The organism is Sporosarcina sp. ZBG7A (assembly GCF_000813425.1).
Classification (GTDB): Bacteria; Bacillota; Bacilli; order Bacillales_A; family Planococcaceae; genus Sporosarcina.
Genome location: NZ_JWIB01000027.1, coordinates 1 through 102,965 on the forward strand (window position 1 = coordinate 1; position 102,965 = coordinate 102,965).

Here is a 102,965-nt window from a genome sequence, read left to right on the forward strand (position 1 = left end):
AGAACTTGTCGCGCTGGCCCGTTTGCGGCATAGTGACTAATTAAAGTTTTACACCGCAACAACCATTTTCACTATTTATTCAATTTCATTAAACTCACCAATAATCGAAGAACTTTTCATGTAAAAAATACCTTTTAAAAGTATTTGGTGTAGAGATCGTATCTCATTTTCCAACTAGATTGAGCCTAAATTCTCGTTTTTTCACTTTTCCATGGACAATGACTGAGTTCCCTCTGAAGTCAATATCTTCCCGGTTCGATTTTGCCATTTCACCGATTCGGCAGCCCGCCAAATAGAAAAACTCAAACCGCGCACTCTCTTTGGATGTTTAGGCATTCATGATTGTTTCTCACACAGATACGCTATTATTTACTTCATTACAATCAGGTCTCTTATCACAAAACACTTTTACTTTTATAAATAGATATCCGAAAACTCATATTTTATTAACTCATCTCTATCCATGCTACTTTTATGGGCCTGATTACTATTTGTAGTATCTATTCTTTTAATAGGAAGTTCTATAGTAAATGTACTCCCTTCATCTACAATGCTCTCTACACGAATACTACCTCCATGTAGCTCAGTCAAAGATTTGGCTATGGGTAAACCTAGTCCAGTACCTTCAGCTATGCGATTTAAATTCCTGTTCAACTGTGTGAATTTCTCAAAAATCGCATCTATATTCTGTTGGTCTATTCCTATGCCTTCATCTGTTACAGAGATGCTCACAGTATGCTTGTCTTTTTTCACTAGCCTTATTAATATGACTTCACCTGGAATAGAGAATTTAATAGCATTCGAAATTAGGTTAAGTAATATCCTATCAAATTTATAGACATCCACCGCCATATTCAGTTCTTCAAGTTCCGGATCAAATATTATCTTGATGCCTTGGGACTTTGTATAGTCTGATACCGAATCTACAATATCATCTATTATCGCTACAATATTGTAAGTAGATAAGTTCAGTTCATGTAGTCCGGATTCTATTTTGGAAATATCCAATATATTATTTACGAGTCTGGTCAGCCTATAACAATTCCCTATTGTCATTTTACTTACACTTTTTATATCTTCTCTATGGTCTTCTAAAGAATCATGTTCCAAATATAAATTCAATAATTGAGCGCCACTGAATATTACCGTTAATGGAGTCTTAAGTTCATGAGAGGTGTTGATGAATAGTTCTTCTTGAGCTTTAAGAAGCTTAGCCATGGTTTTGTTAGCTAGTTCTTCATCCGATATATCTATTCCTAAAGCAATTATCTTTTCTACCTCATTATTTTGGTTGATAATAGGCTGAAAAATTGTTTTCGTATGATATGTTTTTCCATCTTTAGTAAACTCGAGTTTATGCAAATATGAGGATTGAGTTTCAATCGATTTATTAATATCTTGAGTCAATTCTTCTAAATCTTCGGTTCTATAGTAATTAAAAAAGTTTTTCCCAATTATATCCGACTCCGTTTTTATCTCTGGCCATTCTTCTTTAAAGGCTTTCAATGAAAACTGATTGAGATAATTAATTTTATAGTCTTTGTGAGAAAATGATGCATAGTACATAGAAATCTCTTCTACACTTTCTTGCAACGCTCTATATTCTTCGATTTTATAACCTGGTTCTATATTTTTATAGATCAGAATCCCACCATCTATATTCCCTTGCTCATCATAGATAGGTGTACCGTCACATTCATAGTAAGTAGTCGGCAGTTCACTTGTTCCAATAACTATATGTTTAGTAAGTTTTTCTCCTCTTAACACCCTTTGTTCAGGAGTATCTTCAAATGATGATTTCTCTTTACTTGTATCATTCATTTCAAAAGCATGATCTGATTCTATATCTGGGTTACCTGGAGCTAGAACTTGCTTGCCCACTTTATTTACATACGTATACTTTCCGTCCTTATCTAGAATCATTATGGCATCTGACATATTGTCTACAATGAATTCCATTTCGCTTCTTTGCTTTCTGAGAAGTTTTCTTTCTCGAGTTTTCTCCGTAACGTCATAAAAAGAAGTTACAGCATACTGCTTTGTACCATCTCCTGCTATCATTTTCACATCAATGTCCCAATAAGTGGCTGATCCGTTAGAGCCGCGTGATTCCACTTCAAATTCATGAAAAGAAGTCCCTCGTTTAAGTAAATCTAAAATACTAGTCGAGAATGATGGACATTTGCCTATCGGATTGTCAGAAGCAATACCCATCAAGTGCAATGTTGGGATGTAGTTTTCATCATGGCTAAGCAGAATACAATCCGGATAGCTAAATATTGCTGTAGATCCATTTTTATTCGTTTCGCTACCGCCAAAATTAGTTAACAAGAATTCTAGCGCTAGATTGTTCTGTTCTTCAAAGTGATAAACTTTATGGTCTTCATTATCTAAGATATCAGAGCTAACTTTAACTTCTAATGGAACGTTATTGCTATTAAAAATATGGAGATAATAGCTATCTTTAATATCCTGGAACGCTATTTGATGTTCAGATTTTAATAATTTGTCTACTTCTATAAGAGATTTCCCCATCAACTCACACTCTTCATAGCCAGTTAAGTGTAAGAATCTTTCGCTAACCCTATAAATCATATTATCTCTAGTATAAAGAAGTGGAGTTTTCGTTAAACTCTCTAAGTCGTTTGCCATAATGGATCACCTGCATGTTTTATTTTTATTTTCGGGGACACGTATTAGTAGAACCTATTTATATTCATCTATCAGATAGAAGGCGAATCAAAACCAAGGTGGAGTTAGGTCAAAATGATGGTGCAACTGGTTTTCCTACATTATCAATAGCTATATTTTCGTTAAATATCAATTGCGTTCGTTTGCTGAATAAAATAATCTATCCTCACAATCATAACATTTATATGAGAATTATCGAACTACTTCCCAAAAACTTAATAGTAAAGGAAAACTTCTAATCCCATTTTTTAAATGTAGGATTAGAAGTTCAGGTTCAACTATAAAGTATACGTTTTACTAACCTTTATACATAATCTCTCCTGCCACAACGGTCATGACGGTTTTCGCTTTCAGCATGTTCTCACTTTCTACTGTCATCAAGTCCCGATCCAGAATGGTGAAGTCGGCGTCATAACCTTTTGCGATTTTACCGCGACTGTCCGCTTTGTCCATGGTTGCCGCACTACCTGAAGTAAATAGAGCAACAGATTCGTAGCGACTCAGCCTCTCATCAGGAAGATAGCCTTCGTGCGTTTCTCCTGGCTTCCGACGGGTTGCAGCTGCATAGATTCCGAGCAATGGATCCACTTCTTCGACAGGGGCATCCGAACCCCCACCGCATATGAAGCCACGGTCAATCAGTTTTTTCCATGCGTACGCCCAATCCATCCGATCCTCACCGAGGCGGTCTTTGGCCCAAGGGAAGTCAGATGGTACAAACACTGGCTGAATGTCTAGAATGACCGGAAGTTTCTCAAGACGATCTACCAGTTCATCACTCAAAACATTGACGTGGATGATGCGATCACTTTTTCCTGCTGCAGGTGGGTTTACTTCTATCACATCAAGCAATTTTTCCAACGCTTTGTCACCAATTGTATGAACTGCGACCGCTTCACAATACTTCCTTGCAACCGCGACGTTTTCTCGGATTTCTTCATCTGTCAGCACTGCCATCCCTGAATTTCCTGGATCATCGGAATAGGGTTTGCTAAGAAGCGCGGTTCTACCGCCAAGCGCCCCATCGATGAAGAATTTCATCTCTCCGCCGTGGATCCAAGGTTCATCATAAGTCGCCTCATCTTCCATCAGTAATTGAAAGACCGTCGAACGGCGCAGCAAATGCGCACGGAATTTCAACTTGTCCTCACCAATCACATTCCGAAACGCCTGAAGCGGGTTGCGGTAGTCTTCATAATAACCAAGGTCATCCGTCACAGCACCTGTAATCCCACGAGCCAACAAGTCTTCAACGGATGCTTGTAACGCCCGCGTGAGTGCCGCTTCGTCTGGCACCGGTATGACTGCTTCTATCAGATCAGCGGCACCTTCAAGTAGTAGTCCCGTCGCTTCTCCTGAGTCATCCCTCACAATCGTACCGTTGCCCGGATCAGGCGTATCTTTCGTGATACCCGCCAGTTCCAAAGCTTTCGAATTGGCAAGCGCAGCATGACGACATGTGCGTTTCAAAAACATAGGCGACGTGCTAATTGCGTCCAGCTCAGAACGAGTTACAATTCGACGGTCTAAGAAGTTATTTTCGTTCCATCCGTCCGCTGTAAACCACTCACCTGCCGGATGATTCTCATTGGCTTCTTTCAGTCTCTTAAGCATATCTTCTGCAGAATTGACGTATGACAGATCCAATTGTAACAATCGGCTACCGTGCCCAATCATATGCATATGACTATCGATGAACCCTGGATACATGACAGCACCTTGCAAATCCACTTCATTATCTGCTTGCGCGCGTAAAGTATCGAAGGTCCCTACTTCAAGAACCGTCCCATTTTCCGTCAATACAGCTTCTACTGTCTCGCCTTCTTTTTGCATCGTGTAAATCTTGCCATTATGCCAGATCGTCTTCATATCCCCATCGCACTCCTTTTTCCTTAGTGTACTCGCCCCGACAATTTGAGGCAATATTCTGCTACAATGAAATCACTAGAATCGAGGAGGAGATCCAAATGGAATTATCGGTATATTTAGCAGGTGAAATCCACAGTTCATGGCGTGAGGAAATTAAAGAAAAAGCAGCGGCCCTTCGTTTACCCGTCACGTTTTATGGCCCAATGGAAGACCACGACCGTTCGGACAATATCGGAGAGGAAATTCTCGGGAAGCAACACGATGCCGTGGCAAAAGATGCTGCTGCGTCGAGCTTTAATAACTTGCGTACGGAATTGCTCCTTAAGAAATGCGACCTTGTCATCGCGTTATTCGGAGAAAAGTATAAGCAATGGAATACGGCAATGGATGCAAGCACTGCGGTTGCACTCAACAAGCCGTTGATTTTAATCCGTCCTTATGAGCATCACCACGCGCTCAAAGAACTATCTAGAAAAGCCCATGCGACGGTAGAAACACCTGATCAGGCACTGAAAGCACTTAAATACATTTTCGAGTGAACAATATTTACACAATCTTTACACTGCCTTCATACCAACTCAACACTTCTTCTCTATACTGATGAAGAAGTTACGAGAAAGGGGCAGCGAACATGACTACATTGACAAATTACCGACCTGCCACACGGTTACGGGTCGTTGCACGAACTGAAGCGCCCGCTCCGATTTTTACAACGGAAGGTTTGAACGTTTGGTATGGAACCACTCATGCACTAAAAAATATCGATCTAACGATTTATGAAAACGAAGTGACTGCAATCATCGGCCCCTCTGGATGTGGCAAGTCCACCTATTTAAAAACGTTGAACAGAATGGTCGAGACCGATCCTGCCGTAAGGATTGCTGGTACCGCCAAATTTAAAGAAACAGATCTTTTACATGCAACCGTGGAACGTCTTCGATCCGAAGTGGGTATGGTGTTCCAAAAGCCAAATCCATTTCCGAAATCGATTTATGACAATGTCGCCTATGGACCAAAGCTTCATGGCATCCGTAAAAAGGCCATGTTGGACGAAATCGTAGAGAACAGTCTGAAGAAAGCCGCTCTATGGGATGAAGTGAAAGACCGCCTGTCCTCCAGTGCATTCGGACTCTCTGGTGGACAACAGCAACGACTCTGTATCGCACGTTCACTCGCAATCGAACCTTCTGTCTTACTCATGGACGAACCCACATCCGCTCTAGATCCTGTGTCCACAAACAAAGTGGAAGAATTGATCGGCGAGTTGAAGAAAGACGTCTCTATTGTCATTGTGACGCACAATATGCAGCAAGCTGCACGAATTTCCGATCGTACTGCCTTCTTCTTGCATGGGGAAGTAGTTGAATTCGATCGAACTGAAGCGATTTTCGAGCGACCATCCAGTCATTTGACCGATGATTATGTAAACGGACGTTTTGGATGAACTATAAACGGGCTATTCCCTTCTTAATGTAGGGGAATAGCCCGTTTTTTTATTTTTCTATTACAATAGAAAAAACTACTACGCACATTTTACTAGCGTGATAGAATAGGAGTATCAAATTAAAAGATAATGAGGTGTACCGTGCCTAGAAAGAGCATTCGTACCTATTATATGAGAATTATTGCAGCGCTCTCGATCGGATTACTTCTATTACTTGGAGCCGCTTATTTCTATAGCACCTCCACGTTTGAACAACGGAGTGAAAAGCTAGTTGCACAAACTGAGAAAGCAAAAGTAATTAGTGAACTCTCCGACAGCATCACTAATCTCTTCTTTCGAACCCGTGGATTCTACGCGTTCAAACTCGAACACGAACTGAAATCAGCTCATAAAGAACTTCGTAAAATTGATGAGTTAAACAACAGATTGAACGCGATTGAGTTAACAGAGAAAGAACAACAATTCACCAATGAAATCAAAGGATTCGTTTCTAATTTCGAAAAGGTTATTCTTCCTAAAGCCGTACAATTAGTAGACAACGATGACTACGAAGGCTTGCGTGAATTGTCTGGTGCCGGGACAAATCTTTCAGTCAATCAGTTCATCAAGTATGCAGACCAATACGAACAGCAGGCAAAAGATGATCGAGATGAATTTTATCAAAAATCCGAACAGCAGTTGAATCAGCTCTATCTAGCTATTCTGCTTGTAGGAATTGTTGTGCTCCTATTCCTCGTTTTCTTCAGTTGGCGAGTCGTCAGTAAACTCATATCACCGATTGAATCCATGACATCCGCGACTGAACGCTATATGTCCGATCAGGACGTGAATTATGAACCCGAAATCCGGGAAGATGAGCTGGGATCACTTTCCCGTTCATTTGCAGGAATGATGGAAACGATACAAGTGAAAGAACAAGAATTACTGGCTCAAAACGAAGAACTTTTGTCCCAACAAGAAGAGTTACTCTCTCAGCAGGATGAATTATTCAACCAGAAGAAACAACTCGAAAGTGCTCTCACAGAAGCGCACAATTCAAAAACACGTTTAGAACGCTATAACGGACTGAGTCATCAGCTCTCTTTTTCAGATGATGCAAAAGGGATTGCAACCTCAACCCTTAACTACTTGGATACACTGTTTTTCATTGACCAAGGAATGATCTATCTGCCTTCGACTAATCAGCATGTGTTACAAGGATTTTCAGAAGAGGCATTTGCAAACTATCCTGATGAGCTCGCGCAAGCTGCTCTTGAACGTTTAAAGAAAGAGCCCTACTTCCAAGTTGAGCGTGTATTGAAAGACAGCTCAATCTCTTATGATTTTTACGCTGCACCACACGTTACCGGTCAAACTTTTAAAGCACTGTTCGTACTTAGTAGTTCATCACGGGAATTTTCAGCAGAGGATCAGGCAGACTTATTCGCGCTTGCGAGCCGTGTTTCGTTTGCAATTGACCGAATCGATCAACATGAACTCATTAGTAAGGAGCGTCAATTGAACCGGACGATACTCGATAATCTAGAAGAAGGGATTCAGTTCATCTCTATGGAAGGCTCCCCTGTTCAAGTGAACCAAGCGTTATCGATTTTAATTGATCAGCCTTCTGAAACGCTTTCTCAGCAGGACTGGAAAGAACGAATGGCTGAACTATCCACTAACCCGGAGGCGCTCACAAACTTTATAAATGCTTCTCTAGAAGACGAAACTTCTGGACTTGCAGAGACGGTCTATACAGTCAAAGGCTCAGAAGCGAAAGTGATTTCGCTATATGGATCTCCTGTACACTATGAAGGACAGCGGATTGGCACGCTGTTTGTCCACAGGGATATTACACAAGCATTCGAAGTAGATAAAATGAAGACAGAGCTCGTCTCAACGGTTAGTCATGAACTACGTACCCCTCTATCAAGTATTCTTGGATTTACCGAATTACTCATTGGTAAAGAGATGGATAGTACAAGGCGCTCCCGTTATCTTGATGCAATTTATAAAGAAGCAAAGCGTCTGACCTCTCTTATCAACGACTTTTTGGACGTGCAGCGCATGGAATCAGGGAACCAGGAATACACGATGCAAGAAGTGGACATTGTGGACATCGCACAGCAGACCATTCAGAACTTCCCAGCACAGGATCATCATTCGATTGCATTACAGGTGAATGATGAACAAACTATATGCATGGGTGATTCGGATCGTCTTGTTCAGGTTTTCACGAATTTGCTCAGCAATGCCATTAAGTTCTCTCCAGATGGTGGAGATGTACGTGTGACACTTGCTCAACAAGGTAATCATTTAAAAGTCACCGTCCAGGACCAAGGACTTGGCATTCCGGCGGATGAATTGAAGCATATGTTTGAAAAATTCTATCGATTTGATAATACGTATAGAAGAAAAATCGGTGGCACCGGACTGGGTCTTGCGATATGCCGAAAGATCATCGAAAAACATGGTGGTGAAATAACAGTGGAGTCTGAGGAAAACGTGGGCACTGCAGTCAGCTTTACACTTCCATTAAAACCATCCCCGGCGCGCTTGCCCGAACGCTCTGACTTGCCCGCCATCGTAGTAGTCGAAGATGATCCAAGCATCGCTCTTTTGCTAGAAGAAGAATTGAAAGCGCATGAATATGAGGTATTCCATTTTCACGACGTCGTGAGTTCGTTCGCTTATGCGAAGAAACATCAGCCAGACTGCATGGTCATCGACTTAATGCTTCAAGAGGAGCTAACCGGTTGGGATTTAATCGGCATGTTGAAGGGTGACGTCGAGACACGTCAAATCCCAATCATTATTTCTTCAGCGCTGGAACGTGAAGAAGAGTTGACCCGCAAGTTTGGAATCAGTCATTATATGACGAAGCCTTATCCGCTTCGTACACTTTCTGAAACCGTTGCGGAAACGCTGAAAGTGGATGACGGGCGAATTTTATATCCTACGAATGATGAGTAACACGAGCCACTGGGTGAGCAGGAAGTTTCCTGCATCGCCCGGTGGCTTTTTTGATTGGGGTTGGTTGTGGGAACGGGCGGGTTGATGGCCGATACGGGCGGGTTCTCCTCCGGAACGAGCGGGCTGGCCGCCGGAACGGGCGGGTTCTCCGCGAATACGGGCGGGTTGACCGTCGAAACGAGCGGGTTGACCAACGGAACGGGCGGGTTCTCCACGGAAACGGGCGGGTTGACCGCCGGAACGAGCGGGTTCTCCTCCGGAACGGGCAGGTTGACCGCTGAAACGAGCGCGTTGACCGCCGATACGAACGGGTTCTCCGCCAGAACGAGCGCGTTGACCGCCAATACGAGCGGGTTTCACCATGGCAACAGGCGGGTTCTCCCCCCTCCCCCCATCTTTACACAGTCTTTACACTTCTCCCATACTGCCTTTACACTCCATCCCTATACTAAAAGTTGAAAGGCACACAAAACATAAACAAAGGGGAGAACATTCATTGATCAAATCCATTAAAAAAACCATTCTAATCGGAGTGGCGGCTCTCGCACTTACTGCTTGTAGCGCAAAGGACGAAGAAAGTGGCACTGCTTCCGCAACTGCATCTTCGGAACTTGAAGGAAGTGTTCTCATCGATGGATCTGGAACGGTTTACCCGCTCATGGCAAAACTCGCTGAAAACTACATGCTCGATGAGCAAGAAGGCGTCTCTGTAGAAGTAAGTCGCGCCGGCACGAGTGCTGGTTTCAAGAAATTCCTTGTAAAAGATGGAACAGATTTCAACGATGCTTCTCGTACTATAAAAGATGAAGAAACTCAAGCTGCAGAGGATGCGGGGATTGACGTGAAAGAACTCAAGCTCGCACTCGACGGTCTTACGTTCGTCGTCAACAAAGAGAACGATTGGGTCGATCAACTGACACCTGAACAACTTATAAGTATTTTTACAGCAGACGGTGAGGTAACAAAATGGTCGGATCTGGATCCTTCTTGGCCTGACGAAGAAATCAAGGCAATGGGACCGAACGAAAACCATGGAACTTACGAATTCTTCTATGAAAAAGTGTTGGAAGAACAAGATTTAAAGTCCTCTGTTAACTTGCAACAAGATTACTCAACACTCGTTTCACTCGTATCAGACGATAAGAACGGTATTGCATTTTTCGGATTTGGCTATTACGCAGGTAACCAAGAGAAACTAAAAGCAGTCCCTGTAGACTTCGGGAACGGACCGGTTGAACCTTCACTTGAAACAATCGCAGAAGATGGAGACTATGCAGCATTCACACGTCCTGTGTTTACGTATTTGAATGTCGGACACGCAAAAGAGAAACCACAAGTGCTCGACTACGCAAAATACGTCCTGGAAAATGCAAATAAGATGGCAGGCGAAACTGGATTTGCACCGATTCCGGAAGCTGAGAGTAAAGAGAACTTGGACTTCCTGAATTCACTAGGTGATAAGTAAAACATCGCCACTCATCGTAGAAAAGGAGGATGAGAGGTTATGACATCTCCATTCCAAGCAAGCTCAAGTAGCAGTAGCGGCATTCGTGACCTTATCCGTCACAATCAGGATAAGAAGTCGTTCAGAAAAACAATTGAAGTCTGGATTCCAAGATTTCTGTTCCTGCTCGCTTCCTTATCCGTACTAACGACGGTAGGCATTCTCATTATTTTATTGACAGAGGCTATTGAGTTTTTTAAAACAGTGCCAATACTCGACTTCTTCACTGGAACTGTGCTGAAACCACTTAGTCAAACACCCGCCTTTGGTATACTTCCCCTTGTCATGGGGACACTTGTGTCCTCTGGGATTGCGATCTTGGTGGCGGGTCCAATCGGTCTCATGGCAGCAATCTATTTGAGTGAATATGCTTCACGTCGGGTACGGAGCGTCCTGAAGCCTGCACTGGAATTGCTTGCAGGTGTGCCGACCATCGTCTATGGGTTCTTTGCATTCACATTTGTTACTCCATTGCTTCGACAATGGATACCTAGCTTAGAAGCTACGAATATTTTGAGTCCTGGTTTGGTAATGGGTGTCATGATCATTCCGATGATTGCTTCACTTTCAGAGGACGCGATGCGCTCAGTCCCTCAAGCAATGCGTGAAGGCTCGGCAGCACTCGGTTCCACCAAACTGGAAACAGCCCTGAAAGTGGTTGTACCGGCTGCATTATCCGGCATCATCGCTTCCTTTGTACTGGGGATTTCACGTGCACTCGGAGAGACGATGATCGTCGCAATTGCAAGTGGCAGTTCTAAAAACTTCACGTTCGACATCACAGAGTCTATGCAAACAATGACAGCTTATATCGTAGAAGTTACAAGTGGTGATGCGGCAGCAGGATCTACAGTTTACTATAGCTTGTACGCTGTCGCGATGACGTTATTTGCAACGACGTTACTGATGAACTTACTGGCAGGGAAAATCGCGCGTAAGTTCAGGGAGGTGTACTAATATGCTTCATACACGACAATCGCCAAATTCATCTAGAATTCGTTTCCGTCTTCTCGCAGACCGCTCAGCTAAAATAGTGTTTGGAGCTGCTGCTCTGTTTGGAATTGTCATCATGGGCATCTTGTTAGTTCGAATTACTTCCGAAGGCTTGAGTTGGCTTTCACTCGATTTCCTAACAGGACGTTTTTCCACTACACCTGAACGAGCTGGGATTATGGGAGCCGTACTCGGTACTTTCTGGTTGCTAGCTGTTGTTGTTCCTGTAACAATGCTGATTGGAATTGGTTCAGCCGTATACTTAGAACTCTATTCAAAGAATGGTAAAATCCGAACGTTCATACAAACCAATATTGGGAATCTTGCAGGTGTCCCATCGATTGTCTTCGGAATTCTTGGATTGACGGTATTTGTGAGAGCACTCGGATTTGGAAGTGTCGTACTCGCTGGGGGCCTGACCTTATCGTTGCTCATTCTCCCTATCGTCATTGTTTCAGCTCAAGAAGCACTTCGATCTGTTCCGCATCAGCTCGGAGATGCTTCCTACGCACTAGGCGCTTCCAAGTGGCAAACCATTCAATCTGTTATTTTGCCAGTCGCTTTACCAACAATTTTGACAGGTGCAATCTTAGCTCTTTCAAGAGCAATTGGAGAGACAGCACCGCTTGTTGTCCTAGGAATACCCGCGTTACTTATCCCGTTCCCAGGTGGAATCTTAGATCGTTTCACGGTCTTACCGATGCAAATCTACTACTGGACATTGGACGCAGCACTGGTTGCAGACTATGCTCACTTAGCTGCAGCCGCTAGCATTGTGTTGCTCATCAGTCTATTTCTTTTGAATGGCTCTGCTATCTACTTACGGAACAAATACACGATTAAAGCGTGAAGACGCAAAAACGCTAGCTCCCAATTAAGGAGCTAGCGTTTTTGTTTGTCTTACATAGCCTCTTCCAAGACTTGTGTTACCAGTGCAACAAGTTCAGAAGGGCTGAATGGTTTAGGCATGAAATAATCTGCTCCAAAATGAGCAGCTAAGTCACGATCTGATTGCTGAGCTTTTGCAGTCAGCATAATTATCGGGATTCCAAGTTGGAGCGGTTGTAAGCGTTCTAAGACCTCTGGCCCTGTTAATTTTGGCATCATGTAATCAAGGAGGATGACATCGTATTGACCAGTTGCCGCTTTGTCGAATCCTTCTTGTCCATCCTGCGCTTCTTCCACCGCATACCCTTCAAAAGAAAGCGTATCAGCGATCAGCATTCGTAAAATCTCTTCATCGTCGACCACCAATATCTTCTTGCCTTCTTCCATGAGCGATCCTCCTGGTCTAGTCAAATTTGTATTAAAACATTCTAGATGATAAATTCTGGATTCGAGATAGAATTTCATTCTTTTGGAAAGGTTTCATCAGATAATCGTCGGCGCCTAGCCAAAGTGCAGACTTAATATCCTCTTCACTCGTGCGGGCCGTCATCATTGAAACTAAGACATTGTTTGTATCGGGTCTTCTCTTTAGTCGTTCCAATACTTCAAGTCCATCCATTCCAGGCATGATGCCGTCCAGAAGGATAATGAAGTTGGTATCCGGTTCATACCAATCTGCTGCTAGAAATGATACTCCATCTTCAAACAACTTCACAGACAACTCAATATCAGGTAAACTCCATCCACTCAGTTCTTCCTCCAGCATCGTCCGGATCAGAAGGTCATCATCGACAATAATGACTTGAAGTTTACGCTTTACTTGGACTATACTCTTATCAAAAATCACACTTCGATTCCGCCCAGTGCGTTTTGCTTGATAGAGCGCTTGGTCTGCTTCAATAAGAAGCATTTCCAATCTACCTTCATATTCCGCGATTCCTGCTGAAAACTTGACAGAAAATGAGCGATCGCCATCTTCGAACACAAGCTTGTTGAAGGACTCACGCAAACGTTCTACGAATGTATTTGCTTCCTCTTTGTCACCTGTAATGAGCATGACAAATTCTTCTCCTCCATAACGGAAGATATAGTCGGTTTCCCGTTTTTCGTCGAGGGCGATCCTGCTAAAAGCCCTGAGAACTTCATCTCCTGTGTGATGTCCATATGTATCATTTACACTTTTAAAATGATCTAAGTCCATCATTACAACAGAGAATGGCACGCCAGAGCGTTGCGAGAGTCTTTCACAGTATTTTAGCATCTCATCTAACCGTTTTCGATTACCTACACCAGTCAATCCGTCTGTCGTAATGGATTGACTAATTGCTTTCCGTAATTTATCTCGATTAAATACAAAAGGTACAAATACATCCAGTTCAAATGGCTTTCTTATAAAATCCATCACCCCTGCATCATACGCTTGGCTAATCACTTCATTGGAATGGTTACTGCTCATTAAGATGGAGATTACATGCCGATCACTTGCAGTATCACAAATCCTCTTATAGACTTCCAGCCCCGTCATATCCGGTAGTTGTAAGTCAATCATCACCATATTCGGTTGCATATCGTAAAATTGCTGTATACCGCGCTTGCCATTCATGGCGACAAGAACTTGCGCGCCTAGCTGTTCCAACAATTCCTTTACGAATGACACGAACTCCAAATCGTCATCTATGAGTAAAATGAAGGTCTCTTGGTCAAAATGATTCACATATAAGTCCGGCAATACGATATCCCGTCTTTTCTTCTTGTCACCATTAACCAGTAGACGAATGTTCTTTTTAAAGTTCTTTAAAGAAGAGACTGGAATACCTGTTTCATCATCTGGAGACAAGATTTCTAAATGTGCACTGCAAAATTCTGCTAGATCATGAAGTCCGATTGTTCCAGCAGTTCCTTTCAATGTATGAAGAAACGCATAGAGCTCGGACTCATTCACCATCTTTTGAGTGTCCCACTTTGTGAAAGATTCCTCTGTCTTTCCAGCTAACAGTTTACGATACTTTTCGTAGTCCACACCTACACCCCCGTTCCCTACTACAATCGTCCTTATCCCCTGGACACATTTCATGTGATAATTTTGAAAAGAACTGAAGCCCTTTTAATCCAGGAACTTCAGTTCTTCATCCATTTACGTTAGTCTAATCCCATCTCTTGAGTGACCACATTTACTATTCGGGTGCTATAACTTTCACACGCTTCTGTTGTCGGTGCTTCCACCATCACACGAACTAATGGTTCTGTTCCAGAAGGTCGTACGAGAACCCGTCCTTCTCCAGCCATTTCAACTTCCACTTCGTTGATAATCGCAGCGACTTTTGCATTATCCGTTACTGCATGCTTATCCGTCACTCGGATATTCACAAGCTTTTGAGGATAAATTGTCATACCACTCGTCAATTCAGACAACTTCTTACCTGTTCGCTTCATAATATTCACAAGTTGCAGTCCAGTGATAAGACCGTCTCCCGTTGTATTATAGTCCAGCAAAACAATATGCCCTGACTGTTCGCCGCCAAGATTATAATTGCCTTTACGCATTTCTTCTACAACATAGCGGTCACCTACCGCTGTTTGGGCACTTTGGATTCCTTGGTCTTCTAACGCTTTGTAGAATCCAAGATTACTCATCACCGTTGAAACAATCGTATCTGAATTCAATGCGCCTTTTGAGTGAAGATAACTACCGATGACATACATGATCTGGTCTCCATCTACTATCGTTCCCGTTTCATCGACTGCAATTAAACGGTCTCCGTCACCATCAAACGCAAGTCCAATTTGTGCATTCTTCTCAAGTACAAGCTTCGCGAGTTCTTCAGGATGAGTCGAACCCACACCATCATTAATGTTTAAACCATTTGGGGATGCCCCCATAGTAGTTAGGTCTGCTTCTAAATCTGCAAACACGTGTGTCGCAATCGTAGAAGTTGCACCGTGTGCGCAATCGAGGACAACGTGCATGCCTTCAAAATCACCGTCTATTGTTTGTTTCAAATACTGATTGTATTTTTGACAGCCTTCGAAGTATTCTGTAATGGTTCCTACATCGCCACCTGTTGGGCGTGGTAACGTATCTGTCTCCGCATTTAACAGCTGCTCAATTTCAGATTCAAGATCGTCCGACAGTTTAAAGCCATCTGCTCCAAAGAATTTAATGCCATTATCTTCGACTGGATTATGTGAAGCTGAAATCATAACACCCGCTTGAGCATTCATGGCTCTCGTTAAATAAGCGACTCCTGGTGTACTAATTACGCCTAGTGTCATGACTTCGACTCCTGTTGACAGAAGCCCAGCGATTAACGCACTCTCTAACATTTGACCAGAAATACGAGTATCTTTTCCAACAAGAACACGTGCTACCTCTGTTGAATGTTGCGTGAGGACGTGACCACCGAAACGACCTAACTTAAATGCCAATTCCGGAGTCAATTCTGCATTTGCAACGCCTCTTACACCATCCGTACCGAAATACTTAGTCATTTTCATTCTCCCTTTCGATCCTATCCATTCTGCGTATTTTACGCTTGTTCAACCATTACTGTAATATCTTTAAAACTAACTTCATATTGAACATCCGATGGTACCTGCACAAAAATCGGCAGAACGTGGTCACCTACATGGTTCACACTTTTAGCTTCTGCAAACACCATAACATCCGATTCAGTTAGCGCATCGATCACTTTTTCTTCGCCCGTTAACGTAACTGCTGCTACCCCATCCGAAGGCTTTACAATTCTTCCTTTAAAACTCTTGTCTAAACCATTTATTCCAATTTGTATCCCAGTGAATTTACGAGTCTTCTTAGTGACGGTGGTAGGTTCCTGTCCATCTGTAGAAGGTTCTTCTGTTGCAACATCTGAGTTGGTAGAGTCTCCAGAAGACGGTACTTTTGCTTCGTCATCGGACTTGTCTCCATCAGCATTTTCCTTTTCTGCCTCTGGAGATACTTTGACGTCAATATTGACGTTTACTTTGTCAACAGACATTTTGAGGACACCCTTTGGTTTTGGCAATTCAATCGATTGCTTCCCGCTTCCGGTAAGCTCACTCACATCTACATCCACGTTCAGCTGATCGATAGCATCTAACGTTTTACGAGGGCCATATAAGGTAACCATTTTTTCATCAGAAGTTAAGGAGTTAACTGTAACTCCATCTTTCGTTTTTCCTTTTTGCTTAACGGAAATCGGCACCTCTTTATGATACGCTTCTACATCCACTTTTACAGTGACTTCTTCAGGTTCAATAGTAACATTCAATTTATTCAAATCCCGATCGAGTACTCGAACTCTTCCTTTTTGCTCAAACGATTCATTGATTTCATTGTCACCAGTTACAGAAACCTTTACAAAGCTGATGGAATCCACAACACTTTTAGCACCTGTTACTTCAATCGTCGATGGGTCCACTTCCATTTTCACCAGTTCGAAATCATCTGCCAGTAACTTATCGTTCATTTCTGGATCCACTCTAAACGATTGTGTGATTTTCTCTTCAATGTCCACTTCAATCGTTGCTGGATCCAATTCGACTTTGATTTTATCTGAAATATTTTCTGTTTGAATTTGAACCGTATGGCTTCCCATCGGCATACTTCGCAAGTCGACTTTTAAAGTAAAGTCTTTAAGCAACTTTGTAGTCTGCACTAAATTTGTAGGTCCTGAAATTGTCATATTGACTGTTTCAGGAACTCCCGTAACTACGAGGTTCTCGTTGTCGTAATATACTTCAACAGGAACATCACGAATGATCCCCATTGAGTCTCCTACATTTGCAAGAGATTTTTTTTCCTCGTCTGCACGTACGGAAAAGAAGAGAGATAGCGCAAGTGCGAGTGCCGTTAATCGCAAAAACCAAGGACTATCCATAAATTTATCCATTTTTTCTCTTCCCCCATTTCCAAATGGAGTTTACAGCACTAACAGCTGTAGAGTCTCCGAACCAAGCGAGACGTACAATCCGTTCAAATTCTTCCATCGAGACATTACGATTAATATCGCCGTCACTTGTCACACTAACTGCACCGGTTTCTTCGGAAACAATAATGGTGAACGCATCGGTCACTTCACTAATCCCTAGAGCTGCTCGGTGGCGTGTTCCCAACTCTTTTGAGATGAACGGGCTTTCCGAAAGTGGTAAATAACAAGCTGCTGCTGCAATTTTGTTTTTTTGAACAATAACTGCACCATCATGCAGTGGTGTATTCGGAATGAAGATATTAATGAGCAATTCTGATGAAATATCAGAATTCATGGTGATACCGGTCTCAATGTATTCACTTAAGCCCGTTTCTTTTTCCACTGTAATGAGCGCTCCGATTCGTCGTTTCGCCATATAGCTCACCGATTTAGTAAATGCACTAATCAAACGGTCTCTCTCTTCTTCCTCCTGCATTTGTGTCCGAGCGAACAGTCTACCTCGGCCAAGCTGTTCCAGCGCTCGACGCAACTCAGGTTGGAAAATGATAATCACAGCTAAGAAACCAAATGTCAGGACTTGCTCTACCATCCATTTCAAGGTATCTAGACCGAGCAATTCAGTCAAAATACGGACGATTAAAATAACAAAAATCCCTTTTAATAGCTGTACAGCTTTTGTTCCTTTGATAATTGTGATGAGTTTATACACAACAAACCAAACGAGAAGCACATCCAAAATGGCTTTCAAGACTTCAACAGCATTCATATTTGTAATTATTCCCCAATCAGGCATGCGCTTCCCCTACCTTTGCATACAATTTTTCACTTACTTAAGTATACCATAGAGCATTCTTTACATGCTGTACTTAGACGGGAAAACCGTTCTCCAAGTTCCCGCCCCTACTGAAAAAGCGACCGGCATAATTGCTCGTCGCTTACTCAGTATCTTGATTTTCAGTTTTGTCCGGGGTTAGACCTTTAAATGCAGTTTTCATCTTATACCATAGCCAGTCGAATAGTTCATCGATTTCTTCAATATTACCCGTCACTACGGCGGTGGAAGCCATATACTTCTCTCCCCTGATGACAGTTACATTTCCATCAACCTGTCCCTCAATACGTAAGTCCCCGTTCTTTACTACGAGATCTCCCTTGATCACTTCGCCTGCAGGGACGACAACTGTATCTCCTTCAATTACGAGGTTCGGTTGCATCGTAACTGAAAATTGTTCGTTAGTATTGTAACTTGAAAAGAGTGCCGCACTCATTAGAATGAGAAATAATGCTGCCGCAGACAACATCGGATGTTTGCGTAACCAGCGATTTACTCCTGTCTTCTTTTTTTGTTGTGTACTTTGCGGTAATCGCGTCATGACTCCCTCAGCAAATCCAACAGGTGCTTGCATCGGATCTGCGAGTTCAAGGAGCGCAACCGCTTCACTTAATTCATCGAATAGCATTTGGCACTCTTCGCACGTAGCGAGATGTTCGTTTAATACCTGTTCTTGTTCAGGAGCAATTTCTCCATCCAGGTATTCGTGCATATATTGGACAACCTCATTTGGACAGTTAGTCATCCTTACCCCTCCTACATTGTACCTATCTGTTTTCGTAATGCTTCCCGCCCTCGATGCACACGTGTTTTTACGGTGCCCAGCGGAAGATCTAATATGTCGGCGATCTCTTGGAGTGGCAGTTCTTCCATATACCTAAGCGTTATAACAGAACGATACTTTTCTGGCAAACGTCCAATTTCGTATTGAACACGTTCTTGTGTCTCCATACGTTCGACTTCCTCTTCAGGCAGATCCTCAGCGGCTGCAATTTGTGAGTACATATCGAGCCCTTCCGTACCAGGAACTTGCGCATCCAGAGAATAATCTGGCTTCTTTTTCCGGATTCTATCAATGCAAAGGTTCGTCGCAATTCGAAAAATCCACGTTGAAAATTTACGCTTTTGGTCAAACGTATGCAAATTTGAATACGCCCTAACGAAAGCCTCCTGCGCAATATCCTGTGCCTCCTCCCGACTTCCGAGCATCCGATAACAGACATGATATAAGCGGTTCTGGAAAAGCAGTACAATCTCTTCAAAAGAATCTTGATTCCCTTTCAGCACTTCATTTATTCGTTTATTGATCAACTCATCCAAAGACTCTCATCCTCCGCTTCTGCTGCGGCTGTCCCTTCTATACGGACGAAGGGGTCTACAGGTTTCATTTAAATATAAATTCATTTTACCAAATTGCAGAAAATATTTCCTTACTTTCTACAATACTCCCAAAAAATAAGAGACACACATGTATTGTATGCCTCTCTTACACTTAACTATTAGTTTCACAACGTGCAATTATTTCATCTTAAAGAAGTTTTTCACCGAATAGTGAACCGATTAATCCAACTGCTACGTCGGCAGTTGCATTTTTATCATCCAATATCGGATTGACTTCTACGAACTCCGCAGAAGTGACTAATCCTGAATCTTGAAGCATCTCCATTGCTAAATGACTCTCACGATAGCTGATGCCACCTGGAACAGGCGTGCCAACACCTGGCGTATATAGTGGATCCAATCCATCCAAATCCAGTGACAAATGGAGTCCATCAATATTTTTAGATTTTAAGTAGTCGATTGCTTGATTCATGACAGACGTCATGCCATCACGATCGATTTCGTGCATTGTGAACACTTTAATCCCCAATTCCTTAATCACTTCGCGTTCACCAGGATCGACAGAACGTGCTCCTATGATAACGACGTTTTCAGGTTTAATTTTCCGACCCTCTTTATAGATGTTTACAAGTCGATCATGCCCCATTCCAAGGCTAACCGCAAGAGGCATCCCATGGATATTACCTGAAGGCGATGTTTTTTCTGTATTGATATCAGCGTGCGCATCATACCAGATGACACCCAAATTATTGTATTTCTCCGATAGTCCTGCAAGTGTACCAATCGCCATGCTATGATCGCCGCCGAAAACAAGCGGGAATTGTCCATTCTTCGTCAACTCAGCCACACGTCCAGCAAGCTCCGTGCATGCATTTGTAACTTCATCAAGGTTTTTCAACCCATCTATATCCTGTCCAACTCGCTCGCCCGTTGGAACAGCAATATCTCCCGTATCTGTCACGAGATGGCCTATTGCTTCAAGACGAGACACTGCACCTGCGTAACGAATTGCACTTGGCCCCATATCTACGCCTCTTCGGCTCTGTCCATAGTCAAGCGGAACGCCTACCATTGAAATGTTCAAGTTCTTCTCCATGTCTATTTCCCCCTGAAGTTTTCTTTATCTGACATTTCTATTGTATCCGCTTCTTTCTAATGGCTCAACCAAGCAATATACTGAATATTTATTCAGTGTCATTACCGTTTTTCGAAAATTTTTCAAGTAATTCACGGATTTCTGTAGATGGAATTGGACGGCTATAAAAATAACCTTGTCCCTCTCTGCAACCGAGCTGTCTGACAATACTCGCTTGCTCAGCAGTCTCAATTCCTTCTGCTATGACATTCATGCCGGCAATGTCCGCCATTGTAACGATTGCTTTTATGATCGCACGACTATTTTCACTCGTTTCAACATCCCGAACAAAAGACATGTCAATCTTCAATGTTTCCGCAGGGAATTCCTTTATATAACTGAACGAGCTAAACCCTGTACCAAAATCATCTATGGATACAACAAATCCAAGGTCCCGCAATCGTCTAAGAGACGAACTCATTTCCAAACGGTCTGCAAAAGCACTCTCTGTCACTTCCATTTCTATGTATGCAGGATCAAGATCAGTCTTCTCCAGTAATGAGCGAACATAGGGAATGAGATCTGGACTCTCTAATTGGACCGCCGAGAGATTGACCGCTACTGTTATAGGCAATGAACAGACAGTCTGAAGTTCCTTTGCTTTTTTAAACGCTTCTTCTAAAATCCATTCTCCAAGAGGAATGATAATTTTCGTTTCTTCTGCTATCCCAATAAATTTGTCGGGAGGAATTCGTCCAAGATCAGGGTGTTGCCATCTAACTAGCGCTTCAAATCCAACGATCACTTCTTTATCCAGATCAACTTTCGGCTGATATTCTAATAGAAAGTGTCCCTCTTTGACACTTTTCCTAAGCTCGTTTTCTAAGATAATCCGGTCTAACGATTTTGAATACATATCAGGAACAAAAATTGCGCTTCCCGAGCCTCCTTGTTCTTTTACATACTGCATCGCTTGCTGTGTCGTTGTAATCCAACCAGGTACTTCAGTCGCATGGTTAGGATACACAGACAGACCACAGCTTACGGAAGGATTATATAATTGCCCCGCCACTTCAACAGGTGCTTCTATTATTTTCTGCAAAGCACAAGTCCAGTCAAAAAGTTCTTCCAAGGACTTATCACTTTTCATTACAAAAGCAAACTCATCTCCAGCCGTTCTCCCACACAATGCCCCATCCAGATGCAAAGCAAGGCGCTCTGCAATTTTTCTAAGGATTTCATCACCCCGGTCATGACCAAACGTTTCATTGGCATAACGCAATTTGTCAATGTTCAGGTGGACTAATCCAAGCAATTCGTCCGTATTTTTCGCTCGATCGATTTCAACAAACAACCCTTTCAAAAAGGATCTTCGATTTAATAGGCCTGTTAGCTGATCGATAGATGTTAAGTCTAAAATGAGTTTTTCTTGTTGTTTTACGGCCGTATTATCATGTATGACCAATACGCTGAATCCAACATATTCCCCTTCAGTTGTAATACGTGACAAACTACCACTCATTTGCATAACGCAGTTTTGATTTACTTTCAAACGGAACTCCACTGACACCTCATGCACCTGTGAATGATTTATCCGATGAAGAGCGTCCTTCAGGTTGTCGAGATCCTCACTTACCATTGCCTTCAATACATCAGGATTTGAGCCGCCGATTAGTTTCTCAATCGAAGGAGATTGGTAGTGAATTCTTCCATTTGCATCTACCACAGCAATATAGTCACCTGAGTTTTCAGTAATCAGCCGATACAACTCTGCTTGTTTTCGTAATGTTACTTCTATGCTTTTCTTTTCAGTTATGTCATGTCTAATCGAAATATATTGTTTCGGAATTCCTTTTTCATTTAAGAAAGGAACAATTGTGGTATCGACCCAATAGTGAGAACCATCTTTAGCTCGATTGTAGATTTCTCCTCGCCAAATCCTCCCTTGACCAATTGTCTTCCACATTTCTTTGAAAAATGATTTTGGATGAAATCCTGAATTGACGATGCGCTGATTTGCCCCTATGAGCTCATCTTGAGAGTACTGTGAGAGGTTGGAGAAAAACTCATTTGCATAAATAATTTCACCAGTTCTATCCGTAATCGCTACAATCGCAGAATTATCTATAGCGTATACGATGTCGTTCAATAACTGCGAGACCTCTAATTGTGGTTGACGTTTAACTAAGTTATGAATCATATCCTGATGGTTCTTCATGTGACACCTCTTTCATCCAGGAACTGTCTGGAACCTGTGAGTATTCATGTTGATAAGTATAAGACAAAAAAGCCCTTTCCGTTGAACTAGGAAGGGACGAGGTCGTTCTATTTAAATTATCGGTTCGTTTTAATCACTTGTTAAAAGATCATTTTTTCTAATTATTTCAAGAGTTTTGTCATATAATAATTAGGATTTTCAATTACTTTGTATTGCTCCAAACAAAGTTTGAAAAATTGGCTGGGGTAGCTGGATTCGAACCAACGAGTGACGGAGTCAAAGTCCGTTGCCTTACCGCTTGGCTATACCCCAGTAATTAAAAAAATCGGCTCATCTCTGCGCCGGAGTACTACTAATTAAGATAACCATTATTATAAAAGACTATACATGGAAAATGGTGGTGGGGGACGGATTCGAACCGCCGAACCCGGAGGGAGCGGATTTACAGTCCGCCGCGTTTAGCCACTTCGCTACCCCACCATTGGTTAATTGTTAATAAGCGTGCATGGCGACATCGCTTATCTGCTATGTATTACTGGAACAAACATGGTGACCCCTACGGGATTCGAACCCGTGTTACCGCCGTGAAAGGGCGGTGTCTTAACCGCTTGACCAAGGGGCCATATTTTTCGCAAAACAGTCGCCAGCTGTTCAAAACAGATTACTGGAGCTTCCAACCGGATTCGAACCGGTGACCTCTTCCTTACCATGGAAGCACTCTACCTACTGAGCTATGGAAGCATAGGCATGGAAAATGGCTCCGCAGGTAGGACTCGAACCTACGACCGATCGGTTAACAGCCGATTGCTCTACCACTGAGCTACTGCGGAATAATAGTATTAGCTTTTATCGAACAACGAAAATTATACCACAACTTCAAAAGATAGCAATAGGTTTTTTTTATCGTGTTCTCTTCGTCTATTGACGACTTTTACATAATAGCATGTGGTGCGCATAACGGTCAAGCCTTCATCATAAAGTACAGTAAACATGTTGGAAAGGAGCTTTTTGTGCTAAAAAAGTTAGGTTGGATCATTATCATTTGTACGCTAATTCTCGTATTATGGCCCTCTTCCATCAAAACTCCGCAGATATTAAGTGTGTTCAAACTGACAGAGGAACCCGATGTTGTCGTTAGAGGCACATCCGGCTCAGCACTGACTTTGGATATTTCTTTTGGTGACTCCGCTCTTGAAAACTGGATTGCAGAGCTAGAAGCCCCTTATCCTTTGCTACTTGTAGATACTGCTTGGGCAATGCGCTTCCCGGACTCTGCTGAACTCATTCGCAAAAAGAATATTCCAGTTGCTCTTTTAGGTAAAGAAGGAGCCGCCTATGAAGAAGATTCTGCCCTCTTCACTAAGCAGCTAGAGGAATTCTCGATTCTATTCGAGAAAAAACCTCTTTGGTTCCGTACAAGCGATGAAGTCTTTCCAAAACTACTTCAAGAGTCCTTATGGAAGCATGAAATAAATGCTCTCGGTTCCACTTTGCGTTGGAAAGGTGGAAAACTCCCTCCCCATAAAAAAGGTGAAATATTGACTGCCGCCCTAGAGCGCAAAGGAAAAACAACATTGGATGATATTAATCGATTACTAGCCAGTCGTGAATTTCAATCCGTGGAAGATGTATTATTTGCGACAGATGTCAAAACCAAAAAGATTCCTGAATAACAAAAGACGCACATCTGGCGATTTTCGCTAGTGTGCGTCTTTTGTTATTTTGCATTTGCAGCTTTTTGTTTTCTACGCTCTGCTTTTCTTGCATCTAATTTTTGTTTGTCCTCGTCAGATTTCCGATTGTATTTGGGAAGCGCGAGGAGTTGATAGGAATTCACAGCGACAAGCGGGAATAGCATAATCGTCACCCATGTGTCGACTTCTCCATTGCGGACCATCAAAGCTGGTAACCATTCAAGAGTTGTTATGACAATCATGAAAAACAATGCGGAAATCAGGATATGTTTTTTTGTCCACTGCGCTTTGAACCAAGCCGTTACTGCAGCAGTTCCTACAAGTATCCCTAGCAACACCATATAGAGAACAGTCCGTCCTGCATCATCCGAAGTCAGACGGAATCTGAAAAAGACTAAGTCAAAGAGAACGACGACGATCAACAGTAGTTGTACCCAATTCCAGAGTGTCAACGTTCTAAACAAATTGACTCCGAACTGGTGGATGGTTAAATAAGCGAAGAAGCCCATTTGTGCGATAACACTCATCGTAAATCCTAGAAATACCATCCATAAAAAAGCACCTAAAAACTGGACATATTCTCCGGTTGATAAGTATGAGTAAAAAAAATCCCAACGAACAATCAGTCCGACAAGTCCAGTAATAGCGCCACCTAAAAGTAGAGCCCGTATGAAAAATTTAATCCAATTTCGTATAGTCACAGCAGCGTTCCTCCGTTTTGATTACTGATTCTAGTGTAACAGCGATTTATCGAAAAATCTATTTCATTCAACAGTCTTTGCATAATATGCGCAAAGTTGTGAACAATAATTGAAAAGTCAGTGGAGGGATTTCAAATTCATGAGAAAATTAGCAATGTGTCTGCTCCCTGTCCTATTCGTCTTATCCGCATGTAGCAACGCACAAAACGCAACACCTTCTTACGATGAAACGAAAAAGATGATGACTGATGCGATACAAACCGAGGAAGGGAAAAAAGCGATCAGGCAGTTGCTGACGGAAGAAGAATTCAGAAAACAGCTTGTCCTTGAACAACCCGAAGTAACTACCGCCATCGAATCGACGTTGCTTTCAAAAGAGGGGAAAGATTTTTGGAAAGAAACGTTCGATGATCCGAAGTTTCAAAAAACAATCGCATCCAGTATGAAGGATCAGCAGCAAGAAATTATGAAAGCCTTGATGAACGATGCGTCATTCCAAAAAGAGCTTGAAGAGTTCTTTGGAACCCCCGATATGCAAAAACAGTTAGAAAATATCTTGCACTCCGGCTCTTTGAAAAAGGAATTCGAAAAAGCGATTGAAGAAACGATTAGCAGTCCCTTGCTCCAAGCAAAGTGGCAAGAACTCATTTTGCAGGCAGGAGAAGTAAAGCCAGTTGAAAAAGACGATAAGAAGAAGAAAAAAGAAGATGACAAAGAAGAAAGCGGAGGGGGACAGTAGCCCACTCCGCTTTTACTTATTTCTGGATTTTATCCACAACGTTTTGAGCGATTTCTAAGTAAATCTTTCCAATTGGATGGTCAGCTGCGTAAACAGATGGCGCGAAGTCCTCTTCATCCCAATCCGGCTGCCCTAGTGGAATTTGTCCAAGCAATTCTGTACGAAGTTCCTCAGCAAGCCGCTTTCCGCCACCAGAACCGAAAACAAACTCCTTTTCACCCGTTTGTTTGGACTCGAACCAAGACATGTTTTCAATAACTCCTAGCAACGCGTGATCTGTTTGCAACGCCATTGCACCCGCACGAGCAGCAACGAACGCAGCTGTTGGATGTGGTGTTGTCACAACGATTTCTTTAGAGGCTGGAATCATCTGATGAATATCGAGCGCAACATCACCAGTACCCGGTGGTAAGTCGAGTATCATATAATCCAATTCTCCCCATTCCACGTCTCTGAAAAATTGGTCGAGGACTTTACCAAGCATCGGTCCACGCCAAACGACAGGTGCATTATCTTCAACAAAGAAGCCCATTGAAATGACCTTAACACCTTTACGTTCAACAGGAATAATCCGATCTCCGCGAATTACAGGTGATTCTGTAACCCCCATCATATCCGGAACACTAAAACCGTAAATATCTGAGTCAATCAGCCCTACTTTTTTACCAAGACGAGCAAGACCAACTGCTAAGTTAACTGAAACTGTCGACTTCCCGACTCCACCTTTACCTGACGCAATAGAGATGAACGTCACGTCATTGATAGGAGATAGTAAGTCTTGGGCTTCTGCAGCTGTCGCAGTTCCACGGAATTTCTCTAATGTCTCTTGGGGCAATTCTTCAAATCGAATTCCAACCGAGTCAGCACCCGTAGCCTTCAGAACCTCGACAACTTTCGATTGAAGGGTCATTTGCTCAGCTGTGTTCACTTTAGCAATTGCCAATTTCACACTCACATGCGCTTTTTCAGGCTTGATGGTAATGCCGACGATCCCATCTGTTTCTGCCAAAGTTTTATGTAAAAAAGGATCGCTCATACCACCAAGTAATTCACGTACTGTTTCTTCATTTATCACAACGGAACACTCCTTAGAGTTTAGTACATTCACCCTAAGTATATCATAGTCCGTCTTTCGAGTAAGGCGATGCGCTTATCACTTCTGTTCCATTAGCTGATGTTTGACAACACCCTCGACAATCGCATCCGCAACTTTTTTCCGATAATTAGCATCAGCCAGCAATTTATGCTCTTCAGGATTTGAAATGAACCCTGTTTCAACGATTACAGAAGGAACTTGAATATTCTTCAGTAAGTATATACCTTTAATCTTCATTGCTTCACGATCCGTATTCTTTAATTGGTCTTTAAACGCACTCTGGATCGATTTTGCGAGTGCTTCTCCACCTTCATGTCCTTCAGGGTGGTAAAAAACCTGTGCCCCTCTCCATTGCGTCTGTGGGATCGCATTCACATGGACACTCAGAAACAAATCTGGTTCTTCAGTTTCGGCAATCTTAACGCGCATCTTAAGATCTTCGAATTTGCGTTCTCGCATCGATGAGAATTCTTTATCTGGCGCATGCTCAGCAATGGCATCCCCAGGTTTTGTACGCGTCATTACGACAGTAGCTCCTTTTTGTTTCAACTTCTTCTCTACTTCTTTTGTAATAGCAAGATTGACATCACTTTCAATGAGCTCTTTAGTAGAAGCGCCACCATCTTCTCCTCCATGCCCTGCATCCAGCAGCACTTTGACGCCCGCTAGTTCAGCAGGCATGAAAAATGCACGATCCGAAGCATTTACTCCATACCAGACAACGCTTAAAGAACAAACTAATAGTAAGCCAATAATTATCACACGCTTCATATGACACCGCCTTTTTCATCCACTATACGCGCGAGCGGTTTCTAATATGACCAAGCATAGAAAAGACGCCTTCCTTTGGAAGACGTCTGCATCAGTTACTTATTCGATTGGGCCTTGCCAGCTAAGCATACCGCCCGTCATATTGGTTACATCATATCCTTGTTGTTCTAAAAACTGCGCTGCACGACCGCTTCTTCCGCCCGAGCGACAAATAATTGTATACGGCTTTGTTTTGTCGAGTTCTTCTAATCGAGCTGGAATTTCACCAAGTGGAATGTGGATTGCACCAATAATTTTACCCGTCGCAATTTCATCCACTTCCCGAACGTCAACCATGTTAATGTGCTGACCGTCTTCTAACAACGTTTCCAATTCACTCGCTGTAATTTCTTTCATCATGTACGCCTCCTGTACGCTTGCCTTGCTATGGGTATCATATACGTTCCACTCAATCGCGTCCATTGCTTTCGCCTAGTTGCTCTTGCTGATGAATCACTTGATAGTTCAGTGGAAGTTCGATATTTGCTTCATCGAATGCTACCTTGATGGCCTTCAAAAGGTCTCGCTCACATTCCCATTGCAATCCATTTTCAACTTGACCAATCACACGAAGGACGACGTTTGTACCATCTATACTTTGCACTCCAATCGCATGTGGGCCGTCTTTAAAACGTTCGTCGCGCTGGAAGGTCTCACAAATCCGCTCCAACACACCAATCGCTTGGTCGACATCGTTGTAATAGCTAATCCCAACATCGACTAGTGCTCGCATATTGCCACGTGTATGGTTTGCTACATTTTCAATGATGCGGTTCGGTAAGTAATTGAGAGTCCCGTCAAACGCCCGTACTTTCGTCGTGCGTAAACCGATCTCTTCCACAACCCCGTCAATGCCCGCCACCGTTACATAATCATCCACTTCCATCTGTTGCTCCAGAAGGATGAAGAACCCGGTCACGACGTCACTCACAAGCCCTTGTGCACCGAATCCTATGGCAAGTCCAACAACACCAGCACCTGCAATAAGAGGGCCAATGCTAACACCGAAAAGGGATAGCACGGTGCCAATAAAAATGAAGATCATTACATAAGAAAAAATATTCAAAAGTAATTTATCGAGCGTCTTAATGCGACCTGGTTTTGTCTTTCTAGTCAGGGACATCTTCTGAATGGTCGCACTGATCATTTTTTTACCTAAAGGAACCGCAATAGAAAAAGCCGCAATGATGACGACAAGCTTGATAACAATTTTAATTAGTTTATCAAAATCAATATCTAGAGGAATATGAAAACCGAATATGTCCATTTTAAATAAGAAACCTCACTTTCATGCTGTTGCATTAAAATAGCATAACTCATATGAAAACTCATTTTCAAGCAATCCGGTGCCCAGTTAACAAGTCAGAAAATTACTTTCAACTTCGATCTTTCACACGTATAGGCAAATGTCCGTGACGATTTTGAATTCATCTTCTTACAAGTTAAATCTTTTTATGTAATCACATTTCATAGGTAATTAATAGACTATATTAAACACCGAAAGTAGGAGGAGTTCTATGGGAGCAAAAAACGGGCAGGAATTCATTAGTCGTATCAATCAATTGAAACCGGAAATATGGCTGGATGGCCATCCGTTGAAGGTACCTATTTCCGAGTGTCCAGAGTTTCGAGGACTGTTAAAAACAAAAGCTTCTTTATATGACTATCAAATATTACGTGAAAATAAGTCTGTGATGACATACGATTCTCCTACATCTGGTGAACAAGTAGGGATTTCTTTTTTACAACCAACAACAAAAGAGGACTTAAAAAAGCGCAGGACTATGATCGAGAAATGGGCGCGCCAGACTTGTGGACTGATGGGCAGAAGTCCAGACTACTTAAATACGGTACTTATGAGTTTTGCAAGCTCCTCATACTTTCTAGAAGGAAAAGAAAATTGCTTCCCCCATCACGTTCAATCTGCATATGAACGGGCGCGAGAACAGGATTTGACGTTTACCCATACATTCATTAACCCCCAGGTAAATCGAGCACCTATATACTTCGAGTCTTCCGATGAACCCATCTCCGCAAGAATCGTGGATACTACAAAAGACGGCCTCGTTATTAAGGGTGCGAAATTGCTTGCAACACAAGGCGGACTGACGGATGAAATCCTTGTATTCAGTGCACCAAAATTACTCCCAGACCCAGATGAAGCCTTTGCGTTCACACTTCCTTCAGATGCTGAAGGAGTGCGTTTCATCTGCAGGGAATCTTTCGCAGGCACTGACTCCACATTTAATTATCCACTGAGCTCTCGATTTGAAGAGATGGACTCGATTGTCGTGTTCGATAACGTACTCGTCCCATGGGAGCGTGTTTTCTTCTATCACAATACAGAAGTGGCTTCTCAATTCTTCGCAACCAGTTCCTTTCATCCATACACACTCCATCAAGTCATTACACGTCAAGTTGTCAAAACCGAATTCATGCTAAGTGTTGCAAAACTCCTTGTAGAAACGATAAATGTAGGCGAGTATTCGCACATCCAAGGAAAATTATCAGAAATTATCGTTAGTTTAGAAACGATGAAAGCATTGTTGGATAAATCCGAGCAGGATGCGACACTCGACCAATGGGGGTATATGCGACCTAGTATGGTTCCACTCCAGGTGGCAAGTAACATCTTTCCGATAGTCTATCCCCGCTTCAGTGAAATCATTCAGCTAATAGGAGCTAGTGGGATGGTGACCATTCCTACCGAAAAGGCGTTTCAATCCGAGATACAGCAGGACCTAGTCCAGTATTTGCAAGGAGCTACTAAAAATGCAGAAGACCGAGTGAAAATCTTCAGACTCGCATGGGATTTGACGATGAGTTCTTTCGGTACAAGACAAACCCAATATGAACGCTACTTCTTTGGAGATCCCATTCGTCTGGCTAGTCAATTGTACCGCTCCTACCCATCAACTAGAGGGTTTTCCATGATTGAGTCTTTGCTAGGGCCTTTAGATGGTTGTCAGGGATAATCATGTCACCAATGAACGACTGTCCTGAAGACAAAATCCAATCCGCTTATCTGGGTCTAATTTTCCCCAAACAAAAACAGCCCATCCCGGTAAAGGAATGGACTGTGAATAGTTGATGATTAACGCTTCGAGAACTGTGGTGCACGACGAGCGCCGCGAAGACCTGGCTTCTTACGTTCTTTCATACGTGGGTCACGTGTAAGTAGACCTGCAGCCTTTAGAGCTGGACGGAAATCAGGATCTACTGTTAACAATGCACGAGCTACTCCGTGACGGATTGCTCCTGCTTGTCCTGTGTATCCTCCACCGTTCACGTTTACGTGAATATCGTAGCTTCCAAGTGTACCAGTAGTTACAAGTGGTTGCTTAATGATTTCGCGAAGTGTTTCGAATGGTACGTATTCTTCTGCATCACGTTTGTTGATGATGATTTTACCTTCACCAGGAACTAAACGTACACGAGCTGTTGAACTTTTACGTCGGCCAGTGCCGATATATTGTACTTGTGCCAAAAGTGTTTCCTCCTCTTAATTACCCGCGAAGCTCAAATGCTTCAGGTTTTTGTGCTGCATGAGTGTGCTCTGCTCCAGCGAAAACGTGAAGCTTTTTAGCTGTTTGACGACCAAGTGGACCTTTTGGAAGCATTCCCTTGATAGCTAGTTCAAGCATTTTCGTTGAATAGTTTGTGCGCATTTCAAGCGCTGTACGAGACTTAAGGCTACCAGTGTAACCTGAGTGACGGTAATATTTCTTGTCTTTCAATTTGTTACCTGTAAGTTGAATCTTTTCAGCATTGATGATGATCACGTGGTCACCAGTATCAACGTTTGGTGTGAATGTCGGTTTATGTTTACCGCGAAGCAATGTAGCGACTTCTGAAGCAAGACGTCCAAGCGTTTGGCCTTCAGCGTCTACTAGGAGCCATTTTCGCTCTACTTCGTGGCCTTTAGCCATGAATGTTGTACGCATAGTTTCATATCCTCCTAAATGAATATCAGTCTGTTCCGTTTTCTCTATCCCTAAACACAAATAAACTTTCGGGGCTTTTTGTGGGGTTATTGAAATACCAAATATTATCTTACCGGTTATCGTCTAGAAAGTCAAGCAGTTTTCATAAAAACACCTGGAAAAGTTGCTTTACTCTACATACGTAACACTCATCAAATACAAACCGTGTGCTGGTGCGGTTTTGCCGGCACGTTTGCGGTCACGGGCCTCTAGGATTTCAGCCACTTTGTGTGGCTCGTCCCACCCGATACCAACCGCATAAAGGACACCTGCAATAGTGCGCACCATGTTATATAAAAAGCCGTCTCCTTCGATGGTTAAAATGAGATCATCGCCTTTTTCTTCGATTTCAAGCATACGAATTGTTCGAACCTTGTTTGACGTTGCTGTTTGGGATGAACAAAAGCTCGTGAAGTCATGCTTGCCAAGTAAATGGACCGCACCTTCTTGCATCCGTTTAAGATCCGGGTTCCATTTCCCTAAGTGAACGGAATAATTGCGGTCAAATGGACTTTGGATGGGTTTCCTCGTCCAGCGATATTGATACGTTTTTCCTTTTGCGGAATAACGAGCATGAAAATCCTCACTTACAGGTTGGGCAGAAAGGATACGGATATCTTTAGGCAGCAAAACATTCAATGCCATTAGCCAACTAGCTTCAGTCAGCTTGAGGGGCGTGTCAAAATGAATTACTTGTCCCCATGCATGCACCCCAGCATCCGTTCTCCCACTTGCCACGCTATGAATCGAATCATCCTTATGCATCTTACGAAGAGCTTTGTCAATATCCGACTGCACCGTTCGCATTTTAGGTTGAGATTGGTAGCCAGAAAATTGAGTACCGTCATATGCAACCGTCGCTTTTATACGCATCATGCGTGTCCTCCTTTACCCTCTGAAATACAGCATGATGGCTGAGAGTACACCTAACAAAACAAGAACCATTGTGTCGCTCGTTTGCCACTGCAGCTTCCTAAACCGTGTACGACCTTCTCCTCCACGATAACCACGTACTTCCATTGCAACCGCAAGATCTTCAGCACGCTTGAACGCACTTACAAACAACGGAACGAGTAATGGAATCACTGCTTTTACACGTTGCTGAATACTTCCCGAACTAATATCCGATCCCCGTGCGAGTTGAGCTTTCAAGATCTTATCGGTTTCATCCATTAATGTCGGGATGAATCTCAAAGCGATTGACATCATCATGGCCAGCTCATGCACTGGGAGTTTAAATCGTTTCAACGGATTCAGCAAAGTCTCCACACCATCAGTAATCGAAATTGGCGAAGTCGTCAGTGTGAGTACGGTCGTCATCAATACTAAAATTAAAAATCGTAACGAAATGTAAATACCTTGGCGTAATCCTTCTTCATAAATCGTGATGAACTTCCACTGGAAGAGGATATCCCCTTCACGCGTGAGAAATAAATGCATTAGGAGCGTAAAGACAACGAGAAATAGAATTGGTTTGAGTCCACCTAGCAAAAATGGAATTCGGATTCTTGACAGAAGAATAACGAACACTGTAAACGCAAGTAAAATTGCATAAGTCGCTGTATTATTCGCTAGGAAAACTGCGAAGATGAACAAAAATATGAAAATGAGCTTGGATCTTGGGTCCAGGCGATGCGTAATCGAATCCCCTGGTAAATAACGTCCGAAAATCATCTTCTCCATCATTTCGGCTCACCTGCTTCTTTAGCAAGCGCTGCAATCATTTCAGCAAGCTGCTCTTCCGTAAGGGCAGCTTTCGGGAGCTGTTGATGAACCAATCGCTCGAAGTCTCTCTGAAACCGCACTGAACGAGGCAATTCCAAACGATATGCTGCAAGCTGTGCCGCATCCGTCAAGACCTCTTCAGGCGGCCCTGCAAGCACCGCATGACCTTCATGCATTACGATGACATGCTCTGCATAGCGGGCAGCATCTTCCATGCTGTGGGTAACCAAAATCGTAGTCAGCCCCTCTTCTTTGTGGAACCTTTCAAACATCTCCATAATTTCACGGCGCCCTTGCGGATCAAGACCCGCAGTCGGTTCGTCTAAAATTAATACGGATGGTTTAAACGCTAGCACACCCGCAATCGCAACCCGTCTCATCTGACCACCTGAAAGTTCAAACGGTGACTTATTCGCAACGTCAGCCGGCAAGCCCAGCATCTCGATTAATTCGTGTGCCCGCATTCTAGCTTCCTCTTCAGGGATTCCAAAGTTTAACGGACCGAACATAATATCTTTTTCCACAGTCTCCTCGAACAACTGATGCTCAGGAAACTGGAAGACGATTCCAACATCCCGTCGTACGCTTCGCAGTGCCTTCCCTTTTGTTTCAGATGTAATGAGGGTGTCACCAACTCGTACCGTGCCTTCAGTTGGTTTTAACAAACCATTCAAATGCAACAACAAGGTAGATTTTCCTGAACCGGTATGACCAATCACCGCTGTATAAGACCCCGTTTTAATCGAAGCATTGATATTATGTAGTGCTTTTTTCTCGAAAGGAGTATTCGGTGCATACGCAAAATTTACTTGCTGAAATGTGATGTCCATAACTCGTTCACCAACTCTTTTTCTGACATATGGTCGCCTACTAACGGTAGTCCTGCATTCCGCAATAACTGTGAAAGACGAAGAGCAAATGGCAAATCGAGTCCATGCTCTTGAAGTTTACTTCCTTGTTCAAAGATAGAGGTCGGTGTCCCGGAAGCAGCAAGCTTCCCTTTGTTCATGACGAAAACACGATCTGCTAAAAGGACTTCTTCCAAGTCATGTGTAATTGAAATGACAGTAAGTCCAGTTGTACGCCGTAACGTAGTAATCAGCTCAATAACTTCACTGCGACCTTGAGGGTCTAACATTGATGTCGCTTCATCTAATATTAAAACCGTAGGATTCATCGCAAGTGCTCCTGCAATAGCAACACGCTGTTTTTGCCCTCCTGATAAGTGGTGGGGTTCATGACTGTGATACGATGACATCCCCACGTCAGAGAGCGCTTGTTTTACACGAGTTTGCATTTCATCGTAAGTGACTCCATTGTTCTCTAATGCAAATGCAACATCATCTTGAACTGTTGCACCTACGAACTGATTATCCGGATTTTGAAACACAACGCCGAGCTGTGATCGGACATCCCATAGATTATCTTCCGTCAATGGATCCAAGAAGACATTTACGGTTCCGTTAGCAGGAAAGAGTAGCCCGATCATCAGCTTAGCAAGCGTCGATTTACCTGAACCGTTATGTCCGACAATCGATACCCACTCTCCGTCACGGACCGTGAAGGAGACGTCTTGAACGGCTTGTACGAAAACATCTTCTTCTGTTTCATAAGCAAATGATACACCGTCCAACGACAAAACTTCCTTCATACACGACCGCCTCTTTTCTTGTGAACTTATGTATGTATAACTAGAAATCCTAAAAGATTTCTATAAATAAAAAAAGCGCGCATCTCATCCGAAGAATGCGCAGCAAAATGTTTCGATGCCGGGTGCTCAAGCCGTCATCGCGGATGAGATGCGTAGAGCTAGACCAATCAGAAACGATGTCTGTCGATCATAACACTCAGCTTTTCATATTGTCGTATAAATCATTATGTGGAAAGAGGGTGTGGCTGTCGCCAGTCACACCCCCAAGTTCCTTACACGAGTTCGATGACTACAACAGGTGCTCCGTCTCCACGGCGCGGTCCCATCTTCATGATTCGTGTGTATCCGCCCTGGCGTTCTGCATAGCGCGGTGCAACATCGTCAAACAATTTTTGAATGGCAAATGTCTTAGTTTCTTTACCTTCATCATCAGTACCAAGAATTACTTCACGGCGGATGAATTCAGCTACCTGACGGCGTGCATGCAAGTCCCCACGCTTACCAAGTGTGATCATTTTTTCAACAACTGAACGAAGCTCTTTCGCACGTGCTTCCGTTGTTTGGATGCGTTCGTGGATGATTAGGTCTGTTGCCAGGTCCCGTAGCATCGCTTTACGCTGTGAACTTGTGCGTCCAAGTTTTCTGTAACCCATAGAAGATTCCCTCCTTCAATCTAATTCTGCTTTCAATCTTCAGAGCGTAATCCTAGATTCAACTCTTCCAACTTCAGCTTTACTTCTTCAAGTGATTTTCGGCCAAGATTACGCACTTTCATCATTTCGTCCTCGGACTTGTTAGCAAGTTCCATAACGGTATTGATGCCTGCACGCTTCAGGCAGTTGTAAGAACGAACAGAAAGATCTAATTCTTCGATAGTCATCTCAAGAACTTTTTCTTTTTGGTCTTCTTCTTTTTCTACCATAATCTCTGCAGTTTGTGCTTCGTCTGTCATACCGACAAAAATATTTAAATGTTCCGTAAGGATTTTAGCACCCAGCGAAACAGATTCTTTAGGACCAATACTACCATCTGTCCAAACATCTAGTGTTAACTTATCAAAGTTTGTACTTTGACCAACCCGAGTATTTTCAACTTGGAAGTTTACACGAGATACCGGTGTGTAGATAGAATCGATTGGAATTACACCAATCGCAAGGTCATCACGTTTGTTTTGTACCGAAGGAGCATAGCCTCTTCCTCGTACTGCATACATGCGCATACGGAGGTGACCATTTTTCCCAAGTGTCGCAATTTGAAGATTCGGATTCAATACTTCTACATCACTATCATGAGTAATGTCAGCAGCAGTTACCTTACCTTCGCCTTTAACATCTATTTCAATAACTTTCTCGTCATCAGAATAGATTTTAAGAGCTAATTGTTTCACGTTTAGAATAATAGTCGCTACGTCTTCTACGACACCTTCGACTGTTGAGAACTCATGAAGAACGCCATCGATTTGAATCGATGTTACGGCAGCTCCAGGCAGAGAAGACAACAAGACGCGGCGTAATGAATTCCCTAAAGTATTTCCATACCCTCGTTCCAATGGTTCGATAACAAACTTACCAAACATGGAATCATCAGCAACCATAACGGTTTCAATCTTCGGTTTCTCAATCTCGATCATTCATTTACCCTCCTTCAAAACGTGTGTGTGGGTCGTTCCTTATTGAAATCGATTTTTATAGACAGCAAAATGCAATCGCACAATTCATTCTTACCAAAAATTGTGTTTCTCAATCAATTGGAATAGAAACCATTAAACACGACGACGTTTTGGAGGACGGCATCCGTTGTGCGGAACAGGCGTTACGTCACGGATTGCTGTGACCTCAAGACCAGCAGCTTGTAGTGAACGAATCGCAGCTTCACGACCAGCACCAGGACCTTTAACAGTAACTTCCAAAGTTTTAAGACCGTGTTCCATTGAAGATTTCGCAGCTGTTTCTGCAGCCATTTGAGCCGCAAAAGGAGTCGATTTACGTGATCCGCGGAAACCAAGTGCACCAGCACTAGACCATGAAATTGCGTTTCCGTGAGTGTCAGTAATCGTTACGATTGTATTGTTGAACGTCGAGCGGATATGTGCAATACCGGATTCAATATTCTTTTTTACACGACGTTTACGAGTTTGTTGTTTACGTGCCATGTTCGAAAATACCTCCTTTACCTATTATTTCTTTTTGTTTGCAACAGTCCGCTTAGGACCTTTACGTGTACGTGCATTGTTTTTTGTGTTTTGTCCGCGTACAGGCAATCCACGACGGTGACGGATTCCACGGAAGCTTCCGATTTCCATCAAACGTTTGATGTTAAGAGAAGTTTCACGGCGAAGATCCCCTTCTACTTTCAATGCATCTAATTGTTCACGGATTTTGTCGAGTTCCGCATCAGTTAAATCACGAACGCGTGTCTCTTCTGAAACGTCAGCTGCAGCAAGAACTTTCTGTGCTGTCGTTTTCCCAATTCCGTAGATGTAAGTCAATGAAATTACAACGCGCTTATCGCGCGGTACGTCTACACCAGCAATACGTGCCATATAGGTTGCGCACCTCCTTTATATTATCCTTGACGCTGTTTGTGCTTTGGATTTTCACAGATTACCATTACTCGGCCGCGTCTGCGAATAACTTTGCATTTTTCGCAGATCGGTTTTACAGATGGTCTTACTTTCATCTTACCCAACCTCCTTCATTAGTCCGGAGTTGCAAAATTTTATTTGAAACGGTATGTGATGCGACCACGTGTTAAGTCATAAGGCGACAATTCGATTGTCACTTTATCACCAGGCAAAATGCGGATGAAGTGCATACGGATTTTACCGGATACATGTGCAAGCACAGTATGTCCGTTTTCCAATTCCACTTTGAACATCGCATTCGGCAACGTATCTATTACAGTACCTTCAATTTCGATTACGTCATCTTTCGCCATCAGCTCAGTCTCCCTTCTATATCCTATAAAGGCCCTCACCTTCCGAGCGGCATCAGTCGCTTTACAAGCTTCTTCAACATATGTCCGGTATGCGCGAGTGATGTTCGAAAAGACGCAAATCACAATTCATGCCAGTTTGCCGGTCCCGAAATGTTGTTTGGAACTTCAAATCGGATCAAACATCACCGACAGTGCGCTTCTGATCTGTGTGCCCTAGGACAACAAACCCACTCACAACAACACATTATACTCCGAAGAGCTATAAAATGCATTCATGAAGTACCGAGCGTTTAACTGCCGACTGTTACCAATTTCCACTTAGCATCAACTGCTTTTGCAGCTCAATCTAATCAATTGCTCCTTCCGTACAGCAGAACGCTGCCGGACGTGATGCCCTGACGTCTGCATGCTTCGGAAAGGCTTAGTGAACCTGTGCAGTTAACACAGTATCCACGTCGTGAAATACGTCATTAATGTCTTGCTGACCATCAATGTTTGTCAGCACGCCTTTTCCATCGTAAAACGACAGCAGCGGTGCAGATTGTTTCATATTTACTTCCAGACGGTTTGTGACAGTTTCCGGATTGTCATCAGCTCTTTGATAGAGTTCGCCTCCGTCTTTATCACATACGCCTTCAACCTTTGGCGGGTTGAATTCGAGGTGGTAAGACGTTCCGCAAACTTTACAGATCCGGCGACCCGTCAGCCGAGCAACAAGGAGTTCTTTGTCTACCTGGATGTTGAGTGCATGTTCGATTTTCCGAGACATTCCCTCAAGTATGCCGTCAAGCGCTTCCGCTTGAGGGACAGTACGTGGGAAACCATCTAATAGAAAACCGTTATCACAGTCAGGTTTGCGAAGACGCTCACTGACAATACCAATCGTAACTTCATCAGGAACAAGTGCTCCCTGATCCATATACGATTTAGCTTTGACTCCAAGTTCCGTGCCTTCTTGTATTGCAGCACGGAACATATCGCCTGTAGAAATATGAGGGATTCCGTACTTTTCGACAATTTTGTCGGCCTGAGTTCCTTTACCGGCACCAGGCAGACCCATTAATACGATGTTCATACGCCTTGCCCTCCAAAGATATTCAAGTGGAGAAACTCTTCACTTGAATTTATTTCATAAATCCTCTGTAGTGACGCTTAACCAATTGTGATTCAAGCTGCTTCATTGTTTCGAGGGCAACCCCGACAACGATTAGCAAGCTGGTACCACCGATTTGAGCGGACTGTGGAAGATTTGCAATTTCAATAATAATAATCGGAAGAACTGCGACAGTAGCAAGGAAAATCGATCCAACAAAAGTCAGACGATAGAGCGTGCTTGTCAAATAGTCCTGTGTATTCTGACCAGGACGAATCCCTGGGATATAAGCCCCTTGTTTCTTCAAATTGTCTGCGACATTCTCAGGATTAACCTGAACAAATGCGTAGAAATAAGTGAAGGCAACGATCAGACCGATATACAGTGCCATGCCGGCTGGATGCGAATAGTTGAGCACTCGCGTAATAGCAGAAACAGTACTGTTGTCACTGAAGAACGTGCCAAGTAATTGCGGCGTTGTAAAGAACGCAACCGCAAAGATGACTGGGATAACCCCTGCAGCGTTCAGTTTCAGTGGTAGGTGAGTTTGTTGTCCAGCAGAAGTCTGCCCACGACCCGTCACCCGTTTTGCATATTGAATTGGAATTTTACGCAATGCTTCCTGGAAGTAGATCACGCCAACTGTAATTGCAATAACTGCAACAAGTAACAGAACCATCATTGCAATACGGATGAACAAAGCATCCCCAGCATCTTGGATCTGTGACACGTACAATTGGTTGACTGCATTCGGAATAGCAGCAACGATTCCGGCGAAGATAATGATTGAAATACCATTACCGACACCTTTCGCTGTAATCTGCTCGCCGAGCCAGAGAAGAAAAGCGGTACCTGCTGTCAACACAAGAGCGATGACAATATACGTCGAAACTCCGTTATCTTCAACAAGTCTTCCTTGGAACATTTGGTTGAATCCAAATGACATAGCGATCGCTTGGATAAACGCAAGAATCATGGTGAAATAACGAGTGAATTGTGCAAGCTTCCGTCTTCCGACATCCCCTTGTTTTGCCCACTCAGAAAATTTCGGCACAACGTCCATCTGCAAAAGTTGCACGATGATTGACGCAGTGATGTACGGCATGATCCCCATGGCGAAGATTGAGAACTTAGAAAGTGCTCCTCCACCAAAAATGTTCAAAAATCCAATGAATTGATTGTCCGATTGCTGGAGCGCAGTCGCATCCACGTTCGGTACCGTTATAAATGTACCGAGACGGAATACGATGAGCAATAGCAGTGTGAAAATTATTTTAGACCGTATCTCTTTTACTCGCATGAAGTTTGAGATTGTCTGAAACATTATACCACCTCGACTTGCCCGCCCGCTTTCTCGATCGCTTCTTTAGCAGAAGCAGAGAATTTATGAGCTCTGACAGTAATCTTCTTCTCAAGAGTCCCATTACCAAGAATCTTAATACCGGATTTTTCATTGCTCACGATTCCTGTTTCAATCAACAATTCTGGTGTTACTTCTGTGCCTTCATCAAAACGATTTAACGTTTCAAGGTTTACGATGGCATATTCTTTACGATTAATGTTCGTAAATCCGCGCTTAGGTAGACGTTGGAATAGTGGAAGTTGTCCACCTTCGAATCCAAGACGTACACCGCCGCCTGAACGTGAGTTTTGACCGTTGTGACCTCTACCAGATGTTTTACCTGATCCAGATCCCATACCACGACCAACACGTTTGCGTTCTTTACGAGCACCTTCTGCAGGTTTCATTTCGTGTAATTTCATCTTTCGGCACCTCCTTATTCAAGAATAACAAATTATTGTTCGTTTACAGTAACCAAATGGCTGACCTTGTTGATCATGCCGCGGATAGCGACATTATCTTGGTGCTCAACCGTTTGGTTCATTTTGCGAAGCCCAAGAGCTTCAACTGTTTTACGTTGTGCTGGCTTAGCGCCAATCACGCTTTTAGTAAGGGTGATCTCAAGTTTATTTGCCATTGTGTTTCCCCCCTTAACCTAACAGTTCTTCTACGGATTTACCACGTAGCTGCGCTACATCTTCAGCACGCTTCAAATTCGTCAATCCCTGGATTGTAGCACGAACCATGTTGATTGGTGTGTTAGAACCTAGTGATTTAGAAAGGATATCCGTGATTCCTGCAAGTTCAAGTACCGCACGGACTGGTCCGCCGGCGATAACTCCTGTACCTGGTGCAGCCGGTTTGATAAGAATCTGACCTGCTCCGAAGTGGCCGATGATCTGGTGAGGCGTTGTGCCTTTGACCATTGGTACTTCGATTAGGTTTTTCTTCGCATCTTCGATTGCTTTACGGATTGCATCTGGAACTTCTTGTGCTTTCCCAGTACCGAAACCAACGCGGCCGTTTTTATCACCAACAACGACTAGAGCAGTAAAACGGAAACGACGTCCGCCTTTTACAACTTTAGCTACGCGGTTGATGGTAACTACGCGCTCTTCGAATTCACTTTTGTTTTGTTCATTACGACGCATGGAATATGTCCCTCCTTCTTAATTAAAATTCAAGTCCATTTTCGCGAGCAGCGTCAGCTAGTGCTTTGACGCGGCCGTGGTACAAATAGCCTCCGCGGTCGAATACGACAACTTTGACATTCTTTTCTGCACCTTTTTTCGCAATCATTTCGCCCACTTTAACAGCAGCGTCAGCATTAGAAGAAGAATCCGTTGAGAATTCTTTATCCATTGTTGATGCGCTAGCAAGTGTTACACCGTTTGCATCATCAATAAGTTGTGCATAGATGTGTTTGTTTGAACGGTATACGTTCAAGCGAGGACGCTCAGCAGTACCGTTGATCTTTGTACGGACACGTGCATGCCGCTTTCTGCGGGTAGCGTTCTTATCTTGTTTTGTGATCACTCGAGGTCACTCCTTCCGGATGCCTATGCGGCATTATTTACCTGTTTTACCTTCTTTGCGTCGAACAACTTCGCCTTCGTACTTAATACCTTTACCTTTATAAGGCTCTGGTGGACGTACTTTGCGGATGTTAGAAGCAAGAGCACCAACGCGTTCTTTGTTAGTACCGCGAACGATAATTTTTGTGTTAGCAGGCACTTCAACTTGAATGCCCTCTTCCGGTGTGAATTCTACCGGTTGTGAGTAACCAACGTTCAATACAAGTTTAGTTCCTTGCATTGAAGCACGATACCCGACACCAACTAGTTCAAGCGAGCGCTCGAAACCAGTAGATACTCCAGTAACCATGTTCGCTAGAAGCGAACGAGTAGTTCCGTGCATCGAACGGTGTTCTTTCGATTCAGATGGACGTGTCAAAGTGATCACGTTACCTTCTTGTTCGATCTTTATGTCTTTAGTAAATGTATTTGTAAGTTCGCCTTTCGGTCCTTTAACTGTAACGAAGTTATTCTCATCGATCGTAACTGTTACGTTTTCAGGCACCTCTATCGGACGTTTACCAATTCGGGACATTTGTTTGCACCTCCATTCAATTGTTACAGATTACCAAACGTAAGCGACGACTTCTCCGCCAACTTGTTTAGCACGAGCTTCTTTATCAGTCAAAACACCGTTAGAAGTTGAAACAAGGGCGATACCTAGTCCGTTCAACACTCTTGGCACTTCTGTTGACTTTGCATATACACGAAGACCAGGCTTAGAAATACGCTTGAGTCCAGTGATTACGCGTTCTTCGTTTTTACCATATTTGAGGAAAATGCGGATGATGCCTTGTTTGCTATCTTCCACATATTCTACGTCGCGGACGAAACCTTCACGTTTGAGGATTTCTGCGATCTCTTTTTTAAGGTTTGAAGCAGGTACTTCAAGCTTCTCGTGACGCACCATGTTGGCGTTACGAATGCGAGTAAGCATATCTGCGATCGGATCACTCATTGTCATTACATTAACCTCCTTCCCAAAATGGGGTTTACCAGCTTGCTTTTTTAACGCCAGGAATTTGTCCTTTGTATGCGAGTTCGCGGAAACAAATACGGCAAAGTTTAAACTTCCGATATACTGAGTGCGGACGCCCACAGCGCTCACAACGTGTATATTCTTGAACCTGGAACTTTGGCGTACGTTTCTGTTTTGCGATCATTGATTTTTTAGCCACGTTTTACGCCTCCCTTATGTTTACTTTTGGAACGGCATGCCGCACTGCGCTAGCAACTCACGAGCTTCCTCGTCTGAGTTGGCAGTCGTAACGATGACGATATCCATTCCGCGTACTTTAGACACTTTATCGAAGTCAATTTCCGGGAAAATTAGTTGCTCTTTCACACCAAGTGTGTAGTTACCGCGTCCGTCGAATGATTTATTCGATACACCACGGAAGTCACGTACACGTGGAAGTGATACAGCGATCAATTTGTCCAGGAACTCATACATGCGTTCTCCACGTAGAGTAACTTTTGTTCCGATAGGCATTCCTTCACGAAGACGGAATCCAGCGATAGATTTCTTCGCTTTAGTCACGACTGGTTTTTGACCTGAAATAATTGTCAAGTCTTCCACTGCAGCATCAAGTGCTTTTGTGTTTTGAACCGCGTCGCCAACACCCATATTGATAACAATCTTATCAACCTTTGGTACTTGCATTACAGATGTATAGTTGAACTTGCTCATGAGAGCAGGCGTGATTTCTTTTTGGTATTTATCCTTTAATCGGCTCATTCAGAAGAACCTCCCTTCTTAGAGAGTTATTTTTGAAGTTCTTTTTTGCTAATTTCGTCGATAACTTCGCCAGACTTCTTCGCAACACGGGACTTAACACGGAATGTTTTGTCGCCTTCGGTTTTTTCTTCAATCTTGTAACCGATACGTGTAGGTTCGCCAGACTTAGGGTCAACGAACATTACGTTAGATACGTGAATTGCAGCTTCAAGGCTTACAATACCACCTTGCGGATTCGCTTGGTTCGGCTTTGTATGCTTTTTAACAATGTTCACGCCTTCAACGAGGATTCGTTCTTTGTTCGGGAATACGGAAAGGATGACACCTGTCTTCCCTTTGTCTTTCCCGGAGATAACTTTTACTTTATCGCCTTTTTTAATGTGCATTCTGTTGCACCTCCTTGATTGGCACTGCTCTTAATTAAAGTACTTCTGGAGCAAGAGAAATGATTTTCATGAAGTTGCTGTCGCGTAATTCGCGTGCAACTGGTCCGAAAATACGTGTTCCACGAGGGCTCTTGTCGTCTTTAATGATGACACAAGCATTCTCGTCGAATGAGATATAAGATCCGTCTTTACGACGCATACCGCTCTTAGTACGAACGATAACCGCTTTAACGACTTCACCCTTCTTAACAACGCCACCTGGTGTTGCTTTCTTAACTGTAACAACGACAACGTCGCCGATGTTTGCAACTTTACGGCCTGAACCGCCAAGAACTTTAATTGTAAGCACTTCACGTGCGCCAGAGTTATCTGCGACTTTCATGCGGGATTCCTGTTGAATCAATTTGGTTACCTCCCCTCGGATACTGTGTTCCGAACGTTATTAGATGATGACCGCTTTTTCGACTACTTCAAGAAGGCGGAAACGCTTTGTAGCTGATAACGGACGAGTTTCCATAATACGGACTACATCGCCGATCTTAGCTTCGTTCATTTCATCATGTGCTTTATATTTTTTAGAATACTTTACACGCTTGCCATACAAAGAATGTTTCTTGTGTGTTTCTACCATTACCGTTACCGTTTTGTCCATTTTGTCGGATACAACACGGCCTGTGTATACTTTGCGTTGGTTACGCTCAGTCATGGGTGCAACCTCCTTCATCAGTTATTTGCACTGATTTCTCTTTGACGTATTACTGTCTTCATGCGCGCAATCGATTTGCGTACTTCACGGATGCGTGCAGTGTTTTCTAATTGTCCTGTCGCTAACTGGAAGCGAAGGTTGAAAAGCTCTTCTTTCAGTGATTTCACTTTTTGCTCGATCTCTGCAGTTGTCAAGTCACGGATTTCATTAGCTTTCATTAGATTCACCACCAATTTCTTCACGTTTTACAAACTTACACTTAACAGGAAGTTTGTGCGCTGCAAGGCGGAGTGCTTCACGAGCGACCTCTTCAGAGACGCCTGCGATTTCAAACATAACTCGGCCAGGTTTTACTACTGCTACCCATCCCTCAACAGCACCTTTACCAGAACCCATTCGAACTTCGAGAGGCTTCTTAGTATACGATTTGTGTGGGAAAATATTGATCCAAACTTTACCGCCACGTTTCATGTAACGTGTCATTGCGATACGTGCTGATTCGATTTGACGATTCGTAATCCATGCAGCCTCAAGAGACTGAAGGCCGAACTCACCGAATTGAACCGTTGCGCCGCCTTTTGTCTGTCCGCGCATTTTGCCGCGGAATACACGACGATGTTTTACTCGCTTTGGTACTAACATGATTAGTTGCCTCCTTCCCCAGAGTTCTTCTTCACTGGAAGGACTTCTCCACGATAGATCCATACTTTAACTCCAAGTTTACCGTATGTTGTATCGGCTTCAGCATGTGCATAATCGATATCTGCACGAAGTGTATGAAGTGGAACAGTTCCTTCGCTGTAATGTTCTGCACGTGCGATGTCAGCTCCACCAAGACGTCCGGATACTTGAGTTTTGATACCCTTAGCTCCAGAACGGATTGTACGTTGGATAGCTTGTTTTTGTGCACGGCGGAATGATACGCGGCTTTCTAGTTGACGTGCGATTGATTCTGCAACCAATTTCGCGTCAAGATCAGCACGCTTAATTTCAACGATGTTAATGTGTACACGCTTGCCAGAGATTTCGTTAAGATTTTTACGAAGTGCTTCGACTTCAGTACCACCTTTACCGATAACCATACCAGGCTTAGCTGTGTGGATAGTGATGTTAACTTTTTTCGCAGCGCGTTCGATTTCTACTTTAGAAACTGAAGCGTCTACTAAACGTGTTTCGATATATTTGCGGATTTTAAGGTCTTCGTGCAAGAGAGTCGCATAGTCTTTTTCTGCATACCATTTCGAATCCCAGTCACGAATTATACCGACCCGCAGACCGTTAGGATGTACTTTTTGACCCACGAATTATCCCTCCTTCTTTTCAGATACCACTACAGTGATGTGGCTTGTGCGTTTGTTGATTGCGCTCGCACGGCCTTGCGCACGTGGACGGAAACGTTTCATAGTAGGACCTTCATCAACGAATACTTCGCTAACAATTAGGTTCTCAATGTTCATTTCGTAGTTGTGCTCAGCATTAGCAATAGCTGAATTTAAAACTTTTTCTACGACTGGTGATGCCGCTTTCGGCGTCAAACGTAGGATCGCGACAGCTTCACCGATTTTCTTGCCCCGGATAAGATCAACGACTAATCGGACTTTACGAGGAGCAATACGGACTGTTTGCGCAGATGCTTTAGCTTGTTGCATCAGAAATTCCTCCTCTCAATTAGCGTTTCGTTTTCTTATCATCGGCACCATGGCCTCTGTAAGTACGGGTAGGTGCGAACTCACCTAGTTTGTGTCCAACCATATCTTCAGTGACGTAGACAGGAACGTGTTTACGTCCGTCATATACAGCAATCGTCAATCCGATGAAAGTCGGGAAAATCGTTGAACGACGTGACCAAGTCTTGATGACTTGTTTCTTTTGTGCATCTTTTTGAGCGTCAACCTTTTTAAGCAAATGATCATCTGCAAAAGGTCCTTTTTTCAAACTGCGGCCCATTTCGTTACCTCCCTTTGCGTTTGTACTACGGTCCAATCATTGAACCGCAGTGCAATCACATTATTTTTTGCGACGACGAACGATAAGTTTGTCGGATTTGTTTTTCTTAGAACGAGTTTTGTAACCAAGAGTTGGTTTACCCCAAGGTGTAACTGGGCTCGGACGACCGATTGGAGTACGTCCTTCACCACCACCGTGTGGGTGATCGTTCGGGTTCATGACAGATCCACGTACAGTTGGGCGTTTACCCATCCAGCGTGAACGTCCTGCTTTACCGATGTTGATAAGTTCGTGTTGTTCGTTCCCAACTTGACCGATTGTTGCACGGCAAACTGACAAGATCATGCGAACTTCACCAGATTGCAAACGGATGATGACATATTTGCCTTCACGACCTAGCAATTGTGCAGATGTACCAGCTGAACGAACTAATTGTCCGCCTTTACCAGGTTTCATCTCGATGTTGTGGATTGTAGAACCCATAGGGATGTTTTCAAGTGGAAGTGCGTTCCCTACGCGGATATCCGCTTCAGGTCCTGACATAATTGTCATTCCAACTGTCAATCCTTTAGGAGCTAGGATGTAACGTTTTTCTCCATCAGCATAGTTGATCAATGCGATGTTAGCAGAACGGTTTGGATCGTATTCGATCGTAGCAACGCGTCCTGGTATGCCATCTTTCCGACGTTGGAAGTCGATGACACGGTATTGGCGCTTGTGACCGCCACCTTGGTGACGAACTGTAATCCTACCTTGGTTGTTACGGCCGCCTTTACGTTTGACTGGCTGAAGCAAAGATTTTTCTGGTTTGCTAGCAGTGATTTCCGCGAAATCTGAAGTCGTCATGTTACGGCGTCCGTTGGAGGTAGGTTTGTATTTCTTAATCGCCATTTGTGTTCCCTCCTTCGTTTATTGTGATTAGATATCGAATAACTCGATGTCTTTAGAATCAGCAGTTAGTGTAACAATCGCTTTACGGCGCTTGTTCGTGTAACCAGCATGTTTACCCATGCGCTTGAATTTACCTTTGTAGTTCTGGACATTCACTTTTTCCACTGTTACTCCGAAGATTTCTTCAACAGCTTGTTTGATATGCGTTTTGTTAGCGCGAGTATCAACTTCGAAAGTGTACTTGTTGAATTCCATTGCTTCTGAAGATCGCTCGGTAATGACCGGACGCTTCAATACATCACGTGATTCCATTAACCAAGCACCTCCTCAATTTTTTTGACAGCATCTTTAGTTAAGATTAGCTGATCGTGACCAACTAGATCTAAAACATTGATACCGTTAGCAGTGACGACACTGATTCCCGGGATGTTACGAGCAGACAAAGCTACTGTTTCATCAAGGTCAGCAGTTACGAACAATGCTTTTTTGCTGATTGACAAGTCTTTCAGCACTTTTGTAAATTCTTTTGTCTTTGGTGCATCGAAAGCTAAAGCTTCTAATACTACCATTTCTTCGTCACGTACTTTTGAAGACAAAGCAGAACGAAGAGCAAGACGACGGACTTTCTTCGGCAACTTGTAGCTATAGCTACGTGGTGTTGGTCCGAATACGATACCGCCTCCACGCCATTGTGGGGATCTGATTGAGCCCTGACGAGCACGACCTGTTCCTTTTTGGCGCCATGGTTTACGACCACCGCCAGCTACTTCAGCGCGTGTTTTTACTTTGTGGTTCCCTTGACGCAATGATGCGCGTTGTTGAACCAATGCTTCGAATAGGACTGCTTCATTCGGCTCAATTCCGAATACATGTTCATTCAATTCGATTTCGCCTGCTGCAGATCCTGTTTGATTCACTACGGATACTTTTGGCATTAGTGTTTCCTCCTTTCTTCGTTAATTAGTTCCCTTTAATCGCGCTTTTCACTACTACTAGTGATTTGCGTGAACCTGGAACGTTACCTTTTACTAGTAACAAGTTGCGCTCTGTGTCAACTCGAACAACTTCAAGGTTTTGGATTGTAACTGTTTTGCCACCCATACGGCCTGGCATTTTTTTACCTTTGAATACGCGTTGAGCATCAACCGAACCGATTGAACCAGTAGAACGGTGGTGTCGAGATCCGTGGCTCATTGGTCCACGTGAGAAACCGTGACGCTTAATTACACCTTGGAAACCTTTACCTTTTGAAACTCCTGTGATATCGATGATTTCGCCTTCTGCGAATGTATCGACTTTGACTTCCTGACCAACTTCGTACCCAGCTACGTCTACTCCGCGGAATTCGCGAATGAAGCGCTTAGGTGTCGTTTCAGCTTTTGCAACATGTCCCATTTCTGGTTTGTTGGAAAGCTTTTCACGTTTGTCTTCGAATCCGAGCTGGATTGCTTCGTAGCCGTCTGTTTCAATTGTCTTCTTTTGAAGAACAACGTTTGGAGCAGCTGCAATTACAGTTACGGGGATCAAATCGCCGTTTTCAGCAAAGATTTGCGTCATACCGACTTTTCTTCCTAAGATTCCTTTGGTCATTTGTCACACCTCCTGATAAATTTGTTTTTAGTTTTATAGTTTGCCATTAAAGTTTGATTTCAATGTCCACGCCTGATGGTAAGTCAAGCTTCATCAATGCGTCAACAGTTTGTGGTGTCGGATTGACGATATCGATCAGACGTTTGTGAGTACGCATTTCGAATTGCTCACGTGAGTCCTTGTATTTGTGGACCGCACGAAGAATTGTGTACACCGAACGTTCTGTCGGCAATGGAATCGGACCTGAGACACTAGCTCCGGAACGCTTTGCAGTTTCAACAATCTTTTCAGCTGATTGATCGAGCACACGGTGATCATAAGCCTTTAAACGGATACGAATCTTTTGTTTTGCCATTATTTTCCCTCCTTCTCGCCTATTTTCTAGACATTCTCCACGGAAATTTTCCCACACACATGCCATGGCAAAGCGGCCGGGTGTGTCGGTAACCTCCCGCTTCATCGCAGTCAAAGACCAACACTAAACATTATACACATAAAAAAAGAATGTCGCAATAGGTTTAGCGATATTCTTTAACAACTTTTATAGTATAGAACGAAATGGCGATAGATGCAACTAATTTGTGGAGAATATTTACGAGTAATTAGTATTTTTTTGCGGAATGATGCGTGTAGGTATGTGGAGAATCTAAAGTTTGCGCTTACACCTATCATGTTCGGCAAGTCTCTTATTTTAAAGGGACGCGAAATTCTAGCTCATTGCTATTAAAGATGGGGAATTGATTTAACTGAGGAGTTAATGTCTATTCCTTTCTACAATATATTCTTCAAAAGTGTGGTTTTAAAAATTGGGGTAGTTTCAATCTTTCAATACACTTGGCGCGATTCTGTGTGATTGAAAGCGGTGGATTTCACCGCGTAAAAAAATTTCGTGGAGATATGAGCAGTTTCACGTTTTATGAGCGCTTCCACACGTTTATGAGCAAATTGCGGGGTTAGGATGAATTCTATGGAGGAGCTAACGGACAACGCTCTCCTGCAGTAAGTGGCTTCGTAAAACGAAGCGTGTAAATTAATCGTGGTTTTGGTTAGCGGAGCGCACTTGGCGCGGCTTAGTGAATTTCTCTGCAGCTGGAGAGATCTTCCGTGAGATTAGGAACGGCTTTGTAGGTTTATGAGCAGTTTTCAGGATTTATGATCACTATTGGAGTTTTATGAGCGCTTTGCATAGTTTATGAGCACTTTTCATTGTTTATGAGCGTTTCGCCTCGTTAATGATCACTTTTCATTGTTTATGATCACACCTAGAGATTTATGAGCACTTTCTATGATGCATGCCTACTTCTCAATAGTCCAGTCCCCACATTGGTTGTTTTCCTCCTTCTCATATCCAAACAAATAAAAAACCCGCCACAAGGGCGGGTTTAAAGGTTTTACTTAACGATTGTAGCTACAACGCCAGCTCCAACTGTACGTCCACCTTCACGGATTGAGAATTTAGTACCTTCTTCAATCGCGATTGGAGAGATCAGTTCGATAGTCATTTCAACGTTATCGCCAGGCATAACCATTTCTACGCCTTCTGGAAGAGAGATGATTCCAGTTACATCAGTTGTACGGAAGTAGAACTGTGGGCGGTAGTTTGAGAAGAATGGAGTGTGACGTCCACCCTCTTCTTTTGATAGAACATAAACTTCAGATTTGAAGTTTGTGTGTGGAGTGATAGTACCTGGCTTAGCAAGTACTTGTCCACGCTCGATGTCTTCACGTGCTACACCACGAAGCAATGCTCCGATGTTGTCGCCAGCTTCAGCGTAATCAAGAAGTTTACGGAACATTTCTACACCTGTAACAGTTGTAGCTTTAGGCTCTTCAGTCAAACCAATGATGTCAACAGTATCGCCGACTTTAACTACTCCACGCTCAACGCGTCCAGTAGCAACTGTACCACGTCCTGTGATTGAGAATACATCCTCAACAGGCATCATGAATGGCTTATCAGTGTCGCGCTCTGGAGTTGGGATGTAGCTATCAACTGCGTCCATAAGCTCAACGATTTTTTCTTCCCATGCTTCTTCGCCTTCAAGTGCTTTAAGTGCTGAACCTTTGATAACAGGAATGTCATCGCCAGGGAAGTCGTATTCAGAAAGAAGATCACGAATTTCCATTTCAACAAGCTCAAGAAGCTCTTCGTCGTCTACCATGTCACATTTGTTCATGAAGACTACTAGGTAAGGTACACCAACTTGACGTGAAAGAAGGATGTGCTCACGAGTTTGTGGCATTGGGCCGTCAGCTGCAGATACAACTAGGATCCCGCCGTCCATTTGAGCAGCGCCTGTGATCATGTTTTTAACATAGTCGGCGTGACCTGGGCAGTCTACGTGTGCGTAGTGACGAGTTGCTGTTTCGTATTCAACGTGTGAAGTATTGATTGTGATACCGCGTTCTTTTTCTTCTGGTGCGTTATCAACGTCAGCGTATGAACGTGCTTCACCGCCGCCTTTTTTTGCAAGTACTGTTGCGATTGCAGCAGTCAAAGTTGTTTTACCGTGGTCAACGTGACCAATTGTACCAACGTTAGCGTGTGTTTTGGACCGATCGAATTTTTCTTTAGCCATTTTGGAGTTCCTCCTCTAAATTGAGTATGATTTTAGTTTTATAGATATGGATCGAAGGCCGCGCGACCTCCGTTCCATAGCTTACAAGGTAGTTATACTTGATTTATAGCCAAATTTCAATTATTGGCCTTTATTTTTCTTAATGACTTCTTCTGCAACTGATTTCGGCACTTCTTCGTAGTGGTCGAAAGTCATTGAGAAGACGCCGCGTCCTTGTGTGTTCGAACGGAGAGATGTCGCATAACCGAACATTTCTGCCAAAGGAACCATAGCACGAACGACTTGTGCATTACCACGTGCGTCCATTCCTTCTACGCGTCCACGACGAGAAGTGATGTCACCCATAATATCTCCCATGTATTCGTCTGGGATGATGACTTCAACTTTCATTGTTGGCTCAAGAAGTACTGGATCACATTTAGCTACTGCGTTTTTCAAAGCCATAGATGCTGCGATTTTGAAGGCCATTTCGTTTGAGTCAACATCATGGTAAGAACCGTCAAATAGACGAGCCTTAATGTCGATCAAAGGATAACCTGCAAGAACACCGTTATTAAGGGAGTCACGCACACCTGCTTCGATTGCTGGAATGTATTCACGAGGAACTACACCACCAACGATGTTGTTCTTGAATTCAAATCCTGCGCCCTCTTCGTTTGGTTCGAATTCGATCCAAACGTGTCCGAATTGTCCACGTCCACCAGACTGACGTACGAATTTACCTTCGACTTCAGCACCCTTGCGGAACGTTTCACGGTACGATACTTGAGGAGCACCAACGTTTGCTTCCACTTTGAACTCACGACGCAGACGGTCAACGATGATATCCAAGTGGAGCTCACCCATACCAGCGATAATGACTTCACCAGTTTCCTGGTCAGTGTGTGCACGGAACGTTGGATCTTCTTCTTGAAGTTTACCTAGAGCTTGTCCCATTTTGTCTTGGTCAGCCTTTGTTTTTGGCTCGATCGCAACAGAGATAACTGGCTCAGGGAATTCCATAGATTCAAGAATGATCATAGCTTTGTCGTCACAAAGCGTATCGCCAGTTCCTGTATCTTTAAGTCCAACAGCAGCAGCAATTTCTCCTGCGTGAACTTCGGAAATTTCTTCACGGTGGTTAGCGTGCATTTGTAGGATACGACCTACACGCTCACGCTTGTCTTTTGAAGAGTTCTTGATATAAGAACCCGACTGCAAGACACCTGAGTAAACACGGAAGAATGTAAGTTTACCGACGTAAGGGTCAGTCATAACTTTGAACGCAAGTGCAGAGAAAGGTGCTTCATCGCTAGCTTTACGTTCTTCTTCTTGTTCAGTTTCAGGGTTGATCCCCATCATTGGTGGTAGATCAGTTGGAGCTGGCAAGTAGTCGATGACAGCATCTAGTACAAGTTGAACTCCTTTATTTTTGAAAGCAGTACCACAAACAACTGGGTAGAATTCTACAGCCAATGTTGCTTTACGGATTGCATTTTTAAGTTCTTCGACTGAGAGTTCTTCTCCGCCAAGGTATTTTTCCATGAGTACTTCATCGAAATCTACGATAGCTTCAACCAAACGCTCGCGAGCTTTTTCTGCATCCGCACGGTATTCTTCAGGAATTTCTTTGACTTCAACGTTCATACCAGTATCATCCGGATAGAAGTTAGCTTTCATTTCGACTAGGTCGATGATTGCTTCGAAGTCATCTTCCGCACCAATTGGTAATTGGATTGGGTGAGCATTCGCTTGAAGACGGTCATGGAGTGTGCCAACCGAGTAAAGGAAGTCAGCTCCAGTTTTGTCCATCTTGTTGACAAATACGAGACGTGGAACGCCATATGTTGTCGCTTGACGCCAAACTGTTTCTGTCTGTGGTTCAACACCAGATTGTGCATCAAGAACCGTTACAGCACCATCAAGTACACGAAGTGAACGTTCAACTTCAACTGTGAAGTCTACGTGTCCTGGAGTATCGATGATGTTTACACGGTGGCCTTTCCAACTTGCTGTTGTCGCAGCCGAAGTGATTGTGATTCCACGCTCTTGCTCCTGCTCCATCCAGTCCATCTGAGACGCACCTTCGTGCGTTTCTCCGATTTTGTGGATACGACCTGTGTAATAAAGGATCCGCTCAGTCGTTGTTGTTTTACCAGCATCGATGTGAGCCATGATACCAATGTTACGAGTATTCTCTAAGGAGAACTCTCTACCCATTTTGTATTGCTCCTTCCATATAGGAATAACGAATTAATGAACGAATGGATTTTACCAGCGGTAGTGAGCGAATGCTTTGTTCGCTTCTGCCATCTTGTGCATTTCTTCACGACGCTTAACAGATGCGCCTGTGTTGTTTGATGCGTCAAGAATTTCGTTCGCAAGACGTTCTTCCATTGTCTTTTCACCGCGAGTACGTGAATAGTTCACAAGGTAACGAAGACCAAGAGTTGTACGTCGCTCTGGACGAACTTCAACTGGTACTTGATAGTTAGCTCCACCTACACGGCGTGCGCGAACTTCAAGAACTGGCATTACATTGTTAAGTGCTGCTTCAAATACTTCAATCGGATCATTTCCAGAACGTTCTTTAACAAGTTCGAACGCACCGTATAAAATTTTCTGAGAAGTACCTTTCTTACCGTCTACCATCATTTTGTTGATGAGGCGGCTGACAAGCTTCGAATTATAAATCGGATCTGGCAAAACGTCACGTTTTGCTACTGGACCTTTACGAGGCATGGTGTGTTCCTCCTTTCAAAATAGTTGCTAATTTATTATTTTTTCTCTTTTGGCTTTTTCGCACCGTAGTGTGAACGACTTTGCATACGGCCAGTTACACCAGCAGTATCAAGTGCTCCACGTACGATGTGGTAACGTACACCCGGTAAGTCTTTTACTTTACCTCCACGGATTAGAACAACACTGTGCTCTTGAAGGTTGTGACCTTCACCAGGGATATAAGCGTTAACTTCCAATGTGTTTGTCAAACGTACACGAGCATATTTACGAAGAGCCGAGTTTGGCTTCTTCGGAGTCATTGTGCCCACACGTGTGCAGACACCTCGTTTTTGTGGCGAGTTGACATTCGTCATTGACTTTTTGAAACTGTTATACGTTTTTCCAAGTGCCGGAGCTTTTGAACCGCTAGTATTCGACTGGCGAGGTTTGCGGACCAATTGGTTAATTGTAGGCATCGGTTTTTCCTCCTTCCAACTTCTTTTTAAGACCACACATCCAGGTGGTTCATTTTTTGGGTAAAAACAAAGGCTTTGCACATTTTTTGCGCAAAAACCGTTAATCAGTGATGACGACCACTGATGCAGCTACTTGAATGCCACATGCTTTTCCAAGTTCATTCCGAGAATCAACATATGATAATGGAACTCCTTGACGAGCTGCTTCTTCAATTACAGGAGTGGTTACCCGCTCTTCTGCATCTTGTGCAATGAAGACTTCATGCGCCTTATTCAGACGAATCGTTTTCACCGCTTGCTTTGTACCGATGATCAGCTTCTTTGCCTGAGTCACTTTATCATAAGACATGATGACATCCTCCAAAGTACAGACATTCAACTATCAACCTTTTGTATAGTACCATCTGTAAGAGTTCGTGTCAACAGTAAAAAGAAAAACGGGAGGAGTTATCCCCTCCCATTTTCAATTTCATTACTCTGCTGGTACTGCATCCTCTTCTACTTCGTCACGATCCATTTCAATCCCACGATAACGTTGCATACCAGTTCCTGCTGGAATGAGCTTACCGATGATAACATTCTCTTTCAAGCCGAGAAGATCATCAGTTTTACCTTTGATGGCAGCGTCCGTCAATACGCGTGTTGTTTCCTGGAACGATGCTGCAGAAAGGAATGATTCTGTTTCTAGCGATGCTTTTGTAATACCAAGGATTACAGGACGCGCTGTCGCTGGAAGTTTATGAGCTTTAAGAACTTTTCTGTTGGCATCCGCAAACTGATGGATGTCGAGTAATGAACCTGGTAGCAAGTCTGTGTCACCAGCTTCAATGACGCGAACTTTGCGCATCATTTGACGAACCATGACTTCAACGTGCTTATCCCCAATTTCAACACCCTGCATCCGGTATACTTTCTGTACTTCTTTAAGAAGGTATTCCTGAACAGTTGAAACGTCTTTAACAACGATCAATTCTTTAGGATCAATCGAACCTTCAGTCAATGCTTGACCGCGTTCGATCTCATCTCCAACATCAACTTTCAAACGACCATTGTATGGAGCAAGGTATTTACGTGTTTCCACGTCACCTTTAATTGTGATTTCTTTCTGCCCTTCACGAATCTCATCGATATCTGTAACGACACCTTTGATTTGTGAAATAACAGCTTGCCCTTTAGGATTACGTGATTCGAAGATCTCCTGGATACGCGGAAGACCTTGTGTAATATCGTCTCCTGCTACACCGCCTGTGTGGAACGTACGCATTGTAAGCTGTGTACCTGGTTCACCGATTGACTGAGCTGCAATAATTCCAACTGCCTCTCCAACTTCAACCTCTTCTCCAGTTGCCAAGTTAATGCCGTAACATTTCTTACACACACCGTGTTTAGTATTACATGTGAACGCCGAACGGATCGACATTGATGTAATGCCTGCACCGATGATTGCCTGGGAGATATCCGCTGTAATAAGCTGATCTCTTTCCACTAAGACTTCCCCTGTTTCAGGATGAAGTACTTTCTTCTTAGCATGACGACCTTCAATACGCTCATCAAGCGGTTCAATCATTTCAACACCTTCAGTGAGGGCTGAAATTTCAAGACCACGATCCGTGCCACAGTCGTCTTCACGAACAATGACATCTTGCGCCACATCAACTAGACGACGTGTAAGATATCCTGAGTCAGCAGTTTTAAGGGCTGTATCAGCAAGTCCTTTACGAGCACCGTGTGTGGAGATGAAGTATTCGAGTACTGTAAGTCCTTCACGGAACGATGACTTGATCGGCAATTCAATGATACGTCCTGCCGGGTTGGCCATCAGTCCGCGCATACCTGCGAGCTGTGTAAAGTTTGATGCGTTACCACGGGCTCCAGAGTCACTCATCATGAAGATTGGATTTGTGTTTTCCAAAGACTCCATCAGCTTGCCCTGGATGACATCTTTCGCATGGCTCCAGTAAGAAATAACACGATCGTAACGTTCTTCGTCTGTAATCAGGCCGCGACGGAACTGTTGTGTCACTTTATCTACTTTCGCTTGTGCGTCTTGCAAGATCTCATGCTTATCCGGAAGTACGACGATATCAGCGATACCAATTGTAATTCCTGCACGTGTCGAGTATTTGAATCCAAGATTCTTCATACGGTCAAGCATTTTTGAAGTTTCAGTAATGTGGAATCTACGGAAGATCTCAGCAATGATTTCACCAAGGATCGCCTTCTTGAATGGTGACACGATTTCTGCAGCTTGGACGTGTTTAGGAATATCCGTTGTGGCTGGCACAAAGTATTTAGCAGGTGTTTCAATTTGAAGATTGTTCATAGTTGGCTCATTAATATACGGGAATGATTCAGGAAGAATCTCGTTAAAGATTACTTTACCTACTGTCGTAATTAACAATTGGCTATTCTGTTCTTCTGTAAACGTAGGGTTTTTGAGAGAGCTCGCTGCAATCGCAATACGGGAGTGCAAGTGCACATGTCCATTTTGATACGCAATCAAAGCTTCGTTCATATTACTGAACGTTTTACCTTCTCCAACAACGCCTGGACGCTCAAGAGTTAAGTAATAGTTACCAAGTACCATATCCTGTGAAGGAGTTACAACCGGTTTACCATCCTTAGGGTTCAAGATGTTTTGTGCAGCTAGCATTAGAAGACGAGCTTCTGCTTGAGCTTCTGCTGAAAGAGGTACGTGTACAGCCATTTGGTCACCGTCGAAGTCAGCGTTATATGCTGTACATACGAGTGGGTGAAGCTGGATAGCGCGACCTTCAACAAGCATCGGTTCGAACGCCTGGATACCAAGACGGTGAAGCGTTGGGGCACGGTTCAAGAGAACTGGGTGCTCCTTAATTACTTCTTCCAAGACATCCCATACTTCCGAATGCAATCGCTCGATTTTACGCTTCGCGCTCTTAATGTTGTGCGCAAGACCGCGTTCAACGAGTTCTTTCATAACGAATGGTTTAAACAACTCAATCGCCATTTCTTTCGGAAGTCCACACTGATACATTTTCAAGTTAGGTCCTACGACGATAACTGAACGACCAGAGTAGTCAACACGTTTACCAAGTAAGTTTTGACGGAAACGTCCTTGCTTACCTTTCAACATGTGAGAAAGAGATTTCAATGGGCGGTTACCCGGTCCAGTTACAGGACGTCCACGACGGCCGTTGTCCACGAGAGCATCGACTGCTTCTTGAAGCATACGTTTCTCGTTTTGAACGATGATTCCTGGCGCACCAAGATCCAATAGACGCTTCAGACGGTTGTTCCGGTTAATCACTCGACGATACAGGTCATTCAGATCGGAAGTCGCAAAACGACCACCATCTAATTGAACCATCGGACGTAGTTCAGGCGGAACAACAGGAAGTACTTCAAGAACCATCCATTCAGGATGGTTTCCGGAGTTACGGAATGATTCCACAACTTCCAAACGACGGATCGCACGTGTGCGACGCTGTCCTTGAACTGTCTTAAGCTCTTCTTTCAAGCTCTCTGTTTCTTTATCTAAATCTATAGCAGATAAAAGTTGTTCAATAGCTTCAGCACCCATAAGTGCTTGGAACTTGGAGCCGTACTTTTCACGATACAACCGATACTCTTTTTCAGAGAGTAGTTGCTTGCGCTCAAGTGGCGTATCCGCTGGATCAACCACTACGTAAGAAGCAAAATAGATTACTTCTTCCAGTGCGCGTGGAGTCATATCCAGAATTAGTCCCATTCGGCTAGGGATACCTTTGAAGTACCAAATGTGTGTTACTGGTGCTGCAAGTTCGATGTGACCCATACGTTCACGGCGAACTTTCTGACGTGTGACTTCTACGCCACAACGGTCACAAACGACACCTTTATAACGAACACGCTTATACTTACCGCAATGACATTCCCAGTCCTTTGTAGGTCCGAAAATACGCTCACAGAACAACCCATCTTTTTCAGGCTTCAATGTACGATAATTGATTGTTTCAGGCTTCTTTACCTCACCATAAGACCAAGATCGGATCTTATCAGGAGAAGCTAGCCCTATTTTCATATACTCAAAATTATTAACATCTACCAAGGAGCCTACCTCCCTCTTGTCTAGTCGCTGACTTGCCGGCCCTGTTATACCATTTAAAAAAGGGGGACAGTGCCCCCATTTATTAACTTTCGCTTACGAATCAGACTGGCTGGTCTTCCTTCATAAGGTTTAACGCATCCGTTGGCTGCATATCATCGTCTTCTTCTAAGTCACGTAATTCAATTTCCTCGAAGTCTTCGGATAGCATTTTAACATCCAATCCAAGACTTTGAAGTTCTTTAATTAGAACTTTAAAGGATTCTGGTACGCCTGGTTGAGGAACGCTGTCGCCTTTTACAATTGCTTCATACGTTTTCACTCGACCTACAACGTCATCCGACTTCACTGTCAAGATTTCTTGAAGTGTATAAGCCGCACCATAAGCCTCGAGTGCCCAAACTTCCATCTCTCCGAAACGCTGTCCACCGAACTGTGCTTTACCGCCGAGTGGTTGTTGCGTAACCAATGAGTATGGTCCCGTAGAACGGGCGTGAAGTTTGTCATCAACCATGTGGGCAAGTTTGATCATGTACATGATTCCGACAGAAACACGGTTGTCGAACGCTTCACCAGAACGACCATCATAAAGAACAGTCTTTCCGTCGCGATCCATTCCCGCTTCTTCCATCGTATCCCATACATCTTGTTCGTTCGCACCATCAAATACAGGAGAAGCCATGTGAACGCCTAGCGCACGGCCAGCCATTCCAAGGTGCATCTCGAGTACCTGTCCGATGTTCATACGTGATGGTACACCTAGTGGGTTAAGCATGACATCTACTGGTGTTCCGTCAGGCATAAATGGCATATCAGATTCAGGTAGAATCCGTGAGATAACCCCTTTGTTACCATGACGTCCGGCCATCTTATCTCCAACAGAGATTTTACGTTTCTGAACGATGTAAACACGAACTAGTTGGTTTACGCCAGGTGCGAGTTCATCGCCATCTTCACGATTGAACACTTTCACATCAAGAACGATACCACCCGCTCCGTGAGGTACACGAAGTGATGTATCACGAACTTCACGCGCTTTCTCACCGAAGATTGCATGTAGAAGACGTTCTTCTGCAGTTAGTTCCGTTACACCCTTAGGCGTTACTTTACCAACCAAGATATCTCCATCATGAACTTCAGCACCAATACGGATAATTCCACGGTCATCTAAGTTGCGAAGTGCATCTTCACCGATGTTCGGAATATCACGTGTGATTTCTTCTGGTCCAAGTTTTGTATCACGAGCATCTGATTCATATTCTTCAATATGGACAGAAGTGAAGACGTCATCTTTAACAAGACGCTCACTCATGATGATTGCATCCTCGTAGTTGTAACCATCCCATGTCATGAAAGCAATAAGGATATTTTGACCAAGAGCCATTTCTCCATTTTCCATTGACGGACCGTCTGCGAGAATATCTTTCTTAGAAACCCGATCCCCAACACTGACGATTGGACGTTGGTTGTAACAAGTTCCTTGGTTTGAACGAATGAAGTTCGATAGACGGTAGACGTCAAGGTCACCCTTAACTTCTTTTCCTTCAATCGTGTTAATACGACGAACGCGGATTTCTTTCGCTTCAACGTGTTCAACGATTCCTTCGTGCTTCGATACAACGGCAGCTCCAGAGTCACGTGCTGATACGTGCTCCATTCCTGTACCTACGAAAGGTGCTTTCGGGTTCAGAAGTGGTACTGCTTGTCGTTGCATGTTCGCTCCCATAAGCGCACGGTTGGAGTCATCATTTTCCAAGAACGGAATACATGCTGTTGCCGCAGAGACAACCTGCTTTGGAGATACGTCCATGTAATCAATCTGATCACGCTTGAATACAGTGTTATCACCTTGGAAACGTCCTACTACTTCTTCATTAACAAATGAACCGTCTTCGTTCAGAAGTGCATTGGCTTGAGCAACTACATAGTTATCTTCCAAGTCAGCAGTTAGATAGTCGATACGTGATGTCACGCGTCCAGTATCCGGATCTACTTTCCGATAAGGAGTCTCAATAAATCCAAACTTATTTACTTTCGCAAATGTAGAAAGGGTATTAATAAGCCCGATATTCGGTCCCTCTGGCGTCTCGATTGGACACATACGACCGTAGTGGGAGTAGTGAACGTCACGTACTTCCATTCCAGCACGTTCACGTGTTAAACCACCGGGTCCTAGTGCAGATAGTCTACGCTTATGCGTCAGCTCTGCGAGTGGGTTTGTTTGGTCCATGAACTGGGATAACTGAGAGCTACCAAAGAACTCTTTAATAGACGCGATAACAGGTCTGATGTTAATCAGTTGTTGAGGTACAATCGATTGCGTGTCATTAATGGACATACGTTCCTTGACCACGCGTTCCATACGAGACAAACCGATACGGAATTGGTTTTGCAGAAGTTCCCCGACAGAACGGAGACGTCTGTTCCCTAGATGGTCGATGTCATCAGTTGCGCCTACTCCGTGTAGCAAGTTGAAGAAGAAGCTGATGGAAGCGATGATATCCGAAGGTGTAACATGCTTAATAGAATCGTCAATTACGCCATTAGAAATGACATTAATGATTTGTCCTTCTTCGCCTTTTGGAGCGTAGATTTTCACAGATTGAATGCGAATGTCGTCTTCTAACACGCCGCCCATCTGTTTCAAATCTTCTACTCCCACCCCTTTTTCAAAATAAGGAAGTAATTTATCCAACATACGACGATCAATTAGTTGTCCTTTTTCAATGAGAATTTCTCCTGTTTCAGGGTCCGCAAGAGTTTCTGCAATTGTTTGGTTGAACAAACGATTTTGAAGGTGTAGTTTTTTGTTCATTTTATAGCGACCGACATTTGCTAAATCATAACGTTTAGCGTCAAAGAAGCGAGAAAACAGTAAGTTTTTCGCGCTATCTAAAGTCGGTGGTTCACCCGGACGTAAACGCTCATAAATTTCAAGAAGTGCTTTCTCCGAGTTTTCCGTATTATCTTTTTCAAGAGAGTTTCGGAGGTATTCATTATCACCGATTAGATCGATAATCTCCTGATCACTTGAAAAACCAAGGGCACGTAAGAGGACAGTAATTGGCAGTTTGCGAGTGCGATCGATCCGAACATGAACAACATCTTTTGCGTCTGTTTCGTATTCAAGCCATGCTCCACGGTTAGGTATGACTGTTGCACCAAATCCGCGTTTACCATTTTTGTCTGTCTTATCGTTGAAATATACGCTAGGTGATCGGACGAGCTGAGAAACGATAACCCGCTCAGCACCATTGATAATAAAAGTACCATTCTCTGTCATTAACGGGAAATCACCCATAAAGACATCTTGCTCTTTGACATCATCAGTTTCTTTATTGTGCAAACGGACTTTCACCCGAAGTGGCGCAGCGTATGTTACGTCGCGTTCTTTTGACTCATCCACTGGATATTTAGGCTCGCCAAGCTGATAATCGACAAATTCCAATGACAGATTTCCGGTAAAGTCTTGGATAGGAGAAATATCGTGGAACATTTCCCGCAGTCCCTCTTCCAAAAACCACTCATAAGATTCCGTCTGAATTTCAATCAGATTCGGCAGATCAAGTACTTCGCTAATTCTCGCGAAACTTCTGCGCTGACGGTGTTGACCATACTGAACTAAGTGATTTGTCAACTCTTTCACCCCTCATAAGACATTAATAGAGCTAGTTTAGTCACCTGGCAATTTCGGGCCGGTTCGAAATTAGCGCCAAGTCTAACCAAACACCTCATAAAAGTCTTTTCGAAATCAAAAAAATAGTGTATGATATCGAAAAAACAAAAAGAAAACGAGTTCCGGCTAGAGCTCATTTTCGATTTACCAATCTTTTATCCAACGTCAGTATGCCTAACATTTTCATTACTTATGCAAATGCATAAAAAGGCACACGAATGCAGTATATTTATTGTTGCATTTCATAATGCTATCACAAGGCTTACACGGCGTCAATGTTTTTTTGACTTAATGATGTAATAGCCCTTGCTTTTCTCCACAATTTCTGCATTACCGAATAACTCCTCTAATCTCGCAATAGTTGAAGGAGCCCCCTGCTTTTTCTGAATAACCACCCAGAGTTCGCCACCAATAGCTAAGCGTTCACTTGCTTGATCATAAATTTTAAAAACAGTTTCTTTCCCAGCTCGAATCGGAGGATTCGTTAATATCGAAGCGAACTCTTTTGTTTCAACATCATCTAACGCATCACTGGCATAAATTTTGACGTTTTCAATATTATTTTTTTGGGAATTGGTCCGGGATAGAGCTAATGCACGTTCGTTCACGTCCACCATCTGGATCGTCCGGTCTTTTAACAATGAAGCAATAGAAATTCCTACTGGTCCGTATCCACACCCCACATCAAGAATATCCCCCTCAATGTCCGGAGCACAGAATGCATCGATGAGTAGACGTGAACCAAAGTCCACTTCCCCTTTACTAAATACGCCTGCATCAGTTACAAAAACAAAGCTAGTTCCGCGCAAATTCGTTTGCCATTGTTTCGGCTCGCTTTTCACATCGGGATTTTTCGAATAGTAATGCTCAGCCATCTGAATGCCCCCTACTGTTCACTTATTAAATCCGGGTATAAAAAAAACGAAGAAAAACCCGTCGACAAAGACGAGGTTTTTCTTCGTAGTCCACTAATTACTTAACTTCTACAGAAGCGCCTACTTCTTCAAGCTTAGCTTTAAGTTCTTCAGCTTCAGCTTTTTCTACGCCTTCTTTGATAGCTTTAGGTGCGTTATCAACAACTTCTTTCGCTTCTTTCAAGCCTAGGCCAGTGATTTCGCGAACGACTTTGATGACTTTGATTTTTTGGTCTCCAGCTGCTGCTAGAACTACGTCGAATTCAGTCTGCTCAGCAGCTGCTTCTCCAGCACCAGCGCCAGCCATAGCTACAGGAGCTGCAGCAGTTACGCCAAATTCTTCTTCGATTGCTTTTACTAGGTCGTTAAGTTCAAGAACTGTCATTTCTTTGATAGCGCCTAAGATTTGTTCGTTAGTCATTATAGTTCCTCCTAATGGGTATGTTTTGCGAGTTAGCTCGCTAATTGGTCAAGATGCGATATTACGCGCCTTGTTCTTCTTTTTGGTCTGCAACGGCTTTTGTAGCCAATGCGAAGTTGCGCATTGGAGCTTGAAGCACGCTGAGTAGCATAGAGAGAAGTCCTTCGCGTGAAGGAAGAGTCGCCAATGCTTTTACTTCTTCAACAGAAGCAAGTGCACCTTCGATGACACCAGCTTTGATTTCCAAAGCTTCGTTGTCTTTAGCGAAGTTGTTGATGATTTTTGCGGGTGCGATTACATCTTCAGTTGAAAACGCGATAGCGTTCGGTCCTGTAAGATGCTCGTTAAGTCCTTCAAGACCTGATGTTTCAGCCGCACGGCGAGCCATCGAGTTTTTGTAGACTTTGAATTCAACGCCTGCTTCACGAAGTTGCTTACGAAGTTCAGTTACTTGCGCAACGTTAAGACCACGATAGTCAACAACGACCATTGAAGCAGATGCTTTCATCTTGTCCGCGATTTCAGTTACTACTGCTTGTTTCGCTTCTAATACTTTGCTCATCTTGACACCTCCTGTTTAGTGTAGGGGCATTTATACCATATGCATAAAAAACCCTCCGATCTGACTAGCAGACGGAGGGTTGGAAAGTCGTCATCTTTTTACTGTTAAAAAGAGCGTCTTGTCCCTCGGCAGGAATATTAAGTGGATGCCCACTCCTGCTGTCTGCGGTACAAATCGTATATTGCAACAAACGTTATCCTACCAAACGATAGGGCGTATGTCAACTAATTATTTTACATTTACTGAAGAAGGGTTGATCTTTACAGCAGGTCCCATTGTAGTTGTTAAGTTAACAGACTTCATGTAAGTACCTTTTGCTGCAGCCGGTTTAGCCTTCTGGATTACTTCAAATACAGTTGAAAGGTTTTCTGCAAGTTTTTCGTTATCGAAAGAAACTTTACCGATTGGAGCGTGGATAATTCCAGCTTTGTCCGCACGATATTCAACCTTACCTGCTTTGATTTCTTGAACTGCTTTTGTAACGTCGAATGTCACTGTGCCAGTTTTCGGGTTCGGCATAAGACCTTTTGGTCCAAGTACACGTCCGATTTTACCAACTTCACCCATCATATCAGGAGTCGCTACGATTACATCGAAATCGAACCATCCTTGTTGGATTTTAGTGATGTATTCAGCATCGCCTACAAAGTCAGCGCCTGCTGCTTCAGCTTCTTTAAGCTTTTCACCTTTAGCGAAAACGAGTACACGTTGTGTTTTACCAGTTCCATTAGGCAGTACAACTGCTCCACGGATTTGCTGATCATTTTTACGCGTGTCGATTCCTAGACGGAAAGCCACTTCTACTGTTGCATCAAAGTTTGTCGTGCTTGTCTTTTTAGCGAGTTCGATCGCTTCTGTTAAGTCGTATGCCGTTGTGCGGTCAACAAGCTTTGCAGCTTCTACGAACTTCTTACCTCTTTTAGCCATCAGATATTTCCTCCTCGATTGTGGTTTTAGCGGAATAAACCTCCCACGATTAAGGGTTGCCGTGTTCTATAGAACAACCGCAACCCCCATAAAAACATACAATAGAATTAGGTTTCAGATCAGTCTTCGATCGTGATTCCCATACTGCGAGCAGTACCTTCAACCATTGCCATCGCTGCTTCAACTGATGCAGCATTCAAATCTTGCATTTTTTGTTCAGCGATTTCTTTAACTTGATCACGTTTCACGACAGCAACTTTCTTCTTGTTCGGTTCGCCTGAACCCTTTTGGATTTTAGCTGCAACCTTCAACAATACTGCTGCTGGCGGAGTTTTTGTGATGAATGTAAATGAACGATCTTCGAATACAGTGATTTCAACAGGAATAATAAGACCTGCTTGGTCAGATGTACGCGCATTGAATTCTTTACAGAATCCCATGATATTGACACCTGCCTGACCGAGCGCCGGCCCGACTGGCGGTGCTGGATTTGCTTTTCCTGCTGGAATTTGCAATTTCACAAGCTTGATTACTTTTTTAGCCACGAGACACACCTCCTTAAGTCCGTGATGTGGTATTTGGGTTGCCCCTCCCACTCAATATGTGCCTGCCGGCAAATGCCGGTAGAATTTTGTTAAGACGTTCAGACATTTCTATGTCTGACCTTTGAAATAATATCACTATTTCACAGGATTTGCAAGAGGGAACAAATTAATTTTTTTAGCTTGTTCGTTCAACTTGTTCAAAGTCGAGTTCCATATTCGTTTCGCGACCGAACATGTCTACAGATACTTTGACTTTCCCTTGGTCAAGTTCGATTTCTTCAACTTTACCTTGGAACCCAGCGAATGGTCCTTCTAATACCTCTACCATTTCACCAATTTCAAAATCGACTTCCAATTTACGATCCTTCACGCCCATTTGTTTCAAGATGAATGTCACTTCTTCAGGAAGTAATGGTGTCGGTTTTGCTCCACCACCTGATGAACCGATGAAACCTGTGACGCCTGGAGTGTTCCGCACAACATACCACGAATCATCTGTCATTATAATTTCTACAAGAACATAACCAGGGAAAGTTTTACGCATTACCGTCCGCTTTTTACCTTCTTTGAAGTCTGTTTCTTCTTCTTCTGGAACAATCACGCGGAAGATCTTATCTTGCATCCCCATTGTTTCAACGCGCTTTTCAAGATTTGCCTTCACTTTGTTTTCATACCCTGAGTACGTATGGACGACGTACCAATTTTTCTCCATTTCCATATCGATGAGGACTGCTCGTCCGTCCCTCCTTTTTTGTTCAAATGAAAAAACCCGCTCTTTCAGTTAGACGGGATATTTTCAGTATGCGATTCAAAGTACTCTATTATAACGAAACATACCATTCCATTACTCGTGACAAGCCAAGATCCACGAGACCAAAATAGACGGCCATGAAAACTACTGTACTGATAACCACGATAGTGTAGCGAGTCAGTTCTTTACGTTTCGGCCAGCTGACTTTCCGCATTTCCGTGACAACATTTTTAAAGAAACTTGTTATCTTACCCATTCTTTTACAAACCTCCGAATAGTAGATATGACGGCCTCAAGTCTAGCCAGACCCTCACGCTGTTTGTCTGTGTAACGTATGCTCGTTGCAATGACTGCAGTGTTTCTTCAGAACCAGCCGTTCAGTTGTTTTATTACTACTTGCCGGAAGTGAATAGTTTCTGGAGCCGCATTTTTCACAGCTTACTACAATTTTTTTAGACATACCTAGTGAACACCTAGTCTTTCCATAGTCTTGATAAAGAGTACCACCTAACCTATTCCCTGTCAATGCAAGGGTAGTCAGAAAATTGGCGATGCTTCACGTAACAACATCAACCTGCATGTATCTTTCGAGCTTCCGTTTAATGCGCTGTAATGCATTATCCACCGATTTGACTTGACGATTTAGTTCTTCAGAAATTTCTTGATAAGACTGACCATCCAAATAGAGACCGAGCACTTCTTTTTCAAGACTGCTCAAGACTTTGTTCATCTCCACTTCCATTTGAACAAAGTTCTCTTTGTAAATCATTAAGTCTTCAGGATCATCGTTCACTGAACCCGTCAGAACATCCATTAACGTACGATCTGATTCTTCGTCATATACAGGCTTGTCCAAAGATACAGATGAATTAAGAGGAATGTGTTTTTGCCTAGTAGCTGTTTTTATGGCCGTGATGATCTGCCGTTTAATACATAGTTCAGCAAATCCTTTGAACGAGCTAAGCCGATCTTCACGGAAGTCACGAATTGCTTTATATAACCCAATCATACCTTCTTGGATTATATCTTCCTTGTCCCCGCCCATCATGAAGTAAGAACGCGCTTTCATCCTAACAAATGATTGATATTTAGTAATGAGAAAGTCGAGTGCATCTGTGTTTCCTTCTTGAATAATCCCGATTAATTGTTCATCGGAAAAGGTACTGAAGTCTACTGTTCTAGGTGCATAAGCTGTCTTTTCCGCCATTCCCCATCACTCCGGTTTATCATACTAGTTAGTCAATTATAGCGTAAAGGATTTTTTTGCGTCAACCGCTCATCCGTTCCCCCTGCGCCATTTTTCAAAAACTTCCGCCACTTCCTGTGATAATTGTATCTTGGAAAAGGAGCGATCCTCTTGGATTTCACGCACTTTCGCTGAAATAATTTTATGAATTTCCTGCATTTCAATCTCTAATTCGCGTGCAGAAATCCTTAAAGCCCCTTGACCAAAAATGATCCATTGTTCGGTAAGATCAGAAGTCGCCACATGAAGTTGGACGGTCCGTTTAGATAATTCAGCAACTAATTTTTCGATACGTTCATCAGCAGTTTCATTCTCTCTTGTAAAAACAACTTCTACTCTGGAACGTTTCTCTTTGTTTTCAATTCCCGGCACAAGATATGCATCAAATACCAAAATTACTCGCCAACCTTTAAATGCTTGGTATTCTGCTAGTTGATCAATTAAACGGTCACGCGCCTCTGCAAGTTTGAGGCTTTTTAACTCCCGCAATTCTGGCCACGCACCGATGATGTTATAACCATCGACTAGCAGGATGTCTTTTTTCATGGGGTCGACGGGCTCGGTAACCGCTTGCGTAACACTTCGTACATAAGCAGTGAAGCCGCTACAGAAGCGTTAAGTGACGTGACATGACCACGCATTGGCAAATGGTACAGAAAATCACATTTTTCTTTCAGTAAACGAGACATTCCTTTTCCTTCACTACCAATAATGACGGCAAGTGGAAGTGTCGCATCCATTGTTCGATAATCTGCAGATCCTTTTGCATCTGTTCCAGCAATCCAGACGCCTTTCTTCTTCAACTCATCCACGGTTTGCCCTAAATTCACAACACGAACGACTGGTACATGTTCAATCGCACCTGTCGAAGCTTTCGCAACAACACCAGTGAGACCAACTGATCGTCTCTTCGGAATGATGATTCCGTGTACACCGACAGCGTCAGCGGTACGTAGAATCGATCCAAGGTTATGGGGATCTTCTAGTTCATCTAATAATAAAATGAATGGATCTTCTCCACGTTGCTCTGCGATTGAAAAAATATCATCAAGCTCAGCATACGTATATGCAGCCACAGAAGCGACGATGCCTTGATGATTCACATCCAACAACTGGTCAAGCTTCTTTTTAGGGACAGCTTGTACAACTACCCCCGCCTTTTTAGCAAGCGTTGTAATCTCTCCGATACTTTGCTTATTTAAACCTTCAGCAATCCAGATCTTATTCAACTCTCGTCCTGAACGTAATGCTTCTACAATCGGATTTTTGCCTCCGATCATTTCAGTTGTTTCAGTTTCTGACACGGTCTTCTCCTCCTTCAACAAATTCAATAGCCTTACAAATGAATTCCGCCGTTCTTTCTCTTTCTTCCAACAAATATAAATAACCGACGACCGCTTCAAATGCAGAGCTGTGATTGTACGTAAGAACATCTGTATTTTTGGGCACTGATCCTGATTTCGCGTTTCTCCCTCGTCTCATGACCGCCATCTCTTCGTCAGTTAAAAAATTCTCATCTATCATTGCACGCAAAATGGCTGCCTGCGCTTTCGCAGAAACAAATTGGGTCGCTTCCTTGTGTAGGATATTCGGTTTTACACGACCTGATCGCAGGAGATGCTCTCGCACCGCCTGCTCATAGACCGCATCTCCCATATAGGCAAGGGATAGTGCTTTTAGCTGACGAACGTCTGCTGGACGTAGACTGTAGTCACTCATGATCGTTTCCACCGAACACCTTGTGCAGTATCTTCTAACAGGATGCCCTGATCTTTCAATTCATCACGGATTGCATCTGCACGAGCGAAGTCACGATTTTCGCGCGCTTCTAAACGTTCCTCAATCAACTGATCGATCGCTTCATCATGCAATTCATCTTTCTCCTTGAACGGCAACCCAAGAACACCCATCAACTGATTGAATGTATTCAAAAATGCTTCCAGCACTACTTTTTCGGTATTCTTTTCGAGTAGATATACGTTCGCTAAGCTCGCAAGTTCAAAAACCACTGCAACACCATTAGCCGTATTGAAGTCGTCGTCCATCGCTTCTTCAAAAGCAGCCTGCTGCTCTTGGATTTTATGGAGCCAAATGTCATGCTGGTCCCCATTATCCGCAGATACGTCTAAACGGTGTTCAACATTTTGATAGGCAGTTCGTATACGATCCAATCCATTCGATGCACTCTCTACTAAATCCTGAGAGAAGTTAACTGGAGAACGGTAGTGAACGGAAAGCATGAAGAATCGCAGCACTTGCGGGTCAATCTGTTGAATGATGTCGTGAACTGTTACAAAATTCCCAAGTGATTTAGACATTTTTTCATTATCAATATTTATATAGCCGTTGTGCATCCAATAGCGTGCAAACGTTTTGCCTGTCAGTGCTTCTGATTGGGCGATTTCGTTTTCGTGATGAGGGAACGTCAAGTCTTGCCCACCAGCGTGAATATCAATCGTATCACCGAGAAGCTGTCTTGCCATTACCGAACACTCGATATGCCAGCCTGGACGGCCTTCTCCCCAAGGGCTGCTCCATGAAATCTCACCAGGTTTTGCGGATTTCCATAAGACAAAGTCAAGAGCATCCTGTTTGCGTTCACTCGCTTGAATACGAGCACCGACTTTTAATTCGTCAATCGACTGATGCGATAACTTTCCATATCCATCAAACTTTCGAGTACGGAAATAGACGTCTCCTTCTGACTCATACGCATATTCTTTTTCGATTAATAACGAAATGAAGTCAATTACATCTTGGATGTGATCGGTTACTCGGGGGTGCATATCCGCTTTCTTACAACCCAGTGCGCCCACATCTTCAAAATACGCTTGGATAAATCGTTCAGTTAACTCCGGTACTTCTTCACCAAGCTCATTTGCCGCTTTAATAATTTTGTCGTCCACATCTGTAAAATTAGAGACGAACTTCACGTTATAACCTCGATATTCCAAATACCTGCGGACCGTATCAAAGGCGATGACCGGACGGGCATTCCCGATATGAATGTAGTTGTAGACAGTCGGACCACACACGTACATTTTCACTTCTCCTTCAGTGATTGGAACAAACGGTTCTTTCTTACGTGTCAACGTATTGTATAGTTGGATTGTCATCGGTCCTCATCCTTTTCATCACGAATTTGTTTTTCTATTTTCAATTCAATTAGTTGCTGTTCTAATTGCGAAATCCTGTCTTCCATGGAGGAACACAATTCAGAGACAGGGTCAGGCAAATTATGATTCAGTCGATCTTTTACACGGACGCCGTTGGAAATTACAACTTTCCCTGGAATCCCAACAACTGTCGATTCTGCTGGCACATCTTTTAACACGACAGAACCGGCTCCAACTTTACTGTTTTCACCAATAATAATATTTCCAAGCACTTTAGCACCCGTAGCGACTAGAACTTTGTCATGGAGAGTCGGGTGTCTTTTCCCTTTTTCCTTACCTGTTCCACCTAACGTGACACCTTGATAGATAGTGACATCATCGCCTATTTCACATGTTTCACCAATCACAATGCCCATACCATGGTCGATGAATAATCTTTTCCCGATCTTAGCCCCAGGGTGGATTTCAATCCCCGTAAAGAAGCGGCTCATTTGGGAAAGCACCCTGGCTGCGAAGTGCATATTCCTTTTAAACAGAGCATGTGCGATACGATGTGACCATATGGCATGTAATCCTGAGTAGGTCAGCACGACCTCGATCGTACTCCGAGCAGCGGGGTCTTGATCAAAGATGCAACGAATGTCTTCTTTCATTCTGGAAAACATATCGGTCCCCCTTTTCTGTAAAAAAAAATACGCCCCTGTCTAATGACAGAGACGCAGATATTGCGTGGTTCCACTCTTTTTTTGAAAAGGAACAGGTAACTTCCTTTTCACTCGACGTCTGTAACGCAGACGATACGTCCGGCTTACTGAATTTCAGCCTGGCGCTCAAAGGTGCATTTCTGTAAAACGGATGACCCAGATCTCTTTCAGCCAATGGAGATCTTCTCTGAAGGGTGTGTTTTACATACTTCTCCTCTTCAACGCTTTATTTATAATCGATACGTTCTTAGATTACTCTTATTGTACACGGCAGTTTCCGCTTGTCAACAAAGGCTTACTGAACAAACTTCTCAACGCGTGCAAGTGTCTTTTCCAAACCAAGCAATGCAATCGATTCCGGCAATTCGGGACCGTGTGCTTGACCAGTTGCGACTACACGAATTGGCATGAACAAGTTTTTCCCTTTATGGCCCGTTTCTTTTTGCACCGCTTTGATCGCCCCTTTGATCGATGGAGCATCGAATGTCTCAAGGTTCTCAAGCTGTTGCTTGAAAGAGGCCATCACTTCAGGAATTTGTTCCCCAGCCAAGATTTCTTTTGATTGTTCATCATACTCAACTGCGTCACTAAAGAATTGGGCAGAAAGCTCAACAATTTCAGCACCGTAACTTAACTGGCTATGATAAAGTGCGATTAAGTCATGAATCCATGCACTTTCTTCCGCTGTCATCTCTTCACTTACACGGCCCGCTTTCACTAGGTGCGGCAAAGTCAACGCCACGACTTCGTCAAGGCTTAGCTTTTTAATATATTGGTTATTCATCCACGTCAGTTTCTGCTTATCGAACATAGAAGGTGATTTCGATAGACGGCTCTCATCAAACTGTTCGATGAGCTCCTCTTTCGTGAACAACTCTTCTTCTCCAACAGGAGACCATCCAAGTAGCGCAAAGAAATTGAACATCGCTTCCGGTAAGAATCCAAGATCTTTATATTGAGAAATGAATTGAATAATGGACTCATCACGCTTGGACAACTTTTTGCGATCTTCATTGACGATGAGCGTCATATGCCCATAACGTGGTGCTTCCCATCCAAATGTATCAAATACCATGAGCTGTTTTGGCGTATTCGTCAAATGCTCTTCTCCGCGGAAAACGTGAGACATTTTCATCATATAGTCGTCAATGACAACTGCGAAGTTATACGTCGGAATACCGGTCGCTTTCACAAGTACCCAGTCGCCAATGTCCTTGGATTCGAATTGGACACTACCACGAACAAGGTCATCGATTGTGTACGTTACGTTTTCAGGAACACGCATACGAATTGTATAAGGCATACCCGCTGCTTCTTTTTGCACAACTTCTTCTGCGCTCAAATGACGACAAGTTCCTTTGTACATAGGTGCTGCAATACCTGAAGCTTTTTGTTTTTCTCGTTCTTCCTCAAGTTCCTCAGTTGTACAGAAACATTTATAAGCCGCACCCTTTTCAAGCATCTCTTCTGAATACTTCTTATACGTATCCAGACGTTCCATTTGACGATAGGGACTATACGGTCCACCGATATCAACAGACTCGTCGTGCTCGATTCCGAGCCACTTCAAATTTTCAAGCTGTGACAATTCCCCAGCTTCAATATTGCGAACCGTGTCAGTATCCTCAATCCGTACTATGAATTTCCCGCCGTGATGGCGAGCGAACAAGTAGTTGAATAATGCGGTACGAGCTCCTCCGATATGTAAATGGCCTGTCGGGCTCGGCGCATAGCGCACACGTACTTCTGCTGTCATGACTAGACATCTCCGTTCTGTTAGTTCAAATAATAATTACTTGTATAGACTAGTTTACCAAAAACTTAAGCTTTCACCAAAAGAATCGCCGCAAGAGATGCAATTCCTTCTTCTCTTCCGACAAACCCTAATTTTTCTGTTGTAGTCGCTTTGACATTCACTTGACTAGGATCTGCATGCAGTAAAGAGGCTACGCGGTTTTTGATGGTTTCAATATGCGGAGCCATTTTAGGTTGCTGTGCCATGATTGTACAATCCACGTTACCTAGCGTATAACCTTCTTCTTCTACCAACTTCCAGACTTCTTGAAGTAGAACTGCTGAATCAGCATCTTTAAAAGCGGCATCTGTATCTGGAAAGTGATGACCAATATCCCCTTTACCAATCGCTCCTAGTGCTGCATCTGTAATGGTGTGCAATAGGACATCTGCGTCTGAGTGACCGATTAACCCTTTAGTATGGGGAATTGTAACCCCACCGATAATCAGTGGGCGCCCCTCTGCAAATTCATGTACGTCAAAACCTTGTCCAATTCGTATCATTATACCGTCTCCTCAAGCCTTTTTTTCAACAAGTATCCACCATAAGCAAGATCCTCTGGTGTCGTCATTTTAATATTATCGTACGTACTTTCAACGATGCGAACTTCATAGCCTGCATGCTCTGCAAGCATCGCTTCGTCTGTCCCTAAAAAGCTTTCTTGTTCAGCTTTTTGAGAAGCGTCTTTCAAAACTTCATAACGAAACGCTTGTGGAGTTTGAATGACCCATAAGCGTTCGCGATCTGCCGTTTCTTCAATTACGCCATTATTCACATACTTCATCGTATCTTTCGCCTTCACGCCAGCTACCGCGCCTCCATGCCGTGATGCACTAATCACAAGTTCATGGATGACATCTTGTTTGATGAAAGGACGAGCCGCATCATGAACGAGGACAATCCCATCGTTTTGATGGGATGTAAGACATGCTTTTACGCTATGTTGACGTTCGGTTCCGCCTTCAGGCAACGCACTTATTTTTGTTATTTGCTCTTGCTGGATTATCGTTTCAATTGTGGCGCGTTCAGTTTCTTTCACCGCTAAAATGATTCCTGTACACCAAGGATCCTGCTGAAACACCGCCAACGTGTGAGCCAAAATCGTTTTCCCTTCAAGTTCAAGGAAAAGTTTGTTATGCCCTGCTCCCATCCGCGTTCCACTTCCGGCAGCAGGCATCATTACAGTATAGTCCATCATGACTCCTTTCTACTGGTCGTTGTTCAGTAAGATTTGGTTTGTTTACCATTTTTAGGTTTTGCAAAGATCATGCGACCTGCTGAAGTTTGCAACACACTCGTAACCACAACTTCTATTGCATTTCCAATAAAGTTCCGTCCATCTTCAATTACAATCATTGTACCGTCATCTAAGTAAGCAACGCCTTGATTGTGTTCTTTCCCGTCTTTAATGACGACTACGTGCATTTCTTCACCGGGAATTACAACAGGTTTAACAGCATTCGCAAGGTCATTAATATTCAACACAGATACTCCGTGTAAATCTGCAACTTTATTCAAGTTGAAATCGTTTGTCACGACGAGTCCATTCATTTTTTTAGCAAGCTTCACTAATTTTAAATCGACTTCAGCTACATTCGGGAAGTCTTCATCCGTAATCAGGATTTTCTTGCCATCCCCTTCTTGCAAACGGCGAAGCACATCCAAACCACGTCTTCCTTTTGTCCGCTTCAGCGTATCCGCAGAATCGGCAATGTGCTGAAGCTCAGTTAAGACAAACTGAGATACGACCAATACACCTTCCAAGAATCCTGTGTCAACAATATCTGCAATGCGTCCGTCGATGATGACACTTGTATCAAGCACCTTGTAAACTGGATCTGTAGAAACGCCTGCTTCGGTTTCAGTTTCTTTTTTTCTTCCAACATTGCGTATCGAGAAAATTGCCGTCAAAAATTCATCTCGTTTTTTAAACCCGACTTGAAATCCTAAATACCCGAACAGTGCTGATAATAGGATAGGAAGCACTGATGTCACAACCGGAATTTGGATATTACTTAAACCCCAACCTGCCAAAAATGCGACGAACAAACCGATAATCAGACCGATTGAACCAAATAGTAAATCCAGAATCGGTGCTTTCATGAGTAGATCTTCTAACCACTTTATAAAATTGACAATCGGATCTGTCAAAAATGTGCTGAACACAAAGAGGAATAGTGCTCCTAAAATGGCTGCGACATATGGGTTATTAATGAACGGGGTTGCTGTGAAAGAAGATAATTGGAATAAGTACGGAAGAAACAATACACCAAGTGTTCCACCAACCAATAAGAACATAATTTGCACAACTCTTTTCAGCATTCGATCCACCTCCTTTTAGTAGTCCTATTATACATGTATTCCCTATTGATTGCTTTCTTGAACATCAAAAACAAGGAATCCTGAACCTATAGTACAGGACTCCTGAAAACGCACAAAGTTCCTATCTTTCTTTATCACTGTGGCAAACAAAGATCGAGTGCATCCCGCACAGTTTCAACTCCAACGACTTGAATACCTTCTGGATAGTCCCATCCGCCGATGTTAGAGGCAGGAATGACCGCTCGTTCAAATCCAAGCTTCGCTGCTTCCCCAACCCGTTGTTCAATTCTGGAAACCCTTCGAACTTCACCCGTCAGTCCTACTTCTCCCATATAACAGTCCGAAGCCCGTACTGCGACGTCACGATAGCTGGAAACAATACTCATCAGGACAGCAAGGTCAATCGCAGGTTCGTCGAGTTTCACTCCACCCGCCACTTTAATATACGCATCCTGAGCTTGTAATAGCATTCCCATCCGTTTTTCCAATACCGCCATCAATAGTGATACTCGATTTTGGTCTAGTCCTGTCGCCATCCGCTTTGGATAATTAAAGCTAGATGGGGTAACAAGTGCCTGAATCTCCACAAGAATAGGGCGTGTCCCTTCCATTGAGGCAACAATTGTTGACCCCGCACCACCTTGAGAACGTTCCTGTATGAACATTTCCGATGGATTCAAAACTTCTTTCAAACCGGCTTGCAGCATTTCAAAAATCGCTATTTCATTTGTTGAACCGAAACGGTTTTTCACACTGCGCAAAATTCGGTATGTATGATGCCGCTCCCCTTCAAAATAAAGGACGGTATCCACCATGTGTTCCAGCAAACGCGGACCTGCGATTTGTCCATCCTTAGTGACATGTCCAACTAGGAAAATCGCGATACCTTGTGTCTTTGCTATTTTCATTAACTCCGCTGTACATTCCCTTACCTGCGATACACTTCCTGGAGCTGAGGCGACTTCCGGGTGGTGGATAGTTTGGATAGAATCCACAATGACAAACTTCGGCTTAACATTATCAATCGTATCGTGAATAAGCGCAAGATCCGTTTCTGCGTAAATATATAGTTCATCAGACAACACACCTAGACGTTGTGCACGAAGCTTAGTTTGCCGAATCGACTCTTCCCCTGAAATGTATAATACGCGCTCCTGTTGGTTCGCTAAAAGCGCTGACACTTGAAGCAACAATGTGGACTTCCCAATCCCCGGATCCCCACCAATCAAAACAAGCGATCCTGGAACAATCCCACCACCTAGTACACGATTCAATTCTTCCATTTCTGTACGGATTCTTGGCTCATCCTCTATCGCGACGGCATTGATAGGCATCGCTTTCTGCTTCACAGCGTCGGAATGTTGAAATGCCCCACGAGGTCCTTTTTGTACAATCTCCGTCTCTTCATCCATCGTGTTCCATTCACCGCACCCTGGACACCTTCCCATCCACTTCGGCGACTCATATCCGCATGATTTGCAAACGAATTTCGTTTTCTTTTTCGCCATATGCATCCTCCAAACGACGAAGAGGACAGCCCCTCCCTTTTTTTATTACTAGGGATGAACTATCCTATTCCTCTACCTCTTATTAATTTTCCACCATTTCTTCTTGTTGCGTTTCTACCGTGAAGTTACTGTCTACATAGTCGACCGTCACTTTTCTTCCTGCGAGTGCGGTTCCTTTCAGTAGCTCCTCTGAGAGGCGGTCTTCCACATGCTTTTGAAGTGCACGACGAAGTGGACGTGCTCCGTATTCAGGATCATATCCTTCATCCGCAATCTTCAACTTCGCTTCTTGAGTTAACACAAGTTCGATATCTTGTTCAGCAAGACGTTTGCTCAATTCGTCTGCCATCAACGAAACAATCTCTTGCAACTGTTCTTTTTCAAGTGAATGGAAGACAATCATTTCATCTACACGGTTAAGGAATTCGGGACGGAATGCTTTTTTAAGCTCTTCCAACATCTTTTTCTTCATGTCTTCGTAATCTTGCTCACCATCTTGAAGATTAAATCCGACATATTTGTTCTTCCTCAACTCCTGTGCACCGACGTTAGACGTCATAATGATCACGGTGTTCCGGAAATCGACTGTACGTCCTTTGGAATCTGTTAAGCGACCATCTTCAAGCACTTGTAAGAGGATGTTGAATACATCTGGATGCGCTTTTTCAATTTCATCAAGCAAAATAACGGAATATGGTTTGCGACGTACTTTTTCTGTTAACTGTCCGCCTTCTTCATATCCAACGTATCCCGGAGGTGAACCGACTAAACGGGATGTTGTATGTTTTTCCATGTACTCGGACATGTCGATCCGAATCATCGAGTCTTCATCGCCAAACATTGTTTCGGCGAGCGCTCTTGCTAGCTCTGTTTTACCGACGCCAGTAGGTCCAAGGAAGATGAACGAACCAATCGGACGTTTCGGATCTTTCAACCCTGCGCGTGCACGACGTATTGCCCGGGAAATAGCCGCGACTGCTTCTTTTTGACCAATCACACGCTTATGCAACTCTTCCTCCATGTTCAACAGCTTCGCAGATTCCGTTTCAGCAATACGTGCAACTGGAATTCCTGTCCACATCGCCACTACTTCAGCTATGTCATTCACAGTGACTTCAGATTCTGTTTTGCCTTGTTTTTCTTTCCATTCCGTTTTCGTTTTCTCGAGCTCTTCTTTCATCTTCTGCTCTTTATCACGATATGATGCAGCTTTTTCAAACTCCTGGCTTTGAACTGCAGCATTCTTCTCAGAACGGATTGCTTCGAGCTTATTTTCAAGTTCTCTTAAGTTTGGTGGTGTTGTATAAGAACGTAAACGAACTTTCGAACCTGCTTCGTCGATTAAATCGATTGCTTTGTCAGGCAAGAAGCGGTCTGAAATATAACGGTCAGACATTTTTGCTGCCGCTTCAATTGCTTCATTCGTAATTTTTACACGGTGGTGCGCTTCATAACGATCACGCAGTCCTGTAATAATTTGAACCGTCTCTTCAACGGATGGTTCATCCACTTGAATAGGCTGGAAACGACGCTCAAGAGCGGCATCTTTTTCAATGTACTTCCGGTACTCATCGAGTGTCGTTGCACCGATACATTGCAACTCACCACGAGCAAGTGACGGTTTTAAAATGTTCGAAGCATCAATCGCGCCTTCTGCTCCACCAGCACCAATGAGTGTGTGCAACTCATCGATGAATAAAATGATGTTGCCCGCTTGGCGAATTTCTTCCATCACTTTCTTCATACGGTCTTCAAACTCTCCACGGTATTTAGTACCCGCAACGACAGTCCCCATATCTAACGTCATAACACGCTTATCGCGCAGGATTTCAGGGACTTCATTGTTAACGACTTGAAGTGCAAGCCCTTCAGCAATCGCCGTTTTACCAACACCTGGCTCACCGATTAGAACCGGATTGTTCTTCGTGCGACGCGCTAAGACTTCAATAACGCGTGTAATCTCTTTACCACGACCAATGACCGGATCGAGTGTCCCTTCGCGGGCAATTTCCGTTAGGTCACGTGCCAACCCATCTAATGTTGGAGTAGCCGCTGTTGCTGAAGCATTTTGACCACTTGCATTCGCAGTATCGTTACTTCCAAGGAGCTGCAATACTTGCTGACGTGCTTTGTTCAAACTAACACCTGCATTATTAAGAACACGTGCTGCCACTCCTTCTCCTTCGCGAATCAATGCTAGAAGAATATGTTCTGTCCCAATATACGAGTGACCCAGTTTACGGGATTCATCTACAGAAAGCTCAATGACTTTCTTCGCTCGTGGTGTGTAGTGCACGATTGGTCCTACGTCTTTACTTCCCGTTCCAACGAGTGTTTCCACACCTGTTTCAATCGTCTCGAAGCTGACTCCAATTGCTTCCAATGCTTTTGCTGCAATGCCGCCACCTTCACGGATTAAACCAAGTAGAATATGTTCTGTTCCAATTGCTTCGTGTTTCATACGAATGGCTTCTTCTTGAGCGAGTTGGAGTACTTTTTGTGCACGTTGTGTAAATCGATTAAACATCATTAACATTCCTCTCCTTCTGCAGAGAATAATTTTATTCGTACTACTTCTATCTATATTCTTCCGGACCATTAAACAATCGGTTTCCGGGTGAATTGACTTTGACCATCTTTGACTATTATATCGAATCGGTTACTAGGACGCAAAAGAGACGCTCAAGACTGGCCTTTCATTTCATCATTTTCTGATTAACTTTTTCGGAGTCGCTCCCGGAAAAGTTTAGCTCGACTAATGTCTAATTCTTCAGACGTCAATGCTTCTCCTTCATAATGTTGGAGAAATCCTGACTGCATGAAAATCATCAGTTCGTTCAATATGGTCATGTCCACATCTTCAATTAACTCGAGATCGATGCCGAGTCTAACGTCCGAAAGACATCGTGCTGCTTCTGCTGCAGGAAGTAGGCGTGCATAAGAAATTGTACCAAGCGCACGAAACACACGATTTTCAAGAGCGATTCGTGACTTCTCAAGAAGCAATTCACGAGATCTCCGCTCGTGGGCAATCAGTCGAGAAACAATGTTTGCAAGTTCTGCAAGAATCTCCTTTTCTGATTTACCAAGAGTCAGCTGATTAGATACCTGATAAACGTTCCCCGGTGCTTCGCTTCCTTCACCATAGCTGCCCCTCACAACCATTCCCAGCCTTGAAACAGCAGGTATAATGCGGTTGATTTGCCGGGTTATCGTAAGCGCCGGTAAATGTAACATGACAGAAGCCCGCATTCCGGTTCCTGTATTGGACGGGCAGCTCGTAAGATATCCAAACTCTTCATCAAATGCGTAAGGTAATTTCTTTTCAAGTGCACGATCGGTTTCATCCGCCTTTTGATAGGCATTTTCTAGTTGCAATCCCGGATAGATGCACTGGATACGCAAATGGTCTTCTTCGTTTACCATAATGCTGATAGTTTCATCTTCCGATAGGAATACCGCTCCGAACTGCTCTGCTTCCGCAAGTTGGAGACTGATTAAATGCTTTTCTACTAGCGCTTGCCGGTCAAGCGTAGCTAATTCTTTCATCCTCGTATAGGAATACCCTTTTTCATCTGTACTAAGCAGTGCTTCGGAAACAATTCGACCGACCTCTTCTGCTTGCTCATCAGAGAACGCGATTGGGAAGCGAAATTCACGAAGGTTTCGAGCGAGGCGGATTCGAGTCGACATCACGATATCGGAGTGCTCACCATGAGGGACCATCCAGCCTGTGACAGCGTTTTGCATGTATCGATTATTCCCCATTCTCACTCCCTCCTTCCTCTTCCGTTTCTGCAGCGAGTTTTTGTTTCCAGTCTTTTATTTCATCCCTCAGCACAGCGGCATGTTCAAACTGTTCTTCTTGAATCGCTTCTTGCATACTCGAACGAAGTTCCTCGATTTTCTTTTTAATGGTCATCTTTTCATTGAAAGACGCAGGGATTTTACCTTTATGGATTGTATTTCCGTTATGCAGTTTGCCAAAGACTTTCGGGAGACGCTCGCGGAATGTTTCATAACACGTCGGACATCCGAACTTCCCGATTTCTAGAAAGCGGTGGAAGGTTAGACCACACTCTGGACACTCCGGCATCGTCTGAACTTCTCGCGTTTGCTGGTGTAGCGTTTCACTTCCACTCAACCACTGTGATAGAAATTGTTGAATGGACATCGGCTCCTGATTCGGGCTGATTGAAAACGTCTGTAAGTTAAATGCGCACTTCTCACACAAATTCCTTTCATTCGATCCATTTGGCGTATCTTGCATTAAGATAACGGAAGCTTGACGTTCTTTACAGTTTTCACAAAGCATGTTTTACCACCCCATCGTTTAAATAACTAGTCACTCCGATTGTTCGTATAGGAGTGAGATTAACATGGCCTGTAAAATCCGCGCACGGATTATATCCCGTTCAGGTAATGGATAATTTAGGACAGCAGGCTCGACAGCTGAAAGCATTAGACGGGCTTCTTTTTTAGAAACCACTTGTTCTGCTATTAACCGATAGATTACGTCTTCTGCCATTGTGTACGAAGCCCCTTGTCGCACACTTTCCAATACGTGATCCAATAGTTCTTTGCGTGAATTTGTTTGAACCCGGTATATGCGGATATACCCACCACCGCCACGTTTAGATTCGACCGCGTAGCCTCGCTCCAATGTAAATCGTGTTTTAATGACGTAATTGATTTGCGAAGGAACACATTGGAACCTTTCCGCCACTTCATTGCGCTTGATTTCCACGATTCCATTATCTTCATGTTCGATAATCGATTTTAAATACCCTTCTATGATGTCGGAAATATTACGCATCCTCTCACCTCTTTTGTTGGCACAGTCATTATGTTGACTTTGACTATCTTTGACTTAATTGTACTGTATTAAACAATAGGCACGCAAGAAATTTGCAAACCGTCGGATTAGGGGAGAAAAAAGTAAAATAGTTGAACATATTATGTTTAGTATGTTTATAATAGAGGTATAGAATGAAGTCGAGGATTTTTTTCTGACCTCTTTTTTCCTCTCTCTACGTTTGACCCCCAAACAAAAAGCTCCGGGTACACCCATACCGACGGAGGAGATTAAATCAATGAATTGGTACGAGAAACTAAGTGAGTATTTCCCAATCGAAGAAATGAAGTCAAAAGAGCATATGGACGCGTTGTTAAAGGATAAGCACAATGTTTATCGTAAAGACGAAGGTCCAAAACACGTGCTCATGTACGTTGAAACAGAATCGTTTGTGTTTGTAGATTATTTGTTTGTTTCGTCCACTTCACGAGGTGAAGGTCTTGGCAAAAAACTGCTGACACAGCTGAAAGAAAAAGGTAAGCCGATTTTGTTAGAAGTGGAGCCTGTCAATTATGAAGACACGGACACAGAAAAACGCTTACGCTTCTATGCTCGTGAGAACTTCCATCATGCATCTCGCATCGGTTATAGCCGTCGTTCACTCGCAACTGGAGAACAAACCGACCTCGAAATCCTTTACTGGTCTCCTGAAGATGCAGAAGAAGAAACGGTATATGATGCAATGAAGATGACATATGAAGAAATCCATACGTATAAGGATGATGAATTTTACGGTGAATCATACGACCCGATTGACAAAGTATTGACATTCCGTACAGAAGGTAAAACAAATATCCTAAAACCTTTTGCTACAGCTAGTGCTTAATTGACATTCGTCCTTCAATAAAACAACGAAAAAGCGGAAGCCATCTAAACGGCTTCCGCTTTTGTTATGGATTTTAAACGCATCTCGTTATTCCGTTAACGAGACATTTGTGAGTTCCTTGACAGGAAGAAAAAGTTCCCCTGTTTCTACATACGTAATCGATAATTTGTCGCCTTCTTGAATGTACACCGCTTCAGGAATCGTTTCAGACGAAACTAGGAAGTTCCGTCCGTCTTCTGATTTCACAGAAACCAAGGTAAAGTCACCAGCTCGTTCTTTGTAAACACGGTTTACAGTGATCGCAGCCTTCGCTTCTTCTGCTTCTGAGCTGCCATTCACAGAACTGCCCCCTCGTTGTAATGCAGTTTTATACAGTTTCAATGCATCATTCGGGGAGTTGCCAGATACAGATATTTCCGGATTCGCAGCAGACACGATGAAGTAGTTTTGTAGGAAGCCATTCGAGTCTAGCACTGGTGTCAACCAACTCGCTTCTCCATAGAAGTTATAAAGGACCGGCATTTCACCAGACCACTTTTTCTCGATGAATTTCTTTTCAATAATTTGCAAGGCTCCTTGTGAGTCCATGTAGGATTCTTCAAGATCCCCCGTGTAGTACGTTGCTTTACCTGTGCGCCCGTCTGTCAGCGCATAACCTAGCATTGAATCGACGCCTTCTTTCGGACTTGTAAAGTCTGTGAAGTAATACATATGTCCATTTTCATCGAAAATCGGACTGACGTTTGCCTCCGTCCCTTCATCGGACGGTAGTTTGACATCTTTTTTACCGACAATTGAATTCCAGAAACCATGAACGTACTTTCCAAAATAGCTATTTTGCAAACTGACGACTTCCGGAGAGACAGCACCATCGATATAGTCTGGGATATCCGCAAGTGCAAACTTCTCAATTGCCCCGGTCATCGGATCCGTCATGACAATCCCTTTCACGTCAAATCCATTGCGGGCTGTGATAAATTCTCCGTAAGAACGGATGTAATGGGGATTACCTTCATCGTCGATTTCCAATTGAACATCTCCATAAAAAATCAGTTCAGGATATTGTAAACGCATATGACGGTCCACTTGCTTGTTAAAGAAAGACGTCTCGGTATACGTCATTTCCGACGATACAAACTTCGGATTATCCGCAGAGTCCGTGGCGCTCATGCGGAAATAACCAGGCGTCGTCTTGCCATTCCACCATTTGAAAAACCCTGAAAATTCGACTGGCGCAATATATACATAATCATCTTTCACCTTTTGAATTTGTAGATGACCAAGGTCGTAATAACTTGTATTCGGTACTTGCCCGAATGCTTTTTTCATTTTGTTGCGTGCAAATTTAGGTGGCACACTCGCTGGTGTCTGAGTTTCGTCAAATGCTTCAATTTCTATTTGCTGATCCATTTCAACCGCTTTGTACTTGGTGTCCGCATTTAATAATGGGGCGGTGAGGATATAAATGCCTGCAAGGATCGCGAGTCCTGCAACGATACCCTTTGCCTTCCGATACACCCCACCATCTAATATTGTTCCAAGTATCGCTGCAGCGAGTAAAAGAACCCATAACGAGGACCAATGCTGGTCTAGATTTGTTGTGTAATAGAAAATAGAGAGGCCTACCGCAATCACTACAGCAATAATAATGAGTAGTACTACCATGAAACCGGAACTATTTGCTTTTTCTTCCGAACCGACACGTCTATGCAGCGGGACGGCCAGCAGTGCGGCAATAATGCCTGCGATTAGAGAAAATAAAATTAAGTGAATCATGCACATGTCTTCCTTCCGTTTTTTAAGGTCTTCCTCTTATACGGAAGACACATCTAAAACGTTTCATTTTTTGATAGGACACGAAAAAACCGATTTCTCTATAATTGAGAAATCGGTTTGCTTAGTTAAATAGATCGACGTGTTCTAAGAATGCGCGCCATTCGATGGCCGAACACTCCTGCCAATACAGAGAGTATAATGTCTTTAGGTAAAGGTGGCAGCATCCAAATCCATGCTATTTTGTACGTGAACGCATCCGGTGCCGCCGCCCATAGCTTGTACGCAGCAAACATCCAGTTTGTTCCGATCAGGTAATTAATGACACATCCGACAAGTGCTGCGATAACAAATCCTGTTACGGTGCTGTTCTTTTCTACAATCTTGCCGGCGATGTATGCAACTAAAATAAAAGAAAGGATAAATCCGAACAACGGGCTGACAATTTCACCGAAACCTCCACTAAATTTCGCAAATACCGGTGCACCTGCAAGACCTATTGCCATGTAGACTGTCATTGAGACCGCCCCATATCGGCTTCCGAGTAATAGTCCTGCTAATACAGCAAAGAAAGTTTGCAGTGTAATTGGCACGCCACTTACTGATAAAGCCGGTAAAAAGTATGTAATATTAGCTCCAATCATCATCAATGCGGCAAACATTGCTGAGTAGACAAGTCCAAGCGTTCCGATCATCGTCTTCGAACGGTTTGGTTTCATAGTTGCTGTTGTTCCCATTTATAACACCCCTTTTACTGTATAGTTATAGAATAAAAGGAAGAACGTAATGTGTCAACCTAATATGTTTTAAGGTTAACCCAAATCTAAGCAATAATAAAACTGACAGTCATTCTCTGTCAGTTTATCGTCTTTTCCCTTCATCTTTAGGGAATAGGAAAAAGGAAATGACACCACTCAAAACCATTGCGCCAAGTGTAATATAAAAACGAGACATGACGGGCACGTCTGTAAAGTTTTTGTTGAGCATAACCCAGGCAACTCCACCGACTAATAACACCATCGGGATAACAAATTTGAACGCCCTCATAGCAATCCCCTTTCCTGCATGTACGTACAGTTTACCACATACACTAGGTAACTCCCAGTTCACTTCACATATTATCTATTGACGGAACTCTCAAACAACGGTATGATATGTTAAATTATTCACACAACTTAATAGTCATTCTTATCAAGAGAAGCGTAGGGATCTGGCCCGTCGATGCTTCAGCAACCAGCCATACGGTCAGGTGCTACTTCCAGCGGATGTTTGTAGTCCGGCAGATGAGGAGGAGACAATCATTGATATGACAAAGCCTTCTTCGTACGTAGAAGGCTTTTTTATTATTCTCTGCTTCATTGCTCTGCCGTAAGAAAGGATGATAGGGAAATGAAATTACTTGAGCGATTAAAAACAGAAGTTCTGACAGCGGATGGTGCAATGGGAACGTTACTCTATGCGGATGGACTCGACTTTTGCTATGAACAATTAAATATAGAAAAGCCGGATGTTATTCAAGGAATCCATGAACAATATATACATGCAGGTGCAGACATTATTCAAACCAACACGTACAGTGCCAACTCCTATAAGCTTGCTCGTTATGGACTGGAGCATCGTGTAAAAGAATTTAACGAAGCTGGAATTGCGATTGCCAAGCGTGCTGCAGCTCCAGGTGGTCAATATGTGCTCGGTACAATCGGTGGCATCCGTAGTATCCGTAAAAGCGATGCAACCATAGATGAAGTCCTCTCAATTGTTCAACAGCAAGCGGAACCACTGCTTGCCGGTGATCCAGACGGATTATTGCTGGAAACTTATTATGACTTTGAAGAGCTTTCTGCAGTAGTTAAGCACCTCCGTCAACAGACCGATATTCCACTAATCGCACAAGTATCCATGCATGAACCTGGCGTCTTACAGAATGGGTTGCGATTGAATGACGCTTTACATCAGTTAGAAGCATTTGGCGCGGATGTCGTAGGTGTGAACTGCAGACTAGGCCCGTACCATACGATCCAAGCATTTGAAGGGGTCGAACTCCCTGAGAAGGCATTTTTATCTGCGTATCCAAATGCGAGTTTGCTAGACGTTGAAGACGGACGGATTGTCTATGTCTCTGAAACGGATTATTACGGTCGCGCTGCACGGTTATTACGGGATGAAGGGGTTCGGCTAATCGGTGGGTGTTGCGGAACGACTCCTGCGCACATTGTCGCTGTGAAATCTCAATTGGCGAATCTTGCACCCATTACGGAAAAAGCCGTTATTCCACATAAGCCGATTGTTATTCGAGATGCGGAACCGACTCGCTATGAGCCGTTACACATAAAGGCTCAGCGTGAGCGTACGATTCTTGTTGAATTGGATACGCCACGACACTTGGAAACTGAAAATTATTTCGAAGGAGCTCGTCAACTTCAAGCAGCTGGAGCACACGCTGTGACGATGGCCGATAATTCTCTAGCTTCCCCACGGATTAGCAATCTAGCTATGGCGTCTCTTGTAAAACATCAAGATGATGTCCGCCCTCTCGTCCATATCACTTGCAGGGATCATAATTTGATTGGGCTTCAGTCTCACTTAATGGGGCTGGACGCACTTGGAATACATGATATTTTAGCTGTGACAGGCGATCCAACCAAGATTGGGGACTTTCCTGGGGCAACAGACGTTTATGACGTTTCTAGCCTAGAACTCTTCCAACTCATTAAAAAGTTGAATGAAGGGATATCATTCTCCGGTCGTCCTTTACGTAAAAAGGCGAACTTTTCAGTAGCGGGTGCGTTCAATCCAAACGTCCGGGTAGTTGAGCGTGCTGTTAAGCGTCTTGAGAAAAAAATTGAATGCGGTGCTGATTACTTCATCACACAACCTGTCTATACGAAAGAAAAAATTATTGAAATTCATGAAGCCGTCAAACATTTAAATACTCCGATTTTCATCGGAATCATGCCGTTGACGAATATTCGTAACGCTGAATTCCTGCATCATGAAGTACCAGGCATCAAGTTGTCTGATGAAGTGCTGGAGCGCATGAGAGCATGTGGGGATGATCGAGAAGCGGCGACTGCAGAAGGTATACAAATTGCTAGAGAACTCATCGACACAGCAGCTTCTTTATTTAACGGAATTTACTTAATTACTCCATTTTTACGTTATGACATGACCGTCGAACTCGTGCACTATATCAACCAGATTGACGCTATAAGAGAAAGAGAGGTGCACCATGCCACAACAAATTAAAGATGAATTGAAGAAACGTATTCTCGTGATGGATGGAGCAATGGGTACGATGCTACAAAATGCTGATCTAACAGCGGATGACTTCGGCGGTGAAGAGTATGAAGGATGCAACGAGTATTTGAATCTGACAAAACCCGATGTGTTGACCCGAATTCATAGAGAATACTTAGAGGCTGGTGCTGATATCATCTGTACCAATACGTTCGGTGGTACACCTGTCGTGTTAGACGATTATGATTTAGGTAGTGAAGCGGATGTGATTAACCGTCGCGGCGCAGAACTTGCGCGCGCTGCAGCAGATGAGTTTTCGACACCTGAACGTCCTCGATTCGTTGCAGGCGCCATGGGGCCAACAACGAAGACACTGTCCGTTACAGGTGGGATTACGTTTGACCAGTTGGCAAACGATTTCTACGTTCAGGCGAAAGGGTTAATCGACGGAGGCTCGGATCTCCTATTAATGGAAACCAGTCAAGACATGTTGAATGTCAAAGCTGGGACGATCGGGATCCGTCGAGCCTTTAAAGAAACTGGCCGGGAACTCCCAGTGATGATATCCGGGACGATTGAACCAATGGGCACGACATTAGCCGGACAAAGTATTGAAGCATTTTACGTTTCTATAGAGCATATTCACCCCCTTTCAGTCGGACTGAACTGTGCGACGGGACCCGAATTCATGACGGATCATTTACGCTCGTTGTCAGAGCTCGCGACAGGATTCGTCAGTTGTTATCCAAACGCAGGGTTACCTGATGAAGAAGGTCATTATCATGAATCGCCTGAATCGCTATCGAAAAAGCTGGAAGGATTTGCGGACAAAGGTTGGCTGAATATTGTTGGAGGCTGTTGTGGGACGACACCTGCACATATTCAAGCAATCCGCCGTGCAGTAGATGGCAAAACTCCACGTCCGCTCCCTGCAGAAACGCATGGACATACCGTCTCAGGAATCGAACCACTTTTGTACGATCCAAGTATGCGGCCAATTTTAATCGGAGAACGTACCAACGTCATAGGTTCACGTAAATTTAAACAACTTATTGTCGACGGTAAGGTGGAAGAAGCAGCTGAAATCGCCCGGGCTCAAGTGAAAAACGGAGCCCATGTCATAGACGTTTGTCTCGCTAATCCGGATCGGGATGAGCTGACGGATATGACCGATTTTATGAAAGAAGTTGTGAAAAAGATCAAAGCGCCTCTCGTCATTGACTCGACAGACGAAAATGTGATTGAAGAAGCGCTGAAATACTCCCAAGGAAAAGCGATTATTAACTCCATAAATTTAGAAGATGGCGAAGAACGGTTCGACGCTGTAATGCCGATTGTGAAGAAGTACGGGGCTGCAGTCGTTGTAGGTACGATCGATGAAATCGGAATGGCAGTAACGAGGGAACGGAAGCTTGAGATTGCGAAACGATCCTATGACTTGCTGACGAACAAATGGGGTCTTGCGCCTGAAGATATCATTTTCGATCCACTTGTATTCCCAGTTGGAACAGGAGATGTGCAGTACATTGGCTCCGCAGTTGAAACAATTGAAGGTATCCGTCTGATTAAAGAACAGCTTCCGCGCGCGCTTACTGTTCTTGGTGTGAGTAACGTTTCGTTCGGACTTCCACCTGTGGGACGTGAAGTATTGAACGCTGTCTATTTGTATCACTGCACGCAAGCAGGGTTGGATTATGCGATTGTGAATACTGAAAAGCTAGAGCGGTATGCGTCAATCCCTCAAACGGAAAACGATATGGCGAACGCGTTGTTATTTACAACAACCGACGAAACGCTCGCAACATTCACGGAGTTTTATCGTGGAAAGAAGAAAGAGAAAACAGAAGATGATATCCCGAAAACCGTTCCAGAACGCCTTGCCTATTATGTCGTTGAAGGAACAAAAGAAGGGCTCATTCCCGATTTAGATGCAGCGCTAGGTCAATATGATGAACCTCTCGATATTATTAACGGTCCACTTATGACGGGAATGGCAGAAGTCGGTCGACTATTCAATACGAATCAGCTTATTGTTGCTGAAGTCCTCCAGAGCGCAGAAGTCATGAAAGCTTCGGTGTCCTATTTGGAACAGTTCATGGAGAAAAAAGAGGACGACAACGGCAAAGGGAAAATTGTCCTTGCCACTGTAAAAGGGGATGTCCACGATATCGGAAAAAACCTAGTTGAAATCATATTGAGCAATAATGGTTTCAAGGTGGTGGATATCGGAATTAAAGTGACACCTACGCAGCTAATTGAAGTCATCCGAAAAGAAAAGCCAGACATTATCGGGCTATCCGGGCTCCTCGTGAAATCTGCGCAGCAAATGGTTTTGACTGCACAAGATTTTAAATCAGCAGGAATTGATTTGCCTGTAATGGTTGGTGGAGCTGCACTCACGCGACGTTTTACGGATACGAAAATTGCACCTGAATACGATGGTCCTGTCATCTATGCAAAAGATGCGATGCAAGGATTGGATCTCGCGAATCGACTGCAGAGTGATGGAAAAGACGCGTTGCTTCTCGAACTTGATCAGCAACTTGAAAAGCGAGTGGCGAATGATGCCATTAAAGCAGCTAAAGCAGCAGAAAAAGTCGGAGTCGCTATTGCAGTTGCCCCCCGTCCAGTGAAGACAGTTCGGACTGATACTCCGGTTTTTGTTCCGAATGATTGTAGGAAACGGGTGCTACGGGATTACTCAATTTCTCACCTCTCCCCTTACGTCAACATGAGGACATTGATAGGACATCATCTAGGACTCCGAGGATTTACGGATTCAACATTGCAAAAGCAAGAACCACGTGCTGTTGAACTGCATGAAATGGTGACTGGATTTTTAGAATCCCGAAAACTTGGTGCGTCAGGTCTGTATCAGTTTTTCCCTGCTCAAGCAGATGGAGATGATGTGATCATTTATGATCCACAAGATGGAAAAACTGAAATTGAGCGCTTTACATTTCCACGCCAACGAAGAGATCCATTCCTTTGCCTCGCTGACTATTTAAAGACTGTAGATAGTGGCGAAATGGATTATGTTGCGTTTATGCAAGTAACGGCAGGCCATGGAGTCCGGGCAGAAGCAGAGCGGTTGAAAGCGGAAGGGAAATTCCTTGAGAGTCATGCGTTTCAAGCGACTGCGCTTGAACTCGCAGAAGGCTTTGCGGAACGTGTACACCAAGAGATCCGCGATCAATGGGGGTTCCCTGATGCTACTGATTTTACGATGAAAGACCGATTTGCAGCGAAATACCAAGGACAGCGATTCTCCTTCGGGTATCCTGCATGTCCAAATTTAGAAGATCAGGCGAAGCTGTTCGGGTTGTTGAAGCCGGAAGAGATTGGCGTTCACTTAACGGAAGAGTTCATGATGGAGCCGGAAGCTTCCGTGTCCGCGATCGTCTTTGCTCATGCAGATGCACGTTACTTCAATGTTGACTAATAGACACAAAAGATCCTGCAGTAGAGTGAAGTCACTCTTACCAGCAGGATCTTTTCTTACATTATCATCTTCCCCAAGGCATTGGTCCAGGTCCCATCGGAGGTCGTTGAGAACCCCATTGCCCCATTCCCGGTCCGTAACCAGGTCTTGCTTGAACCGTCTGCCCCATCATTGTTTCATTCACTTCTGTGTAATAGTGGCGAGGGATTTGAACGGTATGTTGGCGGTTTACGTTGACGAACGGATGAACTACAGGTAACTCCTGTGGCATGAACGTATCGTGGTAACGGTATTGCGTCGGGCAGATAACCGGTTGTGCCTGATTGTTACAAGGTTGCATTGGTGGCATTGGTTGTGGCTTCATGCAGCATTTTTGATTCTGATGCATCATCTTCATCACCTCCTCCCTCCATTACATGCAAGTTACCGAGTAAGACACGGGCAAATGACTTTCTAAATTACGCATATTTCTTCGGGTGCTCGCATTTGGTTCTGGTTCGCGCGGATTTTTCTCTCTTTCGCTCGCATTTTGAGGGCTTCCGCGCGCAAGGGAACTCCGGACGCTCCTATTTCTTCGGGCGCTCGCATTTGGCTCTGGTTCGCGCGATTTCTCCCCTCTTCCGCTCGCATTTTGATGGCTTTCGCGCGCAAGGGCACTCCGGACGCTCCTATTTCTTCGGGCGCTCGCATTTGGCTCTGGTTCGCTCGGATTCTCCCCTCTTCCGCTCGCATTTTGAGGGCTTCCGCGCGCAAGGGCACTCCGGACGCGCGCATTTCTTTGGGCGCTCGCATTTGGCTCTGGTTCGCGCGGTTTCTTCTCTCTTCCGCTCGCATTCAGATGACTTCCGCGCGCAAGGGAACTCCGGACGCGCGGATTTCTTCGGGCGCTCGCATTTGGCTCTGGTTCGCGCAGATTTCCCTCTCTTCCGCTCGCATTTTGATAGCTTTCGCGCGCAAAGGAACTCCGGACGCTCCTATTTCTTCCAGCGCGCGCTTTTCGCTCTGGTTCGCGCGGATCCCCCCTCTTCCGCTCGCATTCCGATGTCTTCCGCGCACAAGGGAACTCCGGACGCGCGGATTTCTTCCGGCGCGCGCTTTTCGCTCTGGTTCGCGCGGATCCCCTCTCTTCCGCTCGCATTCAGATGACTTCCGCGCGCAAGGGAACTCCGGACGCGCAGATTTCATTGGGCGTCCGCATTTGGCTCTGGTTCGCGCGCATTCTTCTCTCTTCCGCTCGCATTCAGATGACTTCCGCGCGCAAGGGAACTCCGGACGCGCAGATTTCATTGGGCGCTCGCATTTGGTTCTGGTTCGCACGGATCCCCCTCTCTTCCGCTCGCATTCTGATGACTTCCGCGCACAAGGGAACTCCGTACGCGCAGATTTCCTCCGCCGCGCGCATTTGGCTCTGGTTCGCGCGGATCCCCCCTCTTCCGCTCGCATTCCGATGGCGTCCGCGCGCAAATGAACTCCGTACGCGCAGATTTCCTCCGCCGCGCGCATTTGGCTCTGGTTCGCGTGCACATTCAACTTTGGATTGCTGAATTCGACTTAATCTTAATTGCAATATAAATATCAGACTTGTCCGACATCTAATGGTATAATAATGGAGATTGATACTATTAGAAATGAGGTGATTATCGTACTAATGAAGCCTCGGAAGCCTCCTTTAATACTAGATTCCTTATCGGCTGCAGTACGAAGAATTGTGCCATATCATCCCAAAGAACAAGCGTTGCAGTCAAGATTGTCTGCAGTTCAAGCGGGCTACGCGGGTGAACTGGTGTTGGATCGAGTCTTTGAGCATTATATGTTTACCTTTCCTCATGCGATTTTCCATGATCTATCCTTGAACTCTAGTACTCGTTTTCAAGTGGACACGCTGTTTGTTACTTCGTCACACGCGGTCGTTCTCGAAGTAAAAAATATCGCCGGCGCGCTGACTCTGAGAAATAATCCTCCGCAGCTTATTCGGACATTGGAGAATGGACAAATCAATAGTTTTGAAAGTCCGGTATCTCAGCTCGAGCGGAAAATTGAATTACTGCAGGATTGGCTAGTCTGCCGAAGCATCCATTTGCCCGTGAAAGGTGCTATTGTGCTAGCACATCCAAAACATGCCGTTTCTGCAGAAAACGCTGAAGTTCCTTTTCTGTATCCATCCGGAATCCCCTCATATCTCCGGCGTTTGGCCTCTTCAACGTCTGTACTACTTCCCGACCAGTTCTCCTTACTGAATGACCAACTCCTGCATGGCCATCATGACTTCTTTCCACAACCTATTTGCGAAAGTTATTCCTTGACTGCTCAAGACTTTAGAAGCGGGGTTTTTTGTGAGACGTGCGCTGCTCCAACTATGTTAAAAAATCGCTTGAATTGGTACTGCTCTGTTTGTGAAGAAAAAAGCACAAGGGCTGGCGACCAAGCAATACGCGACTGGTTCCTGATATTTGGTGGGATGATGTCTAATCAGCAGTGCCGTGACTTTCTTCATCTATCCAATCGGCACATGGCTTATCGGATTTTGAAAAAGATGGAGTTTCAAATAGTTGGTGGCAGCAAAAAACGTCGGTATTTCCGTTAAATATTTTGCTGGCAACGCCCACCTCTATTTAACATGAGGTGCTTTCCGTTTAGATCCATATCTTGTCGTGATGTTTCCAGATGAGCATCGTGAGATTTTTCAGCCAAACAAAAAACCTTCCAGCTGGAAGGTTTTTACTGATAGTCTCGAGGGAGTTCGTGCTCGTCGAACCCTATTTCTGAAGGAGATTCCGGACGATGGTCAAGGAATCTGCTAAAGTCTGGTGCACCTTCTCCGATCATTTGCAACATAGCGATGTAATCCATGTCGCCGCGTAAGTTCATTTCATCTGGATGAATGTTTTGACGTTCCACTTCAATCACCTTCCCTTGTTGTATTCACAGGCGGGACAATAAATGGTGAAGCGCTATGAGGCCAAAAAACAACATTTTCTCACATATAGTCTAGCATGCTACCAATTGAAAGTAAAGAGTATTCTGTCTATTGTGTATGTATTACAATAGTTCTGGATTGTTTCAGCTGTTTTGTTTTAGGTTATAGTATCTTTACCAAGCATTTTAAGGAGGTTCGTCCATGAAGCGAACAGTGTTATTCGATGGTGAATGCAACTTTTGTGATGCAAGTGTTCAATTCATTATAAAACGTGATCCTTATGAGTATTTTCAGTTTGCTTCTCTTCAAAGCGAAACTGGACAGCAACTTTCCAAAGACTTTGGGATCCCGGATGCTGTAGACAGTTTAGTTCTCGTTGAAAAGGGCAAAGCTTATACAAAATCGGGGGCGGCACTCCGTATTGCCAAGAAGCTTGATGGACTGTGGCACCTCGCGTTTTTATTCATCATTGTGCCTGCTCCTATACGAGACAGAGTCTATGATTTTGTTGCACGCAATCGCTATAAGTGGTTCGGGAAAAAAGAAGAGGCCTGTATGCTTCCAACAGCTGCGGATCGAAAACGTTTTCTATGATTCCCTTTTAATAAAACAAAGACGGCACCCATTATCCGGGTGCCGTCTTTGTTATGTTTGGAGCTGTTCAACCTCATCAGTTGTAAATGCGCGCGAACGGGTGAGAAACCGTTTGCCTTCGACTCCTTCAAGTGAAAACATACCGCCTCTTCCATCCACGACGTCAATGATCAGTTGGGTATGCTTCCAGTACTCAAATTGACTACGTAACATATAGAATGGAACACCGCCAATAAACCCGAGAAGCACATCTTGATCCCCTACGATTAAATCGCCCTCCGGATAACACATAGGTGATGAGCCGTCACAGCATCCTCCTGATTGGTGAAACATTAACGGACCGTGTTTCTGTTCGAGTTGCTTGATCAGCGCTAGTGTTGCTTCCGTCGCAATAACCCGCTCTGTCATTTGCTACTCACCTCTCTATTTTGCTTAAAAGAATCCTTGCTTTTGTTCACTGTAGCTAACGAGCATATTTTTCGTCTGTTGGTAATGCTCGAGCATCATCAAGTGGTTTTCACGACCGATACCGGATGCTTTATAACCACCGAACGCAGAGTGCGCAGGGTAAGCATGGTAGCAATTCGTCCACACGCGACCTGCTTCGATACCACGTCCGAAACGGTACGCTGTATTCATATCACGTGTCCATACGCCTGAACCGAGTCCATATAATGTGTCGTTAGCGATTTCGAGTGCTTCTTCTTTTGTCTTGAACGTCGTAACTGCAACAACCGGCCCAAAGATTTCTTCTTGGAAGATGCGCATCTTATTGTGACCTTTAAAGACAGTCGGCTTCACGTAATAGCCTTCCGCCAACTCGCCTTCCAGCTTGTTTTGCTCACCACCTGCTAGACACTCAGCGCCTTCCTGCTTTCCGATGTCTAGGTACGACAAAATCTTCTCAAGTTGTTCCGTAGAAGCTTGTGCCCCCATCATGACTGTCGGATCGAGAGGATTCCCAACTTTGATGGCTTCTACGCGAGCCAACGCTTTCTCCATGAATTCATCGTAAATTGACTCTTGGATAAGTGCGCGAGAAGGGCATGTACATACTTCACCCTGATTCAATGCAAACATGACAAACCCTTCTACCGCTTTGTCCAGGAAGTCGTCGTCTTCTGCCATTACATCTTCAAAGAAGATATTCGGTGACTTGCCTCCGAGTTCTAGTGTGGCTGGAATAAGGTTTTGAGAAGCATACTGCATGATCATTCGACCTGTCGTCGTCTCTCCAGTAAACGCGATTTTTCCAATTCGTGGATTGGATGCGAGAGGCTTTCCTGCTTCAAGACCGAATCCGTTCACGACGTTCAATACGCCTGCTGGCAATAAGTCTTCAATCAATTCAACAAGTACAAGAATCGATGCCGGAGTTTGCTCTGCCGGCTTGAGGATCACACAATTCCCCGCAGCGAGTGCAGGAGCAAGTTTCCAAACCGCCATCAGAATCGGGAAGTTCCAAGGAATAATTTGCCCAACGACTCCTATTGGCTCATGGAAATGATAGGCAACCGTATCATTATCAATCTGGCTGACGCCACCTTCTTGAGCACGGATTGCAGATGCGAAATAACGGAAATGATCAATTGCTAACGGTAAGTCCGCATTTAGCGTTTCCCGAATTGCTTTCCCGTTCTCCCATGTTTCTGCTACCGCAAGCATCTCTAGATTTTCTTCAATCCGTTCTGCAATCTTCAAAAGAATGTTAGAGCGTTCAGTTACCGACGTCGTCCCCCATGCATCCTTTGCAGCATGTGCTGCATCTAGAGCTAGTTCAATATCCTCCGCAGTGGAGCGTGCTACTTGTGTAAACACCTTTCCTGTTACAGGAGTCGGGTTGTCAAAGTATTCTCCATTGACAGGGGCTGTCCATTTACCATTTATGAAATTATCGTATCGTTCCTTGAAATTCACCTTTGCGCCTTCTGTGTTCGGGTTTGCGTAAACTAGATTTTCAATTTGTTGTACCATTTCCATTCCTCCCATTTCTGCAAGTTTTGTAGAAAATCGGTGCATGTACATTGCACACATGAACACTCTATGTCGGGTTGTCCTCGAGCATGAATGATGTATGCGCTTTCATTTGAAAATAAAAAAATTTCCATCTCACTATAACTATATCTGACTAGTTAGATTATTACAATTTTATTCTACTATAGAATTAAGTCTACTACGATTAATAACTTGTTAACGTTTCGGTAATAATTTGTTCATAAGTTCGATTTACACTTACTTTATCAACAATAGATAAAGGAGCGATGGACAATGAATTCATCAAAAAGTAAATGGTTATTATCCACAGTAGGCGCAGGAGTGCTTGGCTCAGCATTAACACTGGGGGCAGTCGCAAATACAGACATTCTGAAGCAGGACAGCAGTCTTCAAGCAGCTACACAACCTGAAACGTCTACTCCCTACAACGTGCAAAACACCGGCGCTCAATCTCAAAAATCTCTATCTGATATGGTAGCAGATGCCTCTAAAGCGATTGTTGGAATCGATAATTATCAGTCCGCTGGCAATCGGTTTGCAGGTACATCCGAATCTCAAAATGTTGGAACGGGTTCAGGGGTCGTCTTCAAAACGGAAGGATCAGATGCATATATCATTACAAATAATCATGTGATTGCGGATGCGACCAAAATCGGGATCACAACAGCAAGCGGTGAAGAAACTGAAGCTGTCCTTGTCGGTACTGACCCTCTCACGGATTTAGCAGTTATTAAGATGGATAAAAAATATGCAGAAGGCACATTATCATTCGGTGATTCTTCGAAACTTCGTGCAGGTGACGCGGTTATTGCAATCGGGAATCCACTCGGGCTCGACTTTTCAGGTACCGTTACTCAAGGGATTGTAAGTGCGCCGACTCGTTCTATCGACGTCGACACATCCGCTGGAAAGTGGGAAATGAATGTCATTCAGACAGATGCAGCCATTAACCCTGGTAACAGTGGTGGTGCGCTAGTAAACGGATCCGGTGAATTGATCGGGATTAACAGCTTGAAAATCGCTCAAAACGGAGTCGAAGGATTAGGCTTCGCCATCCCGAGCAATGATGTAAAGCCACTTGCTGAAAAACTAATGAAGGACGGCAAAATCACACGTCCATATATCGGAATTGGTCTCGTCGACCTTGCAGAAGTTCCAGAAATGTATGTACAGAATATCCCAGACAGTGTGAAAGGTGGAGTCATGGTCGGTAGTGTGGACCCTAATTCGCCCGCTGGAAAAGCAGGATTCAAAGAACAAGATGTCATTACTAAAGTGAATGGACAAGTAATCGATTCTTCAACCTCTTTACGCAAAATTCTCTACACAGATCTAAAAGTTGGAGACCAAGCGAAATTCACCATCTATCGAGAAGGCAAACAACAAGTTGTGAACGCGACACTTTCGAGTAATGCCGATGTCGAGAAGTAAGTTGTAGAACAGCTGTCCAGTACCTACTAGTTGGGTTCTGGGCAGCTTTTTCGTATTGGACAAATGAGTTGCATGAATAGGAATTTCCCGATAGCTTTAAAGCAAAGGAGGCGAACTTCGTTGAAGATTCTTGTCATTGAAGATAATGAAAGTGTGTCGCAGATGATTGGCTTGTTTTTTGAAAAGGAAGGCATTGATGGCGAGTTCGTCTTGGACGGAAAAGTGGGATTAGAACGAGCCCAACAAGATTCGTGGGACTGCCTCATCATCGACTGGATGCTTCCTTCAATGGATGGCGTGACGATTTGTAGAACCCTTCGAAAAGCAGGTAACGACGTCCCAATCATTATGCTCACCGCAAAAGATGGCGAGTCCGATCAGGTGCTCGGTTTGGAAATGGGAGCAGACGATTATGTAACGAAACCATTCAGCCCGCTTGCTTTAATGGCACGCATTAAAGCCGTAACGCGCAGACGACCTACAAAAGAGAAGGAAACGAATCCCATGCTTGAAACGGTTCATTTCCGTGTGGATGAAAACGCCCGTGAGGTGTTCGCAGATGGTGTCGCTATCGAAAACCTAACACCAAAAGAATATGACTTACTCGTCTTTTTCATCCAACATCCAAAACAGGTTTTCTCACGGGACCAGCTGCTTGACCGTGTCTGGGGATTCGATTTTTACGGAGATGACCGGACGGTGGATGTTCATATTAAACGGCTACGAACGAAAATTTCAGGAATCGGAACGGCAGTGCTCCATACCGTTTGGGGAGTCGGCTATAAATTTGACGAATCGGAAGAGGCATCCTCATGAAAGTGAACTACTTTACTCAACAGTTAGTCAGCCATGTGAGTGTAATTGTTGCCGCAGTCCTTCTAGTCGGGTTGCTGTTTTCCCATTTCTTCGAGCAATATGTGTACGATACGAAAACTGACGAGCTCACACAATATGGACGTGCCCTTCTAACAGATATCGATCGCAGTCCGAAGCCTTCCCAACAAACTCTTCAATCCTTTGGTCAGGTGCTGAATAGCAGGGACATCGAGTATAGTTTGTTCGATGAAGACTCGAAAATTATCTACTCGACCGGGCTTAAAACTCCACTAATTGAACTTAATGAAACAGAGTGGGCGCAGCTTCAAAGTGGAAAAACTGTTACGGTACGCCAAGAGCAACGTCGTTTTGATCAGGCCGTCACTTTTGTGTTGCTCCCTTACTTCCAAGGACCTCAGTTTGTCGGGGGTGTTTTACTCACCTCCCCTATTGAAGGGCCTCGAGCCATCATTTCACAGATGAATCGTTATTTGTTCTACGCCGCCCTCGCTGCATTAGCGGTTGCTGTCATCCTAAGTGGATTGCTGTCCATCTATCACGGACGACGTATTAAGCGACTTCGTTTAGCTACTGCGGCGGTCTCTACAGGTGACTATACCATCCGGATTCCTGAAAGCGGACGGGATGAAATCGACGCACTGGCTACCGATTTCAATACGATGGTGAGTGACCTGTATACTTCCCATGAAGAAATTGAGAATCTAGAAAATCGTAGACGCCAGTTCATGGCAGATGTCTCCCACGAACTCCGAACGCCGCTAACGACAATCCGTGGAACGATTGAAGGGTTGCGGAGTGATCTGATTTCTGAAAATGAAAAAGACAAAGCGCTGCAACTTGCAAGTGGAGAAACAAAACGGTTGTTACGCCTCGTTAACGAAAATCTTGACTATGAAAAAATCAGATCGAACCAAATTACATTGATCAGGCAACCAATTCTGGTTTTGGAATTATTCGAAGTGATTCGTGAGCAGTTGGAACCGGCAGCTGAACAACGTGGGACAACAATCGAAGTGCAAGCACCTGAAACATTGACCGTCTTCGCCGATTACGATCGTCTCACTCAAATCTTGTTGAACATTACAAAGAATAGTATCCAGTTCACGGAGAAAGGAGAAATTTCGATATTAGCGAAAACAGATAGTCATCACGTCATTTTAGAAATTCAAGATACCGGCATCGGAATGGATTCGGATGAAGTCGAAAAGATTTGGAGCCGTTTTTATAAAGCGATTGACTCACGGACATCCAATCCATACGGAGAATTCGGCCTTGGTCTTTCCATTGTGCGCCAACTCGTAACGCTACACGGAGGAACTATTGACGTCACAAGCAGGAAAGGACACGGATCGTTATTTACAATTCGCCTTCCCAAAGAACCTATATAGTTCTGCAATGAGTTATTTAGGTTGTTTAAACATATTCTGCAACAGCCATTTATTGTCGTGACTCCCCGTGATAGACTATAGAGATGCAGTACACCGTAACGAATCTGCAACTTTTTATAAGGGAGTCCACAATAATGGCATCATACTTAAAACAGCATTGGTTCTCGAATGTTCGAGCCGACGTCCTCGCGGGCATTGTCGTAGCCCTTGCGCTAATTCCTGAAGCCATCGCTTTTTCAATCATCGCAGGCGTTGACCCGATGGTTGGTCTATATGCTTCCTTCATCATCGCTGTCGTGATTTCATTTACAGGCGGACGCCCAGGAATGATTTCCGCAGCAACCGGCTCAATGGCTTTGCTCATGACCCCACTCATTCGTGAGTATGGGCTTGATTATTTACTTGCTGCGACAATTCTTACCGGGGTTATCCAAGTGATTTTCGGGATTTTCAAAGTTGCGAAGCTGATGAAGTACATACCAAATGCAGTCATGATTGGATTTGTGAATGCCTTGGCAATTCTCATTTTCATGGCGCAAGTTCCTCACTTTTTAGGAATCTCAACGATGACATATGTTTTCGTAGCAGTGACGTTGCTCATTGTTTATATTTTACCAAGATTTTTCACAGCGATTCCTGCCCCCCTTATCGCTATTGTCGCACTTAGTATCGTCGCGATTTACTCAGGGGCCGACTTACGAACTGTTGGAGACCTCGGTGCGATTACAAAATCGTTACCGAACTTTCTAATCCCAGACGTACCATTTACGTTTGAAACCTTGATGATCATATTACCTTATTCCGTTGCATTGGCGATTGTCGGCCTGCTTGAAACATTGCTCACTGCAACGATCGTAGACGACATGACCGCAACAGACAGTGAAAAGAATAGGGAATCCCGCGGGCAAGGAATTGCCAATGTCATTAATGGCTTTTTTGGAGGTATGGCTGGTTGCGCAATGATCGGTCAGTCCGTTATTAACGTTAAATCCGGAGGTAGAACACGACTGTCCACATTTGTAGCAGGTGCGTTCCTCATGTTTCTGATTATCGTTCTGGGTGACTTGGTGGTTCAAATCCCGATGCCTGTTCTTGTGGGGATTATGATTATGGTTTCAATCGGGACATTTGACTGGAGTTCGTTCTCCTATATTCGAAAAGCGCCTAAATCGGATGTGCTCGTTATGCTGACAACCGTTATTATTGTTGTCGCAACGAATGATTTGTCTAAGGGTGTTATTGCAGGAGTCGTGTTGAGTGCCGTTCTCTTCGTTGCTAAAATCTCTAAGATACATGTAGAGCGCATTGTTGAGGATGACTCCATTCGCTACGCTGTGAAAGGTCAATTATTCTTTGCATCCGTTGAGAAGTTCCATGAAGCATTTAGTGGAGATGAAGCGGCTAGTCGGATCATCCTGGATTTCACAGATTCCCAAGTATGGGATGATTCCGCAGTTGTTGCCGTCACAAAAGTAACTGAATCCTATCGTAGTTGTGGTGTGAATGTAACGATTATCGGATTAGGGGAATCCAGCAGGCGTCTGCTCAATGAGCTTATGACCTGACTCTATTGATAAATGAGGTGGCAACGATGTATCAGAAAATCATGCTCGCTGCAGATGGATCTGATAACTCCATTCGTGCAGCTAGAGAAGCTGCACGGCTTGCTAACTGTTCGGATGACTCTACGATTACCATTGTGTTCGTCGCGGATTTTGACAAAGCAAAAGAATCCGTATTGCACGCAAAGAGTAAGGATTCGCTAGAACTGACACGTAAAAAGCAACTCAAACCAATCGAACTGGTCTTGCGGGAATACGATGTGCCTTACGAAGTCCAAATCCTCCATGGAGATCCAGCGCCTGTGCTAATCGACTATGCGCATACAGAGTTGTTTGACCTCGTCATCATTGGTAGTCGCGGGCTCAATTCTTTCCAGGAAATGATTCTTGGCAGTGTCAGTCACAAAGTGATGAAGCGTCTTAGTTGTCCAGTATTACTCGTAAAATAACAAAACCGTCACC

At 43.8% G+C, this 102,965-nt stretch carries 108 protein-coding genes, 5 tRNA genes, 1 riboswitch and 2 other annotated features; of the genes, 20 read left to right on the forward strand and 93 right to left on the reverse strand.

Going from position 1 to position 102,965, the window contains the following annotated elements; genetic code table 11:
• Positions 1-414: 414 nt before the first annotated feature.
• Positions 415-2,652: a PAS domain-containing sensor histidine kinase gene (locus tag RL70_RS17335; RefSeq protein ID WP_052245899.1), complete on the reverse strand. Its 2,238-nt coding sequence runs from the start codon at positions 2,650-2,652 to the stop codon at positions 415-417.
• 336 nt (positions 2,653-2,988) lie between these two features.
• Positions 2,989-4,560 carry an amidohydrolase gene (locus RL70_RS09975; protein WP_039043271.1) on the reverse strand — a complete coding sequence of 524 codons (1,572 nt, stop codon included), beginning with the start codon at positions 4,558-4,560 and terminating at the stop codon, positions 2,989-2,991.
• A 98-nt stretch (positions 4,561-4,658) separates the two neighbouring features.
• Between RL70_RS09975 and RL70_RS09980 the strand changes: the two genes are divergently transcribed.
• The 6 genes from RL70_RS09980 (at position 4,659) to pstA (ending at position 12,303) form a co-directional block, all read left to right on the forward strand.
• On the forward strand, positions 4,659-5,099 hold the full coding sequence (locus RL70_RS09980) for a YtoQ family protein (protein WP_039043272.1): 441 nt from the start codon (positions 4,659-4,661) through the stop codon (positions 5,097-5,099).
• Positions 5,100-5,191: 92 nt separating this feature from the next.
• A complete protein-coding gene (gene pstB, locus RL70_RS09985; RefSeq protein ID WP_039043273.1) occupies positions 5,192-6,004 on the forward strand; it encodes a phosphate ABC transporter ATP-binding protein PstB in 813 nt (270 codons plus the stop codon).
• 141 nt (positions 6,005-6,145) lie between these two features.
• Entirely contained in the window at positions 6,146-8,956 is a 2,811-nt protein-coding gene (locus tag RL70_RS09990) for an ATP-binding protein (protein WP_052245900.1), read from the forward strand.
• Positions 8,957-9,455: 499 nt separating this feature from the next.
• Positions 9,456-10,421 (forward strand): PstS family phosphate ABC transporter substrate-binding protein, encoded by a 966-nt coding sequence (locus tag RL70_RS10000; protein ID WP_039043354.1) that lies wholly within the window; start codon positions 9,456-9,458, stop codon positions 10,419-10,421.
• Between the two features lie 39 nt (positions 10,422-10,460).
• Positions 10,461-11,417 carry a phosphate ABC transporter permease subunit PstC gene (pstC, locus tag RL70_RS10005; protein ID WP_039043275.1) on the forward strand — a complete coding sequence of 319 codons (957 nt, stop codon included), beginning with the start codon at positions 10,461-10,463 and terminating at the stop codon, positions 11,415-11,417.
• Between the two features lies 1 nt (position 11,418).
• Entirely contained in the window at positions 11,419-12,303 is an 885-nt protein-coding gene (pstA, locus tag RL70_RS10010; protein ID WP_039043276.1) for a phosphate ABC transporter permease PstA, read from the forward strand.
• 50 nt (positions 12,304-12,353) lie between these two features.
• Here the strand turns inward: pstA and RL70_RS10015 are convergent, their stop codons facing one another.
• The 14 genes from RL70_RS10015 to RL70_RS10080 form a co-directional block, all read right to left on the reverse strand.
• Positions 12,354-12,728 (reverse strand): response regulator transcription factor, encoded by a 375-nt coding sequence (locus RL70_RS10015; protein WP_039043277.1) that lies wholly within the window; start codon positions 12,726-12,728, stop codon positions 12,354-12,356.
• A 31-nt stretch (positions 12,729-12,759) separates the two neighbouring features.
• Positions 12,760-14,361: a diguanylate cyclase gene (locus tag RL70_RS10020; RefSeq protein ID WP_039043278.1), complete on the reverse strand. Its 1,602-nt coding sequence runs from the start codon at positions 14,359-14,361 to the stop codon at positions 12,760-12,762.
• 119 nt (positions 14,362-14,480) lie between these two features.
• On the reverse strand, positions 14,481-15,830 hold the full coding sequence (gene glmM / locus RL70_RS10025; protein ID WP_039043279.1) for a phosphoglucosamine mutase: 1,350 nt from the start codon (positions 15,828-15,830) through the stop codon (positions 14,481-14,483).
• A 38-nt stretch (positions 15,831-15,868) separates the two neighbouring features.
• Positions 15,869-17,230: a YbbR-like domain-containing protein gene (locus tag RL70_RS10030; RefSeq protein ID WP_039043280.1), complete on the reverse strand. Its 1,362-nt coding sequence runs from the start codon at positions 17,228-17,230 to the stop codon at positions 15,869-15,871.
• A complete protein-coding gene (gene cdaA / locus RL70_RS10035) occupies positions 17,223-18,062 on the reverse strand; it encodes a diadenylate cyclase CdaA (RefSeq protein WP_039043281.1) in 840 nt (279 codons plus the stop codon). Before cdaA ends, RL70_RS10030 begins: the two co-directional genes overlap by 8 nt.
• A 142-nt stretch (positions 18,063-18,204) precedes the next feature.
• Positions 18,205-18,846, reverse strand: a complete 642-nt coding sequence (locus RL70_RS10040; RefSeq protein ID WP_039043282.1) for an anti-sigma factor — start codon at positions 18,844-18,846, stop codon at positions 18,205-18,207.
• 11 nt (positions 18,847-18,857) lie between these two features.
• On the reverse strand, positions 18,858-19,421 hold the full coding sequence (sigW, locus tag RL70_RS10045) for an RNA polymerase sigma factor SigW (protein ID WP_039043283.1): 564 nt from the start codon (positions 19,419-19,421) through the stop codon (positions 18,858-18,860).
• Between the two features lie 208 nt (positions 19,422-19,629).
• A complete protein-coding gene (gene rocF / locus RL70_RS10050; protein ID WP_039043284.1) occupies positions 19,630-20,538 on the reverse strand; it encodes an arginase in 909 nt (302 codons plus the stop codon).
• An 88-nt stretch (positions 20,539-20,626) separates the two neighbouring features.
• On the reverse strand, positions 20,627-22,735 hold the full coding sequence (locus RL70_RS10055) for an EAL domain-containing protein (protein WP_039043285.1): 2,109 nt from the start codon (positions 22,733-22,735) through the stop codon (positions 20,627-20,629).
• Between the two features lie 237 nt (positions 22,736-22,972).
• A tRNA-Gln gene (locus tag RL70_RS10060) sits at positions 22,973-23,047 on the reverse strand.
• A gap of 83 nt (positions 23,048-23,130) precedes the next feature.
• Positions 23,131-23,215 (reverse strand) — tRNA-Tyr (locus RL70_RS10065).
• A 67-nt stretch (positions 23,216-23,282) separates the two neighbouring features.
• A tRNA-Glu gene (locus RL70_RS10070) sits at positions 23,283-23,357 on the reverse strand.
• Between the two features lie 43 nt (positions 23,358-23,400).
• Positions 23,401-23,476 (reverse strand) — tRNA-Thr (locus RL70_RS10075).
• A 14-nt stretch (positions 23,477-23,490) separates the two neighbouring features.
• Positions 23,491-23,565, reverse strand: a tRNA-Asn gene (locus tag RL70_RS10080).
• Positions 23,566-23,745: 180 nt separating this feature from the next.
• On the opposite strand from RL70_RS10080, the gene RL70_RS10085 reads away from it, so the two are divergent.
• Positions 23,746-24,408 carry a hypothetical protein gene (locus tag RL70_RS10085; RefSeq protein ID WP_039043286.1) on the forward strand — a complete coding sequence of 221 codons (663 nt, stop codon included), beginning with the start codon at positions 23,746-23,748 and terminating at the stop codon, positions 24,406-24,408.
• A 44-nt stretch (positions 24,409-24,452) separates the two neighbouring features.
• Here the strand turns inward: RL70_RS10085 and RL70_RS10090 are convergent, their stop codons facing one another.
• Entirely contained in the window at positions 24,453-25,130 is a 678-nt protein-coding gene (locus RL70_RS10090) for a KinB-signaling pathway activation protein (protein ID WP_039043287.1), read from the reverse strand.
• Positions 25,131-25,269: 139 nt separating this feature from the next.
• Between RL70_RS10090 and gerD the strand changes: the two genes are divergently transcribed.
• Positions 25,270-25,869, forward strand: coding sequence for a spore germination lipoprotein GerD (gene gerD / locus RL70_RS10095; protein ID WP_039043288.1), 600 nt, complete (start codon positions 25,270-25,272; stop codon positions 25,867-25,869).
• 16 nt (positions 25,870-25,885) lie between these two features.
• Here the strand turns inward: gerD and RL70_RS10100 are convergent, their stop codons facing one another.
• From RL70_RS10100 to RL70_RS10115, 4 genes are all read right to left on the reverse strand, one after another.
• Entirely contained in the window at positions 25,886-26,944 is a 1,059-nt protein-coding gene (locus tag RL70_RS10100; RefSeq protein ID WP_039043289.1) for an Mrp/NBP35 family ATP-binding protein, read from the reverse strand.
• Positions 26,945-27,022: 78 nt separating this feature from the next.
• Positions 27,023-27,736 (reverse strand): N-acetylmuramoyl-L-alanine amidase, encoded by a 714-nt coding sequence (locus RL70_RS10105; protein ID WP_039043290.1) that lies wholly within the window; start codon positions 27,734-27,736, stop codon positions 27,023-27,025.
• A 99-nt stretch (positions 27,737-27,835) separates the two neighbouring features.
• A complete protein-coding gene (locus tag RL70_RS10110) occupies positions 27,836-28,132 on the reverse strand; it encodes a rhodanese-like domain-containing protein (protein ID WP_039043291.1) in 297 nt (98 codons plus the stop codon).
• 52 nt (positions 28,133-28,184) lie between these two features.
• Entirely contained in the window at positions 28,185-29,042 is an 858-nt protein-coding gene (locus tag RL70_RS10115; protein ID WP_039043292.1) for a mechanosensitive ion channel family protein, read from the reverse strand.
• 250 nt (positions 29,043-29,292) lie between these two features.
• On the opposite strand from RL70_RS10115, the gene hpaB reads away from it, so the two are divergent.
• On the forward strand, positions 29,293-30,750 hold the full coding sequence (gene hpaB, locus RL70_RS10120; protein WP_039043293.1) for a 4-hydroxyphenylacetate 3-monooxygenase, oxygenase component: 1,458 nt from the start codon (positions 29,293-29,295) through the stop codon (positions 30,748-30,750).
• Positions 30,751-30,869: 119 nt separating this feature from the next.
• Here the strand turns inward: hpaB and rpsI are convergent, their stop codons facing one another.
• The 65 genes from rpsI to RL70_RS10435 all read right to left on the reverse strand — a co-directional run bounded on the left by rpsI (position 30,870) and on the right by RL70_RS10435 (position 82,462).
• Positions 30,870-31,262 (reverse strand): 30S ribosomal protein S9, encoded by a 393-nt coding sequence (gene rpsI / locus RL70_RS10125; RefSeq protein WP_039043294.1) that lies wholly within the window; start codon positions 31,260-31,262, stop codon positions 30,870-30,872.
• 19 nt (positions 31,263-31,281) lie between these two features.
• Positions 31,282-31,719: a 50S ribosomal protein L13 gene (gene rplM / locus RL70_RS10130; RefSeq protein ID WP_025783833.1), complete on the reverse strand. Its 438-nt coding sequence runs from the start codon at positions 31,717-31,719 to the stop codon at positions 31,282-31,284.
• Between the two features lie 168 nt (positions 31,720-31,887).
• Positions 31,888-32,634, reverse strand: a complete 747-nt coding sequence (gene truA, locus RL70_RS10135) for a tRNA pseudouridine(38-40) synthase TruA (RefSeq protein WP_039043295.1) — start codon at positions 32,632-32,634, stop codon at positions 31,888-31,890.
• Between the two features lie 12 nt (positions 32,635-32,646).
• Positions 32,647-33,444, reverse strand: coding sequence for an energy-coupling factor transporter transmembrane protein EcfT (locus RL70_RS10140; RefSeq protein WP_039043296.1), 798 nt, complete (start codon positions 33,442-33,444; stop codon positions 32,647-32,649).
• Entirely contained in the window at positions 33,441-34,313 is an 873-nt protein-coding gene (locus tag RL70_RS10145) for an energy-coupling factor ABC transporter ATP-binding protein (protein ID WP_039043297.1), read from the reverse strand. Before RL70_RS10145 ends, RL70_RS10140 begins: the two co-directional genes overlap by 4 nt.
• Complete coding sequence (locus RL70_RS10150; protein ID WP_039043298.1) at positions 34,289-35,134, reverse strand: energy-coupling factor ABC transporter ATP-binding protein; 846 nt, start codon at positions 35,132-35,134, stop codon at positions 34,289-34,291. The genes RL70_RS10145 and RL70_RS10150 overlap by 25 nt, the downstream gene beginning before the upstream one ends.
• A 272-nt stretch (positions 35,135-35,406) precedes the next feature.
• On the reverse strand, positions 35,407-35,787 hold the full coding sequence (gene rplQ / locus RL70_RS10155; RefSeq protein ID WP_025783838.1) for a 50S ribosomal protein L17: 381 nt from the start codon (positions 35,785-35,787) through the stop codon (positions 35,407-35,409).
• A gap of 32 nt (positions 35,788-35,819) precedes the next feature.
• The gene (locus RL70_RS10160) at positions 35,820-36,764 is read right to left on the reverse strand and encodes a DNA-directed RNA polymerase subunit alpha (protein WP_039043299.1); all 945 of its coding nucleotides are present in this window, start codon (positions 36,762-36,764) and stop codon (positions 35,820-35,822) included.
• A 132-nt stretch (positions 36,765-36,896) separates the two neighbouring features.
• Positions 36,897-37,286, reverse strand: coding sequence for a 30S ribosomal protein S11 (rpsK, locus tag RL70_RS10165; protein WP_039043300.1), 390 nt, complete (start codon positions 37,284-37,286; stop codon positions 36,897-36,899).
• Positions 37,287-37,310: 24 nt separating this feature from the next.
• Positions 37,311-37,676: a 30S ribosomal protein S13 gene (gene rpsM, locus RL70_RS10170; protein WP_039043301.1), complete on the reverse strand. Its 366-nt coding sequence runs from the start codon at positions 37,674-37,676 to the stop codon at positions 37,311-37,313.
• A gap of 23 nt (positions 37,677-37,699) precedes the next feature.
• Positions 37,700-37,813: a 50S ribosomal protein L36 gene (gene rpmJ / locus RL70_RS17565; RefSeq protein ID WP_076758849.1), complete on the reverse strand. Its 114-nt coding sequence runs from the start codon at positions 37,811-37,813 to the stop codon at positions 37,700-37,702.
• A 39-nt stretch (positions 37,814-37,852) separates the two neighbouring features.
• Entirely contained in the window at positions 37,853-38,071 is a 219-nt protein-coding gene (gene infA / locus RL70_RS10175) for a translation initiation factor IF-1 (RefSeq protein WP_025783842.1), read from the reverse strand.
• 421 nt (positions 38,072-38,492) lie between these two features.
• Entirely contained in the window at positions 38,493-39,146 is a 654-nt protein-coding gene (locus tag RL70_RS10180) for an adenylate kinase (protein ID WP_039043302.1), read from the reverse strand.
• A 49-nt stretch (positions 39,147-39,195) separates the two neighbouring features.
• Positions 39,196-40,488, reverse strand: a complete 1,293-nt coding sequence (gene secY, locus RL70_RS10185; protein ID WP_039043303.1) for a preprotein translocase subunit SecY — start codon at positions 40,486-40,488, stop codon at positions 39,196-39,198.
• Complete coding sequence (gene rplO / locus RL70_RS10190; protein ID WP_025783845.1) at positions 40,488-40,928, reverse strand: 50S ribosomal protein L15; 441 nt, start codon at positions 40,926-40,928, stop codon at positions 40,488-40,490. The genes secY and rplO overlap by 1 nt, the downstream gene beginning before the upstream one ends.
• 32 nt (positions 40,929-40,960) lie before the next feature.
• Complete coding sequence (gene rpmD / locus RL70_RS10195) at positions 40,961-41,143, reverse strand: 50S ribosomal protein L30 (RefSeq protein WP_039043304.1); 183 nt, start codon at positions 41,141-41,143, stop codon at positions 40,961-40,963.
• 13 nt (positions 41,144-41,156) lie between these two features.
• On the reverse strand, positions 41,157-41,657 hold the full coding sequence (gene rpsE, locus RL70_RS10200) for a 30S ribosomal protein S5 (protein ID WP_039043305.1): 501 nt from the start codon (positions 41,655-41,657) through the stop codon (positions 41,157-41,159).
• A gap of 22 nt (positions 41,658-41,679) precedes the next feature.
• Positions 41,680-42,042, reverse strand: coding sequence for a 50S ribosomal protein L18 (rplR, locus tag RL70_RS10205; RefSeq protein WP_039043306.1), 363 nt, complete (start codon positions 42,040-42,042; stop codon positions 41,680-41,682).
• Between the two features lie 33 nt (positions 42,043-42,075).
• On the reverse strand, positions 42,076-42,615 hold the full coding sequence (gene rplF / locus RL70_RS10210; protein ID WP_039043307.1) for a 50S ribosomal protein L6: 540 nt from the start codon (positions 42,613-42,615) through the stop codon (positions 42,076-42,078).
• Positions 42,616-42,645: 30 nt separating this feature from the next.
• Positions 42,646-43,044, reverse strand: a complete 399-nt coding sequence (gene rpsH, locus RL70_RS10215) for a 30S ribosomal protein S8 (protein WP_025783850.1) — start codon at positions 43,042-43,044, stop codon at positions 42,646-42,648.
• Between the two features lie 28 nt (positions 43,045-43,072).
• A complete protein-coding gene (gene rpsN / locus RL70_RS10220; protein ID WP_025783851.1) occupies positions 43,073-43,258 on the reverse strand; it encodes a 30S ribosomal protein S14 in 186 nt (61 codons plus the stop codon).
• A 20-nt stretch (positions 43,259-43,278) separates the two neighbouring features.
• Positions 43,279-43,818, reverse strand: coding sequence for a 50S ribosomal protein L5 (gene rplE / locus RL70_RS10225; protein WP_025783852.1), 540 nt, complete (start codon positions 43,816-43,818; stop codon positions 43,279-43,281).
• 26 nt (positions 43,819-43,844) lie between these two features.
• A complete protein-coding gene (rplX, locus tag RL70_RS10230; protein WP_039043308.1) occupies positions 43,845-44,204 on the reverse strand; it encodes a 50S ribosomal protein L24 in 360 nt (119 codons plus the stop codon).
• Positions 44,205-44,238: 34 nt separating this feature from the next.
• Positions 44,239-44,607, reverse strand: coding sequence for a 50S ribosomal protein L14 (gene rplN / locus RL70_RS10235; RefSeq protein WP_039043309.1), 369 nt, complete (start codon positions 44,605-44,607; stop codon positions 44,239-44,241).
• 39 nt (positions 44,608-44,646) lie between these two features.
• Complete coding sequence (gene rpsQ, locus RL70_RS10240; RefSeq protein WP_025783855.1) at positions 44,647-44,910, reverse strand: 30S ribosomal protein S17; 264 nt, start codon at positions 44,908-44,910, stop codon at positions 44,647-44,649.
• 17 nt (positions 44,911-44,927) lie between these two features.
• Positions 44,928-45,128, reverse strand: coding sequence for a 50S ribosomal protein L29 (gene rpmC / locus RL70_RS10245; protein WP_025783856.1), 201 nt, complete (start codon positions 45,126-45,128; stop codon positions 44,928-44,930).
• Entirely contained in the window at positions 45,118-45,552 is a 435-nt protein-coding gene (gene rplP / locus RL70_RS10250) for a 50S ribosomal protein L16 (RefSeq protein ID WP_025783857.1), read from the reverse strand. The genes rpmC and rplP overlap by 11 nt, the downstream gene beginning before the upstream one ends.
• 2 nt (positions 45,553-45,554) lie before the next feature.
• Entirely contained in the window at positions 45,555-46,211 is a 657-nt protein-coding gene (gene rpsC, locus RL70_RS10255; protein WP_039043310.1) for a 30S ribosomal protein S3, read from the reverse strand.
• 3 nt (positions 46,212-46,214) lie between these two features.
• Positions 46,215-46,559: a 50S ribosomal protein L22 gene (gene rplV, locus RL70_RS10260; RefSeq protein WP_025783859.1), complete on the reverse strand. Its 345-nt coding sequence runs from the start codon at positions 46,557-46,559 to the stop codon at positions 46,215-46,217.
• A gap of 19 nt (positions 46,560-46,578) precedes the next feature.
• Positions 46,579-46,857 carry a 30S ribosomal protein S19 gene (rpsS, locus tag RL70_RS10265; protein WP_039043311.1) on the reverse strand — a complete coding sequence of 93 codons (279 nt, stop codon included), beginning with the start codon at positions 46,855-46,857 and terminating at the stop codon, positions 46,579-46,581.
• A 60-nt stretch (positions 46,858-46,917) separates the two neighbouring features.
• Entirely contained in the window at positions 46,918-47,748 is an 831-nt protein-coding gene (gene rplB / locus RL70_RS10270) for a 50S ribosomal protein L2 (RefSeq protein WP_039043312.1), read from the reverse strand.
• A 27-nt stretch (positions 47,749-47,775) separates the two neighbouring features.
• A complete protein-coding gene (gene rplW / locus RL70_RS10275) occupies positions 47,776-48,060 on the reverse strand; it encodes a 50S ribosomal protein L23 (RefSeq protein WP_039043313.1) in 285 nt (94 codons plus the stop codon).
• Positions 48,060-48,683 carry a 50S ribosomal protein L4 gene (gene rplD / locus RL70_RS10280; RefSeq protein WP_039043314.1) on the reverse strand — a complete coding sequence of 208 codons (624 nt, stop codon included), beginning with the start codon at positions 48,681-48,683 and terminating at the stop codon, positions 48,060-48,062. The genes rplW and rplD overlap by 1 nt, the downstream gene beginning before the upstream one ends.
• Before the next feature lie 25 nt (positions 48,684-48,708).
• The gene (gene rplC / locus RL70_RS10285) at positions 48,709-49,338 is read right to left on the reverse strand and encodes a 50S ribosomal protein L3 (protein WP_039043315.1); all 630 of its coding nucleotides are present in this window, start codon (positions 49,336-49,338) and stop codon (positions 48,709-48,711) included.
• A 46-nt stretch (positions 49,339-49,384) separates the two neighbouring features.
• On the reverse strand, positions 49,385-49,693 hold the full coding sequence (gene rpsJ / locus RL70_RS10290; RefSeq protein WP_025783865.1) for a 30S ribosomal protein S10: 309 nt from the start codon (positions 49,691-49,693) through the stop codon (positions 49,385-49,387).
• Between the two features lie 1,036 nt (positions 49,694-50,729).
• Positions 50,730-51,917: an elongation factor Tu gene (gene tuf, locus RL70_RS10295; protein WP_039043316.1), complete on the reverse strand. Its 1,188-nt coding sequence runs from the start codon at positions 51,915-51,917 to the stop codon at positions 50,730-50,732.
• A gap of 120 nt (positions 51,918-52,037) precedes the next feature.
• On the reverse strand, positions 52,038-54,116 hold the full coding sequence (gene fusA, locus RL70_RS10300; protein WP_039043317.1) for an elongation factor G: 2,079 nt from the start codon (positions 54,114-54,116) through the stop codon (positions 52,038-52,040).
• Between the two features lie 51 nt (positions 54,117-54,167).
• Complete coding sequence (gene rpsG, locus RL70_RS10305) at positions 54,168-54,638, reverse strand: 30S ribosomal protein S7 (protein ID WP_025782820.1); 471 nt, start codon at positions 54,636-54,638, stop codon at positions 54,168-54,170.
• 35 nt (positions 54,639-54,673) lie between these two features.
• On the reverse strand, positions 54,674-55,093 hold the full coding sequence (gene rpsL / locus RL70_RS10310; protein WP_025782821.1) for a 30S ribosomal protein S12: 420 nt from the start codon (positions 55,091-55,093) through the stop codon (positions 54,674-54,676).
• Between the two features lie 100 nt (positions 55,094-55,193).
• The gene (locus RL70_RS10315; RefSeq protein WP_039043318.1) at positions 55,194-55,442 is read right to left on the reverse strand and encodes a ribosomal L7Ae/L30e/S12e/Gadd45 family protein; all 249 of its coding nucleotides are present in this window, start codon (positions 55,440-55,442) and stop codon (positions 55,194-55,196) included.
• Between the two features lie 123 nt (positions 55,443-55,565).
• Complete coding sequence (gene rpoC, locus RL70_RS10320) at positions 55,566-59,162, reverse strand: DNA-directed RNA polymerase subunit beta' (RefSeq protein WP_039043319.1); 3,597 nt, start codon at positions 59,160-59,162, stop codon at positions 55,566-55,568.
• A 100-nt stretch (positions 59,163-59,262) separates the two neighbouring features.
• Positions 59,263-62,805: a DNA-directed RNA polymerase subunit beta gene (gene rpoB / locus RL70_RS10325; RefSeq protein WP_197054107.1), complete on the reverse strand. Its 3,543-nt coding sequence runs from the start codon at positions 62,803-62,805 to the stop codon at positions 59,263-59,265.
• 302 nt (positions 62,806-63,107) lie between these two features.
• Positions 63,108-63,710, reverse strand: coding sequence for a class I SAM-dependent methyltransferase (locus RL70_RS10330; RefSeq protein ID WP_039043321.1), 603 nt, complete (start codon positions 63,708-63,710; stop codon positions 63,108-63,110).
• Between the two features lie 97 nt (positions 63,711-63,807).
• Positions 63,808-64,170 (reverse strand): 50S ribosomal protein L7/L12, encoded by a 363-nt coding sequence (rplL, locus tag RL70_RS10335; protein ID WP_039043322.1) that lies wholly within the window; start codon positions 64,168-64,170, stop codon positions 63,808-63,810.
• 61 nt (positions 64,171-64,231) lie between these two features.
• Positions 64,232-64,732, reverse strand: a complete 501-nt coding sequence (gene rplJ, locus RL70_RS10340) for a 50S ribosomal protein L10 (RefSeq protein WP_039043323.1) — start codon at positions 64,730-64,732, stop codon at positions 64,232-64,234.
• A 35-nt stretch (positions 64,733-64,767) separates the two neighbouring features.
• Positions 64,768-64,918 (reverse strand) — a sequence feature (ribosomal protein L10 leader region).
• 42 nt (positions 64,919-64,960) lie between these two features.
• Positions 64,961-65,659 (reverse strand): 50S ribosomal protein L1, encoded by a 699-nt coding sequence (gene rplA / locus RL70_RS10345; RefSeq protein WP_039043324.1) that lies wholly within the window; start codon positions 65,657-65,659, stop codon positions 64,961-64,963.
• A 119-nt stretch (positions 65,660-65,778) separates the two neighbouring features.
• The gene (rplK, locus tag RL70_RS10350) at positions 65,779-66,204 is read right to left on the reverse strand and encodes a 50S ribosomal protein L11 (RefSeq protein WP_025782829.1); all 426 of its coding nucleotides are present in this window, start codon (positions 66,202-66,204) and stop codon (positions 65,779-65,781) included.
• Between the two features lie 175 nt (positions 66,205-66,379).
• Complete coding sequence (nusG, locus tag RL70_RS10355; protein ID WP_025782830.1) at positions 66,380-66,916, reverse strand: transcription termination/antitermination protein NusG; 537 nt, start codon at positions 66,914-66,916, stop codon at positions 66,380-66,382.
• Between the two features lie 109 nt (positions 66,917-67,025).
• Positions 67,026-67,211 carry a preprotein translocase subunit SecE gene (gene secE / locus RL70_RS10360; RefSeq protein WP_025782831.1) on the reverse strand — a complete coding sequence of 62 codons (186 nt, stop codon included), beginning with the start codon at positions 67,209-67,211 and terminating at the stop codon, positions 67,026-67,028.
• A gap of 54 nt (positions 67,212-67,265) precedes the next feature.
• Entirely contained in the window at positions 67,266-67,415 is a 150-nt protein-coding gene (gene rpmG, locus RL70_RS17570; RefSeq protein ID WP_081759986.1) for a 50S ribosomal protein L33, read from the reverse strand.
• Between the two features lie 96 nt (positions 67,416-67,511).
• On the reverse strand, positions 67,512-68,162 hold the full coding sequence (gene sigH / locus RL70_RS10365) for an RNA polymerase sporulation sigma factor SigH (RefSeq protein ID WP_025782832.1): 651 nt from the start codon (positions 68,160-68,162) through the stop codon (positions 67,512-67,514).
• 69 nt (positions 68,163-68,231) lie between these two features.
• Entirely contained in the window at positions 68,232-68,747 is a 516-nt protein-coding gene (locus RL70_RS10370) for an NYN domain-containing protein (protein ID WP_039043325.1), read from the reverse strand.
• Positions 68,744-69,481 (reverse strand): 23S rRNA (guanosine(2251)-2'-O)-methyltransferase RlmB, encoded by a 738-nt coding sequence (gene rlmB / locus RL70_RS10375; protein ID WP_039043355.1) that lies wholly within the window; start codon positions 69,479-69,481, stop codon positions 68,744-68,746. The genes RL70_RS10370 and rlmB overlap by 4 nt, the downstream gene beginning before the upstream one ends.
• Positions 69,482-69,491: 10 nt before the next feature.
• On the reverse strand, positions 69,492-69,920 hold the full coding sequence (locus RL70_RS10380; protein WP_039043326.1) for a Mini-ribonuclease 3: 429 nt from the start codon (positions 69,918-69,920) through the stop codon (positions 69,492-69,494).
• Positions 69,917-71,317 (reverse strand): cysteine--tRNA ligase, encoded by a 1,401-nt coding sequence (gene cysS / locus RL70_RS10385; protein WP_039043327.1) that lies wholly within the window; start codon positions 71,315-71,317, stop codon positions 69,917-69,919. The genes RL70_RS10380 and cysS overlap by 4 nt, the downstream gene beginning before the upstream one ends.
• Positions 71,314-71,982, reverse strand: coding sequence for a serine O-acetyltransferase (gene cysE, locus RL70_RS10390; protein ID WP_039043328.1), 669 nt, complete (start codon positions 71,980-71,982; stop codon positions 71,314-71,316). The genes cysS and cysE overlap by 4 nt, the downstream gene beginning before the upstream one ends.
• 44 nt (positions 71,983-72,026) lie before the next feature.
• Positions 72,027-72,252, reverse strand: a binding site (T-box leader).
• 64 nt (positions 72,253-72,316) lie between these two features.
• Positions 72,317-73,777, reverse strand: coding sequence for a glutamate--tRNA ligase (gltX, locus tag RL70_RS10395; RefSeq protein WP_039043329.1), 1,461 nt, complete (start codon positions 73,775-73,777; stop codon positions 72,317-72,319).
• A gap of 65 nt (positions 73,778-73,842) precedes the next feature.
• Positions 73,843-74,319 (reverse strand): 2-C-methyl-D-erythritol 2,4-cyclodiphosphate synthase, encoded by a 477-nt coding sequence (gene ispF, locus RL70_RS10400; RefSeq protein WP_039043330.1) that lies wholly within the window; start codon positions 74,317-74,319, stop codon positions 73,843-73,845.
• Positions 74,319-75,011, reverse strand: a complete 693-nt coding sequence (gene ispD, locus RL70_RS10405; protein WP_039043331.1) for a 2-C-methyl-D-erythritol 4-phosphate cytidylyltransferase — start codon at positions 75,009-75,011, stop codon at positions 74,319-74,321. Before ispD ends, ispF begins: the two co-directional genes overlap by 1 nt.
• A gap of 26 nt (positions 75,012-75,037) precedes the next feature.
• Positions 75,038-76,138 carry a PIN/TRAM domain-containing protein gene (locus RL70_RS10410; RefSeq protein WP_039043332.1) on the reverse strand — a complete coding sequence of 367 codons (1,101 nt, stop codon included), beginning with the start codon at positions 76,136-76,138 and terminating at the stop codon, positions 75,038-75,040.
• 134 nt (positions 76,139-76,272) lie between these two features.
• On the reverse strand, positions 76,273-77,646 hold the full coding sequence (gene radA / locus RL70_RS10415) for a DNA repair protein RadA (protein ID WP_039043333.1): 1,374 nt from the start codon (positions 77,644-77,646) through the stop codon (positions 76,273-76,275).
• A gap of 82 nt (positions 77,647-77,728) precedes the next feature.
• Positions 77,729-80,176 (reverse strand): ATP-dependent Clp protease ATP-binding subunit, encoded by a 2,448-nt coding sequence (locus RL70_RS10420; protein ID WP_039043334.1) that lies wholly within the window; start codon positions 80,174-80,176, stop codon positions 77,729-77,731.
• Positions 80,177-80,361: 185 nt separating this feature from the next.
• On the reverse strand, positions 80,362-81,414 hold the full coding sequence (locus RL70_RS10425) for a protein arginine kinase (RefSeq protein WP_039043335.1): 1,053 nt from the start codon (positions 81,412-81,414) through the stop codon (positions 80,362-80,364).
• Complete coding sequence (locus tag RL70_RS10430) at positions 81,404-81,961, reverse strand: UvrB/UvrC motif-containing protein (protein WP_039043336.1); 558 nt, start codon at positions 81,959-81,961, stop codon at positions 81,404-81,406. The genes RL70_RS10425 and RL70_RS10430 overlap by 11 nt, the downstream gene beginning before the upstream one ends.
• Positions 81,962-81,991: 30 nt before the next feature.
• A complete protein-coding gene (locus tag RL70_RS10435) occupies positions 81,992-82,462 on the reverse strand; it encodes a CtsR family transcriptional regulator (RefSeq protein ID WP_039043337.1) in 471 nt (156 codons plus the stop codon).
• Between the two features lie 277 nt (positions 82,463-82,739).
• Here RL70_RS10435 and RL70_RS10440 point away from each other — a divergent pair, with 277 nt between their 5' ends.
• On the forward strand, positions 82,740-83,327 hold the full coding sequence (locus tag RL70_RS10440) for a GNAT family N-acetyltransferase (RefSeq protein ID WP_039043338.1): 588 nt from the start codon (positions 82,740-82,742) through the stop codon (positions 83,325-83,327).
• A gap of 87 nt (positions 83,328-83,414) precedes the next feature.
• Here RL70_RS10440 and RL70_RS10445 read toward each other — a convergent pair whose 3' ends face one another.
• The 3 genes from RL70_RS10445 to RL70_RS10455 form a co-directional block, all read right to left on the reverse strand.
• Complete coding sequence (locus RL70_RS10445; RefSeq protein ID WP_039043339.1) at positions 83,415-85,103, reverse strand: membrane protein; 1,689 nt, start codon at positions 85,101-85,103, stop codon at positions 83,415-83,417.
• Positions 85,104-85,228: 125 nt separating this feature from the next.
• Positions 85,229-85,837 (reverse strand): biotin transporter BioY, encoded by a 609-nt coding sequence (locus tag RL70_RS10450; protein ID WP_082003384.1) that lies wholly within the window; start codon positions 85,835-85,837, stop codon positions 85,229-85,231.
• 124 nt (positions 85,838-85,961) lie between these two features.
• Positions 85,962-86,147, reverse strand: a complete 186-nt coding sequence (locus RL70_RS10455; RefSeq protein WP_025782849.1) for a hypothetical protein — start codon at positions 86,145-86,147, stop codon at positions 85,962-85,964.
• A gap of 138 nt (positions 86,148-86,285) precedes the next feature.
• Positions 86,286-86,390, forward strand: a riboswitch (SAM riboswitch).
• Between the two features lie 99 nt (positions 86,391-86,489).
• Here RL70_RS10455 and RL70_RS10460 point away from each other — a divergent pair.
• Both RL70_RS10460 and metH read left to right on the forward strand, forming a co-directional pair.
• Positions 86,490-88,346, forward strand: a complete 1,857-nt coding sequence (locus RL70_RS10460; protein WP_039043340.1) for a bifunctional homocysteine S-methyltransferase/methylenetetrahydrofolate reductase — start codon at positions 86,490-86,492, stop codon at positions 88,344-88,346.
• Entirely contained in the window at positions 88,330-91,779 is a 3,450-nt protein-coding gene (gene metH / locus RL70_RS10465; protein WP_039043341.1) for a methionine synthase, read from the forward strand. Before RL70_RS10460 ends, metH begins: the two co-directional genes overlap by 17 nt.
• 64 nt (positions 91,780-91,843) lie before the next feature.
• Here metH and RL70_RS10470 read toward each other — a convergent pair whose 3' ends face one another.
• Positions 91,844-92,170 carry a hypothetical protein gene (locus RL70_RS10470; protein WP_025782852.1) on the reverse strand — a complete coding sequence of 109 codons (327 nt, stop codon included), beginning with the start codon at positions 92,168-92,170 and terminating at the stop codon, positions 91,844-91,846.
• Positions 92,171-92,265: 95 nt separating this feature from the next.
• Here RL70_RS10470 and RL70_RS17880 point away from each other — a divergent pair, with 95 nt between their 5' ends.
• A complete protein-coding gene (locus RL70_RS17880) occupies positions 92,266-92,925 on the forward strand; it encodes a hypothetical protein (RefSeq protein WP_156137962.1) in 660 nt (219 codons plus the stop codon).
• Between the two features lie 502 nt (positions 92,926-93,427).
• A complete protein-coding gene (locus RL70_RS10485; protein WP_197054108.1) occupies positions 93,428-94,363 on the forward strand; it encodes a nuclease-related domain-containing protein in 936 nt (311 codons plus the stop codon).
• A gap of 134 nt (positions 94,364-94,497) precedes the next feature.
• Here RL70_RS10485 and RL70_RS10490 read toward each other — a convergent pair whose 3' ends face one another.
• Positions 94,498-94,677, reverse strand: coding sequence for a hypothetical protein (locus RL70_RS10490; RefSeq protein WP_039043344.1), 180 nt, complete (start codon positions 94,675-94,677; stop codon positions 94,498-94,500).
• A gap of 220 nt (positions 94,678-94,897) precedes the next feature.
• On the opposite strand from RL70_RS10490, the gene RL70_RS10495 reads away from it, so the two are divergent.
• Entirely contained in the window at positions 94,898-95,290 is a 393-nt protein-coding gene (locus RL70_RS10495) for a thiol-disulfide oxidoreductase DCC family protein (protein WP_039043345.1), read from the forward strand.
• Positions 95,291-95,341: 51 nt separating this feature from the next.
• Here RL70_RS10495 and RL70_RS10500 read toward each other — a convergent pair whose 3' ends face one another.
• Positions 95,342-95,698, reverse strand: a complete 357-nt coding sequence (locus tag RL70_RS10500) for a DUF779 domain-containing protein (protein ID WP_039043346.1) — start codon at positions 95,696-95,698, stop codon at positions 95,342-95,344.
• Positions 95,699-95,722: 24 nt separating this feature from the next.
• Entirely contained in the window at positions 95,723-97,264 is a 1,542-nt protein-coding gene (gene adh / locus RL70_RS10505; RefSeq protein WP_039043347.1) for an aldehyde dehydrogenase, read from the reverse strand.
• Between the two features lie 294 nt (positions 97,265-97,558).
• Between adh and RL70_RS10510 the strand changes: the two genes are divergently transcribed.
• The 5 genes from RL70_RS10510 (at position 97,559) to RL70_RS10530 (ending at position 102,952) form a co-directional block, all read left to right on the forward strand.
• A complete protein-coding gene (locus RL70_RS10510; protein ID WP_052245903.1) occupies positions 97,559-98,716 on the forward strand; it encodes a S1C family serine protease in 1,158 nt (385 codons plus the stop codon).
• 120 nt (positions 98,717-98,836) lie between these two features.
• Positions 98,837-99,532, forward strand: a complete 696-nt coding sequence (locus RL70_RS10515; protein WP_039043348.1) for a response regulator transcription factor — start codon at positions 98,837-98,839, stop codon at positions 99,530-99,532.
• Positions 99,529-100,941, forward strand: a complete 1,413-nt coding sequence (locus RL70_RS10520) for a cell wall metabolism sensor histidine kinase WalK (RefSeq protein ID WP_039043349.1) — start codon at positions 99,529-99,531, stop codon at positions 100,939-100,941. Before RL70_RS10515 ends, RL70_RS10520 begins: the two co-directional genes overlap by 4 nt.
• Positions 100,942-101,075: 134 nt before the next feature.
• The gene (locus RL70_RS10525; RefSeq protein ID WP_039043350.1) at positions 101,076-102,506 is read left to right on the forward strand and encodes a SulP family inorganic anion transporter; all 1,431 of its coding nucleotides are present in this window, start codon (positions 101,076-101,078) and stop codon (positions 102,504-102,506) included.
• A gap of 26 nt (positions 102,507-102,532) precedes the next feature.
• On the forward strand, positions 102,533-102,952 hold the full coding sequence (locus RL70_RS10530) for a universal stress protein (protein WP_039043351.1): 420 nt from the start codon (positions 102,533-102,535) through the stop codon (positions 102,950-102,952).
• Positions 102,953-102,965: the final 13 nt, after the last annotated feature.

Excerpts from the sequence above, each read along its gene's own strand:
- RL70_RS17335 (WP_052245899.1), bottom strand. The coding sequence starts at position 2,652 with ATGGCAAACGACTTAGAGAGTTTAACGAAAACTCCACTTCTTTATACT.
- RL70_RS09975 (WP_039043271.1), bottom strand. The coding sequence starts at position 4,560 with ATGAAGACGATCTGGCATAATGGCAAGATTTACACGATGCAAAAAGAA.
- RL70_RS09980 (WP_039043272.1), top strand. The coding sequence starts at position 4,659 with ATGGAATTATCGGTATATTTAGCAGGTGAAATCCACAGTTCATGGCGT.
- pstB (WP_039043273.1), top strand. The coding sequence starts at position 5,192 with ATGACTACATTGACAAATTACCGACCTGCCACACGGTTACGGGTCGTT.
- pstC (WP_039043275.1), top strand. The coding sequence starts at position 10,461 with ATGACATCTCCATTCCAAGCAAGCTCAAGTAGCAGTAGCGGCATTCGT.
- pstA (WP_039043276.1), top strand. The coding sequence starts at position 11,419 with ATGCTTCATACACGACAATCGCCAAATTCATCTAGAATTCGTTTCCGT.
- RL70_RS10015 (WP_039043277.1), bottom strand. The coding sequence starts at position 12,728 with ATGGAAGAAGGCAAGAAGATATTGGTGGTCGACGATGAAGAGATTTTA.
- glmM (WP_039043279.1), bottom strand. The coding sequence starts at position 15,830 with ATGACTAAGTATTTCGGTACGGATGGTGTAAGAGGCGTTGCAAATGCA.
- RL70_RS10030 (WP_039043280.1), bottom strand. The coding sequence starts at position 17,230 with ATGGATAAATTTATGGATAGTCCTTGGTTTTTGCGATTAACGGCACTC.
- cdaA (WP_039043281.1), bottom strand. The coding sequence starts at position 18,062 with ATGCCTGATTGGGGAATAATTACAAATATGAATGCTGTTGAAGTCTTG.
- RL70_RS10040 (WP_039043282.1), bottom strand. The coding sequence starts at position 18,846 with ATGACTAACTGTCCAAATGAGGTTGTCCAATATATGCACGAATACCTG.
- rocF (WP_039043284.1), bottom strand. The coding sequence starts at position 20,538 with ATGGAGAAGAACTTGAACATTTCAATGGTAGGCGTTCCGCTTGACTAT.
- RL70_RS10055 (WP_039043285.1), bottom strand. The coding sequence starts at position 22,735 with ATGAAGAACCATCAGGATATGATTCATAACTTAGTTAAACGTCAACCA.
- gerD (WP_039043288.1), top strand. The coding sequence starts at position 25,270 with ATGAGAAAATTAGCAATGTGTCTGCTCCCTGTCCTATTCGTCTTATCC.
- RL70_RS10105 (WP_039043290.1), bottom strand. The coding sequence starts at position 27,736 with ATGAAGCGTGTGATAATTATTGGCTTACTATTAGTTTGTTCTTTAAGC.
- RL70_RS10110 (WP_039043291.1), bottom strand. The coding sequence starts at position 28,132 with ATGAAAGAAATTACAGCGAGTGAATTGGAAACGTTGTTAGAAGACGGT.
- RL70_RS10115 (WP_039043292.1), bottom strand. The coding sequence starts at position 29,042 with ATGGACATATTCGGTTTTCATATTCCTCTAGATATTGATTTTGATAAA.
- hpaB (WP_039043293.1), top strand. The coding sequence starts at position 29,293 with ATGGGAGCAAAAAACGGGCAGGAATTCATTAGTCGTATCAATCAATTG.
- rplM (WP_025783833.1), bottom strand. The coding sequence starts at position 31,719 with ATGCGTACAACATTCATGGCTAAAGGCCACGAAGTAGAGCGAAAATGG.
- truA (WP_039043295.1), bottom strand. The coding sequence starts at position 32,634 with ATGATGCGTATAAAAGCGACGGTTGCATATGACGGTACTCAATTTTCT.
- RL70_RS10140 (WP_039043296.1), bottom strand. The coding sequence starts at position 33,444 with ATGATGGAGAAGATGATTTTCGGACGTTATTTACCAGGGGATTCGATT.
- RL70_RS10145 (WP_039043297.1), bottom strand. The coding sequence starts at position 34,313 with ATGGACATCACATTTCAGCAAGTAAATTTTGCGTATGCACCGAATACT.
- RL70_RS10150 (WP_039043298.1), bottom strand. The coding sequence starts at position 35,134 with ATGAAGGAAGTTTTGTCGTTGGACGGTGTATCATTTGCTTATGAAACA.
- rplQ (WP_025783838.1), bottom strand. The coding sequence starts at position 35,787 with ATGGGTTACAGAAAACTTGGACGCACAAGTTCACAGCGTAAAGCGATG.
- RL70_RS10160 (WP_039043299.1), bottom strand. The coding sequence starts at position 36,764 with ATGATCGAGATTGAGAAACCGAAGATTGAAACCGTTATGGTTGCTGAT.
- rpsK (WP_039043300.1), bottom strand. The coding sequence starts at position 37,286 with ATGGCACGTAAACAACAAACTCGTAAACGTCGTGTAAAAAAGAATATT.
- rpsM (WP_039043301.1), bottom strand. The coding sequence starts at position 37,676 with ATGGCACGTATTGCTGGTGTAGACGTACCGCGCGATAAGCGCGTTGTA.
- rpmJ (WP_076758849.1), bottom strand. The coding sequence starts at position 37,813 with ATGAAAGTAAGACCATCTGTAAAACCGATCTGCGAAAAATGCAAAGTT.
- infA (WP_025783842.1), bottom strand. The coding sequence starts at position 38,071 with ATGGCGAAAGATGACGTAATCGAAATTGAAGGTACTGTAATAGATACG.
- RL70_RS10180 (WP_039043302.1), bottom strand. The coding sequence starts at position 39,146 with ATGAACATCGTATTAATGGGTCTGCCTGGTGCCGGTAAAGGAACTCAG.
- secY (WP_039043303.1), bottom strand. The coding sequence starts at position 40,488 with ATGTTTCAGACAATCTCAAACTTCATGCGAGTAAAAGAGATACGGTCT.
- rplO (WP_025783845.1), bottom strand. The coding sequence starts at position 40,928 with ATGAAATTACACGAAATGAAACCTGCAGAAGGTGCTCGTAAAGAACGC.
- rpmD (WP_039043304.1), bottom strand. The coding sequence starts at position 41,143 with ATGGCAAATAAACTTGAGATCACCCTTACTAAAAGCGTGATTGGCGCT.
- rpsE (WP_039043305.1), bottom strand. The coding sequence starts at position 41,657 with ATGCGTCGTAATGAACAAAACAAAAGTGAATTCGAAGAGCGCGTAGTT.
- rplF (WP_039043307.1), bottom strand. The coding sequence starts at position 42,615 with ATGTCCCGAATTGGTAAACGTCCGATAGAGGTGCCTGAAAACGTAACA.
- rpsH (WP_025783850.1), bottom strand. The coding sequence starts at position 43,044 with ATGACAATGAGTGATCCGATCGCAGATATGCTTACTCGCATTCGTAAC.
- rplE (WP_025783852.1), bottom strand. The coding sequence starts at position 43,818 with ATGAGCCGATTAAAGGATAAATACCAAAAAGAAATCACGCCTGCTCTC.
- rplX (WP_039043308.1), bottom strand. The coding sequence starts at position 44,204 with ATGCACATTAAAAAAGGCGATAAAGTAAAAGTTATCTCCGGGAAAGAC.
- rpsQ (WP_025783855.1), bottom strand. The coding sequence starts at position 44,910 with ATGACTGAGCGTAACCAACGCAAAGTATACACAGGCCGTGTTGTATCC.
- rpmC (WP_025783856.1), bottom strand. The coding sequence starts at position 45,128 with ATGAAAGCTAATGAAATCCGTGACTTGACAACTGCAGAGATCGAGCAA.
- rplP (WP_025783857.1), bottom strand. The coding sequence starts at position 45,552 with ATGTTAGTACCAAAGCGAGTAAAACATCGTCGTGTATTCCGCGGCAAA.
- rplV (WP_025783859.1), bottom strand. The coding sequence starts at position 46,559 with ATGCAACAAGCTAAAGCATCTGCGCAAACAGTCCGTATTGCTCCTCGT.
- rpsS (WP_039043311.1), bottom strand. The coding sequence starts at position 46,857 with ATGGGCCGCAGTTTGAAAAAAGGACCTTTTGCAGATGATCATTTGCTT.
- rplB (WP_039043312.1), bottom strand. The coding sequence starts at position 47,748 with ATGGCGATTAAGAAATACAAACCTACCTCCAACGGACGCCGTAACATG.
- rplW (WP_039043313.1), bottom strand. The coding sequence starts at position 48,060 with ATGGAATCACGTGATGTATTGAAGCGTCCGGTCATTACCGAGCGATCT.
- rplD (WP_039043314.1), bottom strand. The coding sequence starts at position 48,683 with ATGCCAAAAGTATCCGTAGTGAATCAAACAGGATCTGCAGCAGGCGAA.
- rplC (WP_039043315.1), bottom strand. The coding sequence starts at position 49,338 with ATGACCAAAGGAATCTTAGGAAGAAAAGTCGGTATGACGCAAATCTTT.
- rpsJ (WP_025783865.1), bottom strand. The coding sequence starts at position 49,693 with ATGGCAAAACAAAAGATTCGTATCCGTTTAAAGGCTTATGATCACCGT.
- tuf (WP_039043316.1), bottom strand. The coding sequence starts at position 51,917 with ATGGCTAAAGAAAAATTCGATCGGTCCAAAACACACGCTAACGTTGGT.
- fusA (WP_039043317.1), bottom strand. The coding sequence starts at position 54,116 with ATGGGTAGAGAGTTCTCCTTAGAGAATACTCGTAACATTGGTATCATG.
- rpsG (WP_025782820.1), bottom strand. The coding sequence starts at position 54,638 with ATGCCTCGTAAAGGTCCAGTAGCAAAACGTGACGTTTTGCCAGATCCG.
- rpsL (WP_025782821.1), bottom strand. The coding sequence starts at position 55,093 with ATGCCTACAATTAACCAATTGGTCCGCAAACCTCGCCAGTCGAATACT.
- RL70_RS10315 (WP_039043318.1), bottom strand. The coding sequence starts at position 55,442 with ATGTCTTATGATAAAGTGACTCAGGCAAAGAAGCTGATCATCGGTACA.
- RL70_RS10330 (WP_039043321.1), bottom strand. The coding sequence starts at position 63,710 with ATGGCTGAGCATTACTATTCGAAAAATCCCGATGTGAAAAGCGAGCCG.
- rplL (WP_039043322.1), bottom strand. The coding sequence starts at position 64,170 with ATGACTAACGAACAAATCTTAGGCGCTATCAAAGAAATGACAGTTCTT.
- rplJ (WP_039043323.1), bottom strand. The coding sequence starts at position 64,732 with ATGAGCAAAGTATTAGAAGCGAAACAAGCAGTAGTAACTGAAATCGCG.
- rplA (WP_039043324.1), bottom strand. The coding sequence starts at position 65,659 with ATGGCTAAAAGAGGTAAGAAGTTCGTAGAAGCTGCAAAGCTTGTTGAC.
- nusG (WP_025782830.1), bottom strand. The coding sequence starts at position 66,916 with ATGGAGAAAAATTGGTACGTCGTCCATACGTACTCAGGGTATGAAAAC.
- secE (WP_025782831.1), bottom strand. The coding sequence starts at position 67,211 with ATGGGTAAGATAACAAGTTTCTTTAAAAATGTTGTCACGGAAATGCGG.
- rpmG (WP_081759986.1), bottom strand. The coding sequence starts at position 67,415 with ATGTCTAAAAAAATTGTAGTAAGCTGTGAAAAATGCGGCTCCAGAAAC.
- sigH (WP_025782832.1), bottom strand. The coding sequence starts at position 68,162 with ATGGCGGAAAAGACAGCTTATGCACCTAGAACAGTAGACTTCAGTACC.
- RL70_RS10370 (WP_039043325.1), bottom strand. The coding sequence starts at position 68,747 with ATGAAAAAAGACATCCTGCTAGTCGATGGTTATAACATCATCGGTGCG.
- rlmB (WP_039043355.1), bottom strand. The coding sequence starts at position 69,481 with ATGATCGGAGGCAAAAATCCGATTGTAGAAGCATTACGTTCAGGACGA.
- RL70_RS10380 (WP_039043326.1), bottom strand. The coding sequence starts at position 69,920 with ATGAGTGACTACAGTCTACGTCCAGCAGACGTTCGTCAGCTAAAAGCA.
- cysS (WP_039043327.1), bottom strand. The coding sequence starts at position 71,317 with ATGACAATCCAACTATACAATACGTTGACACGTAAGAAAGAACCGTTT.
- cysE (WP_039043328.1), bottom strand. The coding sequence starts at position 71,982 with ATGTTTTCCAGAATGAAAGAAGACATTCGTTGCATCTTTGATCAAGAC.
- gltX (WP_039043329.1), bottom strand. The coding sequence starts at position 73,777 with ATGACAGCAGAAGTACGTGTGCGCTATGCGCCGAGCCCGACAGGCCAT.
- ispF (WP_039043330.1), bottom strand. The coding sequence starts at position 74,319 with ATGATACGAATTGGACAAGGTTTTGACGTACATGAATTTGCAGAGGGG.
- ispD (WP_039043331.1), bottom strand. The coding sequence starts at position 75,011 with ATGGACTATACTGTAATGATGCCTGCTGCCGGAAGTGGAACGCGGATG.
- RL70_RS10410 (WP_039043332.1), bottom strand. The coding sequence starts at position 76,138 with ATGCTGAAAAGAGTTGTGCAAATTATGTTCTTATTGGTTGGTGGAACA.
- radA (WP_039043333.1), bottom strand. The coding sequence starts at position 77,646 with ATGGCGAAAAAGAAAACGAAATTCGTTTGCAAATCATGCGGATATGAG.
- RL70_RS10420 (WP_039043334.1), bottom strand. The coding sequence starts at position 80,176 with ATGATGTTTAATCGATTTACACAACGTGCACAAAAAGTACTCCAACTC.
- RL70_RS10425 (WP_039043335.1), bottom strand. The coding sequence starts at position 81,414 with ATGGGGAATAATCGATACATGCAAAACGCTGTCACAGGCTGGATGGTC.
- RL70_RS10430 (WP_039043336.1), bottom strand. The coding sequence starts at position 81,961 with ATGCTTTGTGAAAACTGTAAAGAACGTCAAGCTTCCGTTATCTTAATG.
- RL70_RS10435 (WP_039043337.1), bottom strand. The coding sequence starts at position 82,462 with ATGCGTAATATTTCCGACATCATAGAAGGGTATTTAAAATCGATTATC.
- RL70_RS10440 (WP_039043338.1), top strand. The coding sequence starts at position 82,740 with ATGAATTGGTACGAGAAACTAAGTGAGTATTTCCCAATCGAAGAAATG.
- RL70_RS10445 (WP_039043339.1), bottom strand. The coding sequence starts at position 85,103 with ATGATTCACTTAATTTTATTTTCTCTAATCGCAGGCATTATTGCCGCA.
- RL70_RS10450 (WP_082003384.1), bottom strand. The coding sequence starts at position 85,837 with ATGGGAACAACAGCAACTATGAAACCAAACCGTTCGAAGACGATGATC.
- RL70_RS10455 (WP_025782849.1), bottom strand. The coding sequence starts at position 86,147 with ATGAGGGCGTTCAAATTTGTTATCCCGATGGTGTTATTAGTCGGTGGA.
- RL70_RS10460 (WP_039043340.1), top strand. The coding sequence starts at position 86,490 with ATGAAATTACTTGAGCGATTAAAAACAGAAGTTCTGACAGCGGATGGT.
- metH (WP_039043341.1), top strand. The coding sequence starts at position 88,330 with ATGCCACAACAAATTAAAGATGAATTGAAGAAACGTATTCTCGTGATG.
- RL70_RS10470 (WP_025782852.1), bottom strand. The coding sequence starts at position 92,170 with ATGATGCATCAGAATCAAAAATGCTGCATGAAGCCACAACCAATGCCA.
- RL70_RS10485 (WP_197054108.1), top strand. The coding sequence starts at position 93,428 with ATGAAGCCTCGGAAGCCTCCTTTAATACTAGATTCCTTATCGGCTGCA.
- RL70_RS10495 (WP_039043345.1), top strand. The coding sequence starts at position 94,898 with ATGAAGCGAACAGTGTTATTCGATGGTGAATGCAACTTTTGTGATGCA.
- RL70_RS10500 (WP_039043346.1), bottom strand. The coding sequence starts at position 95,698 with ATGACAGAGCGGGTTATTGCGACGGAAGCAACACTAGCGCTGATCAAG.
- adh (WP_039043347.1), bottom strand. The coding sequence starts at position 97,264 with ATGGTACAACAAATTGAAAATCTAGTTTACGCAAACCCGAACACAGAA.
- RL70_RS10510 (WP_052245903.1), top strand. The coding sequence starts at position 97,559 with ATGAATTCATCAAAAAGTAAATGGTTATTATCCACAGTAGGCGCAGGA.
- RL70_RS10520 (WP_039043349.1), top strand. The coding sequence starts at position 99,529 with ATGAAAGTGAACTACTTTACTCAACAGTTAGTCAGCCATGTGAGTGTA.
- RL70_RS10525 (WP_039043350.1), top strand. The coding sequence starts at position 101,076 with ATGGCATCATACTTAAAACAGCATTGGTTCTCGAATGTTCGAGCCGAC.
- RL70_RS10530 (WP_039043351.1), top strand. The coding sequence starts at position 102,533 with ATGTATCAGAAAATCATGCTCGCTGCAGATGGATCTGATAACTCCATT.